The organism is Qipengyuania sp. MTN3-11 (assembly GCF_042851825.1).
Lineage (GTDB): Bacteria > Pseudomonadota > Alphaproteobacteria > Sphingomonadales > Sphingomonadaceae > Qipengyuania.
This window is the reverse complement of sequence record NZ_BTGM01000001.1, coordinates 112384-222438: the sequence shown is the minus strand read 5'-3', so window position 1 is coordinate 222438 and position 110055 is coordinate 112384. Positions and strand designations below refer to the sequence as shown.

119 protein-coding genes and 1 tRNA gene (2 of these 120 cut by a window edge) are annotated in these 110055 nt (G+C 65.1%); 60 read left to right on the top strand and 60 right to left on the bottom strand.

Features of this window, described 5'->3' with window-relative positions; genetic code table 11:
- Nucleotides 1–822, bottom strand: the start of a protein-coding gene (locus ACGHN1_RS01150) for a heparinase II/III family protein (protein ID WP_390547602.1). The gene continues 1032 nt to the left of window position 1, outside the view; the window shows 822 of its 1854 coding nt (coding positions 1–822); it begins with the start codon at nt 820–822; its stop codon lies beyond the left edge, outside the window.
- Nucleotides 819–1481, bottom strand: a complete 663-nt coding sequence (rpe, locus tag ACGHN1_RS01145) for a ribulose-phosphate 3-epimerase (protein WP_390547600.1) — start codon at nt 1479–1481, stop codon at nt 819–821. The genes ACGHN1_RS01150 and rpe overlap by 4 nt, the downstream gene beginning before the upstream one ends.
- 245 nt (nt 1482–1726) lie before the next feature.
- Here rpe and ACGHN1_RS01140 point away from each other — a divergent pair, with 245 nt between their 5' ends.
- A complete protein-coding gene (locus tag ACGHN1_RS01140; RefSeq protein ID WP_390547598.1) occupies nt 1727–2218 on the top strand; it encodes a DUF2141 domain-containing protein in 492 nt (163 codons plus the stop codon).
- Nucleotides 2219–2225: 7 nt separating this feature from the next.
- Here ACGHN1_RS01140 and ACGHN1_RS01135 read toward each other — a convergent pair whose 3' ends face one another.
- The 3 genes from ACGHN1_RS01135 to ACGHN1_RS01125 form a co-directional block, all read right to left on the bottom strand.
- Nucleotides 2226–3122, bottom strand: a complete 897-nt coding sequence (locus ACGHN1_RS01135) for a hypothetical protein (protein WP_390547596.1) — start codon at nt 3120–3122, stop codon at nt 2226–2228.
- Complete coding sequence (locus ACGHN1_RS01130) at nt 3119–4117, bottom strand: diacylglycerol/lipid kinase family protein (RefSeq protein ID WP_390547595.1); 999 nt, start codon at nt 4115–4117, stop codon at nt 3119–3121. Before ACGHN1_RS01130 ends, ACGHN1_RS01135 begins: the two co-directional genes overlap by 4 nt.
- A 69-nt stretch (nt 4118–4186) precedes the next feature.
- Nucleotides 4187–4263: transfer RNA gene (locus ACGHN1_RS01125), tRNA-Arg, on the bottom strand.
- Between the two features lie 141 nt (nt 4264–4404).
- Here ACGHN1_RS01125 and ACGHN1_RS01120 point away from each other — a divergent pair.
- From ACGHN1_RS01120 to ACGHN1_RS01075, 10 genes are all read left to right on the top strand, one after another.
- Nucleotides 4405–4815 carry a hypothetical protein gene (locus ACGHN1_RS01120; protein WP_390547593.1) on the top strand — a complete coding sequence of 137 codons (411 nt, stop codon included), beginning with the start codon at nt 4405–4407 and terminating at the stop codon, nt 4813–4815.
- A gap of 56 nt (nt 4816–4871) precedes the next feature.
- Complete coding sequence (locus ACGHN1_RS01115; RefSeq protein WP_390547591.1) at nt 4872–5369, top strand: MmcB family DNA repair protein; 498 nt, start codon at nt 4872–4874, stop codon at nt 5367–5369.
- A 33-nt stretch (nt 5370–5402) separates the two neighbouring features.
- Complete coding sequence (locus tag ACGHN1_RS01110; protein ID WP_390547589.1) at nt 5403–6119, top strand: sterol desaturase family protein; 717 nt, start codon at nt 5403–5405, stop codon at nt 6117–6119.
- Nucleotides 6083–6544, top strand: a complete 462-nt coding sequence (locus ACGHN1_RS01105; RefSeq protein WP_390547587.1) for a DUF2141 domain-containing protein — start codon at nt 6083–6085, stop codon at nt 6542–6544. Before ACGHN1_RS01110 ends, ACGHN1_RS01105 begins: the two co-directional genes overlap by 37 nt.
- Nucleotides 6545–6665: 121 nt before the next feature.
- The gene (locus tag ACGHN1_RS01100; protein WP_390547585.1) at nt 6666–8453 is read left to right on the top strand and encodes a hypothetical protein; all 1788 of its coding nucleotides are present in this window, start codon (nt 6666–6668) and stop codon (nt 8451–8453) included.
- Nucleotides 8454–8519: 66 nt separating this feature from the next.
- Nucleotides 8520–9647: a phosphatase domain-containing protein gene (locus ACGHN1_RS01095; protein ID WP_390547583.1), complete on the top strand. Its 1128-nt coding sequence runs from the start codon at nt 8520–8522 to the stop codon at nt 9645–9647.
- Nucleotides 9644–10600: an alpha/beta hydrolase gene (locus tag ACGHN1_RS01090; RefSeq protein ID WP_390547581.1), complete on the top strand. Its 957-nt coding sequence runs from the start codon at nt 9644–9646 to the stop codon at nt 10598–10600. The genes ACGHN1_RS01095 and ACGHN1_RS01090 overlap by 4 nt, the downstream gene beginning before the upstream one ends.
- Before the next feature lie 11 nt (nt 10601–10611).
- Nucleotides 10612–11994 (top strand): M48 family metalloprotease, encoded by a 1383-nt coding sequence (locus ACGHN1_RS01085; RefSeq protein WP_390547579.1) that lies wholly within the window; start codon nt 10612–10614, stop codon nt 11992–11994.
- A gap of 16 nt (nt 11995–12010) precedes the next feature.
- Nucleotides 12011–12703 carry a DsbA family protein gene (locus tag ACGHN1_RS01080; RefSeq protein ID WP_390547577.1) on the top strand — a complete coding sequence of 231 codons (693 nt, stop codon included), beginning with the start codon at nt 12011–12013 and terminating at the stop codon, nt 12701–12703.
- Complete coding sequence (locus ACGHN1_RS01075; RefSeq protein WP_390547575.1) at nt 12700–13671, top strand: hypothetical protein; 972 nt, start codon at nt 12700–12702, stop codon at nt 13669–13671. The genes ACGHN1_RS01080 and ACGHN1_RS01075 overlap by 4 nt, the downstream gene beginning before the upstream one ends.
- Here the strand turns inward: ACGHN1_RS01075 and ACGHN1_RS01070 are convergent.
- On the bottom strand, nt 13668–13805 hold the full coding sequence (locus tag ACGHN1_RS01070; RefSeq protein WP_390547573.1) for a hypothetical protein: 138 nt from the start codon (nt 13803–13805) through the stop codon (nt 13668–13670). The genes ACGHN1_RS01075 and ACGHN1_RS01070 overlap by 4 nt on opposite strands.
- Nucleotides 13806–13892: 87 nt before the next feature.
- On the opposite strand from ACGHN1_RS01070, the gene ACGHN1_RS01065 reads away from it, so the two are divergent.
- Genes ACGHN1_RS01065 through ACGHN1_RS01045 form a run of 5 tightly spaced genes read left to right on the top strand, consistent with a single transcriptional unit; the run spans nt 13893 to nt 18624 of the window.
- Nucleotides 13893–15128 (top strand): sensor histidine kinase, encoded by a 1236-nt coding sequence (locus ACGHN1_RS01065; protein WP_390547571.1) that lies wholly within the window; start codon nt 13893–13895, stop codon nt 15126–15128.
- A complete protein-coding gene (locus ACGHN1_RS01060; protein WP_390547569.1) occupies nt 15125–15922 on the top strand; it encodes a LytR/AlgR family response regulator transcription factor in 798 nt (265 codons plus the stop codon). Before ACGHN1_RS01065 ends, ACGHN1_RS01060 begins: the two co-directional genes overlap by 4 nt.
- 28 nt (nt 15923–15950) lie before the next feature.
- Entirely contained in the window at nt 15951–17066 is a 1116-nt protein-coding gene (locus ACGHN1_RS01055) for an AI-2E family transporter (protein ID WP_390547567.1), read from the top strand.
- Nucleotides 17063–17929, top strand: a complete 867-nt coding sequence (gene nadC / locus ACGHN1_RS01050; protein ID WP_390547565.1) for a carboxylating nicotinate-nucleotide diphosphorylase — start codon at nt 17063–17065, stop codon at nt 17927–17929. The genes ACGHN1_RS01055 and nadC overlap by 4 nt, the downstream gene beginning before the upstream one ends.
- Complete coding sequence (locus ACGHN1_RS01045; RefSeq protein ID WP_390547563.1) at nt 17926–18624, top strand: ribonuclease T; 699 nt, start codon at nt 17926–17928, stop codon at nt 18622–18624. Before nadC ends, ACGHN1_RS01045 begins: the two co-directional genes overlap by 4 nt.
- 6 nt (nt 18625–18630) lie before the next feature.
- Here ACGHN1_RS01045 and ACGHN1_RS01040 read toward each other — a convergent pair whose 3' ends face one another.
- Complete coding sequence (locus tag ACGHN1_RS01040) at nt 18631–19059, bottom strand: nucleoside deaminase (RefSeq protein WP_390547562.1); 429 nt, start codon at nt 19057–19059, stop codon at nt 18631–18633.
- Between the two features lie 49 nt (nt 19060–19108).
- Entirely contained in the window at nt 19109–19357 is a 249-nt protein-coding gene (locus ACGHN1_RS01035) for a hypothetical protein (RefSeq protein WP_390547560.1), read from the bottom strand.
- Between the two features lie 178 nt (nt 19358–19535).
- On the opposite strand from ACGHN1_RS01035, the gene rpmB reads away from it, so the two are divergent.
- On the top strand, nt 19536–19832 hold the full coding sequence (rpmB, locus tag ACGHN1_RS01030) for a 50S ribosomal protein L28 (protein ID WP_390547559.1): 297 nt from the start codon (nt 19536–19538) through the stop codon (nt 19830–19832).
- Between the two features lie 61 nt (nt 19833–19893).
- On the opposite strand, the gene ACGHN1_RS01025 is transcribed toward rpmB, so the two are convergent.
- From ACGHN1_RS01025 to xseA, 4 genes are read right to left on the bottom strand one after another with little or no spacing between them, the layout of a single operon-like run.
- The gene (locus ACGHN1_RS01025) at nt 19894–20841 is read right to left on the bottom strand and encodes an esterase-like activity of phytase family protein (protein ID WP_390547557.1); all 948 of its coding nucleotides are present in this window, start codon (nt 20839–20841) and stop codon (nt 19894–19896) included.
- 52 nt (nt 20842–20893) lie between these two features.
- Nucleotides 20894–21829, bottom strand: coding sequence for a M23 family metallopeptidase (locus ACGHN1_RS01020; RefSeq protein WP_390547555.1), 936 nt, complete (start codon nt 21827–21829; stop codon nt 20894–20896).
- Nucleotides 21826–22032, bottom strand: a complete 207-nt coding sequence (locus ACGHN1_RS01015) for a DUF2093 domain-containing protein (RefSeq protein WP_390547554.1) — start codon at nt 22030–22032, stop codon at nt 21826–21828. The genes ACGHN1_RS01020 and ACGHN1_RS01015 overlap by 4 nt, the downstream gene beginning before the upstream one ends.
- A 36-nt stretch (nt 22033–22068) precedes the next feature.
- Complete coding sequence (xseA, locus tag ACGHN1_RS01010) at nt 22069–23517, bottom strand: exodeoxyribonuclease VII large subunit (protein WP_390547552.1); 1449 nt, start codon at nt 23515–23517, stop codon at nt 22069–22071.
- Here xseA and purD point away from each other — a divergent pair.
- Both purD and ACGHN1_RS01000 read left to right on the top strand, forming a co-directional pair.
- Entirely contained in the window at nt 23516–24805 is a 1290-nt protein-coding gene (gene purD / locus ACGHN1_RS01005; protein WP_390547551.1) for a phosphoribosylamine--glycine ligase, read from the top strand. The genes xseA and purD overlap by 2 nt on opposite strands.
- Nucleotides 24806–24824: 19 nt before the next feature.
- Entirely contained in the window at nt 24825–26021 is a 1197-nt protein-coding gene (locus ACGHN1_RS01000; protein ID WP_390547549.1) for a tetratricopeptide repeat protein, read from the top strand.
- Here ACGHN1_RS01000 and ACGHN1_RS00995 read toward each other — a convergent pair.
- Nucleotides 26018–27019, bottom strand: coding sequence for an adenosine kinase (locus ACGHN1_RS00995; protein ID WP_390547548.1), 1002 nt, complete (start codon nt 27017–27019; stop codon nt 26018–26020). The two genes, ACGHN1_RS01000 and ACGHN1_RS00995, sit on opposite strands and share 4 nt — an antisense overlap.
- A 117-nt stretch (nt 27020–27136) precedes the next feature.
- Between ACGHN1_RS00995 and ACGHN1_RS00990 the strand changes: the two genes are divergently transcribed.
- The gene (locus ACGHN1_RS00990; RefSeq protein ID WP_390547546.1) at nt 27137–27841 is read left to right on the top strand and encodes an EI24 domain-containing protein; all 705 of its coding nucleotides are present in this window, start codon (nt 27137–27139) and stop codon (nt 27839–27841) included.
- Nucleotides 27828–28256, top strand: a complete 429-nt coding sequence (locus ACGHN1_RS00985) for a hypothetical protein (protein ID WP_390547544.1) — start codon at nt 27828–27830, stop codon at nt 28254–28256. The genes ACGHN1_RS00990 and ACGHN1_RS00985 overlap by 14 nt, the downstream gene beginning before the upstream one ends.
- 30 nt (nt 28257–28286) lie before the next feature.
- On the opposite strand, the gene ACGHN1_RS00980 is transcribed toward ACGHN1_RS00985, so the two are convergent.
- The 10 genes from ACGHN1_RS00980 to ACGHN1_RS00935 form a co-directional block, all read right to left on the bottom strand.
- On the bottom strand, nt 28287–28646 hold the full coding sequence (locus ACGHN1_RS00980; RefSeq protein WP_390547542.1) for a HesB/IscA family protein: 360 nt from the start codon (nt 28644–28646) through the stop codon (nt 28287–28289).
- On the bottom strand, nt 28643–29155 hold the full coding sequence (locus tag ACGHN1_RS00975) for an SUF system Fe-S cluster assembly protein (protein WP_390547540.1): 513 nt from the start codon (nt 29153–29155) through the stop codon (nt 28643–28645). Before ACGHN1_RS00975 ends, ACGHN1_RS00980 begins: the two co-directional genes overlap by 4 nt.
- Nucleotides 29152–30324 carry a cysteine desulfurase gene (locus ACGHN1_RS00970; RefSeq protein ID WP_390549717.1) on the bottom strand — a complete coding sequence of 391 codons (1173 nt, stop codon included), beginning with the start codon at nt 30322–30324 and terminating at the stop codon, nt 29152–29154. The genes ACGHN1_RS00975 and ACGHN1_RS00970 overlap by 4 nt, the downstream gene beginning before the upstream one ends.
- A 53-nt stretch (nt 30325–30377) precedes the next feature.
- Nucleotides 30378–31127 (bottom strand): SufD family Fe-S cluster assembly protein, encoded by a 750-nt coding sequence (locus ACGHN1_RS00965; RefSeq protein ID WP_390547538.1) that lies wholly within the window; start codon nt 31125–31127, stop codon nt 30378–30380.
- Nucleotides 31124–31531, bottom strand: a complete 408-nt coding sequence (locus ACGHN1_RS00960) for a hypothetical protein (RefSeq protein WP_390547536.1) — start codon at nt 31529–31531, stop codon at nt 31124–31126. Before ACGHN1_RS00960 ends, ACGHN1_RS00965 begins: the two co-directional genes overlap by 4 nt.
- Nucleotides 31528–32274, bottom strand: coding sequence for a Fe-S cluster assembly ATPase SufC (gene sufC / locus ACGHN1_RS00955; RefSeq protein WP_390547535.1), 747 nt, complete (start codon nt 32272–32274; stop codon nt 31528–31530). Before sufC ends, ACGHN1_RS00960 begins: the two co-directional genes overlap by 4 nt.
- Before the next feature lie 2 nt (nt 32275–32276).
- Nucleotides 32277–32810: a DUF559 domain-containing protein gene (locus ACGHN1_RS00950; RefSeq protein WP_390547533.1), complete on the bottom strand. Its 534-nt coding sequence runs from the start codon at nt 32808–32810 to the stop codon at nt 32277–32279.
- 247 nt (nt 32811–33057) lie between these two features.
- Nucleotides 33058–34539, bottom strand: a complete 1482-nt coding sequence (sufB, locus tag ACGHN1_RS00945; RefSeq protein ID WP_390547531.1) for a Fe-S cluster assembly protein SufB — start codon at nt 34537–34539, stop codon at nt 33058–33060.
- Entirely contained in the window at nt 34536–34958 is a 423-nt protein-coding gene (locus tag ACGHN1_RS00940) for an SUF system Fe-S cluster assembly regulator (RefSeq protein ID WP_390547530.1), read from the bottom strand. Before ACGHN1_RS00940 ends, sufB begins: the two co-directional genes overlap by 4 nt.
- Before the next feature lie 105 nt (nt 34959–35063).
- Nucleotides 35064–35981, bottom strand: a complete 918-nt coding sequence (locus ACGHN1_RS00935) for a helix-turn-helix domain-containing protein (RefSeq protein WP_390547528.1) — start codon at nt 35979–35981, stop codon at nt 35064–35066.
- A 279-nt stretch (nt 35982–36260) separates the two neighbouring features.
- On the opposite strand from ACGHN1_RS00935, the gene ACGHN1_RS00930 reads away from it, so the two are divergent.
- The 3 genes from ACGHN1_RS00930 to ACGHN1_RS00920 all read left to right on the top strand — a co-directional run bounded on the left by ACGHN1_RS00930 (nt 36261) and on the right by ACGHN1_RS00920 (nt 40916).
- Nucleotides 36261–37301, top strand: coding sequence for a quinone-dependent dihydroorotate dehydrogenase (locus ACGHN1_RS00930; protein WP_390547526.1), 1041 nt, complete (start codon nt 36261–36263; stop codon nt 37299–37301).
- Between the two features lie 10 nt (nt 37302–37311).
- Nucleotides 37312–39024 (top strand): gamma-glutamyltransferase, encoded by a 1713-nt coding sequence (gene ggt, locus ACGHN1_RS00925; protein ID WP_390547524.1) that lies wholly within the window; start codon nt 37312–37314, stop codon nt 39022–39024.
- Between the two features lie 89 nt (nt 39025–39113).
- Complete coding sequence (locus ACGHN1_RS00920) at nt 39114–40916, top strand: AMP-dependent synthetase/ligase (protein ID WP_390549715.1); 1803 nt, start codon at nt 39114–39116, stop codon at nt 40914–40916.
- On the opposite strand, the gene ACGHN1_RS00915 is transcribed toward ACGHN1_RS00920, so the two are convergent.
- The 4 genes from ACGHN1_RS00915 to ACGHN1_RS00900 all read right to left on the bottom strand — a co-directional run bounded on the left by ACGHN1_RS00915 (nt 40913) and on the right by ACGHN1_RS00900 (nt 44060).
- Nucleotides 40913–42013, bottom strand: a complete 1101-nt coding sequence (locus ACGHN1_RS00915) for a calcium:proton antiporter (RefSeq protein WP_390547522.1) — start codon at nt 42011–42013, stop codon at nt 40913–40915. The two genes, ACGHN1_RS00920 and ACGHN1_RS00915, sit on opposite strands and share 4 nt — an antisense overlap.
- Nucleotides 42014–42072: 59 nt before the next feature.
- A complete protein-coding gene (locus ACGHN1_RS00910) occupies nt 42073–42600 on the bottom strand; it encodes a hypothetical protein (protein WP_390547521.1) in 528 nt (175 codons plus the stop codon).
- Between the two features lie 63 nt (nt 42601–42663).
- Complete coding sequence (thiS, locus tag ACGHN1_RS00905; RefSeq protein ID WP_390547519.1) at nt 42664–43653, bottom strand: sulfur carrier protein ThiS; 990 nt, start codon at nt 43651–43653, stop codon at nt 42664–42666.
- Between the two features lie 14 nt (nt 43654–43667).
- Nucleotides 43668–44060: a MerC domain-containing protein gene (locus ACGHN1_RS00900; protein WP_390547517.1), complete on the bottom strand. Its 393-nt coding sequence runs from the start codon at nt 44058–44060 to the stop codon at nt 43668–43670.
- A 127-nt stretch (nt 44061–44187) separates the two neighbouring features.
- On the opposite strand from ACGHN1_RS00900, the gene ACGHN1_RS00895 reads away from it, so the two are divergent.
- The 3 genes from ACGHN1_RS00895 (at nt 44188) to rpsI (ending at nt 46587) form a co-directional block, all read left to right on the top strand.
- A complete protein-coding gene (locus ACGHN1_RS00895) occupies nt 44188–45222 on the top strand; it encodes a COX15/CtaA family protein (RefSeq protein WP_390547515.1) in 1035 nt (344 codons plus the stop codon).
- A 235-nt stretch (nt 45223–45457) separates the two neighbouring features.
- Nucleotides 45458–45937, top strand: coding sequence for a 50S ribosomal protein L13 (rplM, locus tag ACGHN1_RS00890; protein ID WP_390547513.1), 480 nt, complete (start codon nt 45458–45460; stop codon nt 45935–45937).
- 179 nt (nt 45938–46116) lie between these two features.
- Complete coding sequence (gene rpsI / locus ACGHN1_RS00885) at nt 46117–46587, top strand: 30S ribosomal protein S9 (protein ID WP_390549713.1); 471 nt, start codon at nt 46117–46119, stop codon at nt 46585–46587.
- A 66-nt stretch (nt 46588–46653) separates the two neighbouring features.
- On the opposite strand, the gene ACGHN1_RS00880 is transcribed toward rpsI, so the two are convergent.
- The 3 genes from ACGHN1_RS00880 to ACGHN1_RS00870 are packed head-to-tail and all read right to left on the bottom strand — an operon-like array spanning nt 46654 to nt 48677.
- On the bottom strand, nt 46654–47514 hold the full coding sequence (locus tag ACGHN1_RS00880) for a metallophosphoesterase family protein (protein WP_390547511.1): 861 nt from the start codon (nt 47512–47514) through the stop codon (nt 46654–46656).
- On the bottom strand, nt 47504–48373 hold the full coding sequence (locus ACGHN1_RS00875; protein ID WP_390547509.1) for a diacylglycerol/lipid kinase family protein: 870 nt from the start codon (nt 48371–48373) through the stop codon (nt 47504–47506). Before ACGHN1_RS00875 ends, ACGHN1_RS00880 begins: the two co-directional genes overlap by 11 nt.
- 37 nt (nt 48374–48410) lie before the next feature.
- On the bottom strand, nt 48411–48677 hold the full coding sequence (locus tag ACGHN1_RS00870; protein ID WP_390547507.1) for a hypothetical protein: 267 nt from the start codon (nt 48675–48677) through the stop codon (nt 48411–48413).
- Between the two features lie 188 nt (nt 48678–48865).
- On the opposite strand from ACGHN1_RS00870, the gene ACGHN1_RS00865 reads away from it, so the two are divergent.
- Nucleotides 48866–49159, top strand: a complete 294-nt coding sequence (locus ACGHN1_RS00865; protein WP_390547505.1) for a UrcA family protein — start codon at nt 48866–48868, stop codon at nt 49157–49159.
- A 75-nt stretch (nt 49160–49234) separates the two neighbouring features.
- Here ACGHN1_RS00865 and ACGHN1_RS00860 read toward each other — a convergent pair whose 3' ends face one another.
- The 3 genes from ACGHN1_RS00860 to ACGHN1_RS00850 all read right to left on the bottom strand — a co-directional run bounded on the left by ACGHN1_RS00860 (nt 49235) and on the right by ACGHN1_RS00850 (nt 52780).
- Nucleotides 49235–49972 (bottom strand): LytR/AlgR family response regulator transcription factor, encoded by a 738-nt coding sequence (locus tag ACGHN1_RS00860; RefSeq protein WP_390547503.1) that lies wholly within the window; start codon nt 49970–49972, stop codon nt 49235–49237.
- Nucleotides 49965–51176, bottom strand: coding sequence for a sensor histidine kinase (locus ACGHN1_RS00855; RefSeq protein ID WP_390547502.1), 1212 nt, complete (start codon nt 51174–51176; stop codon nt 49965–49967). Before ACGHN1_RS00855 ends, ACGHN1_RS00860 begins: the two co-directional genes overlap by 8 nt.
- A gap of 89 nt (nt 51177–51265) precedes the next feature.
- Nucleotides 51266–52780, bottom strand: coding sequence for a fumarate hydratase (locus ACGHN1_RS00850; protein WP_390549711.1), 1515 nt, complete (start codon nt 52778–52780; stop codon nt 51266–51268).
- Between the two features lie 159 nt (nt 52781–52939).
- On the opposite strand from ACGHN1_RS00850, the gene ACGHN1_RS00845 reads away from it, so the two are divergent.
- Genes ACGHN1_RS00845 through ACGHN1_RS00825 form a run of 5 tightly spaced genes read left to right on the top strand, consistent with a single transcriptional unit; the run spans nt 52940 to nt 58130 of the window.
- The gene (locus ACGHN1_RS00845; protein WP_390547500.1) at nt 52940–53533 is read left to right on the top strand and encodes a protein-L-isoaspartate O-methyltransferase; all 594 of its coding nucleotides are present in this window, start codon (nt 52940–52942) and stop codon (nt 53531–53533) included.
- Entirely contained in the window at nt 53533–55035 is a 1503-nt protein-coding gene (locus tag ACGHN1_RS00840) for a TolC family outer membrane protein (protein WP_390547498.1), read from the top strand. The genes ACGHN1_RS00845 and ACGHN1_RS00840 overlap by 1 nt, the downstream gene beginning before the upstream one ends.
- A 44-nt stretch (nt 55036–55079) precedes the next feature.
- Nucleotides 55080–55592, top strand: coding sequence for a DUF2497 domain-containing protein (locus tag ACGHN1_RS00835; protein WP_390547497.1), 513 nt, complete (start codon nt 55080–55082; stop codon nt 55590–55592).
- A gap of 40 nt (nt 55593–55632) precedes the next feature.
- The gene (locus tag ACGHN1_RS00830) at nt 55633–57750 is read left to right on the top strand and encodes a prolyl oligopeptidase family serine peptidase (protein WP_390547496.1); all 2118 of its coding nucleotides are present in this window, start codon (nt 55633–55635) and stop codon (nt 57748–57750) included.
- On the top strand, nt 57747–58130 hold the full coding sequence (locus tag ACGHN1_RS00825) for a ferredoxin (RefSeq protein ID WP_390547494.1): 384 nt from the start codon (nt 57747–57749) through the stop codon (nt 58128–58130). The genes ACGHN1_RS00830 and ACGHN1_RS00825 overlap by 4 nt, the downstream gene beginning before the upstream one ends.
- On the opposite strand, the gene ACGHN1_RS00820 is transcribed toward ACGHN1_RS00825, so the two are convergent.
- Nucleotides 58127–58408 carry a hypothetical protein gene (locus ACGHN1_RS00820; RefSeq protein WP_390547492.1) on the bottom strand — a complete coding sequence of 94 codons (282 nt, stop codon included), beginning with the start codon at nt 58406–58408 and terminating at the stop codon, nt 58127–58129. The two genes, ACGHN1_RS00825 and ACGHN1_RS00820, sit on opposite strands and share 4 nt — an antisense overlap.
- Nucleotides 58409–58512: 104 nt before the next feature.
- Between ACGHN1_RS00820 and ACGHN1_RS00815 the strand changes: the two genes are divergently transcribed.
- Genes ACGHN1_RS00815 through xth form a run of 3 tightly spaced genes read left to right on the top strand, consistent with a single transcriptional unit; the run spans nt 58513 to nt 60113 of the window.
- Nucleotides 58513–58944, top strand: a complete 432-nt coding sequence (locus ACGHN1_RS00815; RefSeq protein ID WP_390547490.1) for a CBS domain-containing protein — start codon at nt 58513–58515, stop codon at nt 58942–58944.
- Between the two features lie 43 nt (nt 58945–58987).
- Nucleotides 58988–59317: an iron-sulfur cluster insertion protein ErpA gene (gene erpA, locus ACGHN1_RS00810; protein WP_390547488.1), complete on the top strand. Its 330-nt coding sequence runs from the start codon at nt 58988–58990 to the stop codon at nt 59315–59317.
- Nucleotides 59318–59327: 10 nt separating this feature from the next.
- On the top strand, nt 59328–60113 hold the full coding sequence (gene xth / locus ACGHN1_RS00805) for an exodeoxyribonuclease III (RefSeq protein ID WP_390547486.1): 786 nt from the start codon (nt 59328–59330) through the stop codon (nt 60111–60113).
- Nucleotides 60114–60135: 22 nt separating this feature from the next.
- On the opposite strand, the gene ACGHN1_RS00800 is transcribed toward xth, so the two are convergent.
- From ACGHN1_RS00800 to ACGHN1_RS00760, 9 genes are all read right to left on the bottom strand, one after another.
- Entirely contained in the window at nt 60136–60798 is a 663-nt protein-coding gene (locus ACGHN1_RS00800) for a cell wall hydrolase (protein WP_390547484.1), read from the bottom strand.
- A 195-nt stretch (nt 60799–60993) separates the two neighbouring features.
- Nucleotides 60994–61329, bottom strand: coding sequence for a DUF1491 family protein (locus tag ACGHN1_RS00795; RefSeq protein ID WP_390547482.1), 336 nt, complete (start codon nt 61327–61329; stop codon nt 60994–60996).
- A gap of 4 nt (nt 61330–61333) precedes the next feature.
- A complete protein-coding gene (locus ACGHN1_RS00790) occupies nt 61334–61795 on the bottom strand; it encodes a PaaI family thioesterase (RefSeq protein WP_390547480.1) in 462 nt (153 codons plus the stop codon).
- Between the two features lie 19 nt (nt 61796–61814).
- On the bottom strand, nt 61815–62384 hold the full coding sequence (hpf, locus tag ACGHN1_RS00785) for a ribosome hibernation-promoting factor, HPF/YfiA family (protein ID WP_390547478.1): 570 nt from the start codon (nt 62382–62384) through the stop codon (nt 61815–61817).
- 51 nt (nt 62385–62435) lie between these two features.
- Nucleotides 62436–63122: a DNA polymerase III subunit epsilon gene (gene dnaQ / locus ACGHN1_RS00780; protein ID WP_390547476.1), complete on the bottom strand. Its 687-nt coding sequence runs from the start codon at nt 63120–63122 to the stop codon at nt 62436–62438.
- Nucleotides 63123–63177: 55 nt separating this feature from the next.
- Nucleotides 63178–63768 carry a dephospho-CoA kinase gene (gene coaE / locus ACGHN1_RS00775; protein WP_390547474.1) on the bottom strand — a complete coding sequence of 197 codons (591 nt, stop codon included), beginning with the start codon at nt 63766–63768 and terminating at the stop codon, nt 63178–63180.
- The gene (locus tag ACGHN1_RS00770) at nt 63765–64622 is read right to left on the bottom strand and encodes a shikimate dehydrogenase family protein (RefSeq protein ID WP_390547472.1); all 858 of its coding nucleotides are present in this window, start codon (nt 64620–64622) and stop codon (nt 63765–63767) included. Before ACGHN1_RS00770 ends, coaE begins: the two co-directional genes overlap by 4 nt.
- On the bottom strand, nt 64619–65215 hold the full coding sequence (locus ACGHN1_RS00765) for a Maf family protein (RefSeq protein ID WP_390547471.1): 597 nt from the start codon (nt 65213–65215) through the stop codon (nt 64619–64621). The genes ACGHN1_RS00770 and ACGHN1_RS00765 overlap by 4 nt, the downstream gene beginning before the upstream one ends.
- Nucleotides 65212–66060, bottom strand: coding sequence for a pyruvate, water dikinase regulatory protein (locus tag ACGHN1_RS00760; protein WP_390547469.1), 849 nt, complete (start codon nt 66058–66060; stop codon nt 65212–65214). The genes ACGHN1_RS00765 and ACGHN1_RS00760 overlap by 4 nt, the downstream gene beginning before the upstream one ends.
- Before the next feature lie 324 nt (nt 66061–66384).
- On the opposite strand from ACGHN1_RS00760, the gene hemE reads away from it, so the two are divergent.
- From hemE to ACGHN1_RS00740, 4 genes are all read left to right on the top strand, one after another.
- Nucleotides 66385–67410: a uroporphyrinogen decarboxylase gene (hemE, locus tag ACGHN1_RS00755; protein ID WP_390547467.1), complete on the top strand. Its 1026-nt coding sequence runs from the start codon at nt 66385–66387 to the stop codon at nt 67408–67410.
- A 33-nt stretch (nt 67411–67443) separates the two neighbouring features.
- Complete coding sequence (locus ACGHN1_RS00750; protein ID WP_390547466.1) at nt 67444–67887, top strand: CopD family protein; 444 nt, start codon at nt 67444–67446, stop codon at nt 67885–67887.
- 180 nt (nt 67888–68067) lie between these two features.
- Nucleotides 68068–69333, top strand: coding sequence for a transcription termination factor Rho (gene rho / locus ACGHN1_RS00745; protein WP_390547464.1), 1266 nt, complete (start codon nt 68068–68070; stop codon nt 69331–69333).
- A 67-nt stretch (nt 69334–69400) separates the two neighbouring features.
- Nucleotides 69401–69796: a BLUF domain-containing protein gene (locus ACGHN1_RS00740; RefSeq protein WP_390547462.1), complete on the top strand. Its 396-nt coding sequence runs from the start codon at nt 69401–69403 to the stop codon at nt 69794–69796.
- Nucleotides 69797–69809: 13 nt separating this feature from the next.
- Here ACGHN1_RS00740 and ACGHN1_RS00735 read toward each other — a convergent pair whose 3' ends face one another.
- The 3 genes from ACGHN1_RS00735 to ACGHN1_RS00725 are packed head-to-tail and all read right to left on the bottom strand — an operon-like array spanning nt 69810 to nt 72522.
- Nucleotides 69810–70211 (bottom strand): nuclear transport factor 2 family protein, encoded by a 402-nt coding sequence (locus tag ACGHN1_RS00735; protein WP_390547460.1) that lies wholly within the window; start codon nt 70209–70211, stop codon nt 69810–69812.
- Nucleotides 70196–71824 (bottom strand): FMN-binding glutamate synthase family protein, encoded by a 1629-nt coding sequence (locus ACGHN1_RS00730; protein WP_390547458.1) that lies wholly within the window; start codon nt 71822–71824, stop codon nt 70196–70198. The genes ACGHN1_RS00735 and ACGHN1_RS00730 overlap by 16 nt, the downstream gene beginning before the upstream one ends.
- Nucleotides 71824–72522, bottom strand: a complete 699-nt coding sequence (locus tag ACGHN1_RS00725) for a dienelactone hydrolase family protein (RefSeq protein ID WP_390547456.1) — start codon at nt 72520–72522, stop codon at nt 71824–71826. Before ACGHN1_RS00725 ends, ACGHN1_RS00730 begins: the two co-directional genes overlap by 1 nt.
- A gap of 99 nt (nt 72523–72621) precedes the next feature.
- On the opposite strand from ACGHN1_RS00725, the gene ACGHN1_RS00720 reads away from it, so the two are divergent.
- From ACGHN1_RS00720 to ACGHN1_RS00695, 6 genes are all read left to right on the top strand, one after another.
- Complete coding sequence (locus ACGHN1_RS00720; RefSeq protein WP_390547454.1) at nt 72622–72885, top strand: DUF6489 family protein; 264 nt, start codon at nt 72622–72624, stop codon at nt 72883–72885.
- A 10-nt stretch (nt 72886–72895) separates the two neighbouring features.
- The gene (gene mnmE / locus ACGHN1_RS00715) at nt 72896–74170 is read left to right on the top strand and encodes a tRNA uridine-5-carboxymethylaminomethyl(34) synthesis GTPase MnmE (RefSeq protein WP_390547452.1); all 1275 of its coding nucleotides are present in this window, start codon (nt 72896–72898) and stop codon (nt 74168–74170) included.
- 73 nt (nt 74171–74243) lie between these two features.
- Nucleotides 74244–76043 carry a tRNA uridine-5-carboxymethylaminomethyl(34) synthesis enzyme MnmG gene (gene mnmG / locus ACGHN1_RS00710; protein WP_390547450.1) on the top strand — a complete coding sequence of 600 codons (1800 nt, stop codon included), beginning with the start codon at nt 74244–74246 and terminating at the stop codon, nt 76041–76043.
- A complete protein-coding gene (rsmG, locus tag ACGHN1_RS00705) occupies nt 76040–76669 on the top strand; it encodes a 16S rRNA (guanine(527)-N(7))-methyltransferase RsmG (RefSeq protein ID WP_390547448.1) in 630 nt (209 codons plus the stop codon). Before mnmG ends, rsmG begins: the two co-directional genes overlap by 4 nt.
- Nucleotides 76666–77457, top strand: a complete 792-nt coding sequence (locus ACGHN1_RS00700; RefSeq protein WP_390547446.1) for a ParA family protein — start codon at nt 76666–76668, stop codon at nt 77455–77457. The genes rsmG and ACGHN1_RS00700 overlap by 4 nt, the downstream gene beginning before the upstream one ends.
- On the top strand, nt 77454–78416 hold the full coding sequence (locus ACGHN1_RS00695; protein WP_390547444.1) for a ParB/RepB/Spo0J family partition protein: 963 nt from the start codon (nt 77454–77456) through the stop codon (nt 78414–78416). The genes ACGHN1_RS00700 and ACGHN1_RS00695 overlap by 4 nt, the downstream gene beginning before the upstream one ends.
- A gap of 25 nt (nt 78417–78441) precedes the next feature.
- Here the strand turns inward: ACGHN1_RS00695 and ACGHN1_RS00690 are convergent, their stop codons facing one another.
- Complete coding sequence (locus ACGHN1_RS00690; RefSeq protein ID WP_390547442.1) at nt 78442–79290, bottom strand: glycine zipper domain-containing protein; 849 nt, start codon at nt 79288–79290, stop codon at nt 78442–78444.
- 110 nt (nt 79291–79400) lie between these two features.
- Nucleotides 79401–79883 carry a GAF domain-containing protein gene (locus ACGHN1_RS00685; RefSeq protein WP_390547440.1) on the bottom strand — a complete coding sequence of 161 codons (483 nt, stop codon included), beginning with the start codon at nt 79881–79883 and terminating at the stop codon, nt 79401–79403.
- A gap of 64 nt (nt 79884–79947) precedes the next feature.
- Between ACGHN1_RS00685 and ACGHN1_RS00680 the strand changes: the two genes are divergently transcribed.
- On the top strand, nt 79948–81423 hold the full coding sequence (locus tag ACGHN1_RS00680; RefSeq protein WP_390547439.1) for a PQQ-dependent sugar dehydrogenase: 1476 nt from the start codon (nt 79948–79950) through the stop codon (nt 81421–81423).
- A 6-nt stretch (nt 81424–81429) separates the two neighbouring features.
- On the opposite strand, the gene ACGHN1_RS00675 is transcribed toward ACGHN1_RS00680, so the two are convergent.
- Nucleotides 81430–83169, bottom strand: coding sequence for an acyl-CoA dehydrogenase (locus ACGHN1_RS00675; RefSeq protein WP_390549709.1), 1740 nt, complete (start codon nt 83167–83169; stop codon nt 81430–81432).
- A 53-nt stretch (nt 83170–83222) separates the two neighbouring features.
- Between ACGHN1_RS00675 and ACGHN1_RS00670 the strand changes: the two genes are divergently transcribed.
- Entirely contained in the window at nt 83223–84158 is a 936-nt protein-coding gene (locus ACGHN1_RS00670; RefSeq protein ID WP_390547437.1) for an L-threonylcarbamoyladenylate synthase, read from the top strand.
- On the opposite strand, the gene ACGHN1_RS00665 is transcribed toward ACGHN1_RS00670, so the two are convergent.
- From ACGHN1_RS00665 to ACGHN1_RS00640, 6 genes are all read right to left on the bottom strand, one after another.
- Nucleotides 84155–84484 (bottom strand): hypothetical protein, encoded by a 330-nt coding sequence (locus ACGHN1_RS00665; protein WP_390547435.1) that lies wholly within the window; start codon nt 84482–84484, stop codon nt 84155–84157. The two genes, ACGHN1_RS00670 and ACGHN1_RS00665, sit on opposite strands and share 4 nt — an antisense overlap.
- 51 nt (nt 84485–84535) lie before the next feature.
- Nucleotides 84536–85273, bottom strand: coding sequence for a head GIN domain-containing protein (locus ACGHN1_RS00660; protein ID WP_390547433.1), 738 nt, complete (start codon nt 85271–85273; stop codon nt 84536–84538).
- 189 nt (nt 85274–85462) lie between these two features.
- Nucleotides 85463–85996 (bottom strand): CarD family transcriptional regulator, encoded by a 534-nt coding sequence (locus ACGHN1_RS00655; RefSeq protein ID WP_390547431.1) that lies wholly within the window; start codon nt 85994–85996, stop codon nt 85463–85465.
- 259 nt (nt 85997–86255) lie between these two features.
- A complete protein-coding gene (fdxA, locus tag ACGHN1_RS00650; RefSeq protein ID WP_390547430.1) occupies nt 86256–86594 on the bottom strand; it encodes a ferredoxin FdxA in 339 nt (112 codons plus the stop codon).
- Nucleotides 86591–86902 carry an RNA-binding S4 domain-containing protein gene (locus ACGHN1_RS00645; protein ID WP_390547428.1) on the bottom strand — a complete coding sequence of 104 codons (312 nt, stop codon included), beginning with the start codon at nt 86900–86902 and terminating at the stop codon, nt 86591–86593. Before ACGHN1_RS00645 ends, fdxA begins: the two co-directional genes overlap by 4 nt.
- 14 nt (nt 86903–86916) lie before the next feature.
- Nucleotides 86917–89427, bottom strand: a complete 2511-nt coding sequence (locus ACGHN1_RS00640) for a helicase-related protein (RefSeq protein ID WP_390547427.1) — start codon at nt 89425–89427, stop codon at nt 86917–86919.
- Between the two features lie 183 nt (nt 89428–89610).
- Between ACGHN1_RS00640 and ACGHN1_RS00635 the strand changes: the two genes are divergently transcribed.
- The 5 genes from ACGHN1_RS00635 to ACGHN1_RS00615 are packed head-to-tail and all read left to right on the top strand — an operon-like array spanning nt 89611 to nt 95544.
- Nucleotides 89611–91155 carry a M23 family metallopeptidase gene (locus tag ACGHN1_RS00635; protein ID WP_390549707.1) on the top strand — a complete coding sequence of 515 codons (1545 nt, stop codon included), beginning with the start codon at nt 89611–89613 and terminating at the stop codon, nt 91153–91155.
- Nucleotides 91156–91192: 37 nt separating this feature from the next.
- Complete coding sequence (hemB, locus tag ACGHN1_RS00630; RefSeq protein ID WP_390547425.1) at nt 91193–92188, top strand: porphobilinogen synthase; 996 nt, start codon at nt 91193–91195, stop codon at nt 92186–92188.
- On the top strand, nt 92181–92738 hold the full coding sequence (locus ACGHN1_RS00625) for a GNAT family N-acetyltransferase (protein WP_390547423.1): 558 nt from the start codon (nt 92181–92183) through the stop codon (nt 92736–92738). Before hemB ends, ACGHN1_RS00625 begins: the two co-directional genes overlap by 8 nt.
- On the top strand, nt 92738–94981 hold the full coding sequence (locus tag ACGHN1_RS00620; protein WP_390547421.1) for a spermidine synthase: 2244 nt from the start codon (nt 92738–92740) through the stop codon (nt 94979–94981). The genes ACGHN1_RS00625 and ACGHN1_RS00620 overlap by 1 nt, the downstream gene beginning before the upstream one ends.
- Entirely contained in the window at nt 94978–95544 is a 567-nt protein-coding gene (locus ACGHN1_RS00615) for a gamma carbonic anhydrase family protein (protein ID WP_390547419.1), read from the top strand. Before ACGHN1_RS00620 ends, ACGHN1_RS00615 begins: the two co-directional genes overlap by 4 nt.
- A gap of 49 nt (nt 95545–95593) precedes the next feature.
- Here ACGHN1_RS00615 and rfbA read toward each other — a convergent pair whose 3' ends face one another.
- Genes rfbA through rfbC form a run of 4 tightly spaced genes read right to left on the bottom strand, consistent with a single transcriptional unit; the run spans nt 95594 to nt 99129 of the window.
- Entirely contained in the window at nt 95594–96469 is an 876-nt protein-coding gene (gene rfbA, locus ACGHN1_RS00610; protein WP_390547418.1) for a glucose-1-phosphate thymidylyltransferase RfbA, read from the bottom strand.
- Nucleotides 96466–97389 carry a dTDP-4-dehydrorhamnose reductase gene (gene rfbD / locus ACGHN1_RS00605; RefSeq protein WP_390547416.1) on the bottom strand — a complete coding sequence of 308 codons (924 nt, stop codon included), beginning with the start codon at nt 97387–97389 and terminating at the stop codon, nt 96466–96468. The genes rfbA and rfbD overlap by 4 nt, the downstream gene beginning before the upstream one ends.
- On the bottom strand, nt 97376–98428 hold the full coding sequence (gene rfbB, locus ACGHN1_RS00600) for a dTDP-glucose 4,6-dehydratase (protein WP_390547414.1): 1053 nt from the start codon (nt 98426–98428) through the stop codon (nt 97376–97378). The genes rfbD and rfbB overlap by 14 nt, the downstream gene beginning before the upstream one ends.
- An 11-nt stretch (nt 98429–98439) precedes the next feature.
- Complete coding sequence (rfbC, locus tag ACGHN1_RS00595) at nt 98440–99129, bottom strand: dTDP-4-dehydrorhamnose 3,5-epimerase (protein WP_390547412.1); 690 nt, start codon at nt 99127–99129, stop codon at nt 98440–98442.
- Between the two features lie 39 nt (nt 99130–99168).
- On the opposite strand from rfbC, the gene ACGHN1_RS00590 reads away from it, so the two are divergent.
- From ACGHN1_RS00590 to ACGHN1_RS00560, 7 genes are all read left to right on the top strand, one after another.
- Nucleotides 99169–100584 carry an O-antigen ligase family protein gene (locus tag ACGHN1_RS00590; protein ID WP_390547411.1) on the top strand — a complete coding sequence of 472 codons (1416 nt, stop codon included), beginning with the start codon at nt 99169–99171 and terminating at the stop codon, nt 100582–100584.
- Between the two features lie 67 nt (nt 100585–100651).
- Entirely contained in the window at nt 100652–101359 is a 708-nt protein-coding gene (locus tag ACGHN1_RS00585) for a polysaccharide biosynthesis/export family protein (RefSeq protein WP_390549705.1), read from the top strand.
- A 56-nt stretch (nt 101360–101415) separates the two neighbouring features.
- A complete protein-coding gene (locus ACGHN1_RS00580; protein ID WP_390547409.1) occupies nt 101416–103605 on the top strand; it encodes a GumC family protein in 2190 nt (729 codons plus the stop codon).
- 5 nt (nt 103606–103610) lie between these two features.
- Nucleotides 103611–104774, top strand: a complete 1164-nt coding sequence (locus ACGHN1_RS00575; RefSeq protein ID WP_390547407.1) for a hypothetical protein — start codon at nt 103611–103613, stop codon at nt 104772–104774.
- 245 nt (nt 104775–105019) lie between these two features.
- Nucleotides 105020–105946 (top strand): hypothetical protein, encoded by a 927-nt coding sequence (locus tag ACGHN1_RS00570; protein ID WP_390547405.1) that lies wholly within the window; start codon nt 105020–105022, stop codon nt 105944–105946.
- Between the two features lie 296 nt (nt 105947–106242).
- Nucleotides 106243–107562: a hypothetical protein gene (locus tag ACGHN1_RS00565; protein ID WP_390547403.1), complete on the top strand. Its 1320-nt coding sequence runs from the start codon at nt 106243–106245 to the stop codon at nt 107560–107562.
- Between the two features lie 70 nt (nt 107563–107632).
- Nucleotides 107633–108772: a glycosyltransferase family 4 protein gene (locus ACGHN1_RS00560; protein ID WP_390547402.1), complete on the top strand. Its 1140-nt coding sequence runs from the start codon at nt 107633–107635 to the stop codon at nt 108770–108772.
- A 3-nt stretch (nt 108773–108775) separates the two neighbouring features.
- Here the strand turns inward: ACGHN1_RS00560 and ACGHN1_RS00555 are convergent, their stop codons facing one another.
- Nucleotides 108776–110055, bottom strand: the 3' portion of a protein-coding gene (locus ACGHN1_RS00555; RefSeq protein ID WP_390547400.1) for a right-handed parallel beta-helix repeat-containing protein. Its footprint extends 94 nt past the window's final position; 1280 of the gene's 1374 nt are visible here — the last part of the coding sequence; its start codon lies beyond the right edge, outside the window — the gene reads right to left on this strand; it ends in the stop codon at nt 108776–108778.

Here is a 110055-nt window from a genome sequence, read left to right as displayed (position 1 = left end):
GACCTCGCCGAGGGCACGCAGAAAGCCGGCCTCGCCGAACAGGCGCCGCGGCCGACCGTCGGGAAGCAGCAGTCCTGCAGCCACGATCGCACACCATCCGGCCAAAGCGCCAAGGCGGTCGGGCGAGGAATCGACCCGGCGATCGAGCCAGCGCGCGGTTTCCTCGATAGCCTCGAAGACCCGGCCCCGCCTGCCGGCATTCTCGCTCGAAAGCAGCAGCGGCGCGTTGACCAGCCAGGCGAGAAGGCGCTGTCCGGCTCGCTCGACCGTCCAGGCCGGACCCTTGCCGGGCTCGCGGTTCGAACCGAGCCAGGCGAAGAAGATGGCCTCGGCCTGATCGCTGCACTGCTCTCGCGTGGCGGCTGTGCCGAGGTCGCGAAGCCAGGAGAAGCCGTGCAGCGCCCGGGCGATCGGGGGAGCATGGTTGGCGCTGGCGGAAAAATCGCATTTGCCGGCAGGGATTTTCAGCCCGTGGATCAGGAAATGGCCCGCCCTCAGCGCCGTTCCGCGCGCTGCATCGCCTGCAAGGGGGCTCTCGACCGTCGCCAGCAACCGGGGCCGCGCGGGCTTGCGCAGCGGCGCGGCCAGGAACGCGCCGGGCACCCCGATGCGATAGGCCCAGCGCACGCCGGCATCGATCAGTCCTTCGCGCGGCGGCGCGAAATCGGCGGGCACAAGCGCTCGGGCGGGCTCGATCCCGGAGGGAGATTCCGCGCCGACCAATATCTCGTCGCCGTCCTCGCCGAGCATGAAGGGCGCCGGGCTGTCCTCGGCCATGGCCGCATCGTCGCCCCGGTGAAGCGTCAGCGCGCCCTCGCTCATTGTTCGCCCCTCAGGGCCGCGATGTTCGCCGCGTAACGCTCGGGGCCGCCCCTGAAGGTCGCCGATCCCGCCACCAGCACGTCGGCCCCGGCGGAGACGCAATCGCGCGCGGTATCGGGGTCGACGCCGCCATCGACCTGAAGGTGAATGGCGCGGCCCGTGCCTTCTATCCGGCTGCGGATCGCCGCGATCTTGGCGAGCTGGGTGGGGATAAAGCTTTGCCCACCGAAACCCGGGTTGACGCTCATCACCAGGATCAGGTCGACGAGATCCATGACATTGTCGAGCGCTTCCACCGGAGTCCCGGGGTTGAGCACCACCCCGGCCTTCTTTCCCAGGCTCTTGATCGCCTGCAGGGTGCGGTGGATATGCGGTCCCGCTTCCGGATGCACGGTGATGATATCGGCGCCGGCATCGGCGAAGGCTTCGAGGAAGGGATCGACCGGCGCGATCATCAGATGCACGTCGAAGGGTTTTTGCGTGTGCGGACGCAATGCCTTGATCACCGCCGGACCGATGGTGATATTCGGCACGTAATGCCCGTCCATCACGTCGATATGGATCCAGTCCGCTCCGGCCGCGTCGACCGCGCGCACTTCCTCACCCAGACGCGCGAAGTCGGCGGAGAGGATCGAGGGCGAAATCAGCGGCGGGGCCATCCGGGGTACCTGTCGCGAGCGATAGGGGGCACCGGTAGGGGGCGGGGCGGACGATGGGTAGGGGGTTTGCGCAAGTTTTCCCCGGTGGTGGGACAAAGGGCGCGAGGGGGCCGGCGATATCTCCGGCAACCGACCATTAAGCGGCAATTCAGCCCTTTGCGGGCAAGAAATGCCGTCAACAGGGAAGGGTCTGCGCGCGATCGCTGCGGGATGGCCGATTCCCAACCGCTACGAAGAGATACAGGATGAAACGTACCATCACGGCGCTCGCCGGAACCGCGGCAGCTGGGCTTGCCATGCTCGCGGCACCGCCGCTCCACGCGCAATACCGCCAGAAGATCGGCCACAGCCCCGCCAAGTGCGCCGGCGGCGACCCCGCCGTCTGGGTCACAATCAACGGCGTCAGCGCCAGCCGCGGCACGATCCGCGTGCAGAGCTATCGCGCCACCGCGCAGGACTGGCTCGAAAGCGGGCGCTGGATCAACCGCATCGAAATCCCGGCGAAGGCCGGGCAGATGACCGTCTGCATGCCGGTACCTGGCCCGGGACGATACGGCATCGCCGTGCGCCACGATGTGAACGGCAACGGCAAGACCGATCTCTCCGCCGATGGCGGGGCGATGTCGAACAACCCTTCAATCAACATATTCAACCTCGGCAAGCCGAGCTATCGCAAGGTCGGCGTCGATGTCGGCAGTGGCGTGAAGTCGATCACCGTCACCATGCGCTACATGTAGCCGGCACTTACCCGCTACGACGGCGGGCGCGCCACAGCGACCACAGCGCGCCCGGCGCCGCGAGCAGGGGATGCCTTTGGCGGAACGGCGTGACCTCCAGCGCGACGCCGGTGTGGCGCTCGATCTTCCAGGCAGCATAATCGGCGGCACCTTCGAAGGTCGCCGTAGCCTTTGCCAACCGGAGCAGGTTGAGCGGCTTGCCCATTCGCCGTCGGCTCCGCCACCAGGCCAGGACCCCCGCGCGGCGTCGCTGATTCATGTCTGTTACGAAAATATCCTTTTCGCACGCAAAGCCGATGCCCTGCGCCTCCCAGGCGAGCGGGAGCAGCCCCTCGAAATGTGCAGCGTTCACCGCCAGGATGTCGTTTTCGCGACCCGGTTTCTCGATCCGGAATTCGGCGCGGTAGGTGGCGCGGAACAGGGCCCGCCAGAATGCGTCCGCCCTGCCGCGTTTCGGCCCCAGCGCCGCCGCCAGCCGGCTCGCGGTGAGCGCCGCCTGCATCACCGCCTCCTCGACCGCGCGGCGTGCCGCTTCGTCGCGTGCCCAGATCAGGGCGCTCGGCTGGACGAAACGCGCCCAGATCGTCGTGTCCCGCGTTGCACCGCTCGCCGCGGCACGAAATTTCGCCAGCGACAGGGTGGCGATCTTGGCCCGCAGCACCTCTCCACCCACGGCCCATTCGCGATAGCTCACGCGCGGCCAGATCCGCTCTCGCTGCGGGCCGGCTAGCAGGACGTAAAAGTCGAGCACGCCCTCGAGCGATCCGCTGCGCAGGTTCGACCCGTAGAACAGCACGGCGAGCGCGCCCGCCTCTTCCCCGAGCATCCTCGCATAGGCGGCGACTTCGGGCCGGACCTCTCGCGCCAGTGCCGTGGCGATCCGATCCTCCAGAACCGCGTTCACGCGGCGACGAAGGTGATTTCGGGACCTTGCGCGACCAGATAGGCTCCCGCGTCGAAGGCTTCTCCGTCGAGGATGAACTTGCCCTCGACCGTGAGTTCGAACGCCTCGGCATCGAGTTGGTGCAGGCCGGCCTTCGCCAACCATTTCGGCTGCCAGCCCGCCACGACGAGCGGCAACATGGCCATGAGCCGCCGGCGCGGACGATCCATCAGGGCCAGCTTCAGCCCGCCCCGTTCCATGCCGAAGGGCTTGAGGCCCATCGGCATGCGATGAAGCGTAGAGGCGAGAAGGATCTCGCGGCGGCCGGCTTCGCCATGGCCGGAATGCGGCGCCGGAACACCTTCGGGCAGTAGTCGGATGACCATCCGCATGCCGCGCCGCCAGGGGTTGCTGTCCCGCCCGATCACTGTTTGCAGAACGCCCCAGGCGGTCGTTACCACCACGCCGAGGCTGTCGAAAAAGCCGAGCCGATGGACACCCTGCCCGGCGCCGATCGCATGCGTGAACGCGCCGGCGCCGAAGATGAAGCCAAGCAGGGGATCGCCTTCGCCATCGAGCCGCGTGATCTGCAAGGGCCGGCGCACGATCCTGCGCCCCGTTTCGAAGGCGTCGATCGCCTCGATCAGAGTGGTATCCGCCGGTGCTCCAAGATCGACGTTGAGCGCGTTGGTCTTGCCCTTGGGCAGGATCGCTAGCACGGGCCAGTCGTCGCCGAAGACCGAGTGGCCGCAGGTAAGCACGTCGCGTACCGTCCCGTCGCCGCCGTTGATGACAATATATTCGATCCCGCGCCGCGCGAAATCGGTCAACACCTCGACGATCTGCGCGCGGGTCTGCGGAGTGGCGACGACCACGTCCTCCCGCCCGCCGAAGTAGAGATCCTGTCCACGGTTCCGGTGGCTGCGGGGGTTGTAGACCACGCCTATGCGGGCTCGCGCCGGTACGGCAGCGTCCCGGACCTGGCCGGCGGGGAGATGATGGATCGAAGCGTTCATCATAAACGAACCGTAATGCCGCGAGAAAGCGCCGCCTCGCCGTGCCCGGCAATCGCAGCATCTCGACATTGGCGCACCCGACAGGATTCGAACCTGTGACCTCTGCCTTCGGAGGGCAGCGCTCTATCCAGCTGAGCTACGGGTGCATCCTCGCCATCTGTCGCGATGGACGGCGCGCTTAGCAAAGGGTGACCTCCCAAGCCAAGCACATTCGCGAAGAGCGCCGCCTTTCGCGCTGGTCGGTATCGTTAGCCGTTTGGAAAGCAAAGGCGGTTAGGACGAGGCGCATGAACGCGCTGTCCCACGAATTCGATCTTTCGCAGGCGACGGAACTGCCGCCGCTCGCGGCCGATCCCACAGGGGATCGGACCGGCGGCTCGCTTTCGGCACGCTGGGATGCGCTGCACGATGCCGCCGACGCCGTGGCGTCGTTGGCCCAGCTCGCCCACGAGGAACGCTCGCACGGTATTGCGGCCCTGCCTCGCCGCGCCATTGCGGCCGAGTCGACGCGCCGGGCCCTCGCCATCCGCGGCGTGGAAGATCTGTCGGCAGTGATGCAGACCGGTCTCACCGCCTTGCTCGGAGTGGTCGAGAGGGGTGGCGACGCGACCGCGGCGGCCTTGACCCTGTGGCGCGAGTTCCACGCCGGACGCCGGGCGATCCAGGCTCTGGTGGATGCCCCCGAAGCGATCGGCTGATCGCCGAACGCGATCGGGCGCTTGACCCGGTTCGCTTTTTGTTCCAGCAATGTCCCATGACCGGCCACGCTGCGATTCCCCTCCCCATCGACGAGACCCGCACGGCGCGCGACGTGTCGCGCGGGATCCAGCGTCTGTTCGCCCGCAACGGCATCTGGTGTCTGGCCGAGATGCCGCTGAGAAACGGCCGCCGCGCCGACCTGATGGGTATCGACGACAAGGGCCGCGTCATCATCGTCGAGATCAAGGTCCAGCGCGGTGACATGCTCGGCGACGGAAAGTGGCCCGACTATCTCGACCATTGCGACAGGTTCTATTGGGGCGTGCCCCCGGGGCTCGACCGCAGCCCGCTCGAGGGCGACGGCTACCGGCCGGATTGCTGCGGCGTGATCGTTGCCGACGGTTACGACGCGGAAATCCTACGTCCCGCTCCCCTGCATGCGCTCGCCGCGGCACGCCGCAAGGTCGAGGTCGAACGGCTGGCCCGCACCGCCTTGCGCCGGTTGACCGTGGGCGGGGATCCGGAATGTGCGCCCTGGGGCACCGAAGCCTAGCCATCCGGGACCGCATTGGTGCATAAGCTACCGATGCTGGCCGCGATCCTGATCTCCGCCGCCGCCATGACGGCAATCGTCGCGCTGCGATATATCGCTGCGAGCGGGGCCTTCGCTTGGGTGACCGGGCGAGTGCGGCCGGGGTATCACGCCCGGCTCGGTCCGCAGATCAGGCGCGAGATCGGCTGGTCGCTCGCCTCCGCCGCGATCTACGGCATTCCTGCAGGGGTGGTCGCCTGGGGGTGGCAGGAGCGCGGCTGGACTCGCATCTACTCCGAGTGGGACGAATTTCCGCTGTGGTACCTGCCGGTCTCCTTGTTCGTCTATCTGTTCCTTCACGACACCTGGTTCTACTGGACCCACCGCCTGATGCACCGTCCGCGCTGGTTCGGCCTGGCGCACGGCGTCCACCACGCCAGCCGCCCGCCGACCGCCTGGGCGGCGATGAGCTTCCACCCGATCGAGGCGCTGACCGGAGCGGTCGTGATTCCGCTGCTGGTCTTCTTCGTCCCCGTCCATGTCGCCGTTCTCGGGCTCGTCCTGACGGTCATGACCGTAATGGGGGTCACCAATCACATGGGCTGGGAAATGTTTCCTCGCGCCCTGGTTCACTCGCGGTTAGGAGGCTGGCTGATAACCGCCAGCCACCACCAGCTTCACCACGAAAAGTACCGATGCAATTACGGACTCTATTTCCGCTTCTGGGATCGGCTGTGCGGCACCGACCGCGGGCTTTCCCCGCACGCCTGATCGCGGCTCCGGCGCTGGCGCTGGGCCTGAGCGCCGGTGCGGTTCCGGGCGGCGTCGACATCACCGTGACCGTGACCGACGTTCGTTCGGCCGAAGGCGTGGTGCGCGCCTGCATGACCCGCGATCCGTCGAGTTTCCCGAAATGCCGCGGGGTGGATGGCGCGCACGGCACGGTGGTCGCGGCGGGCAAGGGTGTGACCTTCGTCTTTCGGGACGTAAAGCCCGGGCGCTATGCCATAGCATTGCTCCACGACGAAAATTCCAACGGCAAGGCCGACCGCGCGGCGATGATGATTCCCACCGAAGGATTTGGCTTTTCGCGCGACGCCAAGGTCCGGATGGGGCCGCCCAAGTTCCAGGACGCCGCATTCCAGGTCGCCGACAAGCCCGAGAACCTTTCGATACGGATGCGATACCTGCTCTGATGGCCGCCTCGTCGCGTTGTGGGTCAAGGCACCATCGATCATCGTAAACGCGCATTTACGGTAATTTTACCAAGGAGCGCCCATAAATCCTGCCGAACCTAAGAATTATCGGGGGCAGGCCATGGACCGGCTTGGCGGCACTTTCGGCTCGTATGATCACGCCGACGATCACGAAGACTACGACGACTCCGATCACGGAGACGATCTCGGCGCGCCGCAATCTCCGGTCGGCCAGGACGAGCGCCGCATGCAGGTGCGCGCCTACAACCACTGGGCCAGCCTGCTCGACGACCGCAATTTTCCCGCCATCGACGATCTCGATCCCGAAAATCTCGGGGATTTCGGCGCCTACTCGGTCCTCCTCGACTTCCGCAACGGTATCGAAAACCCGCGGGTTCGCTTCCTGGGCGAAGAGCTTGCCTCCGAGTGCGACGCGGTGGGCCCGGTGGCGCGGCTGTCCGATGTTCCCAGCCGCTCCCTGCTGAGCCGGATCACCGACCATTATTTGCAGATACTCGCCAACCAGGCACCGATCGGCTTCGAAGCCGAGTTCGTCAATCAGCGCGACCAGACAGTGCTCTATCGCGGAATCCTGCTGCCCTATTCGAGCGACGACGTCACGATCGACTTCATCTTCGGGGTGATCAACTGGAAGGAGCTGGCCGACCAAGAAACCGCGGACGAGCTGCTGCTGGAGATCGACCAGGCGCTCGGGCAAAACGACGGTGCCGCGCCCGCTGACGATGCCGTCCTCGACCTCGCGGGCGAATGGGTCGACGAACAAGACGATGCGGACGACCGGACGGGCGATGAAATCGATACATCCTCCGTCGGGATCGACTGGGACGCGGCCGATTCGCCGCTGCGACGCCGGGGCGAAGGGCAGGTCCGCAAATATCACGATTTCGACGACGAGGACGAGATCCAGCCCGATTACGCAGTGGACTATGGCGAGCAGGGTCTCGAGGACGAAACGGACGACGAGGACGTCGACGAGGTCGTCGATCCGCTCGCCGACGAAAACATCGGAGCGGGTCTCTCAGCTCTGGTCTCGCGTGGACAGCGACGCAGGCCGTTGCTGGACCTCTCGTTGCACGATTCGCAGCAGGAGCCAGACAGGGACTCCACGCCCGCCGTCCCCGAGGAATATGAGAGCGACGCACCAGAGCCGGAATTCGTCCGTACGCCGATAACCTTCCAGGTTGACGATAAAGACGAAGACGCGGCGCCCGAGATCGATCCGGGTCCAGATGCCCGGTTCGACGAGGCCGAGGCCATCGAAGACGTCGAAGCGCTCGACCTTGCCGAGGGGCTCTACGACACGCTGGCCGATGCGCGCGAACTGGCGCAGGCTGCCCGGACAAGCGAGGACCGGACTCGCGCGGCGCTCTACCAGGCTGTTGGGCGGGCTTACGACGTCAGTCTCGAAGCCGAGAAGGACAAGGACGGTTTTTCCGAGCTGCTCGCCGACAGCGGCCTCACCGTTCAGGCACGCGCGCCCATGACTCCGGTTATCAAGCTCGTCTTCGGCAGTGATTACGACAAGACCCGCGTCACCGAATACGCCGCGGTCCTCTCGCACGCCCACCGCCTGGGCCTCGCCGCGGGATCGCTCGCCGATTTCCTCCGAAATGCCGCGGGCGGCCTCAAGGGCGTGGTCGAGGCCGAACGGCAGGCGCGTCGCGAAGACGCCGGCACACCGGCCCGGACCCGCAAGACCATCCGCCCGACCCTCGCCAGAAAACTGCGAAAACTCGCTCCGGTCGCCATCGCCGATCTCGTCGAGGACGGACCCGAATTCGCGCTGGTTGTTGTCCGCCGCGAATCCGATGGGGGCGTAACGGTTCTGGGCGAGGTCCCCGAAGAGGTCCGCCTGGTCGAACGGGCCGCCCGCCGGTTGGTCGCGTAGTCAGGCGCCGGCAGGCCGGTCGCACAGGGTAGGCAGCACAGGAATGCCCGGCTAGCAGCCGGGGCGATGCCGCTCTTTCCCACCGCGCCTGTCCGTATCCAGCCCTACTTCGGCTATCGCAACCGCGAGCGGCTGTTCCTCACTGCGCGGGCGCTGCGCTCGAAAAAGCCGGGTTTCGAGCCGGGCGGTCGCCTGCGCGCGATGCGCACGATGATCGCCCAATTCGCCTCGCACGAGATCGCCGAACTTCCGGTCGAACTCGAGCTCAAGACCCCCGAAGGCGTCGCGGCGCGGCATCAGGGTCTCACCGACAATGAGGGTTTCGTTCGTTTCGATCTCCGTCTCGAACCCGAATGGCAAGCGACCGACCACACGGGCTGGGAAGTGGTCACGCTGCACTGGAACGACGGCAGCGGCGCACGATGCGTCGATGCACATGTCCTTGCGCCGGGGAGCGACGCAGGGCTGGCGGTGATCTCCGATATCGACGATACCATCATCGAGACCGGCATCACCGGGGGTTTTCGCCAGATCCTGCGCAATTGGCGAAGGGTGGTCGCACAGCTTCCGGACGAGCGCCTCCTGGTTCCGGGAGCGGACGTGTTCTACGGCGCCCTCGGTGGCGGCGCGGTGCCCCGGTCCGACCGGCCCCACACCGGCGAGCGGCTGAGCGCGACCCGGCATCCCTTCTTCTACGTCTCCTCGAGCCCTTGGAACCTCTTTTCCTATCTCGTGGCCTTCCAGCGGAGCCGTAACCTGCCGCTCGGGCCGCTGATGCTGCGCGACTGGGGGCTGGACCGGGCCACCTTCGGCTCCTCCAGCCACGGCGCGCACAAGCTGGCGGCGATACGAGGCATTCTGGAGACCTATCCCGAACTGCGCTTCGCCCTGATCGGTGACGACACGCAGGGCGATCTTGCCGCATTCGGACAGATCGTCGCCGAACGGGCGAGGCAGATCCGTGCCGTGTTCATCCGCCGGGCGGGCGAACCCTTCACCGCCGAAGAGCTTGCCGCCAAGGCCACGATCGAGGGGGCAGGAGTCCCGCTGTGGCTGGGCGAGAGCTACGACAGCGGCCGGGCCTTCCTCCAGTCCATCGGGCTCGGACACGATGGCGAGGCAGAAGAGATCGTCAAGGCGGTGGACAAGTCGGCCCCGGCGGGCGACGATGCGGCGGGGAGCACCGAGGCATGACGAGACGGAGACCGGGAAAGTTGGGCTGGACCGTCATCGCGATCGCCTTCCTCGCACTGATCGGGTTCGCCCTGTGGCGCTGGGCCGTCGCCGCCGGGTCCTCCGGCACGCTCGACTGGATCGATGCGCGCTTTGCGCGCGATCGCGCCGCCGAATTGGTGGCGACGAGCGGAGACGAACCTGCCAGCGAACTCTGGGTGCCGGAAGGCGAGCCGCCGCCCGGAGGCTTTCCGCTGATCGTTTTCTCGCATGGCGGAGGCTGGCATTCGGGAAGTCCGAGCGATTATCGCTTCGTGGCGCGCACCTTCGCCGACAAGGGGTATGCCGCCGCCCTCATCGGTTACCGCCTCGTGCCCGAAGGCCGCTATCCGGCCATGCTCGAAGACAGCGCGGCGGCGCTGCGCTGGGTTCGCGATGCTGCCGAACGAGAGAATGTCGATGCCGATTCCATGATCCTGGTCGGTCATTCGGCGGGCGCCTACAATGTGCTGATGCTGGGTCTCGAACCGCGCTGGCTCGAGGCGGCGGGCGTCCCCCCGGATACCATCGCCGGCGTGGTGAGCATGGCCGGCCCGGCGGATTTCTTTCCCTTCGACAAGGAAAGCTCGATCAACGCCTTCGGTCATGTCGCCGACGGACGGATCACCCAGCCGATCCGCTTCGCGCGCGCCGATGCCCCGCCCCTGCTGCTGCAGCACGGCACCGCGGATACGGTGGTGCGGCCCTACAATTCGCGCAACCTCGCGCAGGCCATGCAAGCGGCGGGCGGAGAGGCTGAACTCGTCGAATACGACGGTATGAGCCATGCCGGACTGGTGATGGGTCTGTCGCGACCCTTCGCGCAGGGCGGCCGCGTGCTCGATCCGATCCTTGCCTTCGCCCGCGAAGCCTTGAGCGAACGCACAGCCTCCGCCAACAACTCTTCAGTTCCGGTTCAGCGCGAATCCCGCTAGCCTTCCGCCGGATGTCCGCCCTTGCCCACCATCTCGCTCGCTGCCTCGCTGCGGCGGCTGCACTCGCCCTCATGGCTCAGCCTGCGGCGGCGCAGTCGATCCTGCGCGACGCCGAGACCGAAGCCTTTCTCGACGACATTTCCGAACCGCTGGTCGAAGCCTCCGGCCTGCGCCCCGGCAACGTCGATCTGGTGCTTATCAACGATCCATCGATCAACGCCTTCGTCGCCGGCGGCCAGGCCGTCTACATTCACAGCGGCCTGATCGACAAAGCCGAGACCGCCAACGAGGTCCAGGGCGTGATCGCCCACGAGCTCGGGCACATCACCGGCGGGCACATCATCCGCCAGAGCGAGGGTGCGCGGGCGGCGAGCAACATCTCGCTGCTCTCGCTGCTCGCCGGAATCGGCGCCGCGCTCGCCGGAGCCGGAGATGCGGCGATGGCGGCGGTAATGGCCGGCCAGCGCGCCGCACTCGGCAAATTCCTCGCCTACACGAGGACCGAGGAAAGCTCGGCCGATCTCGCGGGAGCGCAATACCTCTCCGACGCGGGCATCTCCGGCAAGGGTTCGCTCGATTTCTTCGGCAAGCTACAGAATCAGGAATTCCGCTACGGCTACAGCCAGGACGACGAGGCGGCCTTCACCCGTACCCACCCCCTTTCGGGCGATCGCATCGCGATGTTGCGCGAGGTCTATCAGAAAGACCCGGCATGGAACGCGGCGCCCGACCCGGACTTCCAGCAACGCTTCGCCCGGATCAAGGCCAAGCTGGCCGGTTACCTCGCGGACCCCCAGCAGATCATGCGGGTCTACCCCGCGAGCGACACGTCGGTCGGCGCGCGCTACGCCCGCGCCTATGCCTATCATCGCCAGGCAAAGGTGCCCGAGGCGCTGGCGGAGACCGAGGCGCTGCTCGCGAGTGCCCCCGACGATCCCTATTTCCTCGAACTCCAGGGGCAGATCCTGCTCGAATCGGGCCGGCCGGGAGAGGCGCTCGGCGTACTCCGCCGTGCCACTGCGCTAACCAACGCGCAGCCGCTGATCGCCACGCTGTTCGGCCATGCGCTGATCGCCACCGAAGACCCTGCCAACCACGCGGAGGCGGAGCGCGTGTTGCGCGCGGCAGTGGCCAAGGATCGCTACAACCCCTTCGCCTGGCGTCAGCTCGGTACTGTATACGCCGCGCGCGGCGATCTGCCCCGCGCCCGGCTCGCCAGCGCCGAACAGCAGGTGATGACCCGCGAATACGAACTCGCCCTGCGGAGCGCGCGCGAAGCAGAAGCAGGGCTGCCGGAGGGATCGCCCGATTGGTTGAGGGCCCAGGACGTCGCGCTAGAGGCGCGCGCCATGCTCGAGCGTATCCGCGAAGACGGTGGCGGTTCGCGGCGCTGACTGGCAGGGTTCCGACATGAGACAGCACATCTTCACCGCCATCCTGGCGCTCGTGTTCGGTTTCGTCGGCGCGGGCCTGTGGTCGCTGAGCGGATTGGGGCAGACCCGCACCCGCGACTATCTTCTCGCCAACCCTGGCATCCTCAACGAGATGGTCGAGGCGCTGAAGGACGAGCAGAGCGGCGAGCGGCTGGCGGCAGTCGGCGACGAGCTCTACGATCCCTTCCCCGGCGCGGTGCGCGGCAATCCGCAGGGCTCGCGCACTCTGGTGAGCTTCACCGACCATGCTTGCGGCTATTGCCGGCAGAGCGAGCCCGACGTGCGCCGCCTGATCGCGGAAGATCCCGAACTGCGCGTGGTGGTGCGCGAATGGCCGATTTTCGAGGGTTCCGAAGCGGCCGCACGGATGGCGCTCGCGGCGGCCGAACAGGGACGATACGATGCCTTTTACCAGGCGCTGTTCGAGCTCGGACAGCCGACCACTGCCACCATCGCGCGCGCTGCCGAGGCGGCCGGGCTCGATCTCGAACGGGCGCGCCGCGTCGCCGACTCGGGAGAGGTAGCGGCCGAGCTCGCCCGCAACGAACAGCTGGCCCGCTCGCTCGAATTCGTCGGCACGCCAGCCTGGGTCGCGGGCGACCGCATTCTCCAGGGCGCGGTGGGCTACGATGCGTTGGCCGAAGCGGTGAAGCAGGTCGACGGGGCGTGAAGCCCTTGGCCGCGTGGATGGCGGCCGCGCTGGCGATGGTCTTCGCGGGACCGGAGAAGCTAGCGGCGGCGGAGCCTGAAAGCGAACTCGCCGAGCTGCAACAGCGCGACGCGCAGCTTTTCGCGATCGGCTGGAGACTGGCTCGCGCCAACGCCCCTTTCTGCCGCGAGACCGTTCCGGCGCTCGGGATCCTGCTCCACGATGCCGCCGCCTACGACGATCCGGAGGCGGTGCGCGCGGCGCATGGCCTCACCGGAGATATCGGCGTGCAGGCCGTCGCCCCCGATTCACCGGCGGATCGAGCGGGCTTGCCGCTGGATGCGACGCTCGTCTCGGTGAACGGGGTGGTGACGGCGGATTGGCCGCGCGGCGCTCCCAGCTGGGAGCGGTTGACCTTGTTGCAGGATGCGATCGATAGCGCGCTCATGCCGGGCGCTCCTGCATCGGTCGGATGGATCGCCCCCGACGGCGCCCGGCGAGACGTCGCCATACCCGCGGTCCCAGTGTGCCGCTCACGGTTCGAGGTCCTCACCTCCGGGCAGCGTGCCCTGGCCGAGGGCTCCCGTGTCATCTTCGGTCGCGACTTTCCCGGTTTCGGCTATCCGGAAGATGAATTTGCCGCCGCCATCGCGCACGAGTTGGCGCACAATCTGCTGGGTCACCGCGCCACGCTCGATGCTGCCGGAAGGGGGCGCTCGCTTATTCGTCTGACCGAGCGCGAGGCAGATCGGCTGATGCCTTGGCTGCTCCAGAACGCCGGCTATGATCCCGGGGCCGCGGTGCGCTTCATGGAGCGGTGGGGCCCGCGGCATGGCGGCGGACTGCTGCGCAAGCGCACCCACGACGGGTGGGACGAACGGGTCGAGTTCATCGCCGCCGAACTGGGCGAGATCGAGCGTGTGCTAACGCAAGGCGGAACCGCCGCCGACTGGTCGCGCCATTTCCGGCGCGAGAGCCTGGCCGACTAGGCGACGTCTTCCTCCATCGCCTTGGCGTAGGCGCTGGCGCGCGGTTTCGCCATGACCCGGCGGACCATCGGTTTGAAGAATTGGGAGCGGCTCGCTCTCGTAATCCGGGTCGACCGCCGCCCGATCGCTGACATCCATCGTATCTCTCCCTCGCCCCGCCCGAAAGCAGGCATCCTAGCGGCTGGCGCAGCGCCTCGCAATTGCGCTAAGGCGGCCCGCCTATGGCCGTGCTGCCCATCCAACCGACGCCGTTCTTCGAGAACAAGAACCGCGCTTTCTGGAATCTCCAGTTTGCCGGGTGGAGCGGCGCCTTCCTGCTCCGCGCGATCTCGGCCGTCGCCAACAACCAGCCGACCGACCGGCTGGTCATCATCCTAATCGCCTCGATCACCGGTTTCTCGCTCAGCCTGATCCTGTCGGTAGTCTATCGCCACCTCATCACCCGCAGGCCGTTGGTGACGTGGGGCGCGACCGGCGCGGTGCTGTTCGTGGCGACCGGAGTCTACGCCTTCATCGACAGCTGGGTGCTCGACCTTGCCGGCGCCTCGCCCGATGGCGGGTTTGCCCGACTCTTCGTGGGCATCTATTTCATCGATCTGACGCTGCTGGGCGCATGGTCGGCGCTCTATTACGCCATCAACTTCTTCCTCCAGGTCGAGGAACAGGCCGACCGTCTCGAGCGGCTGGAGGCGCAGGCGACCAGCGCGCAGCTCGCCATGCTGCGTTACCAGCTCAATCCGCATTTCCTGTTCAATACGCTCAATTCGATCAGCACGCTGGTGCTGCTGAAGCAGACCGCGCCGGCCAACGCCATGCTTACCCGCCTCTCGAGCTTTCTGCGTCACACGCTGGTCACCGAGCCCGGCGGCAAGGTGACCGTCGAACAGGAGGTCGAGACACTGAAGCTCTATCTCGACATCGAACGGATGCGTTTCGAGGACCGGCTGCAGACCAGTTTCCGCGTCGATCCGCAGGCGGCCGAAGCCTGCATCCCGTCGATGCTGCTCCAGCCGCTGGTCGAGAACGCCATCAAATACGGCGTCAGCCCGCAGGAAGACGGCGCCGAGATCGCGCTGACCGCGCAGATCGTCGGCCCGCGCCTCAGGGTGACGGTCAGCGACACCGGCCCGGGCATTCGCGATGGCGGCTCCGGAAACACCACGGGACGAGCCTCGCAAGGTATTCCGGCCGCCATGCTCGACCGGTCGCGCCGGACGACATCGACCGGAGTCGGCCTCGCCAACATCCGCGACCGGCTGGCCCAGGCCTATGGCGAGGACCATCGGTTCGAGATCCGCTCTCCCGACAGCGGCGGGTTCACCGTGCTGATCGAGATTCCCTTCGAAGCTGCGGAAAAAGACGATCCGCAGACCCCCTCAATTTCCGCATCGCGGCAACCGGCGGCCCCCTCGTCCGTTAGCGATGCATCCGTGCCGCAAAGGGCCCCGCAGACATGACCATCCGTACCATTCTCGTCGACGACGAAAAGCTCGCCATCCAGGGTCTCCAGCTCCGCCTGGAACCGTATGAAGATGTCGAGATCATCGAGACTTGCCAGAACGGCCGCGAAGCGATCCGCGCGATCAAGACACAGAAGCCCGACCTCGTCTTCCTCGACATCCAGATGCCCGGCTTCGACGGCTTCTCGGTGGTGCAGGGAGTGATGGAAATCGACCCGCCGCTGTTCGTCTTCGTCACAGCATATCAGGAACATGCGATCCGTGCCTTCGAGGCCAATGCGGTGAATTACCTGATGAAGCCGGTCGACGAGGACAAGCTCGCCGACACGATCGAGCGGGTGCGCCAGCGCCTTGCCGAGAAGAAAAGCTCCGACGAGGCCGACAAGCTGCGCAACGTGCTCGCCGAAGTGGCTCCCGAAGCGGCGGAGGAAATGTCCGCCGAGGAGGGCGAGGCGGCGGGCCGCTACGAGAAGCTCATCAACGTCAAGGATCGTGGGCAGATCTTCCGCGTCGAGGTCGGCACGATCGAGCATATCGAGGCCGCCGGCGATTACATGTGCATCTACACCGGCGACAATTCGCTGATCCTGCGCGAAACGATGAAGGATCTCGAACGCCGTCTTGATCCGCGCAAGTTCCAGCGCGTTCACCGCTCGACCATCGTCAATCTCGACCAGGTCCGTCAGGTAAGGCCGCATACCAACGGCGAATGCTTCCTGGTGCTCGACAGCGGGGCCGAGGTGAAGGTGAGCCGCAGCTACCGCGACGTCGTCGCGCGTTTCGTTCACTGAGCGACCGCGTGACGAGGGGGTACGGGGTATGACGATGCCATCGTCGGACCGCCCGACGGCCGGCCGGCGCGTGGAGCGCGGCGGTTTCATTCTGTTCCTGGCGCTAGTCACGGCGGGGCTGATCTGGATCGCCTGGCCCTTCGCCACTGCCATCTTGTGGGCGGCGCTCGCCGCCTTGATCTTCCAGCCGCTGTTCGTGCGCTTCGAGCGGCATCTCGGGGGCGCGAACCGCGCTGCGATCGCGACCCTGCTCGTCATCACGGTGGTCGTGGTTGTGCCGGCGATCTGGATCGGCAACATCGTGATAGAGCAGGCGACCCGGCTCTATCTCGCCTTGCAAACCCAACAGATCGACCCCGCCGCCGCCTTCGATCAGGTTCACGATGCGCTGCCGCTCGCCTGGCAGAGGATGATCGACAATGCGGGATACGGCGATTTCGGCGTGCTGCAGCAGCGCATCTCGCAATTCGCGGAACAGGCGGTGATGGTCGTCGGCCGGCAGGCCCTGGCGATCGGCGGCAGCGCCTTCGCCTTCGTGCTGTCGCTCGGCGTCGGTCTTTACGTGCTCTATTTCCTGCTTCGCGACGGGAAGCGGATCGCGCCGGCCATACGGGAGGCGCTGCCGCTCGATCCCGCGGTGGCGGATCGGCTAGCCGACCGCTTCGCCGTCGTCGTGCGCGCGACGATCAAAGGGTCGGTGGTCGTGGGCCTGGCGCAGGGTGCGCTCGGCGCGATCACCTTCTGGATCGTCGGAATGCCGGCCGCGGTCCTGTTCGGCGTGCTGATGGCGATCTTCTCGCTCCTGCCCGCGCTCGGCCCGGCGATCGTATGGCTTCCCGTGGCGATCTACCTCGCGGCGATCGGCGACTGGTGGCAGGCGGCGGTCGTGACCGGCTCGGGCATCGGACTGATCGGGCTGGTCGACAATCTCCTGCGTCCGGTACTGGTCGGCCGCGACACCGGCATTCCCGACTGGATCGTGCTGGTCACGACGCTGGGCGGCATCGCCACGATCGGGTTGAGCGGCATCGTCGTCGGGCCGCTGCTGGCAGGCCTGTTTCTCACCGGATGGGCGGTGCTGCGCGAGGAACGCGGGATTGTCCGGCCCGCCGCGACTCCGCCGATCGAGGAGAACGTGCCATGAGCGCGGCATTCGCCCTTCCTGGCTTCGATCTCGATCGCTTCGTCCGCGATACGCTGGCCGAGGATCTCGGCCACGGTCTGCCGGACGGCGGGCGCGACGTGACCAGCGAGAGCGTGATCCCCGCCGATGCGCGCTTCGCCGGCGTGATGGACAGCCGCGATGCAATCCGGGTGGCGGGCCTACCCGTGGCCGAGGCCTTCTTCCGGGCGCTCGACCCCGAGGTGGAGATCGAGCGGCTGGTGGAGGATGGCGACTGGGTGGAGGCGGGTACCGACCTGATGCGCCTCGGCGGCAATGCCCGCGGCATGCTGACCGCGGAGCGCAGCGCGCTGAACACGGTCCAGCATCTCTCCGGCATCGCCACGCTCGTCGCCGAATATGTCGCGGCGATGGACAATCCCGACTGCACGCTGCTCGATACGCGCAAGACCCTTCCCGGCCTGCGCCACCTCGAGAAATACGCGGTACGCATGGGCGGAGGGTCCAACCACCGCATGGGTCTGTGGGATGCGGCGATGATCAAGGACAATCACGTCCTCGTCGCCGGTTCGGTGGGCGAGGCGGTGCGCCGCGCGGTCGAGGCGGGGGTGACTGACATCATCTGCGAGGTCGATCGGATCGACCAGATCGAACCTGCGCTGGCGGCGGGAGCCACGAGGCTCCTGCTCGACAACATGGCCCCGGCGACCTTGCGCGACGCGGTTGCCCTGGTGGCGGGCCGGGTCCCAACCGAAGCGAGCGGCGGGATCGACCTGACGACGATCCGCGCCAAGGCGGCGACCGGGGTGGACTACGTCTCGGTCGGGCGGCTGACCCAGAGCGCGCCTGCTGCCGACATCGGTCTAGATTTCACGCCGCTGTGAAGTGGTTCGCCGCCATCGCGGCCTCTGCCGGGCTGGCGACGCCGCTCGCCGCGCAATCCTACCAGTGCCGCATGCCCCAAGCCGTGAGCGCTCCCGCGATCGAGCGCGACGGGCCGGTGCGGCAGATGCCGGTTACCGGCTATACGATGGCGCTGAGCTGGAGCCCGGAATTCTGCAAGCCGCGCGAGGGCGAGCGTAGCCATGCCCTGCAATGTTCGGGCGACAATGGCCGGTTCGGCTTCGTGCTGCACGGCTTCTGGCCGGAAGGCGATGCGGGCTGGCCGCAATGGTGCCCGACCCGCCGTCGTCCCATGGGCGAGCAGATCGCGCAGCAGCTCTGCGCCAGCCCCTCGGTCCGCCTGGTCGCGCGGCAATGGGCCAAGCACGGCAGCTGTTCCGGGTGGAACCCGGCGACCTATTTCAGGGTCAGCAACATCCTCTACCGCTCGCTGCGCTTTCCCGATTTCGACCGCCTGAGCCGCAAGCCGGAGCTGACCGCTGGAGACATCCGCGAATGGTTCCTCGCCGCCAATCGCGGCTGGCGGCGCGACGCCATCGGCGTCAAGACGAACGCGCGCGGCTGGCTGGAGGAATTGCGGCTCTGCTACGGCAAGCGCTTCCGGCCCGAACCCTGCGACCGGAGGCGCTTCGGGGTGCCGGACGATGCCGCGTTGAAAATCTGGCGGGGGCTGTAGTCGCGCCTATCTGCGCTCGCGGAAGAATCTGCGGAGCATCTCTGCCGCCTCGCCTTCGCCGATCCCGGAATAGACTTCGGGCCGGTGCAGGCACTGGGAATGGTCGAAGATGCGCGGGCCGTGCTCGACTGCACCCCCCTTGGGATCGCCGGCGCCGTAATAAAGCCGTGCGATTCGGGCGTGGACGATGGCTCCGGCGCACATGGCGCATGGCTCCAGCGTGACCCACAATTCGCAATCGCCCAGCCGCTCGGACCCGAGTGCCGCGGCCGCCTGGCGAATCGCCTCCACTTCGGCGTGCGCGGTGGGATCGTGCGCGGCGCGCGGCCGGTTACTGCCCCGCCCGACGATCTCGCCTTGGCGCAACACGACCGCGCCGACCGGCACCTCATCGGCGGCGGCGGCTTCGCGCGCCAGCCGCAGAGCCTCGTCCATCGGGCGGCGGTCGAACACGAGGTTGCCGGTCGCCGCCGCCCCGATACGCTTATTCGGTGTCGTCGGTGGCTGGCTCGCCAGCCGCGTCGTCCGCCGGTTCGATGTCGACGGTCGGGACTTCGACGGTCGTTTCCTCGGTGCCGACTTCGACCTCGGGAGCGCTGACGTCGTATTCGGGCATATTGCCTTCCTCGACCGTCACTTCGGGCATCTCGCCCTCTTCCGTCTGGTCGACGTCGCAGGCCGCGAGGCCGAGGGCGGCCGCCGATACCAGGGCGATGGATACGAGCTTTTTCATGATGTCCTCCTATGAACAGGGAACGGCTAGACCGGTTGTCGCCACGATAGCAATGCCAAAGCCTTGCTTGACGTTCCAGTTCGCCACGGCTATGCGCGCCGCTTTCCGGGACACCCCCCGGCCAATGATTCCGCCGCAGCCCAGCGCTCGCGGCTCCAGACCGAACGAGAGAAACATCATGTCGCGCATCTGCGAACTGACGGGCAAGGGCCGCCAGGTCGGCCACAATGTGAGCCACGCCAACAACAAGACCAAGAAGGTCTTCCTGCCCAATCTCCAGCACGTGACGCTGCTGAGCGAGAAGCTCGACCGCAGCTTCAAATTCCGCGTGTCGACCCACGGGCTGCGCTCGGTCGAGCACAATGGCGGCCTCGACAACTGGCTGCTCAAGACCAAGGACGAGAAGCTTTCCGACCGCGCCCTCAAGGTGAAGCGCGAGTTGAAGAAGGTCGGCAAGGAAGCGGCGGCCGCGTAAACGCCGCCGTACCTAACGGACCACGCGAAGGGCGTGCGGCCAGGTGCCGCGCGCCTTTTTGCTATGAGGGCCGGTAGGTGAGTTCGAGCAGCAAGCTGCGCTGGAACCCGCTGAGATTGTCGTCCGAGATCAGCCACACCGTCGCCCCTCCGTTCGCCTCCGGTCGCAGGGCGATCCCTTCGTAATTCTCGAAGGGCGCACCCTCCGGCAACGCGTAATGCGCCGTCGGACGCCAAACGGCCCGAGGCTCGAGGTCGGCAATTCGATAGAGCGCTATCGCGGTCCGAAAGTCCGCCGGGACGTTCCAGATCAGTCGCCTCAGCAGGACCAGCAGCGTTCCATCGGTGCTCGCGACGCCATCGACCGGTCGGAATCCGGCTGGCACCTCCAATCGGAACTGCTCACCCGTATCGTTTGAGATTGGGTCGCCCGCGAAAACGATCCCTTCGTGCTCGCCTTCACGCCCACGCTCCGCGATCACGACAAAGCGGTCATCGGGCAAGCGCGCGAGCGTTTCGGGGCCGGAATTGCTTCTCCATCGCGCCATGGCGGGAGGCCGGACCCGATCCTCGATCGCGAGCGCCGGAGAGATGCGGAGGATCGCGTTGCGAGCCTCGACGCCCGCCCACACCTTGCCTTGCGGAGTACCCGCCAGCGCTTCGATATCCCGTCCGATCTTGTCGTAGGAATCGGTGCCGAAGATGGCATGCTGCTCGGCTTCATCGAAATCCGGCCCTACGAGTTCCGCGAGCCTGCCGTTGTCGCTCGCTGCGAGCAGCGTGTCTCCCCCCCGCCACAGCAGTGCGGAATAGCCCCCGGCATAGGGATCGCGGGGAGTAAGCTCCCAACCCCTCTGCAGTCCGAAAGGGCCGAAGGCCTGCCTCTCGATAGCGATCGGACGGATATCGACCGGTGGCATGTGGTCGGGTGGCGGCACGGGCGTGCGCCACCACAGGCCCGGAGCCAGCACCAGGGCAATTCCGAGGGCTATCAACCGCCTTGCGGTCATGCTCTCGCCCCTGCCGGTCGCGCGGTCGAAATGCCGATCCGCTGCTCGCGACTCAGCGCATCGGTCCGGTGAAGAGCAGCGGATCGAGACGCGAATCGCGCCACATCAGGCTCCAGTGGAGATGCGGCCCGGTGGCGCGTCCGGACGAACCGATATCGCCGATGTGCTGACCCTGGCGCACCTGCTCCCCCTCGCTCACCAGCAGGCGCGAGGCGTGGAGGAAGGCGCTGTTCAGGCCCTGGCCGTGGTCCACGATCAACAACTGCCCCTCGAGGCTGAAATCGGTGACGGCGAGCACCACGACCCCGTCCGCGGGCGCGACGAAGGGCGAGCCGCTGCCACCGGTGGCGATATCGATCCCGGAATGATAGCTGCCCGCCTCGCTGCCGCGATAGATGCGCTGCGAGCCGAAGCGGCCCGAAATGCGCCCTGTCGCGGGCCATATGAAATCCTGCCGCCAGCCCTGCGCCCCGGTTTCCTTCTGCCGTGCGAGATAGATCGCCTCGAGCTCGGGCATGCGGCGGGCCATGAAAGCCTCGCTCGCGCCGCCGGGCCGTCGCGCGACATTGACCCGCTCGATATCCCATTCGCGCGGAGCGATGACGAGATCGCGGGTTGTCGTCTCGCCGGATTCCAGCCGGGCGGAGAGACGGATGGACGGTCCCTGGTCGCGATCGAAGGCGGCGAAGAATCGCCCCTCCTCGTCGAAGGCGATTTCGGTATCTCCGAGTGCTGCATCGACGGTGTTCGAAGGCATCGTGCCGCGGATCCAGCCGCCCTGTTCGAGCTGGCCCTGGAAGGCGAGATTGCGCCGCACCGGCTCGGCCGGGATCGGAGTGCGGGAAGGCGTCGCCACCGGCTGGACCACTGGAGCGGCGCGGGTCGTCACCGGAGGCGGTGCCGGCTCGGGCTCGGCCGATTGAGGCACGCAGCCCGCGAGGCCAAGCAGCGGCGCGAACCGCACGGCCATCGGGAGATGAACCCTCAAGGCTTCAGGCGTTCGGTCGCGAGCGCCGCGCTCGCAAAGGCTTCCTGGTGCTCCACGGACCAGTAGCGCAGATCCTCAAGCGCGATGGGCACCCCGCTTGCGGCGCAGATCACGTGGCTGCCGGGCTGGAGGACGCGGAATCCGTTGGGACCGTAGCGCAGCTTGGCTTCGCCGCCGGAATTGCGATTGGAGGACATCAACATGGGATCGCTTCTAACAGGCTCGCCTGAACCTCACAATTACGCGAACAGATCGTCCTGGCCCGGCGACGCACCTTTGGGACGCGGCACCTTGCGGGCAGGAGCGGCAACACCGGTCGCGACGTCCAGCCTGCCGTCCCGGAAGACGAGCTGGAGCGCTGCCTCTTTCGCCGCATCTGCCTTGTCGGTCAGCGTCCGCCCGGAACCGTCCTCCACACGGACGTAGCCGCGCCGCAGGACGTTGTCGGGGTCGAGCGAGGTCATCACCCGCGCGAGTGCCGTCAGCCTCTCGCGCCGTTCGACCAGCGGACGGGCGACGAGACCGGGATCGAAACGCTGCCCGGCCAGCGCCTGGCGCGCCTCGCGCCAGTTGCGCTGGAGAAGCGAGGGAGAAAGGCGCAATTCGCTGAGACCGGCGCGCCCTCGCGCCGCCTTGTCGGTAAGCCCGCGCCGCAGACGCTCGCCGAGCTCGTCGAGCCGCTGGGACTGGGGTTGCAACAGCGCCTCGATGCGCGGCAGGCGCTGGACCCGCGCGTCCAGACGCTCGCGCCCGAGGACGACCGGCCGAAGCGCGCATTGCTTCTGGCGGTGGACGAGGTCGGCAATGGTCCCGGCGAGGTCGGCGCGAACCGGCACCGCCATCTCCGCCGCGGCGGTGGGCGTGGGCGCGCGCCGGTCGGCGGCGTAATCTGCCAGCGTGGTGTCGGTCTCGTGCCCGACCGCGCTGATCGTCGGGATCGAACACTCGGCGATGGCGCGGACTACCGCCTCCTCGTTGAAGCTCCACAGATCTTCGACCGAACCGCCGCCCCGCGCGACGATCACGAGGTCGGGCCGGTCGGCGTGGCCTTCGGGCAGCGCGGAGAAACCCCGCACCGCGCCTGCGACCTGCTCCGCCGCGCCCTGGCCCTGCACCAGCACCGGCCAGACGATGACGCGGGTGGGGAAACGATCCGCCAGCCGGTGGAGAATGTCGCGGATCACCGCCCCTGTCGGGCTGGTCACCACCCCGATGGTGCGCGGAAGAAACGGCAGCGGACGCTTTCGTTCTGATGCGAACAGGCCCTCGGCCTCCAGCCGGGCCTTGGTCTTCTCGAGCAGCGCCAGCAGTGCGCCCTCGCCGGCCAGCTCCATCCGCTCGATCACGATCTGATATTTGGAACGGCCGGGGTAGGTTGTGAGCTTGCCGCTGGCGACGACCTCCAGCCCGTCCTCGGGCACGAAGGGAAGCCGCGGGGTCGCCGAGCGCCACATGACCGCGTCGATCACCGCCCTGTCGTCCTTCAGGCAGGCGTAGAGGTGACCGCTCGCGGCACGTTTCACCCCCGAAAGCTCGCCGCGCAGCCGGACGAAGCCGAAGCGGTCCTCGACTGTCCGCTTGAGCAGTCCCGAAATCTCGCTCACCGTCAGGGGCTCGGCGTTGTCCCCCTCCCGCGGGCGCGCTACCAAGGCGGGGTCGTCGAACATGTCGTCTTCGGGAGTGGCCATGAATATCCTTCTGCTGGGCTCGGGCGGGCGCGAGCATGCCCTTGCGTGGAAGCTGGCACAATCCCGGCTGCTGGCGGATGCCGGAGATACGCTCTACGCCGCGCCGGGCAACCCCGGCATCGCCGACCATGCGGACTGCATCCCGCTGGACGCCGCCGATCACGATGCGGTCGTCGGCTTTTGCCGGGCCAGCCACATTGGCCTGGTGGTGATCGGGCCGGAGGCGCCGCTGGTGGACGGACTTGCTGATTCGCTGCGCGCAGCGGGCGTGCCGGTGTTCGGCCCGTCGCGAGAGGCGGCGCAGCTCGAAGGCAGCAAGGGCTTCACCAAGGATTTGTGCGAACGGGCCGGTATCCCGACGGCAAGATACGTCCGCTGTCACAGCCTCGAGGAGGCCTGGGGCGCGCTCAAGCGCTTCGACGCGCCCTTCGTGCTCAAGGCCGACGGGCTCGCGGCGGGCAAGGGCGTGGTCATCGCCGAGACCCGCGAGGAGGCGCAGCACGCGCTCGACGACATGTTCGGTGGCAGATTCGGCAGTGCCGGGAGCGAGGTCGTCATCGAGCAGTTCCTCACCGGCGAGGAAGCGAGCTTCTTCGCGCTGACCGATGGCGAGACCATCGTCCCCTTCGGCACCGCGCAGGACCACAAGCGTGTCGGCGAGGGCGACACCGGTCCCAACACCGGGGGCATGGGTGCGTACTCCCCCGCCCCGGTGCTGGACGAAAAGCTCCAGCGCGCGGTGATGGAGCGGATCGTCGAACCCACCGTGCGGACCCTGCGCGAGGAGGGCATGCCCTATTCGGGTGTGCTCTACGCAGGCCTGATGCTGACGGCGGACGGCCCCAGCCTGATCGAATACAACGCCCGCTTCGGCGATCCCGAATGCCAGGTCCTGATGATGCGGCTCGAAAGCGATCTCGGCGAACTGATGCTCGCCTGCGCGCAAGGGCGGCTGGGCGAGGTGGCAGCTCCGCGCTTTTCGGACGAAGCTGCGCTGACCGTGGTGATGGCGGGCAAGGGCTACCCCGGCACGCCGGAAAAGGGCGGGACGATCGATCTGGAATCGGCGGAAGCAGAAGGCGCCAAGGTCTTTCACGCCGGGACGAAGCGAGCCGAAGACGGCGGGCTGGCGGCGAACGGCGGCCGTGTCCTCAATGTGACCGCTACCGGCGCGAACGTGACCGTTGCACGGGCCGGGGCATACGCCGCCGTCGATGCGGTGATCTTTGAAAGCGGGTTCTGCCGGAGAGACATCGGCTGGCGCGAGATCGAGCGGGAGCGGGGCTGACCGCGATGGCTCTTCGATCATGACTGACGTCAATTCGGCGCAATTCTGGATCGTCGTCGTTCTCGCAGTCGCGGCATGGGCACCGGCAACTTATGTGTGGCGGTACCTGACGCACGCCAATGCGCCCCGTGACATTACCCTCCCGCCTGAAGATCTGAGCTGGAAATCGACCGGCCAACTGCTCCGCTGTGTCGCAATCCTTGCGGCCCTTGTTTTGATCGGCACCTTCGTTTTCACTCCTTGGGCGAAAGAGATGGCCGGGTCCCGGTGGTTCCCGCCGATCGTACTGGGCGGTATCAGCAGCCTGACCCTCGGCACCCTCCTTCCCGCCTGGCGCAATGGCGAGATCGAACCTCTCATCCGCGGTCTTTCGAAGGCCTATTCGCGTACAGAACAGCCCGTGCGTTATTGGGCGTCGATGGCGTGGAATGGAGCTTTGGGTCTCGTTCTGTTCGGCTTTTCACTCGGCTTGGCATATGACCTTGGTCGGCCGGAATGCGACGATAGGGGTGACCTTGTCGAGGCACTGGCGTCGTGCGAACTCATGCTGGCGGAAGGCGGTCTGGAGACAGCGAGGATCGCCGAGATCCTGGCCGATCGTGGACGTATTCACTACAGGCTCGAAAACTTTGCTCAGGCACGTGCCGATTACACGGCCGCAATCGAGATCGATCCGGAAAATTCGCATACCTTCTACAATCGCGGCCTCGCCAATGTGAAACTCAATGATCCCTATTCGGGTATCGAGGATTTCAGCAAAGCATTGGCGCTCCGGCCCGATGACTTCGAAGCCTATTTTGAGAGGGGTATGGCCCACACGAACACCGGGCGCTTCGATCGAGGGGTAGAAGATTTCACCCAGGCTCACAGGCTCGATCCGGACAATAGCTTCGCCTTGGCAAATCGAAGTGTTGCCAATGCTTGGCTGAACAACCGACCAGCTGCGGAGCGGGACTTTGCCGAAGTCTCTCCGCACGACGAAGCATGGCTAATCGTGCTCCATGCGAAAGCGATCCTTGCCCTCGAGGAAGGCGACGAGCGGGCTGCGATTGCTTATCTTACCGACGCGATCAAGATCGATCCGAAGGACTTGTTCGCCCTTCATATGCGTGCGGACGCCTACTGGGACATCGGCGAACTCGACCTCGCGCGTGATGACGACGACCGGCTGGAAATGCTTACGCCCCAACCCGGCGCCATCCGGATCGAAGGCTAGGCGCCCACCACCAACGCCTGCAAATCCGCCTCCGGCCGCGCGCCGTAGTGCGAAATCACCTCGGCGGCGCAGATCGCGCCCATCTTCAGGCAGCGCTCCAGGCTTTCTTCGCGGGCGTGCCCGGTGAGGAACCCGGCGGCGAAGAGGTCGCCAGCGCCGGTGGTGTCAACGACCTTGGCGACGGGTTCGGCGGGGACTTCGGCGCGCTCGCCCGAGGCAATCGCGACCGCACCCTTGGCGCTGCGGGTGGCGACGAGGACAGGTACGCTGTCCTTCAATGCGTCGAGCCCGGCGTCGAAATTCGTTTCCCCGGTCAGGCTCGCCAGTTCGGTCTCGTTGACGAACAGGATGTCGATCAGCCCGTCGGCGATGAGCGCGCGGAAATCCTCGCCGTGGCGGTCGATCACGAAGCTCTCGCTGGCGGTGAAGGCGACCTTGCGGCCTGTTTCGCGCGCGACCTCGATTGCGCGGCGCATTGCGCTGCGCGGCTCCTCCGGGTCCCACAGATAGCCTTCGAGGTAGAGGATGCCGGCGCTGGCGATCAACGCTTCGTCAAGCGCAGCGGGGGGCAGAAACTGGCTCGCGCCGAGAAAGGTGTTCATCGTCCGCTCGCCGTCGGGCGTCACGAATATCAGGCAGCGCGCCGTGGGTGGCTCCGCTTTTCGTTTCGGCGTGTCGAAATCGACTCCGACCGCGCGGATGTCGTGGCTGAACACCGCGCCCAGCTGATCGTCCGCGACCTGGCCGATGAAGGCGCATCGCGCGCCCAGCGCCGCCATCCCAGCCAACGTGTTCGCCGCCGAGCCGCCGGAGATTTCCTTCGCCGGCCCCATGGCGGCGTAAAGCTCCTCCGCCCGTGCGGTGTCGATCAGCGTCATCCCGCCCTTGGCAAGGCCGAGATCTTCGATCAGCGCGTCCTCGCAAGGAGCCATGACGTCGACGATGGCGTTGCCGATGGCGATGACGTCGTAACGCGGCTGGTCGGGGCTATCGGTCATGAATTCTCCGGAGGAAAGGCAGCTGGGGTTCGCTTGATCGGGGCGCGTTAGCGGCTGGTCGCGACAGGGCCAAGGGTGCGATTGACTTGTGCGGCGACCATGCGCAACGCCCCGCCGATGATGTCGCTCCCCCGCGCCCTTGCATTGTCCTTCGGCCAGCTCGGCGACCCGGCGATCCTGCGGGTACTCGCGAAAACCGTGCTGGTGACGCTGGCGATATTCCTGGGAGCGGGCGCTGCCCTGTGGTGGGGGCTGGATGCGGCGATCGAGCGCTGGATACTCGCCTTACTCCCGGGCGATTACAGCGGCGGCCTTGCTGGCATTCTCGCGCTGGCGCTGGCGATCGTCGCGGGCTGGCTGCTGTTCCGGCTGGTCGCGCTGGCAGTCCTCCAGTTCTTCGCCGAGGACGTGGTCCGTGCGGTCGAAAAGCGGCATTATCCGGGAGAGGCCGCATCCGCCCGCGCGCTGCCCTTTGCCGAGAGCCTGGGCCATTCGGCGGGCGCGACCCTGCGGGCAGTCATCGCCAATGCCGCGGCGCTTCCGGTGGCGGCGCTGCTCGCGCCGACCGCGATCGGCGCGCCGCTGGTGTTCTGGCTGGTCAACTCCGTTCTGCTCGGCCGCGAACTCCAGGACATGGTGTGGCTGCGACACCGCCGTGACAAATCCGACGCCCCGCCGGTCGGGGCCGCGACCCGGTTCGTGCTCGGCGGGCTGGTGGCGGCGATGCTCGCCGTGCCCTTCGTCAATTTCCTCGCGCCGGTGCTGGGCGCGGCCGCAGCGACCCATCTGGTTCATCGGAGAATGCAAAGTGAGACTTTCTAGCGTCGCGATCCTCTCGGCGGTGCTGGCCGGATGCGTGAGCACGCCGCCCGCCCAGCAGACCCCGCCCCCCGCGCGGCCCGCGGCCGCTCCGCCGCCGATGAGCCAGCCGCGCCCTCAGCCGGCACCTTCGACCGGCGGCTTCATCGCGCCGCGGGTGATGAATCTGCCCGGTCTCGAAGGCGTGATCGGCAAGGATGCGACCGCGCTGGCCAATCTCTTCGGCCCGCCGCGGCTGGAGGTGAACGAAGGCGATGCGATGAAACTGCAGTTTGCCGGCGAGGCCTGCGTGCTGGATGTCTATCTCTATCCGCTCCGCCCACGGGCCGAGCCGACCGCCACCTATGTCGATGCGCGCCGGCCGAGCGATGCGCTCGATGTCGACCGCGCAGCCTGTGTCGCGGCGTTGCGGCGCTGACATGGGCGGCCCCTGGGCGGTCGCCGAAGGTCAGACCATGAAGCTTTTGCCGCAGCCGCACGCACCCTTGGCGTTGGGATTGGCGAAGACGAAGCCGGCGGAAAAATCGTCCTCGACCCAGTCCATCGTGCTGCCGATCAGGTAGAGGACACTGGCCCCGTCGATGTAGAAGGTGCCGCCGGTCGTTTCGATCTTCTCGTCCAGAGCCACCTCTTCGCCGACATAGTCGACCGAATAGGCAAGGCCCGAACAACCGCGGCGCGGCGTGGAGAGCTTGACCCCGATCGCGTCCGCGGGCGCCTTGCCCATCAGTTCGGCGATCCGCGCCTCGGCGCGCTCGGTCAGGACGACGGCAGCCTTCGGTGCCGGTCTGGTGGCGGTCTCGGTCATAGCATCCCCAGTTCGAGGCGAGCCTCGTCGGTCATTTTTTCCGGGCCCCAGGGCGGATCCCATACCAGATTTACTTCCGCGTCGCGCACCCCGGGCACGCTCGCGGCGCGCAGTTCGACTTCGCCCGGCATGGTCTCGGCGACGGGGCAGTGCGGCGTGGTGAGCGTCATGGTGACGACGATGTCGGCATCGTCAGACACCTCGACCCCGTAGATCAGGCCGAGATCGTAGATGTTCACCGGAATCTCCGGATCGTAGATTTCCTTGAGCGCGGCGACGACATCCTGCTGGAGCTTGCCTCCGGGGCCGCCGGCAGCGTCCTCGTCGGGCTTCTTCTGCAGGAAGCCTTCGAGATAGTCGCGCTTGCGCTCCATCGTCTGGCGCGGCGATTCCTCGGAGACATCGCCCACTGCATCGTCGACACGGGCGCGGGGCGGCTTTTCCAGCACCTGCTCGTTCGGGGCGGGCGCCGCCACGAAATCCTTCTCGTCCTTGTTTTCGTCGCTCATCCGAAAATCCTCTGGGTGCGTTCGATGCCGCGCATCAGCGCTTCGATGTCGCTTTCGTCCGAATAGAGCCCGAAGCTCGCCCGCGCGGTGGCGGGGACACCGAGGTGCTCCATCAGCGGCTGCGCGCAGTGGTGTCCGGCCCGGATCGCGACATCTTCCTCGTCCAATATGGTGCCGAGATCGTGCGGGTGAACCCCCTTCATGGCAAAACTGACGATTCCCGCGCTGTCCTCGGGGCCGAACAGCGTCACCGAATTGAGGCTGCGCAGCGCGCCGCGCAATTGCTTCGCCAGTGCGGTCTCGTGGGCGAACAACCGCTCTGGACCGACGGCATCGACGTAGTCGATCGCCGCGTGGAGCGCGATCACCTCGGTGATCATCGGCGTGCCGGCTTCGAACCGCTGCGGCGGCGGAGCGTAGGTGGTGCCGCCGAAATCGACCTTGTCGATCATCGCGCCGCCGCCCTGCCAGGGCGGCATCGCCTCGAGCAATTCCTCGCGCGCCCACAGCACGCCGATGCCGGTGGGTCCGTAGAGTTTGTGGCCCGAGAATGCGTAGAAATCGCAGTCGAGCGCGGTCATATCGAGCGCCATGCGCGGTGCAGCCTGACAGCCGTCGAGCAGCAACTTCGCCCCCACCGAATGCGCGAGATCGGCGGCGGCGCGCGCGTCGAGCACGCTGCCGAGCACGTTCGAGACATGCGCCAGCGCGACCAGTTTCGTGCGGGGACCGAGCATGGCTTCGAGGGCCCCGAGATCGATGCGGTGGTCCTCGGTCAGCGGGCAGACGTCGATTTCCGCACCGGTCCGCTCCGCCAGCATCTGCCACGGGACGATGTTGGAATGGTGTTCGAGCGTGGAGAGGACGATCCGGTCACCTTCGCCCAAATTCGCCCCGCCCCAGCTCTGGGCAACGAGATTGATCGCCTCGGTCGCGCCGCGCACGAGGACGATCTCGTTTTCGCCCTTCGCACCGACGAAATCCGCCACACGCCGCCGCGCCGCTTCGTAGCCCAGCGTCATCTCGGCGCTGCGCGAGTATACCCCGCGATGGACGGTGGCGTAATCCTCGCCCAGCGCGCGCGCCATGGCGTCGATCACCGCCTGCGGCTTCTGCGCCGTTGCTGCCGTATCGAGATAATGCCACGGCTCGCCGGTCGCAGTGACCATGCCGGGAAAGTCGGCCCGGTGGCGATTGTCGCGCAGGAGGATGGCGGCCTCGCTCACAGGTGGCGGTCCAGCTTGTCGAGCGCGATGCGCATCAGCCGCTCGCGTGTCTCTTCATCATCCAGCGCCACCAGCGCATCGCCGATGAAGGCCTGCACCAGCAACCGCCGCGAAACTTCGGGCGGAAGGCCGCGCGCCGCCATGTAGTAGCGCGCCTGCTCGTCGAGCTGGCCGACCGTGGCGCCATGGGCGCATTTGACGTCGTCGGCGAAGATCTCGAGCTGCGGCACCGCGTTCACGCTCGCGCCTTTCTCGAGCAGCAGCCCCTTGAAATCCTGCGCTGCGTCGGTCTTCTGCGCGTGCCGCACGACATCGATCGAACCCAGGAAATTGCCCGTCCCCTGGCCCCAATGGACGCTGCGGACGGTCTGGTTGCTGGTCCCCTCGGGCTCGGCATGGATGGTGCGGGTGACGAATTCGCGCACCGTTTGACGACCGCCGATTGTGATCCCGCCGAATTCGAAATGCGCGCCCCTGGCCAGCGTCACCTCGACCTCGACCCGCGCATATTCGGCTGAGGAGAGCACGGCAAAAAGCTCGCAGCGCCCGCCTTCGCCCACGCTCATCCGCAGGCGGCGGACATCGGTCTCGGGCGTGTCGTCGCCATCCTCGACTACGATGCAGTCGCGCCAGGTCTCCCCGGCACCGATGGACATCTCCGTCCATTCGGGCACGGACGTCAGCCGATCGACGGCGGCATAGCGCCAGGCCTCTTCGCGGGTGGTCGGAAGCGGGGCCGCGCTCATTTCGCTCTCGCCCGCACTTCGGCCAGATAGCGCATGCCCGCCTTGTGGGCGGCATCGAGGCACGGCACCAGGGTCTTCGCATGGGCCTGCATCAGCCGGTTGCGCTCTTCGGCCGGCACGTCGAGCGCACTCAGCCGGTTCATTTCCTCGACCTCCGGTGCGAAACAGCGCAGCATCGCGCCACAGCGGATCGCGTCGACGTCCTCGTCGCCGGTGCTCTGCTTGGTGCGACAGGCTATCTGGCCGTCCTGACTGGCAATGCCACCCTTCCAGGTGTCGAGCTTGCGCCCGATGACTACGATTTCCTCGGCCACCGCCTCGCTCGGCGGGGTGACGAAGGTCGGCAGGGGCGGCGGTGCCGTGGCGGCCGCCTGGGCGAGCAGAATGGATGCGAGAATGCTCATGCCGCCATCACCGCGTCGTAGCCTTCCTTCTCCAGTTCGACCGCGAGCGCGGCGTCGCCCGTCCGCACGATGCGGCCTTGCGAGAGGATATGGACGTAATCCGGCCGGACATATTCGAGCAGCCGCTGGTAGTGGGTGATCAGCAGCACGCCCTTGTCGGGCTGTCGCATGATCGCGTTGATCCCGTCGCCGACCACGCGCAGCGCGTCGATGTCGAGCCCGCTGTCGGTCTCGTCAAGCACGGCGAAGGTAGGGTCGAGAATGCCCATCTGGACCATCTCGGCGCGCTTCTTCTCGCCGCCCGAAAAGCCGACGTTCACGTTGCGCTTGAGCATTTCCATGTCGAGCTTGAGCAGCCCGGCCTTTTCCTTGGCGAGCTTGAGAAATTCACCGCCGGTCAGCGGCTCCTTACCCCGCGCCTTGCGCTGGGCGTTGAGGGCCTCGCGCAGGAACTGGACGTTGGAGACGCCGGGAATCTCGACCGGGTACTGGAAGCCGAGGAAGAGACCGGCGGCGGCGCGTTCGTGCGGTTCCATGTCGAGCAGATCCTTCCCGGCGAAGGTCACCGATCCGCCGGTCACTTCGTAACCCGGGCGGCCGCCAAGGACATAGGACAAGGTCGACTTGCCCGCGCCGTTGGGCCCCATGATCGCATGGACCTCGCCCGCATTTACTTCGAGCGTCAGGCCCTTGAGGATTTCCTTGCCGCCGATCTCGGCGTGGAGGTTTTCGATTTTCAGCATTTTCATTTCCTTCGCGAGGGCCCGTTGCCGTCGCGGTCGTAACGGGGTTTGGTCTGGCGCGGGTTTTCCGCTTCGTGCCTGCGGCGCGCGGCTTGCTTGTCGCGCAGCCGGCGGTTCATGGCTTCGAACACGTCACCCATCGCCTCGTCGGGTTCGGCGAGGATCTTCGCAGCGGGAATACGCAGCACCTCGATGCCGACCGCGGCGAGGCTCTTGTCGCGGCGCGATTGCAGCGGGTCGGCGTCTTCCTCCTCGATATCCACCGCGAGGCCGAGCGGGTGCGAGACGAAATCGAGGATCGCCGAGCCGACCACCGTGTGGCGGGTGAACTTGTACTTGCCGAAATCCTCGGCAGCGAAGCGCGCGGCGAGCGCCTTGTGCACCTCCGACGCATGCCGCCGCATGTCGCGCGCCCGCTCGTGCAGCGCGTCGAGCCGCTTCTCCGAAATCTCCCACCCGCGCCCGCGCTTCTTGATGGCAGGCGCTTCGTCGACCTCGGACGGGTCGCGCAGCTGGAGGGTTTTGCGGTCAGTCATCACAGAGTTCCGAAAGTCCCCAGAAAGCCAGCGATAGATCCGAAGATCAGCGGCAGCCCAATGACTATGGCCGCCAGCGAAAGGAAAATCCCCAACCAAAACAAGACCGGTTGATCAGTCCTACCGTATTTATGTGTGCATAGACTGGTACTGCTGGTGCGAAGCGATCTACCCAGGTTCGCAGCCCCATGGATCGCCATCAGCGATCCAACCGCCAAATACGCCGTCAAGACGAGCAGAGCCACTATCACCCCACACTCCCCTCGAGCGAGATCGCCAGCAGCTTCTGCGCCTCGACCGCGAATTCCATCGGCAGCTGCTTCATCACGTCCTTGGCGAAGCCGTTGACGATCAGCGCCATCGCTTCCTCCTCGTCGAGCCCGCGTTGCATGGCGTAGAAGAGCTGGTCGTCGGAGATCTTGCTGGTGGTCGCCTCATGCTCGATCTGGGCGCTGGGATTCTTGACCTCGATATAGGGCACGGTGTGCGCGCCGCACTGGTCGCCGATCAGCAAGGAATCGCATTCGGTGCGGTTGCGCACACCTTCCGCATTCGCGGCCACCGCCACGCGGCCACGATAAGTGTTGTTGCTGCGCCCCGCGCTGATGCCCTTGGAGATGATCGTGCTTCGCGTGCCGCTGGCATTGTGGATCATCTTGGTGCCGGTGTCGGCTTGCTGGTAATTGTTGGTCACCGCGACCGAGTAGAATTCGCCCACGCTGTCGACGCCGTTGAGCACGCAGCTGGGGTATTTCCACGTCACCGCGCTGCCGGTTTCGACCTGGGTCCAGCTGATCTTCGAGCGCGCGCCCTGGCACAGGCCCCGCTTGGTGACGAAATTGTAGATCCCGCCCTTGCCCTCGGCATTGCCGGGATACCAGTTCTGCACGGTCGAATATTTGATCTCGGCATCGTCCATCGCGACCAGCTCGACCACGGCGGCGTGGAGCTGGTTCTCGTCGCGCATCGGCGCGGTGCAGCCTTCAAGATAGCTGACGTAACTGCCCTTCTCCGCGACGATCAGCGTGCGTTCGAACTGGCCGGTGTTCTCGGCATTGATGCGAAAATAGGTGGAGAGCTCCATCGGGCAGCGCACGCCCTCGGGAATGTAGACGAAGGTGCCGTCGGAAAAGACCGCGCAATTGAGCGTGGCGAAATAATTGTCGCGCTGCGGCACGACCTTGCCGAGCCATTTCTTCACGAGGCTTGGATACTCGCGGATCGCCTCGCTGATCGAGAGGAAGATCACGCCCGCTCGCTTCAGCTCCTCGCGGAAGCTGGTGGCGACGCTGACGCTGTCGAACACCGCATCGACCGCGACCTTCTTCGCGCCTTTGACTCCGGCGAGCACTTCCTGCTCGCCCAGCGGAATGCCCAGCTTGTCGTAAACCCGCTTGATCTCGGGATCGAGCTCGTCGAGCGATTCCAGCTCCGCCTTCTTCTTGGGCGCGGCGTAGTAATAGGCGTCCTGGTAGTCGATAGGCGGGTAGCCGAGCTTGGCCCAGTCGGGCTCTTCCATCTGCTGCCAGATGCGGAAGGCCTTGAGACGCCATTCGAGCATCCATTCCGGCTCTTTCTTCTTGGCCGAAATGAACCGAACGGTATCCTCGTCGAGGCCCTTGGGCGCGAATTCGGTGTCGATCTCCGAATGCCAGCCGAATTCGTATTCGGCGGCCTTTTCCGCAGCTTCGCGGGCCTCGCGGTCCTGAATGTCGATGGTATCGGTCATGCCATTTCTCTTGTCGGTGCCGGAGTTGCGGCGAGTTGCGTGAGCGGAATGGCGGCCAGCGCCCCCCGCAACGCGTCGTTGATGACCGGCCAATGCGACCGGACACTGCAATCGTGATCGACCGCGCAGGTGCCGCCATCGATGCAGGCGGTAAGCGCGATCGGGCCTTCGACCGCCTCGACGATGTCGGCGATGCTGATCGCCGCGGCGGGCCGTGCGAGCTGGAGCCCGCCGCCCGTGCCACGTGTCGAGCGTAACAGGCCGGCGGCGCTGAGCTTGCTGACGAGCTTCTGCACGGTCGGAGCGGGCAAGCCGGTCTCCGCAGCCAGTTCGGCGGCACTGGCCCTCGCCCCGCCGCAATGGCGGGCCGCTGCGCTCATCGTCAGGACGGCATAATCGGCGAGGTTGGAAAGGCGCATATTCTCAAATTGGACCATATCGTTCCGATTGGGGACCTATGAACCGGAAAGCGGGGTTTCAACGCAATTTCCCGTCTTGCGAGTCGTTAGCAGCTAGAGCTGCAGCTAAAACCCGCCGCCGTCGCCGTTCAATTCGCGCATGTTCCTGGCGTCCAGCATCTCGTTGAGAAATGGCGAGTCCGCCTCTCCCAGATGAGTCGGAGTGCGCCCGACGAACAGTCTGATCTCGCGAATCATGTGGGGCTGATCGTAGAAGGCTTCGGCAATCTGCGCTTCGTATTCGTCGCTCAGGTCGGGTAGCGAGAGCAGGGTTGCGGCGCGAAGCGCGCGGTACTTGCGCCGGACTGCCACCGGAGCGAGACCGAAATAGCGTTCCACCAGCCGCTGCGTCTGCCGCTGGGAATAGCCGCTGGTGGCATAAAGCCGGTCGAGATCGGGCACCAGGGCACTCGCCAACCAGTTGCTGGTCGCAGCGATCAACCGCCTGTGTCCCGGAGTGATCGGGGTGACTGCGGCGAGGATCAAGGCTCCGAGAGCGGCAGCGCAGGCCCCCGCATCAGCCCGCCCCTCCCGATAGTCCTGGCAGAGAGCCCGGCCGCGCCGAACGAGATCGGCATCGAGCCAGTCTCCGGCGTCGTAAAGGCGATTCGCATGGACCTTCGCGTCGAGCCCCGTGAGCGCCGCCCAGCCGAGCGGGGTAAGCGCGGCACCGATCGCGTGAAACGGACCGGCCATGGAAAAGTGCGCGGCTACGGCGAAGGGCGTCAGCAGATTGACCTCGTGCGAGGGATCGGCACCGCCATCGGGTCGGCACATATGCCCCTCGCCCCTGGGAAAGAGGGTCAGATGCCCCACCGCCGCGGGCTGGATATCGTCGATCCGGGCATCGTCGCAACGAAAATGGTAGAAAGTCGTGACGTAGTCGGCCAGTTCATGTGGCGTGCCGAGATAGTCGAGCGTGAAACGGTGCGCAGGCGTTAGCTGCGACTCGACGTGTCGCCGTGAAAGACTTCCTCTCACCATTCGCAACCCTGTTGTCGCGCTCCCTGGGGGAGTGTGGCGCAAACCGGTGGGCAAATCCAGTCGCTCGAAAAAAAGGGCGATTCCCAGATTGGGAACCGCCCACTGAAGTCGAGGAACCCGTTGCATGATTGCTTCGAGCCCTTCGGGTCGCAGGAGGGCTATACTCCGAATTGGTTTGCGGGCATTGTATGCAAGCGACATCGCCGGCCAAGCGGCGATGAAAAATGCTGTCATATCTTCGCCTCGACACCCCGCCCATGCCGCCATAGGGATCGGTCCATGCTGTTCCCGCTGTTCAGGCCGGCGTTGTTCCGGGTCGATCCGGAGCGGGCCCACCGCCTCACGATCCGCATGCTGAAGGCCGCACCTGCGCGGCGCCCGCCCGAACCCGGCCAGCTGGCGATCGACGTGGCCGGACTGCGCTTCGCCAATCCCCTCGGACTCGCTGCCGGGTTCGACAAGGATGGTGAAGTACCCAATGCGATGTTCGGGCTGGGTTTCGGCGCGGTCGAAGTGGGTTCGATCACTCCGCTGCCGCAGCGCGGCAATCCCAAGCCGCGACTGTTCCGGCTGGTGGAGGACCGCGCCGTGATCAACCGCATGGGATTCAACAATCGCGGGGGCGAGGCGGCGGCGGCGCGGCTCGCACGCCGTCCGAGGCGCAGCGGGGCACGCGGAGGAGTTCTCGGCATCAACATCGGTGCCAACAAGGAAAGCGCCGATCGCATCGCCGACTATGCCGCGATGACGCGGCTGATGGCGCCGCTGGCGGATTATCTCGCGGTCAACATCTCCAGCCCCAACACTCCGGGCCTGCGCGCATTGCAGGACGAGAGCGCTCTCACCGGCCTGCTCGACGCGGTGTTCGAGGCGCGGGGGGCAGCGGGACCGCCGGTGTTCCTCAAGGTCGCGCCCGATCTGGAACCCGCCGATATCGACGCCATCGCCCGCATCGCCCTGGACAGCGATCTTGAGGGCCTGATCGTTTCGAATACCACCGTTTCGCGGCCGCCCCTGCGTTCGACTCAGGCGAGGGAATCGGGAGGGCTGTCCGGGGAACCGCTGCGCCAGCTTGCGCTCGAGCGGCTGCGCGATTTTCGCAAGGCGACGAATGGCGCGCTTCCGCTGATCGGCGTCGGCGGCATAGCTTCCGCCGAGGACGCTTGGGCGCGTATCCGCGCCGGCGCGAGCCTGGTCCAGCTCTACAGCGCGATGGTCTACGAGGGCCCGGCGCTGCCGGGACGGATCGTGCACGGGCTGGAGCGCCTGATGCGGCGCGACGGCTTTACCTCGATTGCCGAAGCGGTCGGAAGCGAATAACGCCGATTCCATGCTTCGCAATTTCCTCGCTTCCTTCGCCGCCGTCGCACTCGCCGGCTGCGCCACGACACCACTTGCAGATACGGCGCCTGACGCCATTGGCAGCGCGTTCCTCGGCACCGTCAGCGCCGCCGATCCGCGCGCAGAAGAAGCCGGAATGGAAATGCTCCGCCGCGGCGGCAGCGCGACCGATGCGGCGATCGCGGTGATGCTGGCGCTGACCGTGGTCGAGCCGCAAAGTTCCGGGATCGGCGGCGGTGGCTTCATCGTGCGGGGGACGCGAGAGGGCGCAATCGCAACCTATGACGGCCGCGAGACCGCCCCGGCCGGCGCGACGCCCGACTGGTTCCTGACCGGGGACGGCGAGCTCCCGCCCTTCATCGAATCGGTCCGCAGCGGCCTCAGCGTCGGCGTGCCCGGCAATATCGCGCTCGCCGCCAAGGCGCATGCCGAGCACGGCCGGCTCGAATGGGCCGAGCTGTTCGAACCCGCCATCCGGCTGGCGCGCGAAGGCTTCGTCATCAATCCGCGCCTCAACCGGTCGCTCGCCGATTCGCGCGATCGGGCGGCGCTCACATCGCTCGGCCGCGAGCTGTTCTTCGACGAGACGGGCGAACCGCGTCCCGTCGGCCACCTCGTCACGAACGAGGCGCTCGCGCGCACGTTGGAGGCGCTCGCGGCCGATCCCTCGCGTTTCTATACCGGGGCCGAAGTCGGGAGCTGGAGCGGTGCGATCGCCGAGGCCACGCCGCGCGCGCCGGCCATGACCGCCGCGGATTTCGCGGCCTACGAGGCCAAGGACCGCGCCCCGGTCTGCGGCACCTATCGCGCACACCGCGTCTGCTCGATGGGCCCGCCGACATCGGGCGGGATCGCGGTGCTGCAGATATTGGCGATGCTCGAACGCTTCGATCTCGCGGCCCTGGGCGTAAAGAGCCCGACGGTCTGGCACCTGTTCGTCGAAGCACAGCGGCTCGCCTATGCCGATCGCGAAATCTATCTGGCGGACAGTGACTTCGTCGACGTGCCGGTCGCCGGACTGATCGATCGCGGCTATCTCGCCCGGCGGGCGGAGCTGATTTCACCGGACGGCACCCTGGCCGAGGTCGATGCCGGCACGCCGCCCGGTGCAATGGCCCTGATGGCCGATGGCGACGAGCCCGAGGAACACGGCACATCGCATTTCGCCGTGGTCGATGCCGACCAGACCATGGTCAGCTATACCTCGACCATCGAGGGCGCGTTTGGCTCCGGACTTATGGTTGGTGGCTTCTATCTCAACAACGAACTCACCGATTTCAGCCGTTCGCCCGAGGTCGATGGCCGCCAAGTCGCCAACCGGGTGGAGGGCGGCAAGCGCCCGCGCAGCTCGATGTCGCCGACCGTGGTCTACGATCCGCAGGGTCGGCCCCTGCTCGCCGTGGGAGCGGCGGGGGGAACGACCATACCCGTGCAGACGGCGCGAAGCATCGTCGGCGTGATCGACTTCGGCCTGCCGCTCGACGAGGCGCTCGGCCTGCCCTTCATCATGGCGTTCGACGACGCCGTGCTGGTGGAAGAGGGCACATGGCTCGTGGACGCCATCCCGACCCTCCGCGCGCTCGGTCATGAGCAAGTCGCGGCCCGGCCCGTCGGGCTCAAGAGCGGCGGCGTGCTGCGCCAGGGCGATCGGTGGATTTCCGCGCGCGATCCCCGCGTCGAAGCGTTGGTCGAGCTTCCCTGAGACGCGCTTGCCGTAACGGCATCGGGCTCCTAAACGCGCTCGGTCATCCGGGTCGAAAACGACCAGCAGAGAGAGGGCCGCCCTTGCAAATCCTGTCTGACATCGACCGGGCGAACAATCTCGTCGAACTCTTCCTCGAGCGCGCCGACGAAAAGGGCGAGGCGCCCTTCCTCGGGGTCAAGCGCGACGGGGCATGGCAGACCATCAGCTGGGCCGAAGCGGCCCGCCGGGTCTGCCTGCTGGCAGAAAACCTGCGTGGTCTCGGGCTCGACGAAGGCGACCGGGTGTGTCTGGTCAGCGAAAACCGGCCGGAATGGTGCATCGCCGATCTCGGGATCATGGCCGCCGGCTGCATCACCGTCCCGGCCTATACCACCAACACCGAGCGCGACCACGCTCATATCCTCGACAATTCGGGGGCGAGAGCGGTGATCGTATCGACCGACAAGCTCGCGCAGCCGCTGATCCCGGCGATCTTCCGCACGGGAATGGCCGAACACATCATCCCGATCGACGAGGTCCGGGGCTATCAAGGCGGCAATCTAACCTGCCACGGCTGGTCGATGATGACTGACGGCGACGCCGCAGAGGCCCGCCGCGCCGTCGAGCAGCGCATCGCCGGGATCGGGCGCGAAACCACCGCCTGTATCATCTACACCAGTGGCACCGGCGGAGCGCCGCGCGGCGTGAAGCAGCATCACGGAGCGATCCTGTGCAACGTGGCCGGTGCCGCCGAAATCCTGATCAACGATTTCGGCCTGGACCCGGAGGAGCGGTTCCTCTCCTTCCTGCCGCTGAGCCATGCATACGAGCACACCGGCGGTCAGTTTCTGCCGATCTCCGTCGGCGCGCAGATCTATTACGCCGAGGGGCTGGAGAAGCTCGCCAGCAACATCGAGGAGACGCGGCCGACCTTCATGGTCGTGGTCCCCCGTCTGTTCGAGGTCCTGCGTACCCGCATCCTGAAGCAGGTCGAAAAGCAGGGCGGAATGGCGCTGAAGCTGATGGACAGCGCAATCGAGCTTGCCGAACGTCGCGCTGCCGGGCGCCGACGGTTCGGGGACGGCGCACGCAATCTTGTGCTGGAGCGCTTGCTGCGACCGAAAATCCGCGCGCGGTTCGGCGGGCGGATGAAGGCGATGGTCTCGGGCGGCGCACCGCTCAATCCCGACGTCGGCAACTTCTTCGATGCCATGGGCCTCACCTTGTTGCAGGGATACGGCCAGACCGAGGCGGGGCCGGTGATCAGCTGCAACCGGCCGCGCGCCGGCATCGCGATGGATTCGGTCGGCCCTGCGATGCGAGGTGTCGAGATCAGGATCGCGGAAGACGGAGAAATCCTGTGTCGGGGCGAGCTGGTGATGCGCGGCTATTGGCAGAATCCGGCGGAAACCGACCGCACCATCCGCGACGGCTGGCTGCACACCGGCGACATCGGCCATGTCGACGACAAGGGCCGGATCGTGATCACCGATCGCAAGAAGGACATGATCGTCAACGACAAGGGCGACAACATCGCCCCCCAGAAGGTCGAGGGGATGCTGACGCTGCAACCCGAGATCGCGCAGGCGATGGTGACTGGCGACCGTCGCCCCTATGTGGTGGGCTTGATCGTTCCCGATGCCGAATGGGCGCTCGATTGGGCACGGGCGAGGGGTTCGAAATTCGACCTGGCGGCGATGCAAGGCGATCCGCAGTTCAAGCAGGCGATCCGCCAGGCCGTCGACCGGGTCAACAAGGACCTGTCGGTGGTCGAGAAGGTTCGCCAGTTCGCCTTCGCCGATGAGGCCTTCACCATCGAGAACGAGGAAATGACTCCCTCGATGAAAATCCGCCGCCACAAGATCAAGGACCGCTATGGCGGGCGGCTGAACGGGCTCTACAAGGGCTAGGGCACGATCGTGGTGAAGAGATAGGTGGCGAAGATCACCAGGTGGATCACCCCCTGTACCACCGTCGTCCGCCCGCGGCCGAGGGTCAGCGTAGCTACCAGCAAGGTCAGCGCGAGCAGCACCACACCCTTGGCGGACAGACCCAGCTCGAGCTCCAGCCCCAGCACCAGAGCCACGGTGGCCACCGCGGGGATGGTGAGGCCGATCGCCGCCAGCGCCGATCCGATCGCGAGGTTGAGGCTGTTCTGGACGCGGTTTGCCTTGGCCGCCCGGTAGGCAGCGAAGCCTTCGGGCGCCAGCACCAGCGTGGCGATGATGATCCCGACCAGCGCCTGCGGTGCGCCGATCGCGGCGACGCCCGCCTCGATGGTGGGCGACAGCGTCTTGGCGAGCACGACCACCGCCACCAGCGCCACCAGCAATACCGCGCCTGCCGCGAGAGCCTTGCTGCGCGGCACCGGATCTTCGTGCGCATGGTCGTCGGCTTCCTCGATATGGTGCAGGAAATGGTCGCGGTGGCGGATCGTCTGGGCCCAGACGAAGGTGGCATAGACCGACAGCGAGATGGCGGCGACGAAGGCCAATTGCCGCGAGCTGTAGAAGGCTCCCGGCTCCGAAACGGTATAGTTCGGAAGGATGAGCACCAGGACCGACAGGGTCGCCAGCATCGCGAGGCCGGCACTGACACCGGATTGCGTGTAGCTCTGTTCGTGGTGCCGCCTGCCGCCCGCGAGGAGGCAGATGCCGACGATTCCGTTGATCGTGATCATGATTGCCGCCATCAGCGTGTCGCGCGCAAGCGCCTGCGATGCGCCGCCCTCGCCGAGCATGATCGACACGATCAGCGACACCTCGATGACCGTCACCGCCAGCGCCAGAGTCAACGTGCCGAAGGGTTCGCCGAGATAATGCGCGAGAACTTCGGCATGGTAGACGGCGGCGATGATCGCGCCGCCCAGCAGAACGCCGATTACGAGCGCGAGCAGGCCGCTGTCGGGTTTGCCCAGGGCGATGGCCGCGAGCGCAAGAACGGGAACGACGACCGACCACGGGGCGAGCCCCGCCAGATTGCGGATTTTGGAAGCGGATTGGGCCATCGCCGATCGCTAGCCGTCAATCACCGGCTCTCAAACCGGCAATTGCTTCCATCGACCAATCAGGCCGCGTCCTTGTCGATGAATTCGGGATAGAAGCTCGGCTTGCGCGCGCTCCAGCCGGGGGCGGTGGCGGCCGCTTCGCTTAAGGACTGGAGCAGCAACTTGCGCCGCTCGGGGCGGATGTGCGGCAAGGCCGCGGCGGCGCAGAAGGCGCTCGGGAGCCAGGGGCGCGCTTCGGCACCCAGCAGACGTTCGTAAAGAAAGCGGAAGGCCGAAAAGCCCTCGATCCGTTCCTGGGCCAGATCGAAGGCGGCGACCCGGACCAGCTTGCCGAGGAAGCCTTCGATCGAGCCGAGCCCGCTTTCGCAAGGCACCGAACCGCGCAGCGTCTTGAGTTCCTGATAGGCGATGTATTGCGCGCGAATCGCCGCTGTTTCCTCGCCGGTCCGACTCCAGATCCTGAAGGCGTCGCTGCGCGCCAGTCCGATGTCGAGACTGCGTCGTATGTATCGCTGCTCCGCCGCGCTGAAGCCTGCGAATTCGCGCATCTCGTTGATCGTCATCGAAGCCGTATTGGTGACCGACATCGCTTGCCCCCTGTTGCGAGAGCAGATGTCGCAGAAGATGGTTAACGCACCGTAAGCGCTGTATCAGATCAATCCGGCGAGCGGACTGGACGGGTCGGCATACATGCGCCGGCCCATGCGGCCCGAAAGGTAGGCTTCGCGCCCGGCTTCTACCGCCAGCTTCATCGCCCGGGCCATTCGGATCGGGTCCTTCGCCTCGGCGATGGCGGTGTTCATCAGCACGCCGTCGCAGCCGAGTTCCATCGCCACCGCCGCGTCGCTGGCGGTGCCGACGCCGGCATCGACCAGCACCGGAACGCTCGCGCCCTCGACGATCAGGCGGATTGTCACGCGGTTCTGGATGCCCAGCCCCGAACCGATCGGCGCGCCGAGCGGCATCACCGCCACCGCGCCCGCCTCTTCGAGTTGCTTCGCCGCGATCGGATCATCCGCGCAATACACCATCGGGAGAAAGCCATCCTTGGCCAGCATCTCGGTCGCGCGCAGGGTCTCGCGCATGTCGGGATAGAGGGTCTTGGCCTCGCCCAGCACCTCGAGCTTGACCAGGTCCCAGCCGCCCGCCTCGCGCGCCAACCGCAAGGTGCGGATCGCGTCCTCGGCGGTAAAGCACCCGGCGGTGTTGGGAAGGTAGGTGACCTTTTCCGGATCGATGAAATCCGTCAGCATCGGCGCCTTGGGATCGCTGACGTTGACCCGGCGCACCGCCACCGTGACGATCTCCGCCGCGGACGCCTCCAGCGCGGCGGCATTCTGGTTGAAATCCTTGTATTTTCCGGTACCGACGATCAGCCGTGAACGGAAGGTCCGTCCGGCCACGCTCCAGCTGTCATCGGCCCGATCGTCCTGGCCGCCGCCGACGAAGTGGACGATCTCGAGCACGTCGCCTTCTGCCACGGGGTGTTCGGCCAGTTCGCTGCGCGGAACGATCGTCCCGTTGCGCTCGACTGCCACCTTCGCCGGATCGAGTTCGAGCTCGCGCGCCAGATCGGCGATCGTCGCGGCGGCAGTACGGCGGGTCTCGCCGTTGACGGTGATGGTCTTGGGGGCGGTCATGCCCGCCCATCTAGCTATCGCTGGATGTGGCGCAAGTTGAGTATGTGGCCGAGCGAGACGAGCGCCACTCCGATGATCGTGAGAATCGCCTCCTTCGGACCATGTTCGACCGCGAGCGCGCCGCCCATGAAGGTGAGCCCGGTCATCGCGACGACGAAGGGCATCGCCATGCGGTGCCGTAGCGCCCCCCAGCCGATCGCGACCGCGGCGATCAATGTCGCGAGAACCAGGCCAATGCGATGAATGTCGGGCGACAGGAAGAACTGTCCGCCAATCCCGAGGCCGGAAACTACCACGATGGAAACCAGGCAATGCAGAGCGCAGGCTGCCGACAGCAGAATTCCCGCGCGGTCGAGCCGCTGGCGAATCGGATTTATGGCGCGGCGGAACATCATTGCACCGCTCATGTATGTGATACTGTAACATGGTTCAAGGGCGTCGGTCATCTATTATATCGGTCCCTCGCCCGTTTCGCGCGGTGGTATGCCCGGATTGCGCTTGCGAAGCCGTCGCCGGACCATCAAGAAGCGCGCGATGTCGAGCGAAATACCCCGCAAGAGCGCCCGCGCCCTATCTATCTGGCTGTGGATCGTCGCCGCGATGGTCGTCGCCATGGTCGTCGTCGGCGGAATCACGCGGCTGACTGAAAGCGGGCTGTCGATCACCCAGTGGAAACCGTTGACCGGAGCAATCCCGCCGCTGTCCGAAGCCGATTGGCTTGCCGAGTTCGCGCTTTACCGGCGCACCGGCGAATACATCAACGTCACCGGCCCGGCCGGAATGGACCTTGCCGCCTTCAAGTTCATCTATTTCTGGGAATGGGCACACCGGTTACTCGGCCGGCTGATCGGTCTTGCCTTCGCCTTACCGCTCGCCTGGTTCTGGATCCGCGGCGCGATCCCGAAAGGATACAAATGGCGGCTTGTCGCACTGCTCCTGCTCGGGGGGCTTCAAGGTGTGTTCGGCTGGTTCATGGTTCGCAGCGGTCTTTCGGGGACGATGACCGATGTCAGCCATTTCTGGCTGTCTATCCACCTTCTCACCGCGCTGTTCACTCTTGGCGGGCTCGCCTGGACCGCGCTCGATCTGTCGCGCCATGCCCGCATCGGCCGGGCCCGCCCGGCCCGGTGGACCCGCACAGCGAGCTGGGTTGGCGCAATCCTCTTCGTCCAGCTCCTGCTCGGAGCCTGGGTCGCCGGGCTCGACGCCGGCCATGCCTCGGACAGCTGGCCGTTGATGCAGGACCGCTTCGTGCCGGAATTCGACAGTTCCAAAGGTCTCTGGTGGGCAGCGACACACGATCCCTTCCTCATCCATTTCCTCCACCGCTGGTGGGCGTGGGTCGCGGTCGCGGCGCTGGTGGTGCTAGCCCGACGGGTGCGACCGCTCTCGCGCCCGGCATCCGCAGCCGTACACACCGCCTTCGGTACGCAGGTCGTACTCGGGATCGCAACGGTTTGGACCGGGGTGGCCCTGTGGGTCGCGGTGGCGCATCAGCTGGTTGGCGCGCTTCTTGTACTCGCCTTCGCCTGGGCCGCGCACATACTGGGTCGCGCGCGCGACGGATGATGCGGGCCGGCTCCCCAGGACGATGGAACGCGTCCTACGGGTAGAGAAGCGAAGAGATCTGACGAAGTCGCGAGGTATTATTTTACCTCGGCCAGGAGGCCCGGAAATGCTTGACTTGCGCCGGGTGATCCATCATTTGCCCCACCTTCGCGATGCCCGATTCCCTTCGGGACGGGTAGGCGGGCGCAGCGGGATACCGTGCGCGCATCCACGAAAGCATACGGAAAGATCAGCCATGAAGGCGCTTACCAAAGTCACGCGGTCGGTGAAGCCGGCCGAGGTCGAAAAGAACTGGCACATCATCGACGCCGACGGCCTCGTCGTCGGGCGGCTCTCGGCGATCATCGCCAACATCCTGCGGGGCAAGCACAAGCCGAGCTACACCCCGCATGTCGATTGCGGCGACCACGTCATCGTCATCAACGCCGACAAGGTGAAGTTCACCGGCAAGAAGATGAACGACAAGGTCTATTACAAGCACACCGGCTGGGTCGGTGGCATCAAGGAAACGACGCCCGCCAAGGTGCTGGAAGGTCGCTTCCCCGAGCGCGTGCTCGAGAAGGCCGTGCAGCGCATGATCCCGCGCGGTCCGCTGGGCCGGGCGCAGATGAAGGCGCTCCACCTCTATGCCGGCACCGAGCATCCGCACGAGGGCCAGAAGCCCGAGACGCTCGACGTCGCTTCGATGAACCGCAAGAACAAGGCTGCCGCGTAATGGCCGACAAGAAGAACACCGAAGACCAGCCCGAGACTCCGGAAACCAAGCCGGAAGCGGAAGCTGCGACGGAAAATCCGCAGGCGGAAAGCGCCGCCACCACGGGCGCGAGCGAAGCCAACGAAGGCGCCAATGCCGAGAAAACGGCGAAGGTCTCCGACCTCGCCGATCTCAAGGACATCGCCGGCGACACGCCGGAAGGCGATTCCGTGCAGATCGCGCAGCGGGCCGAAGTGCCGCTTCGCGAACAGGAGCTCGACAAGCAAGGCCGTGCCTATGCCACCGGGCGCCGCAAGGATGCCACCGCCCGCGTCTGGCTGAAGCCCGGCAGCGGCAAGGTGACCGTCAACGGAAAGGACCAGGAAGTCTATTTCGCGCGTCCGACGCTGCGGCTTATCATCGACCAGCCCTTCGCCATCACCGATCGCCAGGGCCAGTATGATGTCGTCGTCACGGTGCGTGGCGGCGGCCTCTCGGGCCAGGCCGGTGCGGTCAAGCACGGCATCAGCCAGGCGCTCACCCGCTACGAGCCGGCGCTGCGTCCGACGGTCAAGGCCGCCGGCTTCCTGACCCGCGACAGCCGCGTGGTCGAACGCAAGAAGTACGGCCGCGCCAAGGCCCGCCGCAGCTTCCAGTTCTCCAAGCGCTGATCTGCCGAACCCATCACCGAGAAGGGCGGCCCCGCAACGGGCCGCCCTTTTTCGTTGGAGCGGGTGTCAGTGGACGGGCGGGTCGGTTCTGGGGACCTGGTTCACCGGCGCCACCGGGTCTTCCGGACGACGTGGTGGAGTGGCATCCTCGGGCACGTCGTCGATCTGCATGTCCCTGGTCGCGACATCGGCGAGGTTGCGCACCCGGACACCGATGGTCTTTCCGTCCCAGGTCAGCTCGTTGAAGCTGGGCGGGGTCGAACGCACGCGCTGAGACAAAGTGCCGGCCCCGATCATCCGCACCGGACCCTCGGTGGTCTCTTCGAGAATATCGAAGGCATCGTGCACATGGCCGCTGATCACACCGGCAACCGGGCGTCGGGCCAGCGCGCGAAGCGCCTTGGTGCCATTGTGAGTAAGGGCCGTCCCTTCGGTCCCAACCTCGCGCAGCGGGTGGTGCACCGCCACCAGCGCCTTGCTTCCCTTGGGCAGCCGGTCGATCGCATCGAGACATTTGCGCAGCGCCGCCTCGGTCACCCAGCCCTTGGACCAGTTGAACCGCGGCTGCGCGCGCACCGCGGTCTTGAGCGGGACGATCGACAGGCCCGGCAGGTCGAGTTCCTTCTCGACCAGATCCTGCATCCCCCGAAAACGCCTGTAGGGCGCGAAGAAGCGCTCGATCGGGTTGAAATAGGGCATGTCGTGATTGCCAACCTCGACCGTGGTCGGGATACCGAGCGACGTGATCCAGTGCGTCGCTGCAGCGAATTCATGGTGCCGGGCGCGCATGGTGAGATCGCCGGTGATGGCGATGGCATCGGGTTTCTTCTCTGCGATTTCCTGTTTCACCCAATCGAGCGCGCGGTTGTCCTCGAGGCCGAAATGGATGTCGCTGAGATGAAAAAGAAGCTTGGCGTCAGTCGGCATTGCCGGTCGCTAGCAGATCGAGAGCGCATGGGGCCATGCTGAATTCGGCCCGCGGGCCGAGCTTGGCAGGCTCGCCATCGATGAGGATTCCGAGCGGTGAACCGTCGGCACTCTCGAGCGTAACCTTTTCGACCACGCCCAATCGGTCGTGCGGCCCCTCGCGGAAGTTCCGGCGGAGTATGGCCCAGCCCTGGGCAGCGAATTCGCCTGCGTTTTCGGCATAAAAAGCATCCAGCTGTATGCCGTGCTCGCCGGGAGTGAGTTCGATCAGGGGGTAGCCATCCGCAGAGCCCAAGCCGGGCGAGGCGGCGCGCACCATCGCCGTGCCGGTCATTTCGGCCAGTGCCTCGGCCGTGCCGGCGGCGATGCCCGGGATGTCCAGTTCGCGCATGGCCTCGCGCACCGAGCCCCAGCGGGTTCCGGGTCCAACCAACAGGCCGGCGAGCGCGGTCCCGGCATCGCAGCAGGCCATCACCGGTCGCACGCGTCGCGCGCCACCGCCTGAAACCGTCGCGATGATCGCCTCGTTCTCCCGGTCGCCGTGGAGCCGCTTGCTCAACAGGTTCATCGTACCGCCGGGCAAAACCAGCACCGCCCCACCCCATCCCTTGAGTTCGCCAATCGCCGCATTGAGCGTCCCGTCGCCCGTGTAGATGATCAGGCAGGGGATACTGGCAGCGTCGAGCTCGGAGGCGCTGGGAAGGTCCTCGTCGGGAAAGCATATCGTGCGCTCAACCGAAATGCCGTGATCGCCCAGACATTCGTCGAGCGAGGCGAGCGCAGCCGGGGTGTTGCTGCCGCTCGCGGAATTGACCAGCAGCCAAGCCCTGTTCAAACGATTGCCATCGATCGTCGCCATGTCTGGGAAGCGCCGGCCCGGGGTAGCGGTTCCCGGTTCAGATTCGGCCGGTAAGGATCGCCCAGGCCGCAAACAGCGTTCCGGCGCTGTAGACGGCATAGAACCAACCCGCCGCAGCGGCTCCGGCCGAAAGGAACGCCATTGCCGCGATCAGCACGCAGACCTCCGCCGCGAGACTGAGCTTCCCACCCTTCCTGCGGAAAGCCGCAGGCAATGTTTCGACGACGGGATGGCCGCTGTCGATCACGGCCCGGTTAGCCGCGATGTTGAGGATCCCCAGGACGAAAATGAGCGCCAGACCCATGCGCCCGCAGTTTGCCATGCCATCCATCGGTCTGCAAACGCCGTTCGACGTTCCCGGTATGCACTCGGGCGGATCGCCCGGATGTTGGTCGAAATGAGCATGCGATGACATACGTAGTCGTTGCATAAGATGGGGGCGGCGGAACGATCAGTCCCCCCAAACCCCGTTCCGCCGCGATGGAGGAAGTCATGAAGAAGATATTCGCAGTCGCCGCCGTACTCACCCTTGCTCCGGCCCTCGCGCACGCCGCGCCCAACAGCATGCGGGTTCATACTGCCGATCTCGACCTCAGTCGATCGAGCGATATGGAGATTCTCGAGAAGCGCATCGCTGCCGCCGCAGACAAGTACTGCGGTGCCGATCGTCGGACAACCGGCACGCGCCTGATATCGGCCGGACAGCGGGAATGCGTCCGCGAAGTGAAGGCGGCCGCCATGAAGCAGTTTGCCGCCCGTATCGAATCCGAGAGCAAGGGCGGCTGATAGTTCCGCCGCCCTCGACCCCGGCCGGACGCAGTCCCCCGGCCGGGGTCGAATTCCCGTAGGGAACAATGCGAATCAGCGCCCGGCCATCGCCTTAACCTGGGGCAGGTACGTGCGCCCGATCCGCAACGCCTCATCGTCTCCCAATTCGACAGACCAGACGCCGAGCCCATCGTGGCGCAGCCCGGTTATCCGATCCTTGCGCAAAATGGTCGAGCGATGGATGCGGATGAATTTCGCGGGATCGAGCTTTTTCTCCAGACCCGCGATCGTCTGCAGCAGGAGGTAGGTCCTGTCTGCGACATGGAGCCGGACGTAATCGCGCTCCGCGTCGATCCGCGACACTTCTGCGGTGTCGATGCGGATCAGTTCCGAGCGGTGAGGGATCCACAATTCCTCGAGCCATTCGCTCTTGCGCGCTTCGCCGCCTCCGCGCCGAGCGGTCGCCCGCCCGATCGCCCGCGCCAGCCGGTCGCGCTGAACCGGCTTGAGAACATAGTCGACCGCATCGAGGTCGAACGCCTCGACTGCATAATTGTCGTGCGCAGTAACGAAGACGATCGCCGGGCTGTCGCCTTGGGCCGCGAGCTTGCGCGCTACCGAAAGGCCGTCGACCTCCGGCATGGTCATGTCGAGCAGGATGAGATCGGGTGCCAGAGCCTCGACCAGCCGCAGGGCGGCGGCACCATCGCTGGCGGTTCCGATCACCGCCAGTTCGTCGATCTTGGCGCAGATGACCTGCATCCGCTCGATCGCCAGCGGCTCGTCGTCGACGATCAGCGTGCGGAGCTTAACCGGCGCGGGGTCAGCCATGGCGGACCATCGGGATGCGTATTTCCGTCTCGTACCCATCGAGCGACGGTCCGGAGGTGAGGCTCGCCTCGTCCCCGAAACGCGCGATCAGGCGGTCGCGCACATTGGCCAGGCCGATGCCGAACCCGCCGCTGGGCTGGGCGCTTCCTCCCGGCCCGTCATCGGAGACATTGAGCACGAGGCGGCCGTATTCCTCGCGCGCGGCGATAGTGATCGTGACCGGAGCGCTGCTCGCCGAAACCCCGTATTTCACCGAATTCTCGACCAGTGGCTGGAGGATCATGCCGGGGACCCGACATTTGGAAAGATCCTCCGGCAATTCGTAGCGAGTGCGCAGGCGATGGGGAAACCGCACCTGTTCGATTTCGAGATAATGCTGCTGCAAATCGAACTCCTCTTCGAGCGCCACATCGCTTGTGGGATCGTCGGCGAGGCTGTGGCGGTAAAAGCGCGAAATGGTCTGGATCATTTCCTCGGCCTTGTCGGCCTTGTCGGTCATCACCAGCGCCGAGAGTGAGTTGAGCGCGTTGAACAGGAAATGAGGGTTCACCTGATAACGCAAGGAGCGCAGTTCGGCGGCCTTTGCGGCGCTGCGGAACCGTTCCTCGCGGCGCTGCGCTTCCTGAGCCTGCGCGCCTGCGAGGAGCGCGAGATAGAGCGCCGCCCAGGCCAAGAGCAGAAAATAGCGATTGAGCGCGAGGTCGAAGACCTGTCGCCAGCGATCGAGCGGCGTCGGCGCAGGAGCGATCCGGATGCTGTTAACGGCCCTGTCGACGTCGGAGCCTACACTCGCCGGCACATCGACCAGAAGATTGCCCGCCTCGTCGCGGCGCAGCGATATGCCACGCTCCGCCCCCATCTTCTGCTCGACCTGTTCCTCGATCGAATGGAAAAGCATCTGGTTGACCTGCGCGATGATCAACGATGCGGGCATGGCGACCAGCAAAGCGACCGCAATCTTGATGCCCAGTGCCCGCTCCTCGACCAGTCGCAGAATGGTCCACATGCCGAAGGTGACCACCACGCCGGCGAGCGTCACCACCACCCGCCGCCACAGGAGTTCGCCCTGCATCTCGAAGCCGACGACCGAACCGCGGATCGTGATCAGCAGGAAATAGCAGAGCCACAGGCCGACGATCGAGGTGACGACGGTGCCCAGGGCAAGACGCGCAGGCGCATCGGGAAGGGAGGAAAACCGGGACAAGACCTGCCTGTCTTAGCGCCAGGACTTCGCCCTCGCCAGCGCCGCAATCGACGCGGATCGTCCTTTGGTCGAACACGTCCGTTGCAGCATCAGATCCGAAGCAGTCCCTCCTCGCGGATTTTTTCCCGCCATTTTGCGGGAGCCAGCGTGTGGACGTTGTTACCCCGCGCATCGACCGCGACCGTCACCGGCATATTCTCGACGGTGAATTCGTAGATCGCCTCCATCCCCAACTCCTCGAAGGCGACAACTCGCGCTTCCTTGATCGCACGGGCGACGAGATAGGCGGCACCGCCGGTGGCCATCAGATAGGCGACCTTGAACCGGCTGATCACGTCGACCGCGTCGGCCCCTCGTTCGGCCTTGCCGATCATCGCCAGAAGGCCGAGGTCGAGCATCATTTCGGTGAACTTGTCCATCCGTGTGGCGGTGGTCGGGCCGGCGGGGCCGACCACCTCGCCCATCACCGGATCGACCGGCCCGACGTAATAGATCGCGCGCCCGGCGAAATCGACCGGCAGTTCCTCGCCCTTCTCGAGCATGTCGGCGATCTTCTTGTGCGCGGCGTCGCGCCCCGTCAGCATCTTGCCCGACAGCAGAAGCCGATCGCCATGCTCCCAGCTCGATACTTCCTCGGGCGTCAGATTGTCGAGATCGACTCGCTTGGCCGCGCTGTCCGGCGCCCATTGAACCTTCGGCCAATTGTCGAGATCGGGCTTTTCCAGATAGCTGGGTCCCGATCCGTCGAGCGTGAAATGCGCATGGCGGGTGGCGGCGCAATTGGGGATCATGCCCACCGGTTTGCCCGCGGCATGGCACGGCCAGTCGAGGATCTTGACGTCGAGCACCGTCGACAGACCGCCAAGACCTTGCGCGCCGATCCCCTGGGCATTGACGGCATCGAAAATGTCGATCCGCAGTTGCTCCAGATCGTTTTGGGGGCCCCGACGCTTGAGTTGCGCCATGTCGATGGGTTCCATCAGGCTGAGCTTGGCGAGCTTCATGCAATGTTCGGCCGTTCCGCCGATGCCGATACCCAGCATCCCGGGAGGACACCAGCCGGCGCCCATCGAAGGGATCTGCTCGACCACCCAATCGACGATATTGTCGCTCGGGTTCATCATCTTGAACTTGGACTTGTTCTCGCTGCCACCGCCCTTGGCAGCGACATCGATCCCGACCGTATCGCCCGGTACCATCTCGACCGAAAGATTGCTGGGCGTGTTGTCGCGGGTGTTGCGGCGCGTGAAGGCGGGATCGGCCAGGATCGAGGCGCGCAACTTGTTGTCGGGATGGTTGTAGGCCTGCCTCACGCCTTCGTCGACGACCTCCTGCAGGCTGCGCTCGGAATCGAGCCGGCAGTTCTGGCCCCATCTGACGAAGACGTTGACGATGCCCGTGTCCTGGCAGATCGGACGGTGTCCTTCGGCGCACATCCGGCTGTTGGTGAGGATTTGCGCGATGGCATCCTTCGCCGCCGGGCCCTGCTCCGCCTCGTAGGCATCTCCCAGCGCGCGGATGTAATCCATCGGGTGATAGTAGGAGATGAACTGGAGCGCGTCGGCGACGCTCTCGATGAGGTCTTCTTCCTTGATGATCGTCATGTCGCTCATCGGCTGTCCGCTCCTTCCGGTCGATCTTTCGGCGCCCATACGCCTTGCCGACACCTATGGTCAAAGCGCTTGGCCGCAAGACCGCTTGCTTATAAGGCACAGGCCGCGCCCGCTTGACCCGCTGTATTATAAGTGCAAGACACCCAAGGCATGACCACGACCATCGACCGTTCCGAGGCCGCCCGCCGCGCCATGATCGACAGCCAGCTTCGCACCAGCGGGGTCAACGAGCCCTTCGTTCTGGAACGGATGGGCAGCGTCGCGCGCGAGGATTTCGTTCCCGGGAGCGCGCGGGGCACCGCCTATATGGATCGCGCCATCCGCTTGCCGGATGGTGGCTTCCTTGCCGCGCCTTTGTTTCACGGGCTGATGCTGACCGAAGCGCGTCCCACGGCGAATGACGCGGTGATCGTGGTCGATGCCGGCAGCGGCTATCTCGCCGAGCTCGTCCGTCCGCTCGTCGCTTCCCTGGAAAGCGTTTCCGCTTCGGATGGAGCGCTTGGAAAGGCCAAGACGAAGGGGGCGGACCTGCTGCTGATCGACGGTGCGATCGAGCATTTGCCTATCAAACTTGCCACGCGGCTGGCCGATGGCGGGCGTGTGGTCACGGGATTGGTCGAACGCGGCGTCACCCGGCTTGCCACCGGGCGTGCGTCGGGCGGAACGGTCGCGCTGCTTCCGCTGGCCGAAACCGGTGTTCCCCGCCTTAGCGCCTTCGATCGGGATGCCGGCTGGAGCTTCTGATGGTCCGCGCCGGAGCTTCCCTTGCCGCCCTTGCCGCGAGCATGGCACTGGTCGCCGCTCCCGCGCGGGCCGATACGCTTCAGGAAGCCTTGACCCGTGCCTATCTGAACAATCCCACTCTCGAAGCCGCGCGGGCCCAGCAGCGCGCGACTGACGAGGGTGTGGCGGTCGAAAAGTCCGCCGGGCGTCCGTCGGTCAACGCCAACGGCTCGCTGACCGAATTCATCCAGCAGAGCTCGACCAGCTTCTTCACTCCGGACCGCGCCTTCAACACCGGGATCGACCTCGGCGTGCCGATCTATTCCGGCGGTGCAGTCAAGAATGCGGTGCGTGCCGCCGAGGAGCGGGTCGAGGCGGGGCGCGCCGACCTGCGCGGCACCGAAAGCGCGATCTTCAGCCAGGTCGTCGCCGCCTATATGGATGTTCTGCGCAACCAGGCGATCGTCGGGCTCAACGCCAATCAGGTGGACGTGCTGACGATCAATGCCGAGGCGACCAGCGACAGGTTCGAGATCGGCGATCTTACCCGTACCGATGTCGCGCAATCGGAGTCGCGGCTCGCGCTGGCGCGCAGCGATCTGCAGTCCGCTCAGGCCAATCTCATCGCCGCTCGCGAAAATTATATCGCTCTGGTCGGCGAAGTCCCCACCGATCTCCAGCCACCACCACCGCTTCCGGGACTTCCCGAGACCGTGGTGACGGCGGTCGAGGTTGCACTTGAGAACAACCCAGACCTCATCGCCGCGATCGAGCGGGCCGAGGCAGCCGATTTCGATATCGAGGTCGCCGGATCGGGCCGCCTGCCGCGCGTTTCCGTATTCACCGGCTACGATTACCAGAATTTCCTCGGCAGCGTGCCGGGTGCCCTGCTTGATCCGGAGGATCCCACCGGGCCGGTGATCGCCAGCCCGCAAACCTCGACCGCCGCGCAGGCCGGGATATCCTTTACCCTCCCGATCTTCCAAGGCGGACGCCCGGCCGCGTTGCAGCGCCAGGCTCAGGCACGGGCCGCCGCGGCGCTCGAGAACGTCATCGCCGCCGAGCGCGATGTCATAGCCCAGGTCCGCTCGGCCTGGTCGAGCTGGCAAGCGGCACTGGCCATCATCCAGAGCTCGCAGGTCGCGGTCGAAGCCGCCGAGCTCAGCCTCGAGGGTGTGCGCGCGGAGAATTCGATCGGCAACCGCACAGTGCTCGACGTGCTCAACGCCGAACAGGAATTGCTCACCGCGCGGGTCCAGCTCGTCACCGCGCGGCGCAACGCCTATGTCGCAGGTTTCAGCCTGCTTGCGGCGATGGGCAGGGCTGAGGCCCGTGATCTCGGTTTCCTCGGCGAAGGCCAGCTCTACGATCCGATCGCCAATTACGACCGGGTCGAGGGAGCTTGGTGGGACTGGCAGCGCGATCCGGATCCGGTCACCGTCACCACCAGCACCGCCGATACGCCGCCGCAGACCGCCGAAATCGACGAGGTTGAAGAATTCGGCCCCGAAGTCGATTATTAGCATCTGTCCCGATTCGTATCGGGGCGCAGAACGAGGGGCACGAAATGGACCATCCGGGCGAACCATCGGTCGAGGAAATACTCGATTCGATCAAGAAGGTGATCGCGCGCGATAACCGCGAGGGCGCAATCGCCGAGCGACGTCGGCGCAGCCAGCAGGCGGTCGAGGACCGAAACCCGGAGCCCGCCGATGGCGAGGAGGCCGAGGAAGTCCTCGAGCTCGACGAAGACGCGATGGTCGCGCTCGACGGGGATGCCGATCTCGACGAAGATTACGATTTCGAGGCGGAAGAGCCCCGTGCCGAAGACGATGCGGAACTGCCGCTGACCGCCGACCAGACCCGCCAGTCGATGCGCGCCAATTTCGAGGCGCTGGCGACCCTGGCGAGACCCGGAGCCGCTCCGCAGATCGTGCGTTCGGGCGAAACCTCACTAGAAGGTCTGGTGCGCGACATGCTGCGCCCCATGCTTGCCGAATGGCTCGACGATAACCTGCCGGGGATGGTCGAGGAGATGGTCAAGGCGGAGATCGCCCGGATCGCCGGCAAGCGAAGCTAAACGCTTAACTTTCGCGCAGCGGCGGACTAGTCCCCGTTTCATGACGAGTCCTCTCCGGGTCGCACGCCCGTTTCTCGGCGCTCTGGCGCTTCTTGCAACACCGCTCGGCGCGCAGGGCCAGTCGTCTTCCGACAAGCCCCCGATGCGCGCCGAGGACCTGATAACCACGCCCCGCCTCGGCAGTCCGGTGGTGAGCGCGGATGCGCGTTACGCGGTCTATCCGGTGACCGAGACCGATCCGGAGAGCTACGAGCGCGAAAGTGTCTTTTATCTGCGCAGCCTGACCGACGCCGATGCGGCCCCGCGCCGGTTGGACTTGGGCGGCAGCGCCTCTTCCCTCGCGTTCGGCGATGACGACTGGCTGTATTTCCTCTCCGATCGCGATCGGGCCGGCGCGGGCGCGCAGGTCTGGCGGGCGAAGCTCGACACCGCGGGCAATCTCGGAACGCCAACCCAGGTTACCACCCTGGACAATGCGGTCGGCGGCTTCGCCGTATCGCCTCAGGGTGACAAAATCGCAGTCTGGGCTGATCTGCCCCGTGATTGCGAGAGCTTCGGCTGCGAGCAAGGGAAGGACAAGGACAGCGTCGGCGATGGTCGGCTCTACGAGGGCGACGGCGGCTTCGTCAGGCACTGGGACAGCTGGGCCACCCCCGGTACGCTCAGCCGCGTCTTCGTCTTCGATCTTGCCCAGGGGCGCGCGGACGGGGAAGGGACGGCGATCGACGGCCCCGCCGGCGCGAACGCGCTGGTTGGCGACACGCCGACCAAGCCCTTCGGCGGCGGCGAGGACGTCGCTTGGGCACCCGACGGCAACGGCCTCTATTTCGTCGCGCGCGAAAGCGGAGCGGAAGAACCGACGTCCACCGATCTCGACATCTACTGGTCGGACCTCTCGGGCGGCGCGCCCGTCAATCTGACCGACGCCAACCGTGCCTACGACGCCCTGCCCACGCCATCGCCCGACGGACAATATCTCGCCTATGTCGCGATGGCCCGCCCGGGTTACGAAGCTGATCGCCAGGTCATCCAGCTTCGCGACATGAAGACCGGCGTGGTCACGCCGCTCACGCAGGATTTCGACCGCAGCTTCGGCTCGCTTGCCTGGACACCCGATTCTCGCTGGCTGGTCGCGACCGCCGGAGATGTTCTGGATACGCCCGCCTACCGCATCGATCCGCGCAACGGTGCGGTCGAGCGGCTCGACCTGATGGCCGGGCATGAGGCCCATATCGGCAATGTCGTGCCACTCGGCTCCGACCGGCTGCTGTTTACCCGCGATTCGATCGGCGCTCCGGCGGAGCTGTTCCTGGCTCGCGACTGGCAGCAGGCGATGCCGTTGACCGATGTCGCCGCCACCCGCACCGGCCGGCTGGCATCGACCATGACCACCCGCTTCAGCTTTCCCGGCGCGAACGGCGACACGGTGTGGGGCCAGATCACCCGGCTCGAGAACCAGACCGGCCCTATCCCGGCGATCCTTTACGTCCACGGCGGGCCGCAGGGATCGTTCAACGACAGCTGGTCGAGCCGCTGGAATCCCCGCGTGCTGGCGAGCCAGGGCTATGCAGTGATCTCGATCGATTTCCACGGATCGACGGGATACGGCCAGACCTTCACCGACAGCATCAACCGCGACTGGGGTGGCAAGCCGCTCGAAGATCTCAAGCTCGGCCTCGCCGCAGCGCTGCGCGAGGATCGCCAGATCGACGGCAGCCGCGCTTGCGCCATGGGCGCGAGCTACGGCGGCTACATGATGAACTGGATCGCGGGCCAATGGCCCGACCGGTTCAGATGCCTGGTCCAGCACGACGGAATCTTCGACCTGAGGAGCTTCTATTACTCGACCGAGGAGCTATGGTTTCCGCGCTGGGACTTCGGCGGCTCCTATGCCCAGAACAGCGCGCTCTACGAACGCTGGAACCCGGTCAATCACGTCGAGGAATGGCAGACGCCGATGCTGGTGGTGACGGGGATGAAGGATTTCCGCGTGCCCTACACCCAGGGGATCGCCAGTTTTACCGCCCTGCAGGAGCGCGACATTCCCGCGCAGCTGCTGGTGTTCGAGGACGAGAATCATTGGGTCCTGGGCGCGGAGAATTCGCTCCAGTGGCACCAGACGGTATTCGCCTGGCTCGATCGCTGGCTGAAGCAGTGAAGCGCTTCGAACTGAACAAAGCGGAACGTGCGCTGGCCAAGATCGGCGGCGAGGAGATCGAACGGCACATCTTCCTGTGTGCCGTGTCGGAAAAGCAGAAATGCTGTAACCGCGACACCGGCCGGGAAGCGTGGAGCTATCTCAAGAGGCGGCTCAAGGAATTGAAGCTGGCGGGTCCCAAGCGCGACGGCGGGGCGGGCGGTATTCAGCGGACCAAGGCCGACTGCCTGCAAATCTGCGAGGCGGGCCCGATCGCGATCGTCTGGCCTGACCGGGTCTGGTACCATTCCTGCACGCCTACCGTCCTCGAGCGGATCATTCAGGAACATCTGATCGGGGGGCGACCGGTCGAGGAATTCCGTTTGCGGGTGCCCGCCTAACGTTCCGTGCCATCGTCCACCGAGTTATCGTGTCCTGTACCCGACGAGAGGAATACCAGACCCATAAGAGCGCTTGCGAGAAGCATCGAGAACCCCACGCCCAGCCCGATGGCGATGTAGTAGTGCACCGATGCGGGGCTGTCCGGATCGTAGACCAGGGCCAGGACCACGGCCACCACAATTACCGTTACCACCGCCATGATGCGCATGACGCGCTTGTAGCGCGCCCAGGCGAAGGCAGCCGTTTGGGGATCGTCGAGGGGGGACTTGCCGACCATGTTCGCGCCTGTGCCCCCGCGCCCGCTCGGTTGCAAGCCGTCTGCGGCTGGCTTTCGCAGCGGATCGGTGGCATTCTCCCGATCGAGAGGAGAGGAGAGCCACCATGCGCATCGCCAAACTGATCGAGAACCGCGCGAGTTCGGATATCGTCTCCGCCACCGTCGACACGCCGATGCGCGAGGCGGTCGCCCTGCTCGCCACCCGGCGGATCGGAGCGATCCCGGTGATGAAGGAAGGCCGGGTCGCCGGCATATTCTCGGAACGCGACGTGATCTACCGACTCGCCGACGAGGGCGAAGTCTGCCTGTCGCGTCCGCTCGGGGAAGTGATGACCGCACCTGCCATCACCGTCGATCGCGAGACGCCCTGCGACGGCGCCCTGGCGCTGATGACGCGGCGGCGCATCCGCCATCTTCCCGTGCTCGACGACGAGACGCTGTGCGGCTTCATCTCGATCGGGGATCTGGTCAAGTCGCGGATCGACGAGGTGCAGACCGAGGCAGCGGCCATGCGCAACTACATCACGAGCTATTGATCCTGCCTTGAGAGCCAAGGCCCGAGCGCCTACATTGGCTGTAATGGCCGAAATGCTCACTCTCACCGACGCGGCGGCGAAGCGTATCGCCTGGATTGCGCAGCGACAGTCCAAACCCGCGATCCTGCGCCTGTCGGTCGAAGGTGGCGGCTGTTCCGGCTTTCAGTACAAGTTCGACCTCGCCGAGGGTATGGAGGACGACGATTCGGTCAGCGACACCGACGGGGTGAAGCTGGTCGTCGATCCGGTGAGCCTCGACCTCGTTTCGGGAAGCACGGTAGATTTCGTCGAATCGCTGGGCGGTGCGGCCTTCCGGGTCGAAAATCCCCAGGCTGCGGCAGGTTGCGGTTGCGGTTCGAGCTTCGGCATCTAAGCCTGCGGGCATGCGAATAGCGTCCTTCAACATCAACGGTATCAAGGCGCGCCTGCCGCGGCTCGTCGAGTGGCTCGAAGAGACCCGGCCGACGGTCGCCTGCCTGCAGGAGATCAAGAGCCAGGACGAGGGGTTCCCCGTCGAGGCTTTCGAAAAGATCGGATACAATGGAATCTGGCACGGGCAGAAAAGCTTCAACGGGGTCGCCATCCTCGCCGACGGCGTGGAACCGGTCGAAACCCAGCGCGGCCTGCCGCACCTCTCGCAGGACGATGCCGAGGACGATCACGCCCGCTATCTCGAAGCCGAGGTCAGGGGCGTGCGCGTCGGGTGCATCTACCTGCCCAACGGCAATCCGCAGCCGGGGCCCAAGTTCGATTACAAGCTGCGCTGGATGGAACGGCTCCGCTCGCATGCCGAAAGCCTTTGGCGCGCCGAAGTGCCGACCGCGCTCGTCGGCGACTACAACGTCATTCCCGAAGACAAGGACGTGTGGTCCCCCAAGGCGATGGCGTCCGACGCATTGATGCAACCCGAATCGCGCGATGCCTATGCGAGGATGCTTGGCGACGGCTGGACCGACGCCATCGACGTACTCAACCCGCGCGGCGGCGTGTGGACCTTCTGGGACTACCAGGCCGGTGCGTGGCAGCGCGACCACGGCTTCCGGATCGACCACCTGTTGCTCTCACCCGAATTGGCCGACCGGATGACGTCCGCCGGAGTCGACAAGGAATATCGCGGGCGCGAGAAGGCCAGCGATCACGCCCCCGTCTGGGTGGAGCTGAGGGACTGACCGCCTCGCGGCGGTCGCCCGCTCATTTGTAGAAGATGTGGGTGTCGATGGTCGCGGTAGCGACCTTGCGCCGGCTCCAGCTGGGACGCACGTAATTGGCGTGAAAATAGAGCGAATCGCGCGCTTCGCTGTCCCACAACCCCTGGTGGGCGATGCGAGCGATCGCCTGAGCCCGGTTCCAGGCAGCGCTCGAGGTGCGCGCCCGCGGAATGCGGCCGTTTTTCACAAAACTGAACTGCGCGCGCTGAGTCACCACGCCGCAATAGCTGGCGGGAAAGAGCGAGGAAGCAGCGCGATTGATGACGACCTGCGCGACGGCGAGCTGACCGGTCAGAGGTTCGCCGCGAGCCTCGAAATAGATCGCGCCGGCGAGGCATTTGAGCTCTTCCGACAACGGGCTGTCGACCGAGGTCTGCTCGACAAGCTCGGCGAGGGTGCCGGCCTGGATCGAGACGGTCGGGGCCTGAGTGTGTTCCACCACAGGCTCTTCGGGAAGCGGCTGAACGACTTCCTGCGAGACGAAATCGGGAAGGAGCTCCTCTTCCGACGTGCCAGGATCGGCCATCGTAGCGGGAGCGGGAGCGGGAACGGTTTCCTGCGCGAATGCGCCGGAACCCTCGACATTGGTGATCGTAAAGATCATTCCCGCGGCAACCAGCGCCGCGGTGGCAGTTTTGCGAACCATGTTGTCTTACATTTGAGCGGTTGGCGCACTGTCGCAGGCTGGGACCGATGGGCGTTGGTTGCCTCGTGGACTGGTCCGTCGCGGCCTGCCGGCCACCCCCCGTCTGCGTGCCAGCTGGTCGACCCCGTGCCGTCCTCAGCCGCCTTCGCATCCAAGTTGCGGCGGGCAAATAGTCACGGATGAAACCAAGTCAACCTACTTAACCAAGCCTGCGATGAAACGCTCCGCATTTGCGATTTCCAGCTCAACCAACCAGCTATCGGGATCCTGGGCGATCCGACGGGTAAGATAGTCCGAAAATTCTTTTTTGTTATCAACGGTTTCTTCTCGCGCGCAGATGAAGCTACGCGACCCGTTTCGTTGCGGCATCCGCTCCCAGAATCGCGCATTTGCGCCAGGTTCGCGTGTCAGGAGGAGAAGGACTCCCGCATCCCGTTCACCTTTCGAAACAACCGTTGCAAAGCCTCCTGCCGATTCGATCGTGCGGATCAGTCCGGACACTTCGACATGGGTCGGCAGGCGCCCGTCCATTGCCCTAGCCACTCGCCGGTGCCGAATAACCCGGCAGGGTGGACAGGGCGATGCGGCTTTTCATGAAGGTGCCGGTCCCGCGACCGATCTCGTCGCCGTCGGCATCCACCAATCGCGATTCGGCGACGAACACACGCTTGCGCCCGCTTACCCAGCGCCCCTCGGCCACCACCTCGCCATGCCGCACCGGCTTGGTGAAATGCAGGTTGAACGAGGTGGTGAGCAGAAAACGATCCGTCACCAGCGTATTGGCCGCGTAGAAGGCCGCATCGTCGAGCATCTTGAAATAGACGGTACCATGGGCCGCGCCGGCCGCATGGTAGATCCGCTCGTCGATCGTGAAGGCAATGCGCGCCTGCCCCTCGCCGAGGATCTCGCAGCGCGATTCGAACAGGGCGTTCACCGGCGCTGCGGCATAGAGCCGTTCCAGCGCGCGGTGATGCGTTTGCGAACCGGTTGCGTTCAATCTCCGCCTCCGAACGAGGTCAGCGCGGCTCGACCCAGCCGATCGATCCATCGCGCCGGCGGTAGACCATGTTGTGCCGCCCGGTGGCGGCGTTCTTGAAGAACAGGGCCCCGGTATCGCGCAGATCGAGCATCATCACCGCATCGGCGACGCTCGCCTCAGGGATGTCGGAAGTCGTTTCGGCGATGATCGGCGGCGCGTCCTGCTCGGCCTCGTCATCGGTTTCGGGTTCCGGCGCGGCAAAGATGGTGTAGGCCGCTTCTTCCTCTGCGGCGGCATGATCGGCCTGAACATGGCGATCCTGCACCCGGCGCTTGTAACGCCGCAGCTGCTTTTCGATCTTGGTCGCAGCTTGATCGAAACTTTGATGGATGTCCTGCGCCTCGCCATGACTCTTGAGGATCAGGCCCTTGCTGACGTGAGTGACGATATCACTGGTGAAGGCCCCATGCGCGCCCTTGCCAAAGGTGACATTGCTGGAAAGTGCGCGGTTGAAGTGTTTTTCGACCATGCCTTCGAGGCGGTCCGATACATAGGTCTGCAAAGCTTCGCCGGTGTCGATCTGGTGTCCCGAGACGCGGATATCCATAAAACTGTTATCTCCTGATAAAGCCACGACCCTGAAACGCTCGCCGGCCCGTCAGGTGCCCCACAGAGGAGCATTCATCGCGCCGACGAAGGCGCCGTGCCGCGCCAGCTCTTCCGCACTTGCCGCATGGGGGCGCGGATCGCGGCGCCGGCCTTCGGGTGCCTTTCGAACGATGCTCGCCGCGACCGCCACCGGCGCGGTTTCGCTCGCCAGCTCGAGCCCGATCTGGCGTCCGCCCTTCAGTTCGACATAGACCTGAGCCAGCAGCTCGGCATCGAGCAGCGCCCCGTGCTTGACCCGATGGCTGCGGTCGATGCCGTAACGCGTGCACAGCGCGTCGAGCGAAAGCTTGGCACCGGGGTGCTTCTTCTTCGCCATGGCGACCGTATCCACCATACGGCTGGTGCACACGCATTCGAGCGCACACAGTGTGAGTTCGGCGTTGAGGAAAGCGAAGTCGAAGCCCGCATTGTGCGCGATCAGCGGGGAATCGGCGATGAAGTCGAGCAGCGCGCTCGCAGTGTCGCGAAAGCGCGGCTTGTCGGCGAGGAAGATGGACGACAGCCCGTGGACCGCCTCCGCCCCGGCGGGCATGTCGCGCTCGGGATTGAAATAGGCGTGATAGGTCGCCCCGGTCGGCACCAGATTGACGAGTTCGACACATCCGATCTCGACCATCCGGTCGCCGGTCTTGGGATCGAGGCCAGTAGTTTCGGTATCGAACACGATCTCGCGCATCGGCATCGGTGTGGGCCTGTTGCGGATTTGTTGCAAGGGGCGGCGCGGGGTTTTTCTAGGCGGTGAGGCGCGCCACCAGTGCCTCGACCTGCCGCTCGGTTTCCTCAAGCGTGACGCCGGTGTCGATGACATGATCGGCGCGGGCGCGCTTTTCGGCATCGGGGGTCTGCAGCGACAGGATATGCGCGAATTTCTGTTCCGTCATACCCGGACGCGCGAGAACGCGTTGCCGCTGGACGGGGCCCGGCGCCGAAACCACCGCGACTGCATCGACCCGTTCTGCTCCACCCTTTTCGTAAAGAAGCGGGATGTCGAAGACGATCAGCGGGACCCTAGCGTGTTCAAGAAGGAACGCCGCGCGCCGCTCCGCCACCGCCGGGTGGACGATCACTTCGAGGCGAGCAAGTGCCTCAGGATCGCCGAAGACTGCGGCACCGAGTTCGTCGCGCAGAACGCCTTGCGCGCCGGTGCTGCCGGGAAAGGCGCGTTCGATGGGTTCGACCAGTACCCCACCAGGCCCCTGCATCGCCCGGACCTCGGCATCGGCATCGAAGACCGGGACTCCGGCCCCCGCGAACATCGCGGCGACCGTCGACTTGCCCATGCCGATCGATCCGGTGAGGCCGAGAATGAAGGGCTTCGTCATCGAGTCAGCAGCGCACGAAGCTCGGCATCGTGCTCACGCGGCGCGGGCTCGCCGAAGAAAAGCGCGAAGGCGGCGGCCGCCTGGCCGATCAGCATGGCAAGCCCGTCGATGGTCTCGAACCCGGCGTCGCGAGCGTTCGCGAGAAATTGGGTCTCCACCGGGTCGGTGACGATGTCGTAGGCGATCGAGCCCGGCGGGGCATGACTCCAGTCGAAAGGGAGGGGAGGCTTCCCGCGCATGCCGAGCGGGCTGGCATTGATCACCAGGTCGAGACAGCCTTTCCGGTCTTCGAAAGCAAAGTCGGTGGGGCCCGCGAAATGATCAAGGGACACCGCGTGGTGCTCGCCCGCTGGCGCAAGCTCGCTCAGGATCCCCTGCGCCTTGCCCGGATCGCGCCCCGCGAGGACGATGGTGAAGCCTTCGCCCGCCAGGCTGGCCACGATCGCGCGGGCTGCTCCGCCTGTGCCCAGCACGCGGGCCATACGAAAATAATGTTGCGTGGCGAGAAGGGGGCGAAGCGGCTCCAGAAACCCAGCCGCATCGGTATTGTATCCCGCTAGCCCTCGATCCATGGCGGGACAGACGGTATTGACTGCACCGATCGCCGCAGCAGGCTCCTCGATGCTGTCGAGCGAGTCTTGGACTGCCTGCTTGTGCGGCATGGTCACGTTGCATCCTAGCCAGTCAGGGTCCGAACGTCGTTCCGCAAGAAAGGCGTTCACACCGTTTGCGCCGACCCGCGTCGCCCGATAATCCGCATCGATCCCGAGCTTTTTCAGCCAGAAGCCATGGATCGCCGGCGACTTCGACTGGGCGATCGGATCGCCGATCACTTCCGCATAGTGCCTGCTCATGCCAGCAGCGCGCCTTCCTGGCGCAGCGCGCCGAGCACCTGCAACAGCGGCATGCCGAGCACCGTGAACTGATCGCCGATCACGCTTTCGAAGAGCTGCGGGCCCGGCCCTTCGATGCGGAACACGCCGACGCAGTGGGACACCGCCGGCCATTCCGCGTCGAGATAGGCGGCGATGAACTCGTCGCTCAATTCGCGCACATGGAGCCGCGCGAAATCGCTGCCGATCCAGACGATGCGACCGTCGCGGGCAAGGGCGGCGGCGCTGTGGAGAGCCATCGTCCGGCCGGAGAAATGCCGCAAATGCTTCGCAGCCTCCTCGCGGCTGGCCGGCTTGTCGAATCGCCGTCCCTCGACTTCCACCAGCGAATCGCTGCCCAGGACCAGGCCGTCGCAATCCACCGTCGCCGCCTTGGCCGCCGCCAGGGCCTGCGCGATCTCGGCGGGATCGGCACCTTCCATGTTCGCTTCCAGAGCGCGTTCGTCGATGGCGGCCGGGCGTACCACGAAATCGACTCCCGCCGCTTCCAGCATCGCGCGACGCGATTCGCTCTTCGAGGCGAGGACGATCCTTTCGCGGGAAAGCGACGTCATATCGCCCGGACACCTTCGAAATGATCGCGATCGTCGCGGCGCGCACGGTCTCCGAGCAGCTTGATGACCGCCGCGGCGGTCTCCTCGATCGAGCGGCGCGTGACGTCGATCACCGGCCAGCCGTTGTCCGCAAACAACCGCCTCGCGAAAGCGACTTCCTTGCCGACCCTCTCGTTGTCGACATAATCGGTCTTCGCCTGTTGGTTGAGGCTCAGCAGCCGGTTGCGCCTGATCTGAACCAGCCTTTCGGGCGAGCTGGTGAGACCGACGATCATGGGGTGCTTGAGCTCGTAGAGCTTTTCGGGCGGTGGGCTTTCGACCACCAACGGGATGTTGGCGACCTTGTAGCCGCGGTTGGCGAGATAGATGCTCGTGGGTGTCTTCGAACTGCGCGACACGCCGGCCAGCAGGATATCGGCCTCCTCCCAATTCTCCCACCCAATTCCGTCATCGTGCGCGATGGTGAACTGGATCGCCTCGACCCGCTGAAAATAGGCGTCGTCCATGATATGCTGACGCCCCGGACGCCCGTGCGCTTCCTGACCGAGGGCGGCTTCGAGCGCCTCGGTCACCCGGTCGAGCACGGCGACGGCGGGAAGGTTGAGGTGGCGACAGCATTCCTCCAGGCGCTTGCGGGTCTCTTCGTTCACCAGCGTGTAGAGGACGAGACCGGGACTGGCCTCGAGTTCCGGCATGATCCGTTCGAGATGCTGCCGACTGCGTACCATCGGCCAGAAGTGCCGCACCACGTCGGCATTCTCGAATTGGGCCAGCGCCGCCTTGCCGATCATCTCCAGCGTCTCGCCGGTGGAATCCGAGACAAGGTGGAGATGGATACGGGTCACTTGGAGAGGGGCTCCGGCCTGTGGAAAGCACACTGCATAAACCACGGGACAGTCCGGCCCACAAGTTCGGGGACAAGATCCAGCCCCGCTACCGGCCGGTTCGCACGCATGCTTGTGGACATGCGGCACGGATAATCGACAGGCTGGGGATAGGACGCAAAACTCCGACTCGACTCAGGCGGGGTCGCGATTCGAACCCCCGTCGCCCCCTGTTCAAAGCGGGAGAAATCGGGCAGGGCGCGGCCGTCCCCGCTTTCCACAGGGCCAACAGACTCCATCATCTCTATTAAATAATATTTCTTATTTGGATTGGACACGCACGCGATGCCCGGCCCCCTGCTCGATACGCTGAACGGCAAGCGTGCTGAACGCGCACCCATGTGGCTGATGCGCCAGGCTGGGCGATATTTGCCCGAATACCGCAAACTGCGGGGCCAGAAGGGCGGTTTTCTGGAACTCGCCTACGAGAGCGAGGCGGCCTGCGAAGTGACCTTGCAGCCGATCGAGCGGTTCGGTTTCGACGGGGCGATCCTGTTCTCCGATATTCTCATCGTACCCCACGCGATGGGCCAGCACCTCGAATTCCTTGCCGGGGAAGGGCCGAAACTGTCCCCGCCGCTGGCGGACAGCGATCTGAGCGACCTCGCGCCCGACCGGTCGCGCTACGAAGCGATCTACGAAACGGTGCGCCGCTGCCGTGCGCGGCTGGGACCCGCGACGACCATGCTCGGATTCGCCGGTTCGCCCTGGACCGTGGCGACCTACATGATCGCTGGCGAAGGCAGCCGCGACCAGCACGAGGCACGCGCGATGGCCTATCGCGATCCCGCCAAGCTCGACGCATTGATCGGCGCGATCGCGGAGGAAACGGTCGCCTATCTTTCCGGCCAGATCGCGGCGGGTGCCGAGGCTGTCCAGCTGTTCGACAGCTGGGCGGGCAGTCTGGCTCCCGATCAGTTCGAACGCTGGGTCATCGCGCCCAACGCTCGTATCGTGGCAGCCTTGCGCAAAAGCCATCCCGATACGCCGGTGATCGGTTTCCCCAAGGGCGCCGGCGAGAAGCTGCCGGCCTACGCCCGCGAGACCGGCGTACAGGCGGTCGGCGTCGACGAGACCATCGATCCCGCCTGGGCGGCGCGCGAATTGCCTGCCGGAATGCCGGTGCAGGGCAATCTCGATCCGCTGCTGCTGCTGGCCGGTTCGGACGATCTCGAGCCGCGCATCCGCACGATCCTCGAGGCCTTCGCCCACCGGCCGCACGTCTTCAACCTCGGCCACGGGATCGACCGGCGCACACCGATCGCGCACGTCGAGCGACTGATCCGTGCGGTCCGCGGCTTCGAGGGGTGACGTGAGCGCAAACGTTTCCTACATCCCCGGGCGATGCAGGACGTGCTCTCCATGACCTATTACTGGCTCAAGGCCGGGCACATCATCTTCATGGTGTTCTGGCTGGCCGGCCTGTTCATGCTTCCCCGCCAGATGCTCTACCTGCATCCCTACGGCGAGGGGTCGCCGGAGCGCGATGTCTGGGCCGATCGGATAGGGAAACTCAGGCGGATCATCCTGACGCCCAGCCTCATCGTCGTCTGGGTGCTGGGGCTGTTGCTGGCCTGGACCATCGGTGCCTTTTCGCAGGGCTGGTTCCATGCCAAACTGCTGCTGGTGCTCCTGCTCACCGGCTATCACGGGTGGATGGTGGCGCAGGCGAAAAAGATGATCGCCGGCGAACGACCGCTCACCGAAAAGAATCTGCGGCTGTTCGGCGAGGTTCCGGCGATACTGCTGGCGCTGATCGTGGTCTTGGTCGTGGTCAAGCCGTTCTGAGCAACGCCCGGCCAATTACCGATTGACGCTGTCGCCCGGCGATCTTAATCCCGCCCCCAACGACCGGCCATTCGATCATCGGGCCGGGGCTCCGCCACGCCTGAGGAGCCGGATCTGCTTTCTCCAAGCCCATTGATCTCTCGGCAACCCCCATACTTCGATCCCCATTCGAGAAGACATATGCATCTCAAGGACTTGAAAGAAAAAGCGCCCGCCGACCTGGTGTCGATGGCCGAAGAGCTCGGCGTCGAGGGCGCGAGCACCATGCGGCGGCAGGACTTGATGTTCTGCATCCTGCGCGAACTGGCCGAGGACGAGGAGTACGAGGAGAAGATCTGCGGTATCGGCACCATTGAGGTGCTGTCCGACGGATTTGGCTTCCTTCGCTCGCCCGAGGCGAATTATCTCGCCGGCCCCGACGACATCTACGTCTCGCCCAACCAGATCCGCAAATGGGGTCTGCGCACCGGCGACACGGTCGAGGGCGAGATCCGCGCGCCGCGCGAGGGCGAGCGCTATTTTGCGCTCACCAGCCTCGACAAGGTCAATTACGACGAGCCCGAACAGGTCCGTCACCGGACCAATTTCGACAATCTCACGCCGCTCTACCCGGACCAGAAGCTCAATCTCGACACGCTCGACCCGACGGTGAAGGACAAGAGCGCGCGGGTGATCGATATCATCAGCCCTCAGGGCAAGGGCCAGCGCGCGCTGATCGTGGCCCCGCCGCGCACCGGCAAGACGGTGCTGTTGCAGAACATCGCCAAGGCGATCACCGACAACCATCCGGAGGTCTTCCTGCTGGTCCTGCTCGTCGACGAGCGGCCCGAGGAAGTCACCGACATGCAGCGCAGCGTGAAGGGCGAGGTCATCTCCTCGACCTTCGACGAGCCGGCCAACCGCCACGTCCAGGTCGCCGAAATGGTTATCGAAAAGGCCAAGCGGCTGGTCGAGCACAAGAAGGATGTGGTGATCCTGCTCGATTCGATCACCCGCCTCGGGCGCGCCTACAACACCGTCGTGCCGAGCTCGGGCAAGGTGCTGACCGGAGGCGTCGACGCCAACGCGCTGCAGCGCCCCAAGCGCTTCTTCGGCGCGGCGCGCAACATCGAGGAAGGCGGTTCGCTCTCGATCATCGCCACCGCGCTGATCGACACCGGCAGCCGCATGGACGAGGTCATCTTCGAGGAATTCAAGGGCACCGGCAATTCCGAGATCGTGCTCGACCGCAAGGTTTCCGACAAGCGCATCTTCCCCAGTCTCGATGTCGGCAAGTCCGGCACGCGCAAGGAGGAACTGCTGGTCGACAAGGACAAGCTCTCCAAGATGTGGGTCCTGCGCCGCATCCTCATGCAGATGGGGACGATCGACGCGATGGAATTCCTCCTCGACAAGATGAAGGATTCCAAGACCAACGAGGATTTCTTCGCCAATATGAACCAGTAAGCCAAACATCTGATGTTCATGGCTTATTAGGAGTGCCGAGCTAGACGGGCGGCGAAGGGAAAATCCCATGCAGCAACTCGTCTATCGTTCGCGTGCCACCCATGGGCTCGGTGCCGACGAAATCTTCCGGATCATCGAAACCTCGGCCCGCAACAATCCGGGCCGGGACGTTACCGGGTTTCTGGTTTTCGCCCGCGACCAGTTCATACAACTGGTGGAAGGTCCCGCGGCCTCACTCGACGCGCTGCTCGCGGTGCTTGAACGCGATCCGCGGCATTGCGACATTGAAATGCTCGAGCGGCGCAGTATCGCGGCGAGGTCCTTCCCCAAGTGGCGCATGGAACGTGTGTCCGTGGTCGGAGGCAATCTCGACAAGCTGACAGGCAGCCTGGCCACCGCGGGTGTCCCGTCTCATGTGATAGGCAAGATCCTGGGACAGCTGCAAACCAAGCGCGCGGCCTGACACTGTCTGCCGATCATCGGGCCGCGCTCTCCTGCAATTGCTTCGCCATCGCCTCCCACACCTTGTTGACCGCCTTCAGCGGCCGCACCATGACCTTGAAGTCCACGATCCGGCCTGCGGAATCGAAGCGGATCAGGTCGATGCCGTTGACGTGGATCCCGTCCAGCTCGGTCTCGAATTCCAACAGTGCGCTGTCGCCATCGACGAGCTCCCGCACGTAGCGGAAGCTGTCGTTGCCGAGCGTTTTTCCCGCGGCGGCTAGATATGCGGTGACGATCTCGCGCCCCCGCTGCGGGGTATGGACCACCGGCGAATGGAAGACCGCATTCTCGTCCAGCATCTCCGCGAGCTCCGCGGGCTGGCTCCCGTTCGCGATCGCCGCGTGCCAGCGTCGCAATCCTAGTTCTGCCGACATGTTGCCTCTCCGAAACTGCTCGCCTGCGCCGTCGACCAGGCTCGCGCGTAGGGCGTCGACCCTGGATCGTCTAGCAGCTGCCCAGGGGCGAGGAAGCGATGGATGTTGTCGATACTGTCGGCGCGCGCGGAATCGAGCCGTTCGGAAATGTGGCAGGGCGCGATCTGCCACGGATTTTCGAGCCCCATCGCCATCACCATCTCGCGGAAGGAATGGAGCGTGTGCCGCTGGAACCGGGCCACCCTTTCGGCTTTCTCCATCGGCACGAGACCGCGCTGGCGCGTGGCGTCCTGCGTGGCGATGCCGGTGGGGCAGTGATCCGTATGGCATTTGAGCGACTGGACGCAGCCGAGCGCGAACATGAAGGCCCGCCCGGCGTTGCACCAGTCCGCGCCGAGACCGAAGTTGAACGCCATGCCGGCTCCGGAATGGACCTTGCCGGCGGCGGCGATCTTGACCTGCGGCTTGAGATTGGTCCCGACGAGCGCGTTGCGGACGATCATCAGCCCTTCGCGCAGCGGCATGCCGACGCGGTTCGAAAACTCCACCGGCGCTGCTCCGGTCCCGCCTTCCGCGCCGTCGACGACGAGGTAGTCGAGCAGGATTCCGGTCTCCCTCATGGCCTTGACCAGAGCGAAGACCTCGTGCGGCTTGCCCACGCACAGCTTGGCGCCGACCGGCTTGCCACCGGACAGGTCACGCAGATGTGCTGCCCATTCGAGCAATTCGATCGGTGTGGAGAAGGTCGAATGCGCTGCCGGCGAGACCACGTCCTGGCCCGGTGGGACACCGCGCGTTTCGGCGATCTCCTCAGTGACCTTGGGGCCGGGCAGCACTCCGCCATGCCCGGGTTTCGCGCCCTGGCTGAGTTTGATCTCGACCATCTTGACCTGATCGATCTGCGCGGTGTCGGCGAATTTCGCCGGATCGAACTTTCCATCCTCGGTTCGGCATCCGAAATAGCCGCTGCCGATCTCCCAGACGAGGTCGCCGCCGTGGGACCGATGATAGCGCGACAGGCCGCCTTCTCCGGTGTCGTGATAGAAATTACCCGCTGCGGCACCCTTGTTGAGAGCCATGATCGCGTTGGCCGAAAGCGACCCGAAACTCATCGCCGAAATATTGAGAAGGGCGGCGGAATACGGTTTCGAGCACTGACCCGTGCCGACATCGACGCGCCACTCGGCCGGAATGTCCTCCTTCGGCACGATAGAATGGGCCAGCCATTCGTATTCGTCGGAGTATACGTCGAGCTCGGTGCCGAAAGGATGGCTGTCGAGCTGACCCTTGGACCGTGCATAGACCAGCGCGCGTTCGTTATGGTTGAACGGGCGCCCCTCCAGATCGTTCTCGACGAAATAGGCCTGGGCGAAGGGCCGCAGGTCTTCGGCGATCCAGCGGATGTGCGCGAGCAGGGGGTAGTTGCGCCACAACGTATGCCGCCGCTGAACCACGTCGTAGACGGCGAGCCCGAGCAGCGGCACGGTCACGAACAGCATCCAGCGCAGCCAGGGCGCGAGGATTCCCAGAGCAGTCAGCAGCAGAACGATGCCGATCGCGCCGTAGCGCATGAACAGCTCGGAGGATTCGCGCCAGTGCGCGAGGTTCTTCATCAGCCGAGATGCTTGGCGAAGAACCCCGCCGTGCGCTTGTCCGCAAGCTGCGCGCATTCCTCGTTGCGACGCTTTCCGAATTCGGTGGCGAAGCCGTGGTCCATGCCCTCGTAGTCGTGAAGGGTCACCTTGGGGTGGGGGTCGAGTCCCTCGTGCATGGCCTTCTGCGTATCCTTGTCGACGAATCCGTCGTCTGTCGGAATATGGAGCATCAGCGGATTGGCGATCGCTTCTTTTTCGCGAAGCAGTTCGTCGATGCCCACGGCATAGTATCCCACCGTTGCATCGCTGTCGGTTCGGGCCGCGGTCATGTAGGCCAGACGTCCGCCGAGGCAGTAGCCGACGGCGCCGACCTTCTTCCCGCCGGTCTCCGCGCGCGCCCACTTGATCGTTGCCTCGATGTCCCTGATCCCTTCGTCCTGGTCGAACTTGCCCATCAGGTCGAGCGCGCGCTGCATTTCGGGTTCGATGTCGGGATCAAGCTCGATGCCGCGCTCCAACGGCCAGAACAGGTCCGGCGCCACGGCGAGATAGCCGTCCTCCGCCAGACGGTCGCATTTCCGCCGAATCCCGGCATTCACCCCGAAGATTTCCTGGATGACGACGATCGCCGCCTTGGGTTCGCCGGCGGGGCGGGCGACATAGGCCTCGAATTGTTCGTCACCGGAAAGACGCTCGATCTGGACGTTCTCGCTCACATAAATCTCCCTCAGATGGACGCGCGCTTGCGCCGTGCGTGGTTCCGACCCAGATAGGGCCGCAAAGACGTTCTACGAAAGCCCAACGGAGGAAGCGCGATGAAGGTCCATGTCGAAATCGATTGCACGCCAGAGGAGGCGCGCAGTTTCATGGGCCTGCCGGATGTGGGCAAGGCCAACGCGGTCTATGTCGACATGATGTCGAAGGCGATGAGCGGGGTCTCCGACACCGAAAAGCTGCAGGAATACGCGCGCCAACTTGCCCCGATGGGGCAGGCGGGTTTCAAGCTGTTCCAGAGCTTCATGGAAGGGGCGGGCGCCGCGAAGTCTTCCACCAAGCCGACCCCCACAACCGAAGACTGATTTTATCGGCATGGGCGACACGATTTTCGCCCTGTCGAGCGGCGCGCCTCCGGCAGCCATCGCCATCGTGCGCGTCAGCGGGAAGGGCGCTGCGCCTGCGCTGAAGGCGCTGGCCGGTTCGCTTCCCGAGCCTCGCCGAACGGTGTTGCGCGCCTTACGCGATGGCGAGGGCGAGCTGCTCGACCGCGCGCTGGTGATCTGGTTTCCTGGTCCGGACACTGCCACCGGAGAGGATCTGGTGGAACTGCATTGCCATGGCGGCCGGGCAGTGGTCCGGGCGGTCGAGGATGCCCTGGCGAAGCTTCCCGGGCTGCGCCGCGCCGAAGCGGGCGAGTTTACGCGCAGGGCCTTCGAAAATGGCCGGATCGATCTGGCCGAGGCAGACGGACTTGCGGATTTGCTGGCCGCGGAGACGGAATTGCAGCGCCGGGCCGCGCAGGTTGCGTTCGGCGGGGCGACCAGCCGGATGGTGGAGGGATGGCGTGACGACGTGCTCGCCCTGTCGGCTCTGATCGAGGCGGCGCTCGATTTCTCGGACGAGGATGATGTCTCCGAACTGCCGGAGGGCTTTACGCAGCGTTTGGAAGCTCTCGGAGGCGCGTTGGAGGAAGCTTTGGCGCGGCCGCCCGCCGAGCGCTTGCGCCAAGGCGTACGCGTCGTTCTGGCGGGGCCCCCGAACAGTGGAAAATCTTCTCTCTTCAATGCGTTGGCCCGTGATGGGGTGGCCATAGTCTCCGACATCCCCGGGACCACCCGCGATGTCATCGAGCGGCCGGTTGCCTTTTCCGGCGTGCCATTCGTCCTTGTCGATACGGCGGGAATTCGAGAGGCCGCCTCGGATGCGGTGGAAGGCGAAGGCATCGGTCGCGCCCGCGAGCAGATGGATCGTGCGGACATCGTCCTATGGCTTGGCCCGGAAGGAAATGGGCCGCCGCATGCCCTAGAGATACAATCCATGACAGACACCGGAGCCCCTGGAAAGAAAACGCCCGACTATTTGGTCTCATCGGTAACCGGTTTGGGGTTGGGGGAGCTCGAAGCCGGACTTGTCGAACGGGCCGGCCTGTTGCTTCCCAAGCCGGGCGAGGCAGCCCTCGCAGACCGGCAGCGCAGGTTGATCCACTATGCGCGGGTGGAACTGGAGGTAGCTGAGGAAGAGTGCGACCTGCTCATAGTGGGCGAGGCTTTGCGGCGCGCCCGCATCGCGTTCGACCGATTGCTGGGGCGTGCTTCGACGGAAGAAATGCTCGATGCTCTCTTCGGACGCTTTTGCATCGGGAAGTGAGCGCTTCCGTCACGGTTGTTTCACGTGGAACATCGTTTTGACGTAGGAGGATGGCTGATCTAACGGAGGTGCGGTGAGCAGCTTCGATATCGTTGTCGTCGGTGGAGGTCATGCCGGAGTAGAGGCTGCGGCCGTCGCCGCCCGGATGGGCGTGCGGGTGGCGCTGGTGAGTTTCGATCCCGATGCGATCGGAGCGATGAGCTGCAATCCCGCGATCGGCGGATTGGGCAAAGGACATTTGGTGCGCGAGGTCGATGCATTCGACGGCGTCATTGCGGCTGCCGCGGATGAGGCGGCGATCCATTATCGCATGCTCAATCGGTCCAAGGGTAGTGCGGTCTGGGGGCCACGCGTTCAGGCGGATCGACAGCTCTTCAGAAGAGCAGTCCAGCGTGCGATCAAGGAACAGGGCGATCTGACCGTCATTCCCGGCGAGGCCGTCGCCTTGCGATTCAACGGTGATTCGGTCGGCGGCATCGAACTGGCAGACGGTACTGCGATCGAGGGCAAGCGGGTCATACTGTGCACCGGGACGTTTCTCGGCGGCATCCTGTACCGCGGCGAGCGGCGCATGGAGGGCGGGCGCGTCGGTGAGCAATCCGCGCTTCGGCTTGCCGCCCAGATCCGCGACGCCGAACTGCCAATGGCCCGGCTCAAGACAGGAACGCCTCCGCGGCTCGACGGCCGAACGATCGACTGGTCGAGGCTTGAAGAGCAGCCGTCGGACGGCGAGCGCTGGACCATGTCCGCGATGGGTCGAAACCGCAGAAATCCAGAGATATTCTGTGCGATAACCCGAACCAATCAGCGCGCGCACGAAATCATCCGTGCCAACCTTGACCGGTCTCCGCTGTTTTCCGGGGCTATCGGCGCGGAAGGGCCTCGGTACTGCCCGTCGATAGAAGACAAGATCCATCGGTTCGGAGACCGCGACGGACACCAGGTGTTCCTTGAACCCGAAGGTCTCGACACTTTTGCAGTTTACCCCAACGGAATCAGCACATCCCTTCCGGAGGATGTCCAGTTGGCAATGCTTCGGAGCATAAATGGGCTCGATCGCGTCGAAATGGTCGTTCCGGGCTATGCAGTCGAATACGACCATCTCGATCCTCGGGCCCTTACCCGCGGATTGGAGGTGCGAGCCTTGCCGGGGTTGCATTGTGCCGGGCAAATCAACGGAACCACTGGGTACGAAGAGGCGGCTGCCCAGGGGCTGGTTGCCGGGATTGCAGCTGCTTCCGACGTGTTGGGCATCGAACCGCCCGGCATCGATCGCGCAAATTCCTATATCGCCGTAATGATCGACGATCTCACTTTGCAGGGGGTTACCGAACCCTATCGCATGCTGACGTCCCGAGCGGAGTATCGACTTCGCCTGCGAGCAGGGAATGCGACCACTCGACTAACTGCCGAAGCAATGCGTATCGGGTGCGTTCGCACCCGCCGACGCAAGTGGTTCGAGGATCGGCAAGCGCGCCTCGGAGAGGCGAGGGCCATGATCGAGAGCCGCGCAGACCTTGCCGATCTTATCCGAGGAAGTGGGCTCGGTTTGACCGAACTGGTCGAATCACTGAGAACCGATTTCACAAGGAACGATGACGTTCTACAGGAGACGATTGAGGATATCCGCTACGCGCCTTATGTGGCGCGACAAGACAGCGAATTGCGGGAACTGCGTGCAAACGAGAACTTGGCAATTCCCCCAAAATTCTCGTTTCGAACGATACCGGGCATGTCCAACGAAATGGTCCAGCGTCTGGAAGCGGCACAGCCCCTCTCACTGGCTGCAGCGGCGCGGGTCCGGGGGATCACCCCCGCCGCTCTTTCCGCCCTTCTGGTCGAGGTTCGCAAAAGAGCGAAGACCGCGGCATGATCGATGGCGAAATGGACGCCAAGGCATTCGTCGCGAAATTTGCGCCCGCCTCAGCTCTTGAAAAACTCAAGACCCTGGAAGAAGCGCTCCGCGCGGAAAACCAGCTACAAAACCTGGTTTCTTCAGCTTCGCTCAGAAACATTTGGCAGCGCCATTTTGCCGATTCGGCACAGCTGATGGCGTTTGTTCCACGTGAAACGCAATCATGCATGGACCTAGGGTCCGGGGCTGGTTTTCCTGGACTCATACTGGCGATCCTGGCTCCGGAAGTGGCCGTCACTCTGGTAGAAGTCAGAGGACGAAGAATCGAATGGTTGGAGCGAATGCGCAATGACCTAGGGTTGCACAACTGCAAGGTTGAAGGATGCCGGCTGGAGCAGGTTTCCACACGCCCTGTCGATCTCATCACAGCGCGGGCCTTCGCTCCGCTCGAAAAACTCCTCAAATTGTCCGCACGCTTCTCCACAAGCCGAACCCGCTGGCTATTGCCCAAAGGCCGATCAGCGGCGAGTGAGGTAAAAGGCTTGCCGGACAATCTTCGTGCGATGTTTCACGTGGAACAATCTCTGACGAGCGCGGACGCGGGCATCATCATCGGCACAGGTAAAGTCGAGGCGCGACAATGATCACCGTTGCAATAGCCAATCAAAAGGGTGGAGTGGGCAAAACCACTACCGCTATCAATATTGCCACTGCCATGGCAGCTACCGGGTGGAAGACCTTGCTTCTGGACCTGGACCCGCAGGGAAATGCGTCCACGGGCCTTGGAGTCGCGTCCTCTGCTCGAAAGACGACCAGCTTCGACCTCCTGGTGGATCAAGTCGGCCTGGACAGTTGTGCGCAGGCAACCGAGATACCCAATCTCGACATCGTTCCTGCGACCCAAGACCTTTCGGGAGCCGAGGTCGAGCTGGTTGCCGTCGAGGATCGCTCCCACCGGCTGAAAAGCGCGCTTGCGGGATCGGCCCATGGTGGGCCCTCAAGCTATGATATCTGTTTCATCGACTGTCCGCCGTCCCTGGGGCTATTGACCCTGAACGCACTTGGTGCCGCCGATTCGCTCCTGGTCCCGCTACAATGCGAATTTTTCGCCCTCGAAGGTTTGAGCCAACTGCTCCAGACGGTCGAAAGGGTACAGGAGCGGTTCAATCCCGATCTTGGCATTCTGGGCGTAGTCCTGACGATGTTCGATCGCCGCAACCGGCTTACGGACCAAGTGGCTGACGACGTCCGGGATTGTCTCGGCAAGCTGGTGTTCGATTCGGTGATACCGCGTAATGTTAGGCTGTCCGAGGCTCCCAGCCACGGATTGCCGGCACTCGTCTACGATCATCAATGTGCGGGGAGCCGCGCGTATATCGCGCTGGCTCGCGAACTGATCGAGCGCTTGCCGCAGGAGAGGGAAGCCGCATGAGCGATAGCGAGGAAAAAGACGCGAAAACCCGTCTGCCGGCGCGTCGGAAGCTGGGTCGCGGCCTAGGGGCGCTGATGGGGGATGTTCGGCGCGAAGAGCCGGTCGGGAGAGCGAACGGCCAGACGGACGAAGGGGGCACCATACCGCCGTCCGAAGCCCACCCGTCAAATAACGCTCTGAAACTCCTAGACATTTCAAAGATCCGGCCCCTGGCCGGTCAGCCGCGTACCCATTTCGACGAGGAGGCGCTGGATCAGTTGGCCGCCTCGATCGAGGCGAGGGGGGTAATCCAGCCAATCATCGTTCGTCCGAAGGGCGATGGCTTCGAACTCGTTGCCGGCGAGCGCCGCTGGCGGGCGGCGCAAAAGGCCCGTTTGCACGAAATCCCGGCCATCGTCCGCGATCTCGATCAGCGGGAGGTCATGGCGCTGGCGCTCATCGAAAACCTGCAGCGAGAGGACCTCAACCCGATCGAGGAGGCGCGGGCATACCAGCGTCTCGCCGAGGAAGAAGAGCTGACTCAGTCCGAAATCGCCCGGATGGTCGACAAGTCGCGTAGCCACGTTGCCAATTTCCAGCGCTTGCTCACCCTTCCCGACGACGTATTGGCGCTGGTCGCGTCCGGCGAGCTCGCCATGGGCCACGCTCGCGCGCTGATCGGTCACGATGATGCTTCGGAATTGGGCCGACGCGCCGCCAAAGAGGGGCTGTCGGTCCGCGAGGTCGAAAAGCTGGCGCGGGGCGAGGCGAAATCGAAACCGAGAGCGCCGCGCCGCGAAGGCGCCTCCGCCGACGACGCCGATATCGCGGCGGTGCAAAACCATCTCGAGGAATTCCTCGGCCTGACGGTCCGGATCAAGAGCGGACAACCGCCCAGCAGCGGAACGGTGACGATTTCGTATCGCAGCCTCGATCAGCTCGATCTGATCTGCCAGCGGCTGACCGGAGGCGAAATCTAAGTCGCGCGGCGCGACTTTCGCCGCATCATTCCTCCGGTTCGATTACCGGACGATACACCACCTGCTGCGCTACCGGGATCGAGACCGGCACGAGCATGTATTGCTGGCCGGGCGCGTAGGCGAGCGGCCCCCCGCCGTGATTGCTTGCCCTCGTCAGATAATCGTCGAGATAGTCCGCGCAGTAGGCGTAAGCATCGTCGTAAGCGCGCCTGTCGCCGCGATCGTCGATCGAATCCCCGATGGCCGAACCGGCGAGCCCCCCGACACCCGCCCCCAGCAGCGTCCCGCCGAGGCGGTTGCCGTCGGCGATGCGATTGCCGATAACGCCGCCGGCCAAGGCGCCGGCAAGTGTTCCGATCACGCGCCCGCGATCGCGCTCTTCATAGCCGGCGAGCCGCGAACTGCATTCCGAGAGCCAGGCGTCGCTGTCGAAGGCGACCAGCTGCGCGCCATTGGGCAGATATCCCGACGGGGCGCTATAGGCCTGAGGCGTATGCGCTGAATAGGAATACCCGTCTACCCCCGCATAGCCGGCCCCGTAATGCGTCATGGGCGGGATGATCATCGGCAACCGCGCCGACGAATGGGCTTCGGGCAGGTAGAGCGACGCGCGATGATGGGGCGGCGGAGGCGGCACCGGTCCCGGCGGTAGGGGCCGCGGAGGAATTGCGCGGACCGCGGTGTTTTCCTTCACCGGAACGGCCGGCGCAGCCTGATATGTCACCATCGCATCTTGCTCGACCGACTCGCCCTCGGGTCCGGGAACGGCATAAAGATAGTCGCCATCCTCGTAATAGATGGTCTGTGCGAACGCAGGCGCACAGCCGGCGAGTGCGACGGCCGACACGGCGGCGGCTTTGAGGATGCTGGACATGATGGCGGGAACCTACCTTTCGCGGGCAACTACCTCCGGATTACCACCGGGGTCCCGCCCTGGCAAAAGCACTCTCGCCGGCCTGTCCCGCTATGGGGCAGGCAGGGATGTCAGATCCGCGTGGAAAGCAATTCAGCCAATCGCTCGATCCCGGCGGCGTCGTCCTCATCGAATCGCGCGAGGTCCGGGCTGTCGAGGTCGATGACCGCGATGGTTTCGCCCTCACGGACCACGGGAACGACCAGTTCGGACCGCGTCGCCCCGTCGCAGGCGATGTGCCCGGGAAATGCATGAACATCGGGGACGAGCTGGGTCGCGCGGTCCCGTGCGGCGGCCCCGCAAACGCCGGTCCCGAACGGTATGCGGATGCAGGCGGGCCGGCCGACGAAGGGACCCAGCACCAATTCGCCGCCGACCGCGCGATAGAATCCGGCCCAGTTCACCCGGTCGAGGAACTCTCCCATCAGCGCGGCGACATTGGCCATGTTGGCAACCGGATCGCGCTCGTCGGCGGTGAGTGCGTCGGCGGCATCGACCAGCTGGCGATGGAGTTCGGGCTTGGACGTGCCTGGCGCGGGTCTGAAGTCGTACATGGCGACCGCTATCTAGGTGTCCGGACCATTGCCGCAAGTCGCGGGCTCGCCTAGATCGCAGATCATGAGCACCGGCAAGAAAATCCTCATCGGCATCGTCATCCTCCTGGTGGTCCTCGCCGCCGCAGGATATTTTGCAACCCGCGGCGACCGGGCCGACGTCCCCATCGAGGAGGTGACCGGCACCGATCCGACGCTCGAGGAGGCGGATGCCGAGACCATTCCGACGGTGGCGATCGCCGAACCCCTAGGCTGGGCGGAGGACGAGGTGCCGGTGCCTGCCGAAGGCCTTGCGGTGTCGCGATTCGCCGACGGTCTCGACCATCCGCGTACGCTCCAGGCCCTCCCCAACGGCGACATTCTCGTCAGCCTGACGCGCGCGCCGGGCAAGGAGCCCGAAGGCGAGCCCGGTCTGCTCGATCGCATCACCGGCTGGATCGAAAAGACGCTGATGAGCCGGGCGGGAGCGACGGGCGAATCTGCGGACACGCTGCTGCTGCTGCGCGACACCGATGGGGACGGCGCCGCCGACGAGCGCTTCGTCCTCTCCGACGATCTCGAATCGCCCTCCGGCATCGCCTGGCGCGACGGGACGCTCTATGTTGCCAACCACAACGCGGTGCTCGCTTTTCCCTACGAGCTCGGCGCAAACGCACTCGGCGGCGAACCCCGCAAGCTGATGGACCTCGCGCCGGGCGGAGGGCACTGGATGCGCAACCTCGCGCTCCATCCGGAAGAGAACAAGCTCTACGTCGCCGTCGGATCGGTTTCGAATATCGGCGACCAAGGAATGGAGGTCGAGGAAGGCCGGGCGCTGATCTGGGAATACGATCTCGAGACGGGACGGCAGCGGGTGTTCGGCGCGGGTCTGCGCAATCCCAACGGGCTCGATTTCAGCCCCTGGTCCGGCGAATTGTGGACCACTGTCAACGAGCGCGACATGCTGGGGTCGGACCTCGTGCCCGATTACCTCACCAATGTGCCGGTCGGTGCGCAATACGGCTGGCCGTGGGTTTACTGGAAGGACAATGTCGACCAGCGGGTCGAAGCACCGATCCCCGCCTATCTCACGGAGTACGCACGGCGCCCGGAATATGCGCTCGGTCCCCATGTGGCTGCGCTCGGTTTCGTGTTCAGCGAGGAAGGCGCGCGGATGGGCGAGGGCTTTTCCTCGGGCGCCTTCATCGCCCGGCACGGATCGTGGAACCGCAAGCCGCCTTCGGGCTACGATGTCGTCTATGTCGCCTTCGACGAGCGCGGCAATCCGACCGGCAAGCCGATCCCGGTCCTCACCGGCTTCCTCAACGAGGACGGCACCACCAAGGGCCGCCCGACCTGGGTCGAATGGGCCGGAGACGGCTCGCTGCTGGTGAGCGACGATACCGCCGGGATCATCTGGCGGGTCGCTGCGCCGGGGGCGGAAGGGCAGACCGCGATCGCGCGCCAGCGGGGCGAGCGCCTGCCCGCCCAGCGCGAGCTGCGGGGCAACCGTTCCAGCTTCGGCCGCGACGACTACGCCCGCGAGGAACCGGCGCAATAGGCCCGGTCAGCCGACCATCTGCTCCGCACTGAGCGTGTAGAGCCCGCCCGCGCCGCCGATGGCTCCGGCTTTCAGGCCGATGGCTTCGGGGACGATCCGGTCGAGGAAGAATCGCACCGCGGCGCGTTTCGTGTCGACGATGCCCGGTGCTTCGCCGCCCTCGATAGCCGCGAGCTGACGCGTGAGTTGCCAGCCCGCCACCGCCACTGCCATCATGGTGCAGAAGGGCACGCTACCCGCCAGCCGGTCGTCGAGGCTCGCTTCTTCGCGCATCCAGTGTGCGACAGCGGCGCACTCGCCGGCGAGTGCGAACAACATCGGTTCGCCGCTGCTCTCGCGGGCGATCTGTTCGAGCAGGCCGGTCAGGGCCGCACCGCCCTCCAGTCCCAGCTTGCGAGTGACCAGGTCTGCGGCCTGGATTCCGTTGGTGCCCTCGTAGATCGGGGCGATCCGCGCATCGCGCCAGTGCTGCGCGGCGCCGGTCTCCTCGACGAAGCCCATGCCGCCGTGCACCTGGATGCCCAGGCTCGCGACCTCGACGCCGATGTCGGTGCCCCAGGCCTTGAGCAGGGGCACGCAGATCTCGGCGCGGCTTCTGGCATCGGCATCGCCCAGCGTACCGCGGTCGATCTGGCCGGCGGTGTAGTAAAGCAGCGCCCGTGCGCCCTGGGTCAGCGCCATCATCCGCAGAATCATGCGCCGCACGTCCGGATGCTCCAGGATCGCCACCGGGCTCTTGTCCGCCGCTCCCGCACGGGCCGACTGAATGCGCTCGCGGGCATAGGCAAGCGCCTGCTGCGTCGCCCGCTCGCCGATCTGCACCCCCTGATTGCCGACATTGATGCGGGCATTGTTCATCATCGTGAACATCGCTGCGAGGCCGCGGTTCTCCTCGCCCACCAGCTCGCCGATGCATTCGCCGCTGTCGCCATAGCTCATCACGCAGGTGGGCGAGGCGTTGATGCCGAGCTTGTGCTCCAGGCTGACCGGGCGCAGATCGTTGCGGGCGCCGAGCGAGCCGTCGGGCTTCACATGGTACTTCGGGACCAGGAAGAGGGAGATTCCTCGGCTGCCCTCCGGCGCACCGGGCAGGCGGGCAAGCACGAGGTGGACGATGTTTTTCGCCAACTCGTGCTCGCCCCAGGTGATGTAGATTTTCTGACCGGCGATCCGGTATTGGCCGACATGTTCGCCTTCCTCGATCGGCGTGGCGGTCGTGCGCAGCGCGCCAACGTCGCTTCCGGCTTGAGGCTCGGTCAAATTCATCGTCCCGGACCAGTTTCCGCTCACCAGATCGGGCAGATATTTTGCCTTCTGTTCCGGTGTGCCGTGATGCTCGATCGCCTCGATCGCGCCGACGCTCAGGATCGGCAGCAGGGTGAAGGCCATGTTGGCGGTGCCGAGATTTTCGAGCACGTTGCAGGCGAGGGTGAACGGCAGGCCCTGACCGCCGTGATCCGGCGGACCCGCAATCGCGTTCCATCCCTGCTCGACATAGTGGGCATAGGCTGCCTCGAAACCGTCGGGCAGCCTCACGACGCCGTTTTCGAGCTTGGCACCTTCGAGATCGCCGAGGCGGTTGAGCGGTGCCCATTCTCCGGCGGCGAACTGGCCGACCCCCTCGACGATCGCCTCGACCATATCCGGTTCGGCGGCGGCGAAGCGCTCGGATTGCGCGAGCTCGGCGATTCCGGCGTTGATCTTGATGGCGAGCAGCTGGTCTGCGGTGGCTGGCGAATATGCGATCACGGGCAACAGGTCCTCTTGGCTTTGCGCGTCCCCAGATATAGCGCCGGGCCATGACGGGCAAATACGCTACGGAACAGCTTGGGGCGGATGCGGAGGGGATCGGCCGGGCGGCGGCCATCCTGCGCGAGGGCGGTCTCGTGGCGATCCCCACCGAGACCGTATACGGCCTCGCCGCCCGCGCCGACAGCGAGGCCGCGGTGGCACGGATCTACACGGCCAAGGGCCGGCCCGGCTTCAACCCGCTGATCGTCCATGTCGCCTCGCAGGAGCGCGCCACGCAGTTCGCGACATTCGACGCGCCGGCTCGCGAGCTCGCCGAACGGCACTGGCCGGGTCCTTTGACGCTCGTGCTTCCGGCGCTGCCAGACAATGGCCTCGCACCGGCGGTCAGCGCCGGCCTGCCGACGATCGCGCTTCGGTGCCCGGAGCACCCGGTGATGCGTGCGGTACTAACGGAGCTCGATCTGCCTCTTGCCGCACCCTCGGCCAATCGCAGCGGGTCGGTCAGTCCGACCACCGCGGCGCATGTGCTGGCGACGCTCGACGGGCGGGTGGATGCCGTGATCAACGGAGGCGAATGTCAGGGCGGACTGGAATCGACCATCGCCGCGGTGCGCGGAGACGGGCGTATCGAGGAATTGCGGCCCGGCCCGATTACCTTCGCTTCAGGCAGACATCTTCGGACCGACCATCCTATCGAAGCGCCCGGACAACTCGCCAGCCACTATTCGCCGGGCAAACCGTTGCGATTAAACGCAACGGGCGGCGCGGACGACGAATTCCTGATCGGATTCGGGACGGTAGAAGGAGACTGCGGACTTTCGCCGAGCGGCGATCTCGTCGAGGCGGCGTCACGCCTCTATGCCTGCCTGCACGAAGCGGCGGCGTCCGACCGGCCGCGTATCGCCGTCGCGCCGGTGCCGAACGAAGGTATCGGCCGAGCGATCAACGACCGATTGCGACGCGCGGCGGTGCCGGTCGACTAATCTTCCGGCTCGAGCGGAACGCTCGGCAATATCGCCTGGATTTCTTCGTAGGTCTGGCGGGCATCATCGCAGGCCGAGCGGTCGCCGTCACGGCAATCCTCGTTCTCTTCGCGATACTGCCGTTCGCGTTTGGCCAGCCGTTCCTCGCGCCGGCGAATTTCGCGGCCGCGGGCTTCGTCCGCTTCGGACTGGCTGGTCGTGACCAAATCCACGCCCTTGCCGACCGCCCTGACGGGCAAGGTGGCGACGTCGACTACGGTCTTGGCCAGGCAGCCCGAAAGCGTCAGCGCGGCAAAGGGTAAGGCGAAAGCAAGCAGCGGGCGCATCTGTGGACCTCCACGGCCGCCCTAGAAGGTCTGCGATGGCCTTGCGATGAATTAGTCGCCGGCGCCGGCTTCCGTTTCGCTCGGTGCGGCACGGGCGCCAGTCTCGGCCCGGGCATCGTCGCGGCAGATGACCTTGCCCGAGCCCATGGCGTTTACGGTGCAGGCTGCACGCCCGTGGACGGTGACCGTGCCCGAACCGGCGATGTTGGCTTCTACCGTACCGTCCGAGGCGAACTCGCCGTCGCCCGATCCGGCTATCGATATCTCGGCATCGCCGACCCTCAGATCGCGCATTTTCGAGGAACCGGAGCCGGCGATATTCATGTCGAGCCGCTCGGCATTGCCGGCGGCAGCGAATGCGCCAGAGCCCATGATGTTGAGATCCAACGCACCGGTCGTCAGCCGTGCGATCCTGAGCGCGCCCGAACCCGCGATGGTTGCCTCCGTGGCGTCGCCCGAAAGCGAAGCGGCCTCGATGTTGCCGGACCCCGCCAGGGTAATACCACGCGGGCTCGGCATGGTGACCCGGACGATCGCGGTGCCGGTGTCGCGCCAATTGCCGTTTTCGCGCATGATGCCGAGCTTGCCGTCCTCCAGATTGAAGCGGAGCAGCTCCACTGCCTCGGCATCGCCCGAGACATTGATGGCGAGTATCTCGCCGTCGCTGATGATGATCCGGTCGGGGCCGGCCAGCACGATCCCTTCGGGCGGGGTGCCGCTCATGTCCAGTTGGGCGAGCGGGACGCCGTCCGTATCGCCCACCGTCATGGAATAATTGCACCCGGCCAATGAAGCACCGGCGGCGAACGCGGCTAGCGGGGCAAAATTTCTGAAAAATTTGTGCAGCATCGAACGGTTCTCCACACGCTATGTGTGTTGCCGTTATAATACAGCACGAGTCCGAGTTCAAGTCCGAGACGAAAAGAGCCGCCCCCTTGCAGGAGCGGCCCCTTCGTCATCCCTGTGGGGAAGTGCCGGTCATGCGTCTTCGGCGTTCTCGTAATATTGCGGCGCATGGGTCCGCAGCACATCGAGAATCTTTTCCAGCGCGGCCGCCTCGTCGGTCTTTTCCATCGCCGCGAGTTCGCGGGCAAGCCGGCTCGAGGCCGCTTCGAAAATCTGCCGCTCGGAATAGCTTTGCTCGGGCTGGTCCTCCGGACGGAACAGGTCGCGCGTCACTTCGGCGATCAGGACGATCTCGCCCGAGTTGATCTTCGCCTCGTATTCCTGGGCCCGTCGGCTCCACATGGTGCGCTTGACCTTGGGCTTGCCCTTCAAGGTTTCCATCGCTTCCTTGAGCGTCTTGTCGCTCGACAGCTTGCGCATGCCGATCGATTCGACCTTGTTCACAGGAACGCGGAGCGTCATCCGCTCCTTCTCGAACCGCAGGACATACAGCTCGAGCTGCATGCCGGCGATCTCCTCGCTCTGCAGCTCGATCACACGGCCCACGCCGTGCTTGGGGTAGACAACGTAATCGCCAACATCGAAGGCGTCAGCCTTGCTCGCCATGCAAAATCCTTTCGTCGCGGGCGGAGGATTTCCTTCTCACGAAAGTCACGAACGGCATCGGTCGCGGTTCGAAAAGAGCCGCGGCCCTGTCTCGGCATGTCTTTCGGTAAAAAGGTGGTTCTGCCCTTTCGGTCCGTATCACCTGGCCGGGGCAAACCGGCGCGGTTGTTGCATTATATAGCACACACTCGCGAATATTGCGAGTCTGGCGAACATAAGGGACAGGATAGGCGCCAGGATGTCGATGCGAGCGGGGCGATCAGTCGCCGTCGCCCGGGTCCGGGCTGAAGAACTTTTCGTACTTGTCCTCTTCGCCCTTGTGTTCGTCGGCGTCCTCGGGCGGTTCCTTCGACTGGGTGATATTCGGCCATTCGGCGGAGAACTTGGTGTTGATCTCGAGCCATTTCTCGAGCCCGTCCTCGGTATCGGGCAGGATCGCCTCGGCCGGGCATTCGGGCTCGCACACGCCGCAATCGATGCATTCCGATGGGTTGATGACGAGCATGTTCTCGCCTTCGTAGAAGCAGTCGACCGGGCAGACCTCGACGCAGTCTGTGTATTTGCATTTGATGCAGGCGTCGGTGACGACGTAGGTCATGGGCGATCTTTTCCTTCGTGTGTCTGGTCGCGCCCGGGTGCTATGGCGCTTTGGTCTATGGGGTCAAGCATCCGATAGCAGCTTTGCGCCTCGCGCGGAGGACCGCGCCGGGCGGGCATGGCGAGAACTTCCACCAGCCGCACCGTGTTCCCGATGGGGATGGTGAGCACATCGCCGATGGCGACCGGCTGGCTCGAACGGGTCACCCGCTCGCCGTTGCGGCGCATGTGACCTGCAGCGACGAGATCGGCGGCGCGGCTCCGGGTCCGGCAGAACCGCAGCATGCACAGCAGGCGATCGATCCGCAATTCCGGCGCTGCCCCTACCGAACGAGGTCCGCCAGTGCCGCGAAGGCGCTGCCTTCGCGCGGCTTCACGGGCGCCTGCCGCTCGGTCTTGCGGCGCGAGGGGCGCCATTCCCAGAGGTCCGGTCGCGCGGGTCCGAACGCGCCTTCGGCCATCGGCCGGGCGCGCTGGACACGGAAACCCGCCTGGCCGAGCAAACGAACGATATTGTCGGGCTCGAGCCCGATCGACACCGGCAGTGACAGGTCGAGCACGAATTTGCGCCGCCGCTTTTCGGCCTTGGCTCGGTTTTGCGATGTCGCTCGCGTCTCGTGCGCGGCTCGAAATATCTTCTCTGCGAGGTCAAGCCGGATCGCCTGGCTCCCTGCATGGCGATAGCCGGCGGGCAGTTTCGCGCGATCGGCGATCACCGGCAGCATCATCTCCTCCAGCGGTCGCCGGTCGCGCCCCAGCGCGTGAAGAATCCGGCGGGGTGCAGGCTTGAGCAAACCGGGCGCGAAGATGTCGAGCGCCCCGAAGGTCACGCCGGTCTTGCGCAAGAAGGGCCGCAGCTCCTTGGGAAGATGCTCGATCCCCGCATTCTCGCGGGTGACGAAGCCGTGACCGGCGATCAGGTTGAGTAGCAGGGCGCGACCCTGCGAACCGGTGTCGGGCGACCGTGCCGCCTGCTGCAGTTTCCGCAGCGGTTCGAGCGGTTCGAGCCGGCGTTCCAGCCAGGCGTCGAGCGCTGTCAGCAGCGCCGTGCGGTTGGCTTCCGGCAGGCGGTCGACTTCGCGGGACGGCGTCAGCACCGCGCCGCTGTCGCGCAACTCTGCCGTCGCCAGGTTCTGCCGGCCCCAACGGATCGCGCCTCTCTCCAGAGTGACATCAGCGAGTTCCGCAGCGATCAGCCGATCGACCCGTTCGCCAAGTAGACGCGGCAAAGCTTTCTCGGCTGCTGCGAGCAGCATCTTGCGATCCGCATGGCTGGCCGAATGATCGACGTCGAAGCGCAGGCCGCCGACTTTTCCGATGGCCTCGCCTTCCACACTGACCACGCCGTCGTCGTCGAGCGTGATCGGCAGGGCAGAGACGTCTTCGCCCATGGATTTCATCAGTATGGTCGTCCTCCGGTTGACGAAGCGCTCGGTCAGCCGCGCATGCAGCGCATCGGACAGCTTCGCTTCCACCGCCCGGGCGCGCGCGGCCATTTCGTCGCGGGCCAGCACCCAGTCGGGCCGTTGGCAGATATAGGCCCAGCTGCGAATCGCCGCGATCCGCCCCTGCAGCGTATCGATGTCGCCCGCCATGTTGTCGAGTTCGGAAATGCGGGCAGCGACATAGTCCGCGCCGATATGGCCGTGACGCAGATCCTGCCACAAACGGGCGACGAGCCGCGCGTGGACATCGGGTCCGCGCTGGCGGAAGTCGGGGAGCGAGCAGGCCTCCCAGAAACGCCTGACCATGCCCGGCGAGCGGATATCGGCGGCGAAGGGCTCTTCCGAAAGGCGCTTGAGCGTCGCGAGGTCGATCGCTTCGGGCGCAAGCCTGAGGACCTCGCTTTCGGGGGGAGTCTCGAGATCGGCGATCAGCGTCCCGAGGCTGTCGAAACGCGGTTCGGCATCGCGCCAGAACAATTTCGTGATCGGCGCGAAGCGATGCTCCTCGATCGCGTAGATTTCCTCTTCGTTGAACTCGGGCGGCGTGCCGCCACGCTGTCCGCCCGCCAGCATGCCGAAGGTGCCGTCCTTCTGGTGCCGGCCGGCGCGCCCGGCGATCTGGGCCATCTCGGCCGGGAGCAAGCGCCGGGTGCGCACACCGTCGAACTTGCTGAGGCCGGCGAAAGCGACGTGGGTGACGTCGAGATTGAGCCCCATGCCGATGGCATCGGTGGCGACGATGTAATCGACCTCGCCGTTCTGGAAGAGTTCGACCTGGCGATTGCGCGTTTCCGGGCTGAGCGCGCCCATGACCACCGCAGCGCCCCCGCGGAAGCGGCGCAGCATTTCCGCCACCGCATAGACCTGCTCGGCGCTGAAGGCGACCACGGCGCTGCGCGGCGGCAGGCGCGAGAGCTTGCGCGGTCCGATGTGGGTCAGCGTGGAAAAGCGCGGCCGCTCGGTGATCTCGGCCTCGGGCACCAGCGCCTTTACCATGGGAGCCAGCGTCGCCGCACCCAGCAGCATGGTTTCCTCGCGTCCGCGGGCATTGAGCAGGCGGTCGGTGAAGATGTGGCCGCGCTCGCGGTCGGCGGATAGCTGCGCCTCGTCGAGCGCGACGAACCCCGCGCCCCCTCCGGTTCGCGGCATCGCCTCGACCGTGCAGCACATGTAGCGCGCGCCCTCGGGCTCGATCCGTTCCTCGCCGGTGATCAGCGCGACCTGCTTGTCGCCCTTGATCGCCCGCACCCGGTCGTAGACCTCGCGCGCCAGCAGCCGCAGCGGAAAGCCCATGGTCCCGCTCGAATGGGCGCACATCCGCTCGATCGCGAGGTGGGTCTTGCCGGTGTTGGTGGGGCCGAGAACCGCTTTGACAGAACTGTCCTGCATCAATTGCACAGATGGCAGTCGCTTCGCCGGTTCACAACCTCGCCGGCGAATTCAACTCGGCGCACAGCGGACTCGGATGGGCGCGAATTAGGGCGATCTTAACTTTAACCGCGCAGGGATTTGAGCCATCGCACCGCAAACGGGTCGGAGGCAGTTCGCGTGTTCACTTCGCGCGCAGAGGACATGGAACAAGCGCTGCCGGATCAGACCGGCCGTGCCGCGCCTGCCGCCGCGCTTTCCTCCGGTCAGGAAGCCCCGCGCCGAAGTCTGCGCGAGCGCTTTTCGGGTGTCGAATTCGTGCCCGACCTCGGTGCGGATATCGGCAGTGGCAAATGGTTTCGCGGTCTCGGCTCGATGATCGCGCTCTCTGCCGTGGCGCTCGCCTTCTGGCCCGATTTCGCGCCGCTCGAAGCGGCGCCGGCGATGCGGCTCGACCGCGATGCCCGCGACGAATTCCGCAGCCAGATGATCATGCCGCTGGCTCTCGGCAGCGACAGCGGCCGGCGCATGGGGGCGACTCCCATCGTTCGCTCGCTGGCCGCCGCTCCAGAACGGCCCCAGCTCGACATGCTGGCCACTCTTGCCCAGGGCGACAGCTTCGACCGCATGCTGATGCGCGCCGGAGTCGCTTCTCCCGACCGCGCGCGCGTTCTAGACCTGATCGCCGATGTCATGCCTCCCGGCGAGATCGAACCCGGCACGCAGGTCGACATCGTGCTCGGCCGCCGTCTTGCCGAAGGGAGCCCGCGTCCGCTCGAATCGCTGGCGTTCCGAGCCCGGTTCGACCTTGCGCTCGAAGTCGGGCGGCTGGAAGGCGACGGCGCGCTGTCGCTTACCCGCAAGCCGATCCGGGTCGACGAAACCCCGTTGCGCATTCGCGGGACCGTGGGGGCCAGTCTCTACCGTTCGGCGCGCGCGGCCGGTGCGCCTGCTTCGGCGGTGCAGGCCTATCTCAAGGCGCTGGGCGCGCAGACCGAGCTCGGCGACGATCTGCGCGCGGGCGACACCTTCGACATGATCGTTGCCCATCGCCGCGCCGCCACCGGCGAACGGCAGGCGGGGCAGCTCCTCTACGCCGGGCTCGAGCGCGGGGACAAGCCGGCAGCCCAGCTGATGCGCTGGGGCCGGGACGGGCGCTTCTATGAAGCTTCCGGCGTCGGCGAGCAGCGCAGCGGCCTGATCGCACCGGTGCCCGGCCGCATGAGCTCGAGTTTCGGGATGCGCCGACACCCGATCCTCGGCTATCGCCGGATGCACTCCGGGGTCGACTTCAAGGCCAGCCACGGAACGCCGATCGTCGCCGTGACCGATGGACAGGTGCTGAGCGCGGGCCGTGCCGGAGGCTGCGGCAACGCGGTGAAGCTGCGCCACGGCGGCGGCATCGACACCCGCTATTGCCACATGAGTCGGATCGCGGTCGGCCGCGGGCAGAGCGTCCGGCGCGGGCAGGTCATCGGCTATGTCGGTTCGACCGGGCTCTCGACCGGCGCGCATCTGCATTACGAGATGTATCGCAGCGGCCGCGCGGTGAACCCGACATCCGTCAGCTTCGTCACCCGCGCCCAGCTCGAGGGCGAGGAATTGAAGCGCTTTCGCGAAACGCTTGCGCGGTTGAAGGAGGTCGAAGCCGGAGCGGCCCTGGCCGACCTCGACAAGACACCCCAGGAGACCGCGGCGGAGGAACCCCTGCGCGAGATCGACAAGCTCGACCGGCGCCGCGCCATCTGATTGCGAAGCGGCGCGGAATGCGGCACACGCGGCGCACATGACCGGCAGCTACCCCAACACCCGCCTGCGCCGCACCCGCGCGCATGCGTGGAGCCGTGCGCTCCATCGCGAGACCGTGCTGACGCCTGCCGATCTGATCTGGCCGCTCTTCGTCACCTCGGGAGAAGGCGTGGAGGAACCGGTGGCGAGCCTGCCCGGCGTATCGCGCTGGTCGGTCGACGGGATCGTCGCGCGGGCCAGGGAAGCGGTCGATCTCGGCATTCCCTGCATCGCGCTGTTCCCCAATACCCCGCCCGGGAAACGCAGCGAGGACGGGGCCGAAGCCCTGTCACCCGACAATCTGATGTGCCGCGCGATCAGGGCGGTGCGCGATGCCTGCGGCGGCGATATCGGCATTCTCACCGATGTCGCCCTCGATCCCTACACCAGCCACGGGCAGGACGGGCTGCTGGACGATACCGGCTATGTCATGAACGACGACACCGTTGCGGTGCTCGTCGATCAGGCGCTTAATCAGGCGGCGGCGGGCGCGGACATCATCGCCCCGTCGGACATGATGGACGGGCGCGTGCGGGCAATCCGCATGGCACTGGAGATGGGCGGGCATGCCAATGTCCAGATCATGAGCTACGCGGCCAAATTCGCTTCGGCCTTCTACGGCCCGTTCCGCGACGCGGTCGGCAGCGGCGGGCTGCTGAAGGGCGACAAGAAAAGCTACCAGATGGATCCGGCCAATGCCGAAGAGGCATTGCGCGAGGTCGAGTTCGATATCGCCGAAGGGGCCGACAGCGTGATGGTGAAGCCCGGGCTTGCCTATCTCGACGTGATCTGGCGGGTGAAGGAGCGCTTCGGCGTGCCGGTCTTCGCCTATCAGGTGAGCGGCGAATACGCTCTGATAGAGGCGGGTGTGGCCGCCGGCGTCGGGGACCGCGACGCACTGGTGATGGAGAAGCTTCTCGCCTTCAAGCGCGCCGGATGCCGCGGCGTGCTGACCTATCACGCACCGCTCGCCGCGCGCATTCTGAATGGCTGACATCGTCCTCGAAACCGAGCGGCTGATCCTGCGGACCATCGAGGAGTGCGACGCGGCGCTGCAATTCCACTTGCTGAACTCGCCCGCGATCATGGATCAGCTTGGCGGCCCGAAGGAACTGCACGAGATCGAGGCCAAGCATGCCAGGGCGATGGCATCCCATGTGCGGGACGGCTTTTCCTTCCTGATGATGATCGAGAAACCGAGCGGCGAACTGGTGGGCCATTGCGGATTGAAGCGGGTCGATCATCCGGCCGCTCCCAACCAGGGCGATTTCGAGATCGGCTGGCTCGTCCGCGAAGATCGCTGGCGGCGCGGCTATGCCTTCGAGGCTGCGAGCGCCGTTCTCGAATGGGCGTTCTGTCGGCACGATGCAGCGCATGTGGTCGCGCTGACGGGCACCCGCAACCGGGCGAGTTGGCGAATGATGGAAAAACTCGGAATGCGCCGTACGGCAGAATGCGATTTCGACGACCCGGATTACCCGCCCGAAGATCGACTGACCATTCAGTATCGGATCGACCGCGCCGCTTGGGAGGCGCGGGCCTAATGGCGGCGGTTTCAGGCCGCCGGCGCTGGCTGTTCGTCGCGACGATCCTGACCGGCAGCTTCCTGCTGTTCCTTGTCCAGCCGCTGGTGGCGCGGATGGCGCTGCCCCGGCTCGGCGGGGCCCCGGCGGTGTGGAACAGCGCCATGCTGGTCTACCAGGCGCTGTTGCTCGGCGGATACGCCTATGCCCATGCGCTTTCGCGGCTCACCATCGCGCGGCAGGCGGCGATACATCTCGCGGTCCTGGTCCTGGCCGGCCTTACTCTGCCGATTGCGCTGGCGGATGTCATTCCGCTGACGACCCGGGGGCTCGAGGCCTTCTGGGTGCCGCTGCTGTTCCTTTTCACGATCGGTCCGGTGTTCTTCGCGGTCGCTGCGCAGGCCCCGTTGATGCAGCGCTGGTATGCCGCCGACCCGCAGGCCGGCGATCCCTACTGGCTTTACGCCGCTTCCAACCTGGGCAGCTTCGCGGGCCTGATCGCCTATCCCCTGCTGCTCGAACCGAACCTCCCGCTGGGCCGGCAGAGCCTCGTCTGGAGCGCCGGTTACGCGCTGCTGATCGTGCTGGTCGCGGCGGCGGCCTGGGCGCGTCGCGGTCGATCGGATCGGGCGGAAGAAACGATGCAGGAGGAGCACGACGGGGCCCCGATCGGCTGGCGGCGCGTGGCGCTGTGGCTGGCGCTCTCGGCGGTGCCTTCGGGCCTGATGCTGTCGACCACCACCCATCTGACGACCGATATCGTCGCCATGCCGCTGCTCTGGGTCATCCCGCTGGGGCTTTACCTGCTGAGCTTCGTCTTTGCCTTCAACGAACGCAGCGCGCTGGGTTTCGTCCTGGCTCGGGTCGCGCCGGTCATCGTCCTGCTCGCGGGCGGGATGGCCATGGTCAGCCAGAGCGGCGGCAGCTTCTCGATCGGGCTAGCCACCGTGCTGATGCTGTTCGTCGTCGCGACGGCGCTTCACCGCAGGCTCTACCTGCTGCGTCCGAGCCCGGCCCGCCTGACCTATTTCTACCTTGTGATGAGCGCGGGCGGAGCGCTGGGCGGGGTTTTCACCGCATTGGTTGCGCCGCTGGTGTTCGATTGGGTCTGGGAGCATCCGATCCTCGTTCTGGCCGCAGCGGCCCTGCTGCCCGACCGGCCTTTGTTCGCCTGGATGGACAGGCTGGGGCTCGACCGGCGGGGCAGGCGGATCGCGGTCCTGCTTCTCCTCATCGCCGCAGTCGCGATCGCCGGAGCGATCAACGGCTGGCTGGTCGAGCAACGTGATTCGCTGGTGCTCGTCGGCATGATGGGTGCGGCGGTGTGTGGCATACTGGTGCTGGGGCAACGCCGCACCATGGTCGTTGTGCTGCTGGTGCTGATGCTTGGCCGGGGCGGGTGGCAGACGCTCGACACATCCTTCGAAGGCGCGCGCGACCGCAGCTATTTCGGCGTCTACACCGTGCGCGAGCAACCCGAAGACGGGCTGCAATCGCTGATCAGCGGCACCACGCTCCACGGGCTCCAGTTTACCGATCCGGACAAGGCGCGTCGACCGACGACCTATTATGGCCCGGATTCGGGCGCCGGAGCGGCGCTCCAGGCACTGCCGGCGATCGGCGATGCGGACGCCCGCGTCGGAGTCGTCGGGCTCGGCGTCGGCACGCTCGCCTGCTATCGCCGTCCCGGGCAGCGCTGGGAGTTCTTCGAGATCGACGCCACGGTCCTGCGCTATTCGCGGGATGGAACCTTCGGTTTCCTGACCGACTGCGCACCCGAAGCGCCGATCCATCTCGGCGATGCACGGCTGGTCCTCGATCGGTTCGGGCAGGTCATGACCCACGACGATCGCTTCGATGCGCTGGTGATAGACGCCTTCAGTTCCGATGCGATCCCCCTGCATCTCGTCACCACCGAGGCGTTCGGTATCTATCGCCGCGTGCTGGCCGACGACGGGCTGCTGATGGTCCATATCTCCAACCGCTTCGTCGACTTGACCCCGATGATGGCGGCTCTGGCGCGCGAGCACGGTATGCTCGGCGTGCTGAGGCTCGATCAGGACCCACCGCCCGATCCCTCGCTCAGCGCCTCGATATGGGTCGTGATGTCGCCCGATGCCGGCACGCTCGCAGCGCTGCTTTCGGCGCGGCCCGATCTGTCCTGGCACCGTCTGGCGAACCCCGCGGAACCGGTCTGGACAGACGATTTTGCCTCGATCCTCCCTTTCATCCAGTGGCACAATGTGCTGGGTAGCGGTTCATGACCATCGCACGGCCCGGCGTCACCATCGTTCCCATCCACGGCAAGATGCCGCGGATTCACGACAGCGCCTTCGTGGCGCCGGGGTGCACCCTCATCGGCGACGTGACGATCGGGGCGGAGAGTTCGATCTGGTACAATTGCGTGCTGCGCGCCGATGTCAGCCGCATCGTCATCGGCGATCGCACCAATGTGCAGGACGGCAGCGTGCTCCATTGCGATCCCGAACGCCCCGGCGATCCCGACGGCAGTCCGCTGATCATCGGCGACGACGTGCTGATCGGCCACATGGCCATGATCCACGGCTGCCTGATCAAGAACCGCGGCTTCGTGGGTCTGGGGGCGATCGCGATGAACAAGGCGGTGATCGGCTCGGACGCGATGCTCGCAGCGGGCGCGATGCTGACCGAAGGCAAGGTTATCGCCGCGCGCGAACTCTGGGGCGGCCGCCCGGCTCGCAAAATGCGCGACCTCGACGATGCGGCGATCGCCGGAATGCGGATGGGCGTGGCGCATTACGCCGAGAATGCGAAGGCGCACGCAAAGGCTGTGAGCGATCTGACCTGACAGAATGCGCCCCGAGAAATCCGCTGCAGAATGAGGACAGCGGTGGCCTTTATTCGTCGACCCGGCGCAGAATTGCGCGGCCATAGGCGGTCTTGGCGAACATTTCGCCACGCTTGCGGGCCTCGTCGGCGGTAATCCACCCCTGATCCAGCGCGATCTCTTCCAGGCAGGCAATCTGAATGCCCTGACGATGCTGCAGCGTGCGTACGAACTCGCCCGCCTCTAGCAGGCTGTCATGCGTGCCGGTGTCGAGCCAGGCGTAGCCGCGGCCCATCTGTTCGACGTAGAGATCGCCTGCATCCATGTAGAGGCGGTTCAGATCGGTGATCTCCAGTTCTCCGCGCGGAGATGGTTTCAGCCCGCGCGCAAATTCGACCACGCGGCCATCGTAAAAATAGAGACCTGTGACGGCGTGGTTGGATTTGGGGTGTTCGGGCTTTTCTTCCAGGCTCAGCGCGCGGCCCCCTTCGCCGAGTTCGACCACGCCGTAGCGTTCGGGATCCTCGACCCGCGTGCTGAACACGGTCGCACCGCGTGTCCGCGCCACCGCATTGGCCAGTAGATCGGTCAGGCGCGCGCCAAAGAAGATGTTGTCGCCCAGCACGAGCGCCGCTCCCTCCCCCTGCGCCAGGAAACCGCAATCGGCGCCGATCGTGAAGGCCTGCGCAAGGCCTTCGGGACGGGGTTGCTCGGCATAAGTGATTGAGAGCCCGAAGGCGGAGCCGTCGCCGAACAAGGTGCGGTAGCTACCGAGGAATTCCGGGCTCGAGATGATCAGCACTTCGCGTATGCCCGCCAGCATCAGCACGCTGAGCGGATAGTAGACCATCGGTTTGTCATAAACGGGCAGCAATTGTTTGTTCACCGCCAGCGTGGCCGGATGGAGCCGCGAGCCGCTGCCGCCTGCTAGAATGATGCCTTTCATGGATTCGGTTCTCCGATCAGTTCGTCGAGTATGTCGCTCAGCGCATCGGTCCAGGGGCGCGGCGCAATGCCGAAATCCTCCATGATCGCTGCATGGCTGAGGAGCGAGTTTGCGGGACGCCGGGCGGGAGTGGGATAGTCGATCGTTGCGATCGGCGTCACTTGCGCAGAAGGGCCGCCGCGCAACGCGGATTGGCGGAAAATTTCGGTCGCGAAGCTGGCCCAGTCCGTCGCCCCCGCGTTGCTGAAATGGTAAGTGCCCGAAGGGACAGCAGCATCGCGTGCCATCCGCGCGACAATGGCCGCCAGAGCAGCGGCCAAGTCGGCGGCGGCGGTAGGGCTGCCGCGCTGGTCCGCAACCACGCTCAACGTTTCGCGCTCTGCGCCGACACGCAACATGGTCTTCACGAAATTGTGCCCGTGTGCGGAAACGACCCAGGCGGTGCGCACTATGGCGTGGCGCGCGCCGCTGGCCCGCACGGCGAGTTCGCCGCCGAGCTTTGACGCGCCGTAAACATTGATCGGATCGGTCGGGTCGTCGACATCCCACGCGCCGTCCCGGTCACCGGGGAACACGTAATCGGTCGAGACCTGCACCAATGGAACGCCGATCGCCGCACAGGCCTGTCCGAAAGCCGCCGGAGCGAGCGCATTGGCACGCCAAGCGGCGGCTTGCTCGCTCTCGGCCCGGTCGACTGCGGTATAGGCTGCGGCGTTGATCACCGCAGCGAAGGGAGCTCCTTCGTGTCCGGCGGCGACGATCGCCGCAATCGCGTCCGCATCGTCAAGATCGAGCTGCGCGCGAGTTACCGGTACTGGCACCAGCCCCTGTGGCCAGGCCACACGGGCGAGTTCGGTGCCGAGCTGGCCCGCCGCGCCGGTGACGAGAACGCCGCGCGCCATCGGATCAGCGCGCGACACCGCGGCGCTCGGCCGCCTTGGCTGCCACCAACGGACGCCACCACGCTTCGTTGGCCAGATACCATTCGACCGTCTTGCGGATGCCGCTTTCGAATGTCTCCCGCGGCGTCCAGCCCAATTCCTTGCCGATCCGCGTGGCATCGATGGCATAGCGCATGTCGTGACCCGGCCGGTCCGCTACATGGGCGATCTGGTCGGCATAGGGCTTGCCGTCGGCGCGCGGGGCAAGCTCGTCGAGATGTGCGCAGATGGCGCGCACGACCTCGATGTTCTGCTTTTCGTTATGGCCGCCGATATTGTAGGTTCGGCCCGGCTCGCCCGCTTCGAACACGGTCCGCAGGGCGCGCACGTGATCGTCTACGTACAGCCAGTCGCGCACCTGATCGCCCTTGCCGTAAACGGGCAGCGGCTCGCCATCCAGCGCCTTGGCGATCACCAGCGGGATCAGCTTTTCCGGAAAGTGGTAGGGGCCGTAATTGTTGGAGCAATTGGTAATCAGCACCGGCAGGCCGAAGGTGTGGCCCCAGGCAGAAACCAGATGGTCGGACCCCGCTTTGCTGGCCGAATAGGGCGAGCGCGGGTCGTAGGGCGTTTCCTCGGTGAAGAGCCCGGTGGTGCCGAGGCTCCCATAGACTTCGTCGGTCGAGATATGATGGAAGCGGAAAGCTTCGCGCGCGGTATCGTCCAGCCCCTGCCAGAAACGGCGGGCTTCGGTCAGCAGGGTGTAGGTGCCCACCAGATTGGTTTCGATGAAAGCTCCCGGCCCGTCGATGGATCGGTCGACATGGCTCTCGGCGGCCAGGTGCGTGATCACGTCGGGTCGGAAATCGTCGAGAGCTGCGCGCACTTGATCCGGATCGCGGATATCGCCTTTCACGAAGCGGTAGCGCTCGCTGCCCGATACGCTCTCGACCGTGGTCAGCGTGCCGGCATAGGTCAGCGCGTCGAAATTAAGGACGGTATAATCGGTATCGGTGATCAAATGGCGCACCAGGGCCGAGCCGATAAAACCGGCGCCGCCGGTGACGAAAATGCGCATTGGGAAGGTCCTTACTGGTCCAGCGGTTCTAGCGGGCGGCCATCATAGTCGAAAGGGCTCTCGAAAGAGGCGAGACGCGGCAGCCGTTGATCCTTGGCGCTGAGTTCCGGCGCCGCCCCAACCGGGATCGGCCAGGCGATCGCGATATCGGGATCGTCCCAGATAATGCCGCCATCATGCTCGGGCGCGTAGAGCGCGGAGCATTTGTAAACGACCTCGCACTGGGGTTCCAGCGTCACGAAACCATGGGCGAAACCTGCTGGGATAAAAAGCTGGTCGCCGTTTTCGGCCGAAAGCTCGGTTCCGACCCAGCGGCCGAAGGTGGGCGAGCCATTTCGCACGTCGACCGCCACATCGAATATCCGCCCCCTGATGCAGCGCACCAGCTTGTCCTGAGCATGCGGCGGGGTCTGGAAATGCAAGCCGCGCAATGTGTGGGGTTGGGCGGACAGTGAATGATTGTCCTGCATAAAGGTGCAGACGATGCCGAGCTTTGCAAAGCGTTCGGCGTTGTAGGTTTCGGTGAACCACCCTCGCGCATCGCCGTGGCGGGTAGGGTGAATGAGCTGGACGGGGGAAGGCATGGCGGGCGGGGTCCTATCCACCTTGCAGCGGCCGTGCAATGCATGCGCGAACTCGTGTGAACACATCGTCCACCTCGACGCGCAGGCCGCGCGGCGCTGCGCCGCGTCGCTTGTCAAGGCTCGACCAATGCGGAGGTTGGGTTTAGGAAACGCCGCATGAAATCCGTCCAGTCCAACCGATCCACCGGTCGTTCCGATCGCCCCGCGCGACGACTGGGAGACCGTGATATCGTCATGTGGCTGATGATCGCCATGCTTGTCGTGGCAGCCCTGATTGGCGGTGCGTCGCGCGAGGATTCGTTGGCGCAGCCCGCGATCCGGCTGGCGATGCCGCTATTTCTTGCTGGGATCGTGTTGGCCGGTAGGCCTTTCGCCTGGCGCGAACTTTCGGGCCCGCTGGCACTCTTGGGCCTGCTCGCGCTCCTTATGACGGCGATGCTGATCCCCCTTCCACCGGAGGTTTGGACAAATCTGCCCGGACGGGATCTGATCGAACCCGCCGCGCCGCTGGCTGGCATGCCGCAACCGTGGCGGCCATGGGCAATTTCCCCTCCGCTTGCGCAGAACGCTCTGTTGGCATTGATCCCACCCGCATGCCTGCTCATCGGGGCAGGTTTTCTTACCGCCCACCAACGCGCCGCCTTGGCATCCCTGTTCTTGGTCCTGACCGTAGCGAGCGCTGTGCTGGGGGTGATGCAACTGGCGACAGGAGCGGGAGGGGCGCTGCGCTGGTATGCGATCACAAATCCGCAGGCAGGCGTGGGCTTCTTTGCCAACCGCAATCATCAGGCCCTGTTTCTGTCGATGGGCCTGCCGTTGTTTGGATACTGGGCACTTCGCGAAGGCGCCTCGCGCGCCAATCGCTCGATGCGTTTGTGGGTCGCGGGCTTCGGAGCTTTGCTGCTTATCGTTGCCATGTTGACCACAGGCTCGCGTGCAGGCCTGGTCCTCGGCGTCATTGCGCTCGTGGGTACGGCTGCCATCCATGCGGCAACGGCCAAGCGTCTTTTGGGGCGCCTGCGACCGCTCATGCGGTGGGCAATCCTGGGGGGATTCCTTGGCGCCGTGCTGCTTCTCGGAGCCATGGTATTGCTTTCCCCTCAGGCTCAATCGATCAATCGGCTTTTCGGTCTCGATGCTTCTGCCGATTTGCGGATCACGGCTTTGCCTACGATGCTGAAGATTGCCGCTACGTATTTTCCAGCCGGTACCGGCTTTGGCGGGTTCGAACCCGTGTTTCGCGCAGCGGAGCCTTTCGCCTTCCTGTCGCGCCAGTACGTCAACGAAGCCCACAACGATTTTCTGCAGCTCGTGATCGAAGGTGGTCTTGCAGGCTTGATCATCCTTGCGTTGGCTCTGATCTGGACCGCAAAGACGGCATGGCGCCTCGTCACGCCAAGGGACGGTGTCGATGACGCGATACTTCTGGGCCGCACAGGTTTGCTGATCGCCATCATGATCGCGGCCGCCAGTGTCGTGGACTACCCCGTTCGGACGCCATTAATCATGATTTCGCTTGTGCTCGCCTTCGTCTGGATGGCGTTGCCGCGGTCGCAAGCCCGGACCGCCTGACACTTTACGAATTATGACGACCTTTCTATAGGACCGCCATCGCTGATATGAAGAACCGTGATTGACAATGCGCTATGTCGTAGCCGGCCTTGCTGGCCTTTTTTGCCTGTCCGGTTGCGCCGGTACCCCGCCTATCATGCCTGTAAACGGCTTGGAGGTGGTGCGTAGCGCTGACCTGCCTGCGCCTTCGCGCACGGATTTGATCGCGCCGGATCGGCCGAGCCTGGTCGGCCCTCTCGATAAGCTTGAGCTTACGGTTTACAACGTTCCGGAGCTGGACACCGAGGCCCTGGTGGATGCCAGCGGCCGTATATCGGTTCCCCTGATCGGTGCGGTCGATGTGCGCGGCCTGACGCCTCAGGAAATTTCCAGTGTCGTTTCGGCGCAGCTGTCCAGATTTATTCGCGACCCCTATGTGACGGTGAATGTGCTGGAAAGCACCAGCCAGGTGGTTTCGGTCGATGGCGAGGTGAAAGTTCCCGGCCTCTATCCGGTCACCAATCAGATGACCCTGATGCGAGCGATCGCTTCGGCCGAGGGGCTGAGCGAATATGCCAAGCTCGAAGAAGTTGTAGTCCTGCGGACGGCGAATGGTCAGCGAATGGCGGGCGTCTACGACCTGGGAGCGATTCGCCGCGGTGTCTACGCTGATCCCGCGATCTACGCGAACGACGTGGTACTGGTCGGCGACTCACCCCTGCGGCGGCGGTTCCAAGACATCATAGCAGTCGCACCGCTTCTCACGGCACCCTTGATCATACTGTTTCAGAACTGAAGCCACTATTGATCGCAGGCCTGCCTTCCGGTTGGCCTGGTTAAGAATGGACCAAGATGAATAACGCCACCTTTGGTTTCGAACAGCGATCCCGTTTTAGCGGAACCCCGGCCGGCGCTCCGGATCTAGCCGAAACGACCCCCTTCTTGTCTCACTACTTTTCGCTTTTCTGGCGTCGGCGACGGGTTGTCGGTGGCATCATTGCTGCGTTTCTCGTGATCGGTCTGATCGTCACTTTGTTGATGACACCGCAGTATACCGCGACCAGCGAGATCGAGATCCGCCGCGAAACCGCGCAGATCGTGAACATGCAGGGCATCGAGCAGGATGCCAGCGATGCGGACCAAGAGTTTTACCAGACACAATATGGGCTGTTGCGCGCACAATCGCTCGCTGAAAAGGTCGCGAGCGAGCTCGGCTTGGCCGACAATCCCGAGTTCTTCGCAATGTTTGAACCCGAACAGCGCGAAGAGCTGTTCGATGCGAATGGCAATCCGGCCGCGAACCGTGAGGTTCGGTTGCGTTCGGCAGGCGCAATCTTATTGGAAAATGTCCGCATCTTTCCGGAGCGCCAATCGCGATTGGTGGAAATCGCCTTCACGGCTCCATCACCCGAATTGGCCAAAAACGTCGCCAATGCCTGGGCCGAGAGCTTCATCGAATCCAACCTGGAACGTCGCTACGAGGCGAGTTCTTATGCCCGGGAGTTCCTGGAGAACAGACTGGAGACCCTTCGCACGCGTCTCGACGAGTCCGAAGTCAATTTGCAGGATTATGCGCAGAACCAGCGGATTGTAACTCTTCCGGGAGCGGGTCGTGACGGGTCCGAGCAATCGACCATCGCGTTCGACCTCGTCGCTCTCACCCAGCAGCTTTCGCAGGCGACCGCCGATCGGATCAATGCTCAAGGGCGTTTACGGTCGGTACGAGGCCGAGCTGGGGAATCCAACGAATCGCTCGACAACGCTGCGCTCAATCAATTGCGAGCAGAACGGGCCGAACTGTCTGGCGAGTACGAAAAGTTGATGCAGCAATTCGAGCCGGCATACCCTCCGGCTCTCGCGTTGCGGCGGCAGATCGCCGAAATCGATCGCGGCATCCAGCGCGAGGAAAGCCGGATCGGTAATTCGGTCGAGCTGGCCTACCAATCGGCGCGCGAGCGTGAAGAAGCCTTGCAGCGAGAAGTCGATACGCTGGAAAACCAATTTCTGGACCAGCGACGTCGTAGCATTCAGTACCGTGTATTGGGCCGCGACGTCGATACAAACCGCCAGCTTTATGACGCGCTTTTGCAACGCTACAAAGAGATCGGGATTGCTGGAGGGGTCGGCACAAACAATGTCTCGATCGTCGATCGGGCCGATCTGCCGCAGCGTCCATCGAGTCCCAGGCTTCTGCTCAATATCGTGCTCTCGCTGTTCGCTGGCGTTGCGATCGGGGCGATTGCCGCATTCCTTCTCGAACAGAGCGATGAGACAATGTCGGATCCGAGCGACGCGGAGCGTCTCCTGGGATTGCCGCTGTTGGGCAGCGTCCCCCGCTTGAACGAAGAACCGGGCGAATTGCTGCTCGATCCCAAATCACAGATGGTCGATGCCTATCTGGCCATCCAAACGAGTTTGCAGTTCGCCACCGAAAGCGGGGTACCGCGCACGATCGCCGTCACCAGCACCCGGCCAGGCGAAGGCAAGTCCACCACCTCGCTGGCGCTCGCCACTATGCTGGCACGTGCGCAGAAACGCGTGGTCTTGATCGACGGCGACATGCGTTCGCCCTCGGTACATCACCTGATCGGTACCAACCACGACCGGGGGCTGAGCACCTATCTCTCGGGAAATGCGACCGCCGCCGAACTGATGCACCAGGTGGAACGCTATGGCTTTTCTGCCATTACAGCCGGGCCGATTCCACCCAACGCGGCCGAATTGCTCACGGGCAACCGGTTGGCCGCGTTGCTGAACGAATTGAGCGTAAATTTCGATCATGTGATCATAGACGCGCCGCCGGTGATGGGTCTGGCAGATGTTCCGCTCATTGCCGGCAGGGTCGAAGGTATCGTCTACGCGGTCGAAGCGCATGGCATTAAGCTGGGTATGGTGCGCGCCGCGCTTCAGCGGATCCACGCGACTTCCGCACGTATTCTTGGCACCGTCGTGACCAAGTTCGAGCCGAAGCGGTCGAGCACTGGCTACGGCTATACCTATGAGTATGATTACGGCGAGAAGCAGTCCGCCGCAGAGGCTTGAGATCGATGGCGCGGCTTTCCCGGATTGCGGTTGCTGCGGGCATAGCCGCCCTCGGCCTTTTCGCCGGATCGCAGAGCTTCGCTTTTGCTATCGCCGACCGGCAGCCGGACCTCGCTCTCCAGATCGATTCCAACCAGCCGCAAGCGCTGGCGAATATCGCCTATAATGCCTTTTCGATGGGTCAGACCGGCAATGGTGACGAGATCACCCAAGCCCGGTTAAACGAAGCGATAATGGGCGATCCCATGCAGGTCCGCGCCTTTGCCGCGATGGCTCTGCTGCGGCAAGTCGAGGATCAGGAAGCCGCCCGGCTGCTGATGTCCTATGCCCAGAGTCTTTCTCGGCGCAATCTGGGCGTCCAGTTATGGTGGATTGAAGACTGGGCGGCACGCGGCGATGTCGCCCGCACCCTCGAGCATTACGATATCGCGATGCGATCGGAAGCGAGCGCGCCGGGCCTGTTGTTCCCCATCCTTGTCACGGCGAGTTCCGATCCGAGAATCGCATCCGAGCTAGCACGCATCCTGGCCGACAATCCCGTGTGGGGCGAGCAGCTCGTGCAACAGATCGCGCAGAGTTCGACCGATCTACCCGGTGTCACTGAATTGTTTGTTGCAATGAATGAGAACGGCGCGCGGGTTCCGGACGCAGCGCTGTCCGCGGCGACAGCGAGGATGGCACAAGCCGGCAGTCTGGCCGAGGCATGGCGCGCCTTCCGGGCGGCACGGCCCCAACAGGCGACCCGCCCGGTGCGCAATTCGGCATTCGCCTCAGACGGAGCCATACCCACAGTGTTCGACTGGCAGCCCCAGGAGGGGTCCCCCACAGCCACGCTGGGCAATGGCACCTTGTATCTTTCGGCAGCCGCCGGGGTTTCCGGCGTTGCCGTCCGGCAAATCGGAACTCTTCCGCCCGGGACCTGGCGGATCGATTTCCGCCACGACGCGAGTGACCCCGGCAACCTGCCCAGACTTACGGCAAGCTGCTCCCTCGATGGGACGGTGTTGGGCCAATCCCGGACGGTGGGAGAGGGGCTCGCTCGGCTGACCTTCACCGTGCCGTCATCCTGCCCGTTTCAGGATCTGTCCTTCGCCCTGCCGACTAGCGACCGGCCGGGCGGCGCCTCGGCCAGCGTGCGTGAACTCACCATACGACAGGAACCCACCTGATTTCAGCCGGAGCGACGCGACAGGATGCCTATCCCGCGCAGCCAGTCCGATTTCAAATTCGATCTCGAACCAGGCCCTGCCTACGAACCTAGAACAATGGCGAGCGTAGACCTCCGCAATTCCGTCCGGCTCGTTCGGCTGTCCTGCGACACGCGAGCCGCTGGTGCGCGACAGATCGCCAGGGTGCTGCCGGGAGGGGTGATCTGCGAGCGTCCCCGCAGGGATGCGCAAGGTTTCGGTTCGCAATGACTGCACTGAACGATCTGCAGAGGAACTGGGATTACCGTCCGAGCAAACCTTCGGCGCTGGTGCGCGCGATGCGGCTGCGTTCGCGGTTGCGAGGCTGGAACCCGGCTCCCGAGTGGAGGGCGCTGCGAACAATCGTACCCGCCGAGCGATGGAACGGCTTGTTCCTGTTCGCCCCCAATGGCCGGATCGATCCAACCCAGACGGAGACGGTGCGGCGTATCAAGGCCCTGAAGGGTCGCGCCGTCGTGATCCTCGCCGCGCCGGACCCCACCGCTTGCGATGATCCGGCGCTGAGGGATGTCGAGGCTCTGTACTGGAAGGCGCTCGGCGGATACGACTTTTCGGCCTATGGGATATTGCTGCGCGAAGTGGCTGCCCGATCGCCTGGCGCGATGCTTTACCTCCAGAACGATTCGGTGCTGGGCCCTCTGGGAGATGTCGATAGCCTGATCGCCCGCATGCCCTGGCGAACGGGAGGATTTCTCGCCAGTGCGGCGATGGAAAACCACATCCAAAGCTTCGCTTTCGTACTGCGCGATGTCACTCCTGCCTACGCCCGGGCGCTTCATCCGGTGCTCCCGCAGAGCCGGGCGTTGAACGACTGGCGCGACGTCGTCTGGCGACAGGAAACGCGCCTCGCGCGCATCGCCGCGCGTAGCGGATCGGTGGGATCGCTGTGGTTTTCCGAACGGCCACGCCAGGTGGAATCCGGACTGATCGAAACGCTTCTTCACCGCGCGCGCGGCCGGAAAATCGTCCATGAAGTGATGGACCCCTCGCTGGTTGCAGCGGCGGAATTGCTGGAAGAGGGTTTCCCGTTTCTCAAGCGATCGCTTTTCGGCCGCAACGGACATTTTCAGGACCGTGGGCAATTGAGCGAATTTCTTCGCGCGAGCAATTATCCGGTGCCCGATGCGTCGTGATGAAGCGTACGATCGCGCTCCCTTGTCGTGCGGGATAACGCAAGTTCGTCCGGGGCCCAGCACCGGCGTCCGCTATCAGGACCGCATGATTTTCGACCGGCTCGCGGCCCGATATTTGGGCTCGGTTCTGTCAGGTTGCCAGATACATGCCACGACCGTGCTTTTCGGACCGGTCGTTCGAACCGGGCATGCGCCGAGGGGGTGGCGAAAAGAAGCCGCAGGAAGCCCGGCCGGGGCTCCATGATCCATAATTTGCCTTCATCGCGCCGCCGTACACCGCTACCGGATGAATCCTGATGGCCATCTCCGAAACTCTCCCGCCCAATCGCGGTTTCATAGCGTTCACGTCGCGCATTCTCCTCATCGCGACACTCGCGGTATCGGTAATCATTCCGCACTCTTTCCAAGTGCCGACGGCCGCGCTGATCGTCGTTACCGCCGCCATTGCCGTATTCGGCGTGCGCATGACGAAATGGCTTTCCCTGCAGTTGATGTTCTATTGCGCGGGGGCGGCGCTTACGGTGTTCTATCTGTTCATCGGCAATATCAACGGCGCGCCCAACGACGCGATTATCCAGACCGCACTCGTCTACCTCGCGTCCCCCCTGCTGTGGCTCGTCCTCGCGTCCAGCCTACAACAACGGCTCGGAACGGCAGGCACGGTGCGTTGGCTTCTTCTGTTCACTTGGGGCGGGATGGCGAGCGTTGTCGTGTTCTTCTACGCCTATTTCGCCTTTGGCCGAGAGTCCGTGGAATTCCTGGTCGAGGATCCCAACATCAACGTGCGAGGCGGATTCGCCGGTGCCACGATGTACGTTTACGGATCGCTGATCTTTCTGACGGCGGCGTTCTTTGCTGAGCCGGCCGTAGTCCGTTCACGTCTGGTTCGCTTCGTGATGCCGGCGGCGCTGATCACCGCCGCCATCACGTCGGGCCGTTCGGCGCTGATACTGGCGATTCCGATCGGTTATATTCTCGGGATCCTGTTGCGGCCGGGCCTGGCGGAACGATATTCGACCGATGGTCGCAACGGTATCGCGCTATTGCCGACAATCGGCCTCCTGGTCGCGATCGCCTTTGCCGGCGTCACGCTCAATGCGCTGTTTGCGCAGCTCGACCTGTTCTACATCGGCAATCTCTTCATCGACAAATTGCTGTCCGGCGGTGGTTCGGAACGCGTCGAGCAGACCGGCGCCTTGTGGGAGGGTATCGAGCGGTCCTTCGGTTTGGGCTGGGGCCATGGAATCGGAGTGGATTACATCCGCAACGACCGGTTGCCGTGGCGCTACGAGATCCTGCCCCTGGCAACTATCCTCCGCGTGGGTATAATCGGCCTCGTAATTTATGCCCTGCCTTTCGTGAGCGCCGCATGGGTGATCGTGCGGCGCATGCGGGCCCGCACGCTGACGCCCTGGGACATCTATCTGGCGGCGGGACTGGGTTCGGCCACCATCGCGACGTTTACGAACCCGTATTTGGAATCCTTCATCTTCCAGTGGATGTGCTTCATTCCGATCGTGCTTCTCGGCTCGGTTCAGACCGAAGTCGAGGATGAACAAACGGAGGAGGCCGGCATGGAGACTTCGCCCTCGCGCTTGACTCCCCGGATAGCCTGAGCGGGATACAGGCGTGAGTAAGGATACTGCCGCCGGCTTCAAGTCGCTTTTAAGGCGTGCGCTCACACGCATGCCGAAGCGCCTGTCGCGGTTCGGTTATGATCTACTTCGACTGGCTCGTCCGCCCCGGATCGCGAATGACCGACCGCTGGCGCTCGTCGCGACCCATGATCTGAGCCTCAGCGGGGCGCCGCGCACTGCGCTCGATCTCGCCCGCGCGCTGATGCAACTGGGCCACCACGTCGTGGCCGTGGCGATGGCCGATGGGCCGATGAGAGCGGAATACGAGGCCGCGGGCGTCACGCTTCTTATCGATCCCGTACCGCGCCGCAATGCACGTTACTTGCGCAGTCTGGCGAGGCGGGCGGAGGTGGCACTCGCCAACACAGTCGTGTGCGCGCCGCTGGTCGATGCCTGGGCCAGGCACGTGCCAGTATGCTGGTACTTGCACGAATTGTCGTTTCTCGAACATCTGCTCAGGACCGGGCGGATCGCTCGGCCACTTGCCGATGCCGGGCGCGTGTGGACCGGAAGCGAATTATGCGCGCAAATCGTTCGGCCCTACCGGCGCGATACGGTGGTGTTGCCTTACGGCCTGACACCAGTTCCTCCAGGCAAGCCACACGACGATGGCTTGCTCCATATCGGGATTTTCGGTTCCATCGAACCCCGCAAAGGGCAGGATCTCGCCCTCGATGGCCTGTTGTATCTCGCCCCGGAAGATCGCGAGAGGATCAGGCTTCATTTCTATGGCCGGTTGCTCGACCCCGAGTTCGCAAGGACCTGGCAGAAACATTGCGAGACGATCCCGCAGGCCGAATATGGCGGCGAACTCGACCAGGCCGCTTATCGCGCGATGCTCGGGCGGATGGATGCGATCCTTGTCTGTTCGCGCGAAGATACGGCCCCTCTGGTATCGATCGATGCACTTTCGTCGCAGCGCCTGCTCTTGCTAACCAAGGCGGTGGGTACCAGCACATGGCTGACAGACGGGGCAGAGGCCCTGATCGAAGAAGAGGCGGATGCGTTGGCCATGGCCCGGCTTTACGAAAGAGCGCTTGCCGCATGGCCTGAAAGGGCGCGCATCGGAGCTGCGGCGCGAGCGCGCTTCGATCGGACCTTCGCCTGGGATACGTTCGTGGCCCGCCTGGAAGAGGAGGTCGCGACTGCCCGCGCTGATCATCCCGTCCATGCGGGAGACCGGACCTGAGGGTTAGAACAGGCTAACCACGCCGCGTCCGACCGTTCCGATCAGAGCATTTCCGGTACTGGTGAGGCTCGCCCGATCGACCGCCGCACCGTTGAAGATAGTGGATGCTTCCGTCGTGCGACCGATCCTACTCACGATTCGGTTATCGGTCAGATTTACCTCGCGACTGGTTCCTTCGACGAAGGCGAGAGGGATACCAAGGCTTCCATTCTCCAGCCCGCAATCCACAAACGCATTGCCTTTCAACATCAGGCCATCGGCCGAGCGTACCCACAGCGTGTAGCCATTCGCCGTTCCTGATTGCACGAAACGATTCTTCTCGAGAACGATGTCGGCAACTGGTTGGCTCCAGCCGATTTCGGCGGCTTCGGCACACCGCACGAAACTGTTACCGAGTAATGCCACGTCCGCAATCCCATCGAGGAGGAAGGGCTTGCGGCAATGGCTCACCTCGTTCTTCGTGAAATGGATGTCGTAGGGTTGTTGCCCGCGCGCAGGGTCGATGAAACTGCGCGCCATGAACCCGCCATCGCGATCCATCACGATATTCTCTTCGACCCGGATGTTGCGAGTGTAGGAGCGGGAAGAATTGGCGAACAGGTTAAGCGTGACGGCACCGCCACCCCCAACCCGGAAGCGATTGCGCCTGATCGTCACGTTTTCGACGCGGGAGAAACCGGTGTCCTCGGGCTCTATGTCGATCGCGCCCGGGTTTGGTATACCGGTGGTCGGGTTCATGGGATCGAATTTTCCTGCTCCTCCAGGCCGGCCGACGGCTTCAAATCGGCAATCCTCGATCAGCACACGCTCGCCGTCCAGAATTGAAACCGCGTTGCGATTGTTGGTGTTCACCCCATCGAACAGGCAACGTCTTATGATCACGTCGCGATTGTGCCGTTCCACGGCGCGCACGGTGGAGGAGCCCAGATAAATCGCATCGCCTCGGAAGCCTTGAAAGGCACAATCCTCGATGGCGACATCGCTTACCCCGTTCAGCATGATCATATAGTCGAACTCGCTATACCCGCGAGCCCCGACATCGTCATGGAAGCCGAGCCCCGTGATGTGCCAACCGACAAGATTGTCCTCCGCCAATTCGGAACCACTGTCGGCAAAGAGAATGAACGGGCCCCCCGGTGCGTAGGATCGCCGAATGATGCTTCGGTCGGGGCCGGCACCGCGCAGGCGGAGACCGGAAGGCAGGGTGAGGCCTGCATCCATCGCCAAGGTGAAAATTCCCGGGGGGACATATACCGTGGCACCCGTATCCGCTGCGCGGCGTA

Coding starts and splice junctions, on each gene's coding strand:
- rpe (WP_390547600.1), bottom strand. CDS start 1,481: ATGGCCCCGCCGCTGATTTCGCCCTCGATCCTCTCCGCCGACTTCGCG.
- ACGHN1_RS01140 (WP_390547598.1), top strand. CDS start 1,727: ATGAAACGTACCATCACGGCGCTCGCCGGAACCGCGGCAGCTGGGCTT.
- ACGHN1_RS01130 (WP_390547595.1), bottom strand. CDS start 4,117: ATGAACGCTTCGATCCATCATCTCCCCGCCGGCCAGGTCCGGGACGCT.
- ACGHN1_RS01120 (WP_390547593.1), top strand. CDS start 4,405: ATGAACGCGCTGTCCCACGAATTCGATCTTTCGCAGGCGACGGAACTG.
- ACGHN1_RS01115 (WP_390547591.1), top strand. CDS start 4,872: ATGACCGGCCACGCTGCGATTCCCCTCCCCATCGACGAGACCCGCACG.
- ACGHN1_RS01110 (WP_390547589.1), top strand. CDS start 5,403: ATGCTGGCCGCGATCCTGATCTCCGCCGCCGCCATGACGGCAATCGTC.
- ACGHN1_RS01100 (WP_390547585.1), top strand. CDS start 6,666: ATGGACCGGCTTGGCGGCACTTTCGGCTCGTATGATCACGCCGACGAT.
- ACGHN1_RS01095 (WP_390547583.1), top strand. CDS start 8,520: ATGCCGCTCTTTCCCACCGCGCCTGTCCGTATCCAGCCCTACTTCGGC.
- ACGHN1_RS01090 (WP_390547581.1), top strand. CDS start 9,644: ATGACGAGACGGAGACCGGGAAAGTTGGGCTGGACCGTCATCGCGATC.
- ACGHN1_RS01085 (WP_390547579.1), top strand. CDS start 10,612: ATGTCCGCCCTTGCCCACCATCTCGCTCGCTGCCTCGCTGCGGCGGCT.
- ACGHN1_RS01080 (WP_390547577.1), top strand. CDS start 12,011: ATGAGACAGCACATCTTCACCGCCATCCTGGCGCTCGTGTTCGGTTTC.
- ACGHN1_RS01070 (WP_390547573.1), bottom strand. CDS start 13,805: ATGTCAGCGATCGGGCGGCGGTCGACCCGGATTACGAGAGCGAGCCGC.
- ACGHN1_RS01065 (WP_390547571.1), top strand. CDS start 13,893: ATGGCCGTGCTGCCCATCCAACCGACGCCGTTCTTCGAGAACAAGAAC.
- ACGHN1_RS01060 (WP_390547569.1), top strand. CDS start 15,125: ATGACCATCCGTACCATTCTCGTCGACGACGAAAAGCTCGCCATCCAG.
- ACGHN1_RS01055 (WP_390547567.1), top strand. CDS start 15,951: ATGACGATGCCATCGTCGGACCGCCCGACGGCCGGCCGGCGCGTGGAG.
- nadC (WP_390547565.1), top strand. CDS start 17,063: ATGAGCGCGGCATTCGCCCTTCCTGGCTTCGATCTCGATCGCTTCGTC.
- ACGHN1_RS01040 (WP_390547562.1), bottom strand. CDS start 19,059: ATGGACGAGGCTCTGCGGCTGGCGCGCGAAGCCGCCGCCGCCGATGAG.
- ACGHN1_RS01035 (WP_390547560.1), bottom strand. CDS start 19,357: ATGAAAAAGCTCGTATCCATCGCCCTGGTATCGGCGGCCGCCCTCGGC.
- rpmB (WP_390547559.1), top strand. CDS start 19,536: ATGTCGCGCATCTGCGAACTGACGGGCAAGGGCCGCCAGGTCGGCCAC.
- ACGHN1_RS01025 (WP_390547557.1), bottom strand. CDS start 20,841: ATGACCGCAAGGCGGTTGATAGCCCTCGGAATTGCCCTGGTGCTGGCT.
- ACGHN1_RS01015 (WP_390547554.1), bottom strand. CDS start 22,032: ATGTTGATGTCCTCCAATCGCAATTCCGGCGGCGAAGCCAAGCTGCGC.
- purD (WP_390547551.1), top strand. CDS start 23,516: ATGAATATCCTTCTGCTGGGCTCGGGCGGGCGCGAGCATGCCCTTGCG.
- xseA (WP_390547552.1), bottom strand. CDS start 23,517: ATGGCCACTCCCGAAGACGACATGTTCGACGACCCCGCCTTGGTAGCG.
- ACGHN1_RS01000 (WP_390547549.1), top strand. CDS start 24,825: ATGACTGACGTCAATTCGGCGCAATTCTGGATCGTCGTCGTTCTCGCA.
- ACGHN1_RS00995 (WP_390547548.1), bottom strand. CDS start 27,019: ATGACCGATAGCCCCGACCAGCCGCGTTACGACGTCATCGCCATCGGC.
- ACGHN1_RS00990 (WP_390547546.1), top strand. CDS start 27,137: ATGATGTCGCTCCCCCGCGCCCTTGCATTGTCCTTCGGCCAGCTCGGC.
- ACGHN1_RS00980 (WP_390547542.1), bottom strand. CDS start 28,646: ATGACCGAGACCGCCACCAGACCGGCACCGAAGGCTGCCGTCGTCCTG.
- ACGHN1_RS00975 (WP_390547540.1), bottom strand. CDS start 29,155: ATGAGCGACGAAAACAAGGACGAGAAGGATTTCGTGGCGGCGCCCGCC.
- ACGHN1_RS00970 (WP_390549717.1), bottom strand. CDS start 30,324: ATGGTCACTGCGACCGGCGAGCCGTGGCATTATCTCGATACGGCAGCA.
- ACGHN1_RS00965 (WP_390547538.1), bottom strand. CDS start 31,127: ATGAGCGCGGCCCCGCTTCCGACCACCCGCGAAGAGGCCTGGCGCTAT.
- ACGHN1_RS00960 (WP_390547536.1), bottom strand. CDS start 31,531: ATGAGCATTCTCGCATCCATTCTGCTCGCCCAGGCGGCCGCCACGGCA.
- sufC (WP_390547535.1), bottom strand. CDS start 32,274: ATGCTGAAAATCGAAAACCTCCACGCCGAGATCGGCGGCAAGGAAATC.
- ACGHN1_RS00950 (WP_390547533.1), bottom strand. CDS start 32,810: ATGACTGACCGCAAAACCCTCCAGCTGCGCGACCCGTCCGAGGTCGAC.
- sufB (WP_390547531.1), bottom strand. CDS start 34,539: ATGACCGATACCATCGACATTCAGGACCGCGAGGCCCGCGAAGCTGCG.
- ACGHN1_RS00940 (WP_390547530.1), bottom strand. CDS start 34,958: ATGCGCCTTTCCAACCTCGCCGATTATGCCGTCCTGACGATGAGCGCA.
- ACGHN1_RS00935 (WP_390547528.1), bottom strand. CDS start 35,981: ATGGTGAGAGGAAGTCTTTCACGGCGACACGTCGAGTCGCAGCTAACG.
- ACGHN1_RS00930 (WP_390547526.1), top strand. CDS start 36,261: ATGCTGTTCCCGCTGTTCAGGCCGGCGTTGTTCCGGGTCGATCCGGAG.
- ggt (WP_390547524.1), top strand. CDS start 37,312: ATGCTTCGCAATTTCCTCGCTTCCTTCGCCGCCGTCGCACTCGCCGGC.
- ACGHN1_RS00915 (WP_390547522.1), bottom strand. CDS start 42,013: ATGGCCCAATCCGCTTCCAAAATCCGCAATCTGGCGGGGCTCGCCCCG.
- ACGHN1_RS00910 (WP_390547521.1), bottom strand. CDS start 42,600: ATGTCGGTCACCAATACGGCTTCGATGACGATCAACGAGATGCGCGAA.
- thiS (WP_390547519.1), bottom strand. CDS start 43,653: ATGACCGCCCCCAAGACCATCACCGTCAACGGCGAGACCCGCCGTACT.
- ACGHN1_RS00900 (WP_390547517.1), bottom strand. CDS start 44,060: ATGAGCGGTGCAATGATGTTCCGCCGCGCCATAAATCCGATTCGCCAG.
- ACGHN1_RS00895 (WP_390547515.1), top strand. CDS start 44,188: ATGTCGAGCGAAATACCCCGCAAGAGCGCCCGCGCCCTATCTATCTGG.
- rplM (WP_390547513.1), top strand. CDS start 45,458: ATGAAGGCGCTTACCAAAGTCACGCGGTCGGTGAAGCCGGCCGAGGTC.
- ACGHN1_RS00880 (WP_390547511.1), bottom strand. CDS start 47,514: ATGCCGACTGACGCCAAGCTTCTTTTTCATCTCAGCGACATCCATTTC.
- ACGHN1_RS00875 (WP_390547509.1), bottom strand. CDS start 48,373: ATGGCGACGATCGATGGCAATCGTTTGAACAGGGCTTGGCTGCTGGTC.
- ACGHN1_RS00870 (WP_390547507.1), bottom strand. CDS start 48,677: ATGGGTCTGGCGCTCATTTTCGTCCTGGGGATCCTCAACATCGCGGCT.
- ACGHN1_RS00865 (WP_390547505.1), top strand. CDS start 48,866: ATGAAGAAGATATTCGCAGTCGCCGCCGTACTCACCCTTGCTCCGGCC.
- ACGHN1_RS00860 (WP_390547503.1), bottom strand. CDS start 49,972: ATGGCTGACCCCGCGCCGGTTAAGCTCCGCACGCTGATCGTCGACGAC.
- ACGHN1_RS00850 (WP_390549711.1), bottom strand. CDS start 52,780: ATGACGATCATCAAGGAAGAAGACCTCATCGAGAGCGTCGCCGACGCG.
- ACGHN1_RS00845 (WP_390547500.1), top strand. CDS start 52,940: ATGACCACGACCATCGACCGTTCCGAGGCCGCCCGCCGCGCCATGATC.
- ACGHN1_RS00840 (WP_390547498.1), top strand. CDS start 53,533: ATGGTCCGCGCCGGAGCTTCCCTTGCCGCCCTTGCCGCGAGCATGGCA.
- ACGHN1_RS00835 (WP_390547497.1), top strand. CDS start 55,080: ATGGACCATCCGGGCGAACCATCGGTCGAGGAAATACTCGATTCGATC.
- ACGHN1_RS00830 (WP_390547496.1), top strand. CDS start 55,633: ATGACGAGTCCTCTCCGGGTCGCACGCCCGTTTCTCGGCGCTCTGGCG.
- ACGHN1_RS00820 (WP_390547492.1), bottom strand. CDS start 58,408: ATGGTCGGCAAGTCCCCCCTCGACGATCCCCAAACGGCTGCCTTCGCC.
- ACGHN1_RS00815 (WP_390547490.1), top strand. CDS start 58,513: ATGCGCATCGCCAAACTGATCGAGAACCGCGCGAGTTCGGATATCGTC.
- erpA (WP_390547488.1), top strand. CDS start 58,988: ATGGCCGAAATGCTCACTCTCACCGACGCGGCGGCGAAGCGTATCGCC.
- xth (WP_390547486.1), top strand. CDS start 59,328: ATGCGAATAGCGTCCTTCAACATCAACGGTATCAAGGCGCGCCTGCCG.
- ACGHN1_RS00800 (WP_390547484.1), bottom strand. CDS start 60,798: ATGGTTCGCAAAACTGCCACCGCGGCGCTGGTTGCCGCGGGAATGATC.
- ACGHN1_RS00795 (WP_390547482.1), bottom strand. CDS start 61,329: ATGGACGGGCGCCTGCCGACCCATGTCGAAGTGTCCGGACTGATCCGC.
- hpf (WP_390547478.1), bottom strand. CDS start 62,384: ATGGATATCCGCGTCTCGGGACACCAGATCGACACCGGCGAAGCTTTG.
- dnaQ (WP_390547476.1), bottom strand. CDS start 63,122: ATGCGCGAGATCGTGTTCGATACCGAAACTACTGGCCTCGATCCCAAG.
- coaE (WP_390547474.1), bottom strand. CDS start 63,768: ATGACGAAGCCCTTCATTCTCGGCCTCACCGGATCGATCGGCATGGGC.
- ACGHN1_RS00770 (WP_390547472.1), bottom strand. CDS start 64,622: ATGAGCAGGCACTATGCGGAAGTGATCGGCGATCCGATCGCCCAGTCG.
- ACGHN1_RS00765 (WP_390547471.1), bottom strand. CDS start 65,215: ATGACGTCGCTTTCCCGCGAAAGGATCGTCCTCGCCTCGAAGAGCGAA.
- hemE (WP_390547467.1), top strand. CDS start 66,385: ATGCCCGGCCCCCTGCTCGATACGCTGAACGGCAAGCGTGCTGAACGC.
- ACGHN1_RS00750 (WP_390547466.1), top strand. CDS start 67,444: ATGCAGGACGTGCTCTCCATGACCTATTACTGGCTCAAGGCCGGGCAC.
- rho (WP_390547464.1), top strand. CDS start 68,068: ATGCATCTCAAGGACTTGAAAGAAAAAGCGCCCGCCGACCTGGTGTCG.
- ACGHN1_RS00740 (WP_390547462.1), top strand. CDS start 69,401: ATGCAGCAACTCGTCTATCGTTCGCGTGCCACCCATGGGCTCGGTGCC.
- ACGHN1_RS00735 (WP_390547460.1), bottom strand. CDS start 70,211: ATGTCGGCAGAACTAGGATTGCGACGCTGGCACGCGGCGATCGCGAAC.
- ACGHN1_RS00730 (WP_390547458.1), bottom strand. CDS start 71,824: ATGAAGAACCTCGCGCACTGGCGCGAATCCTCCGAGCTGTTCATGCGC.
- ACGHN1_RS00720 (WP_390547454.1), top strand. CDS start 72,622: ATGAAGGTCCATGTCGAAATCGATTGCACGCCAGAGGAGGCGCGCAGT.
- mnmE (WP_390547452.1), top strand. CDS start 72,896: ATGGGCGACACGATTTTCGCCCTGTCGAGCGGCGCGCCTCCGGCAGCC.
- rsmG (WP_390547448.1), top strand. CDS start 76,040: ATGATCGATGGCGAAATGGACGCCAAGGCATTCGTCGCGAAATTTGCG.
- ACGHN1_RS00700 (WP_390547446.1), top strand. CDS start 76,666: ATGATCACCGTTGCAATAGCCAATCAAAAGGGTGGAGTGGGCAAAACC.
- ACGHN1_RS00695 (WP_390547444.1), top strand. CDS start 77,454: ATGAGCGATAGCGAGGAAAAAGACGCGAAAACCCGTCTGCCGGCGCGT.
- ACGHN1_RS00690 (WP_390547442.1), bottom strand. CDS start 79,290: ATGTCCAGCATCCTCAAAGCCGCCGCCGTGTCGGCCGTCGCACTCGCC.
- ACGHN1_RS00685 (WP_390547440.1), bottom strand. CDS start 79,883: ATGTACGACTTCAGACCCGCGCCAGGCACGTCCAAGCCCGAACTCCAT.
- ACGHN1_RS00680 (WP_390547439.1), top strand. CDS start 79,948: ATGAGCACCGGCAAGAAAATCCTCATCGGCATCGTCATCCTCCTGGTG.
- ACGHN1_RS00670 (WP_390547437.1), top strand. CDS start 83,223: ATGACGGGCAAATACGCTACGGAACAGCTTGGGGCGGATGCGGAGGGG.
- ACGHN1_RS00665 (WP_390547435.1), bottom strand. CDS start 84,484: ATGCGCCCGCTGCTTGCTTTCGCCTTACCCTTTGCCGCGCTGACGCTT.
- ACGHN1_RS00655 (WP_390547431.1), bottom strand. CDS start 85,996: ATGGCGAGCAAGGCTGACGCCTTCGATGTTGGCGATTACGTTGTCTAC.
- fdxA (WP_390547430.1), bottom strand. CDS start 86,594: ATGACCTACGTCGTCACCGACGCCTGCATCAAATGCAAATACACAGAC.
- ACGHN1_RS00640 (WP_390547427.1), bottom strand. CDS start 89,427: ATGCAGGACAGTTCTGTCAAAGCGGTTCTCGGCCCCACCAACACCGGC.
- ACGHN1_RS00635 (WP_390549707.1), top strand. CDS start 89,611: ATGGAACAAGCGCTGCCGGATCAGACCGGCCGTGCCGCGCCTGCCGCC.
- hemB (WP_390547425.1), top strand. CDS start 91,193: ATGACCGGCAGCTACCCCAACACCCGCCTGCGCCGCACCCGCGCGCAT.
- ACGHN1_RS00625 (WP_390547423.1), top strand. CDS start 92,181: ATGGCTGACATCGTCCTCGAAACCGAGCGGCTGATCCTGCGGACCATC.
- ACGHN1_RS00620 (WP_390547421.1), top strand. CDS start 92,738: ATGGCGGCGGTTTCAGGCCGCCGGCGCTGGCTGTTCGTCGCGACGATC.
- ACGHN1_RS00615 (WP_390547419.1), top strand. CDS start 94,978: ATGACCATCGCACGGCCCGGCGTCACCATCGTTCCCATCCACGGCAAG.
- rfbA (WP_390547418.1), bottom strand. CDS start 96,469: ATGAAAGGCATCATTCTAGCAGGCGGCAGCGGCTCGCGGCTCCATCCG.
- rfbB (WP_390547414.1), bottom strand. CDS start 98,428: ATGCGCATTTTCGTCACCGGCGGCGCCGGTTTTATCGGCTCGGCCCTG.
- ACGHN1_RS00590 (WP_390547411.1), top strand. CDS start 99,169: ATGAAATCCGTCCAGTCCAACCGATCCACCGGTCGTTCCGATCGCCCC.
- ACGHN1_RS00585 (WP_390549705.1), top strand. CDS start 100,652: ATGCGCTATGTCGTAGCCGGCCTTGCTGGCCTTTTTTGCCTGTCCGGT.
- ACGHN1_RS00580 (WP_390547409.1), top strand. CDS start 101,416: ATGAATAACGCCACCTTTGGTTTCGAACAGCGATCCCGTTTTAGCGGA.
- ACGHN1_RS00575 (WP_390547407.1), top strand. CDS start 103,611: ATGGCGCGGCTTTCCCGGATTGCGGTTGCTGCGGGCATAGCCGCCCTC.
- ACGHN1_RS00570 (WP_390547405.1), top strand. CDS start 105,020: ATGACTGCACTGAACGATCTGCAGAGGAACTGGGATTACCGTCCGAGC.
- ACGHN1_RS00565 (WP_390547403.1), top strand. CDS start 106,243: ATGGCCATCTCCGAAACTCTCCCGCCCAATCGCGGTTTCATAGCGTTC.
- ACGHN1_RS00560 (WP_390547402.1), top strand. CDS start 107,633: ATGCCGAAGCGCCTGTCGCGGTTCGGTTATGATCTACTTCGACTGGCT.